Origin of the sequence: Pseudoalteromonas ulvae UL12 (assembly GCF_014925405.1) — a bacterium.
GTDB lineage: Bacteria > Pseudomonadota > Gammaproteobacteria > Enterobacterales > Alteromonadaceae > Pseudoalteromonas > Pseudoalteromonas ulvae.
Genome location: NZ_AQHJ01000023.1, coordinates 288358 through 403700 on the forward strand (window position 1 = coordinate 288358; position 115343 = coordinate 403700).

At 41.0% G+C, this 115343-nt stretch carries 87 protein-coding genes, 29 tRNA genes and 1 other RNA gene (2 of these 117 only partly in view); 36 read left to right on the plus strand and 81 right to left on the minus strand.

The window, feature by feature from the left end; genetic code table 11:
* A protein-coding gene (locus PULV_RS04800) for a dipeptidase (protein WP_086743196.1) crosses the window boundary here: on the plus strand, positions 1-464 show its 3' end. 1027 nt of this gene lie to the left of the window's left edge; only the last 464 of its 1491 coding nucleotides appear in the window; its start codon lies beyond the left edge, outside the window; the stop codon is at positions 462-464.
* 116 nt (positions 465-580) lie between these two features.
* Positions 581-1540 (plus strand): hypothetical protein, encoded by a 960-nt coding sequence (locus PULV_RS04805; protein ID WP_193331065.1) that lies wholly within the window; start codon positions 581-583, stop codon positions 1538-1540.
* Positions 1541-1667: 127 nt separating this feature from the next.
* On the opposite strand, the gene PULV_RS04810 is transcribed toward PULV_RS04805, so the two are convergent.
* The 4 genes from PULV_RS04810 to PULV_RS04825 all read right to left on the minus strand — a co-directional run bounded on the left by PULV_RS04810 (position 1668) and on the right by PULV_RS04825 (position 12034).
* Positions 1668-2960, minus strand: a complete 1293-nt coding sequence (locus PULV_RS04810) for a hypothetical protein (protein WP_193331066.1) — start codon at positions 2958-2960, stop codon at positions 1668-1670.
* A gap of 317 nt (positions 2961-3277) precedes the next feature.
* Complete coding sequence (locus PULV_RS04815) at positions 3278-9130, minus strand: DNA repair ATPase (protein WP_227009355.1); 5853 nt, start codon at positions 9128-9130, stop codon at positions 3278-3280.
* A 73-nt stretch (positions 9131-9203) separates the two neighbouring features.
* A complete protein-coding gene (locus PULV_RS04820; protein WP_193331067.1) occupies positions 9204-11306 on the minus strand; it encodes a flotillin family protein in 2103 nt (700 codons plus the stop codon).
* 113 nt (positions 11307-11419) lie between these two features.
* Entirely contained in the window at positions 11420-12034 is a 615-nt protein-coding gene (locus tag PULV_RS04825) for an OB-fold-containig protein (RefSeq protein ID WP_193331068.1), read from the minus strand.
* A gap of 528 nt (positions 12035-12562) precedes the next feature.
* On the opposite strand from PULV_RS04825, the gene PULV_RS04830 reads away from it, so the two are divergent.
* The gene (locus PULV_RS04830; protein ID WP_193331069.1) at positions 12563-13135 is read left to right on the plus strand and encodes a hypothetical protein; all 573 of its coding nucleotides are present in this window, start codon (positions 12563-12565) and stop codon (positions 13133-13135) included.
* Positions 13136-13145: 10 nt separating this feature from the next.
* On the plus strand, positions 13146-13694 hold the full coding sequence (locus PULV_RS04835; RefSeq protein WP_193331070.1) for a hypothetical protein: 549 nt from the start codon (positions 13146-13148) through the stop codon (positions 13692-13694).
* A gap of 297 nt (positions 13695-13991) precedes the next feature.
* Here PULV_RS04835 and PULV_RS04840 read toward each other — a convergent pair whose 3' ends face one another.
* The 3 genes from PULV_RS04840 to bufA2 all read right to left on the minus strand — a co-directional run bounded on the left by PULV_RS04840 (position 13992) and on the right by bufA2 (position 16127).
* Positions 13992-14780, minus strand: coding sequence for an HvfC/BufC N-terminal domain-containing protein (locus tag PULV_RS04840; protein WP_086742696.1), 789 nt, complete (start codon positions 14778-14780; stop codon positions 13992-13994).
* Positions 14773-15603, minus strand: a complete 831-nt coding sequence (bufB, locus tag PULV_RS04845) for an MNIO family bufferin maturase (RefSeq protein ID WP_193331071.1) — start codon at positions 15601-15603, stop codon at positions 14773-14775. The genes PULV_RS04840 and bufB overlap by 8 nt, the downstream gene beginning before the upstream one ends.
* A 71-nt stretch (positions 15604-15674) precedes the next feature.
* Complete coding sequence (gene bufA2, locus PULV_RS04850; RefSeq protein ID WP_086742694.1) at positions 15675-16127, minus strand: BufA2 family periplasmic bufferin-type metallophore; 453 nt, start codon at positions 16125-16127, stop codon at positions 15675-15677.
* A 515-nt stretch (positions 16128-16642) separates the two neighbouring features.
* Between bufA2 and PULV_RS04855 the strand changes: the two genes are divergently transcribed.
* Together PULV_RS04855 and PULV_RS04860 are read left to right on the plus strand one after the other, a co-directional pair.
* Complete coding sequence (locus PULV_RS04855) at positions 16643-16855, plus strand: hypothetical protein (RefSeq protein WP_193331072.1); 213 nt, start codon at positions 16643-16645, stop codon at positions 16853-16855.
* 91 nt (positions 16856-16946) lie between these two features.
* Positions 16947-17849, plus strand: a complete 903-nt coding sequence (locus PULV_RS04860) for a chitodextrinase (RefSeq protein WP_193331073.1) — start codon at positions 16947-16949, stop codon at positions 17847-17849.
* Here the strand turns inward: PULV_RS04860 and PULV_RS04865 are convergent.
* From PULV_RS04865 to PULV_RS04890, 6 genes are all read right to left on the minus strand, one after another.
* Positions 17839-18813 (minus strand): transposase, encoded by a 975-nt coding sequence (locus tag PULV_RS04865; RefSeq protein WP_193331074.1) that lies wholly within the window; start codon positions 18811-18813, stop codon positions 17839-17841. The two genes, PULV_RS04860 and PULV_RS04865, sit on opposite strands and share 11 nt — an antisense overlap.
* 376 nt (positions 18814-19189) lie before the next feature.
* Positions 19190-20980 carry an AIPR family protein gene (locus PULV_RS04870; protein ID WP_193331075.1) on the minus strand — a complete coding sequence of 597 codons (1791 nt, stop codon included), beginning with the start codon at positions 20978-20980 and terminating at the stop codon, positions 19190-19192.
* A gap of 1940 nt (positions 20981-22920) precedes the next feature.
* On the minus strand, positions 22921-25809 hold the full coding sequence (gene gcvP, locus PULV_RS04875) for an aminomethyl-transferring glycine dehydrogenase (protein WP_193331076.1): 2889 nt from the start codon (positions 25807-25809) through the stop codon (positions 22921-22923).
* Between the two features lie 213 nt (positions 25810-26022).
* Entirely contained in the window at positions 26023-26412 is a 390-nt protein-coding gene (gene gcvH, locus PULV_RS04880) for a glycine cleavage system protein GcvH (RefSeq protein WP_086742684.1), read from the minus strand.
* A gap of 48 nt (positions 26413-26460) precedes the next feature.
* Positions 26461-27540: a glycine cleavage system aminomethyltransferase GcvT gene (gene gcvT / locus PULV_RS04885; RefSeq protein WP_086742683.1), complete on the minus strand. Its 1080-nt coding sequence runs from the start codon at positions 27538-27540 to the stop codon at positions 26461-26463.
* Positions 27541-27782: 242 nt separating this feature from the next.
* A complete protein-coding gene (locus PULV_RS04890) occupies positions 27783-28385 on the minus strand; it encodes an aminomethyltransferase family protein (RefSeq protein WP_086742682.1) in 603 nt (200 codons plus the stop codon).
* A 126-nt stretch (positions 28386-28511) separates the two neighbouring features.
* Between PULV_RS04890 and PULV_RS04895 the strand changes: the two genes are divergently transcribed.
* Both PULV_RS04895 and PULV_RS04900 read left to right on the plus strand, forming a co-directional pair.
* The gene (locus PULV_RS04895; protein WP_086742681.1) at positions 28512-29357 is read left to right on the plus strand and encodes a LysR family transcriptional regulator; all 846 of its coding nucleotides are present in this window, start codon (positions 28512-28514) and stop codon (positions 29355-29357) included.
* Between the two features lie 9 nt (positions 29358-29366).
* On the plus strand, positions 29367-31334 hold the full coding sequence (locus PULV_RS04900; protein WP_086742680.1) for a winged helix-turn-helix domain-containing protein: 1968 nt from the start codon (positions 29367-29369) through the stop codon (positions 31332-31334).
* On the opposite strand, the gene PULV_RS04905 is transcribed toward PULV_RS04900, so the two are convergent.
* From PULV_RS04905 to PULV_RS04925, 5 genes are all read right to left on the minus strand, one after another.
* Positions 31314-32420: a tetratricopeptide repeat protein gene (locus PULV_RS04905; RefSeq protein WP_193331077.1), complete on the minus strand. Its 1107-nt coding sequence runs from the start codon at positions 32418-32420 to the stop codon at positions 31314-31316. The two genes, PULV_RS04900 and PULV_RS04905, sit on opposite strands and share 21 nt — an antisense overlap.
* A gap of 206 nt (positions 32421-32626) precedes the next feature.
* Positions 32627-33814, minus strand: a complete 1188-nt coding sequence (locus tag PULV_RS04910; RefSeq protein ID WP_193331078.1) for an FAD-dependent oxidoreductase — start codon at positions 33812-33814, stop codon at positions 32627-32629.
* Positions 33811-35016: a 2-octaprenyl-6-methoxyphenyl hydroxylase gene (ubiH, locus tag PULV_RS04915; RefSeq protein ID WP_193331079.1), complete on the minus strand. Its 1206-nt coding sequence runs from the start codon at positions 35014-35016 to the stop codon at positions 33811-33813. The genes PULV_RS04910 and ubiH overlap by 4 nt, the downstream gene beginning before the upstream one ends.
* A 9-nt stretch (positions 35017-35025) precedes the next feature.
* Positions 35026-36321 carry a Xaa-Pro aminopeptidase gene (pepP, locus tag PULV_RS04920; protein ID WP_405127486.1) on the minus strand — a complete coding sequence of 432 codons (1296 nt, stop codon included), beginning with the start codon at positions 36319-36321 and terminating at the stop codon, positions 35026-35028.
* A 16-nt stretch (positions 36322-36337) separates the two neighbouring features.
* The gene (locus PULV_RS04925; protein ID WP_086742675.1) at positions 36338-36904 is read right to left on the minus strand and encodes a UPF0149 family protein; all 567 of its coding nucleotides are present in this window, start codon (positions 36902-36904) and stop codon (positions 36338-36340) included.
* A gap of 184 nt (positions 36905-37088) precedes the next feature.
* Here PULV_RS04925 and ssrS point away from each other — a divergent pair.
* The 3 genes from ssrS to PULV_RS21900 all read left to right on the plus strand — a co-directional run bounded on the left by ssrS (position 37089) and on the right by PULV_RS21900 (position 38683).
* Positions 37089-37271: non-coding RNA, 6S RNA (ssrS, locus tag PULV_RS04930), on the plus strand.
* Between the two features lie 709 nt (positions 37272-37980).
* Positions 37981-38271: a hypothetical protein gene (locus PULV_RS04935; RefSeq protein ID WP_193331080.1), complete on the plus strand. Its 291-nt coding sequence runs from the start codon at positions 37981-37983 to the stop codon at positions 38269-38271.
* A gap of 181 nt (positions 38272-38452) precedes the next feature.
* Positions 38453-38683 carry a hypothetical protein gene (locus PULV_RS21900; protein ID WP_227009356.1) on the plus strand — a complete coding sequence of 77 codons (231 nt, stop codon included), beginning with the start codon at positions 38453-38455 and terminating at the stop codon, positions 38681-38683.
* Between the two features lie 370 nt (positions 38684-39053).
* On the opposite strand, the gene PULV_RS04945 is transcribed toward PULV_RS21900, so the two are convergent.
* The 3 genes from PULV_RS04945 to PULV_RS04955 are packed head-to-tail and all read right to left on the minus strand — an operon-like array spanning position 39054 to position 44918.
* Entirely contained in the window at positions 39054-42182 is a 3129-nt protein-coding gene (locus tag PULV_RS04945; protein WP_193331081.1) for an efflux RND transporter permease subunit, read from the minus strand.
* Between the two features lie 42 nt (positions 42183-42224).
* Positions 42225-43514, minus strand: a complete 1290-nt coding sequence (locus PULV_RS04950) for an efflux RND transporter periplasmic adaptor subunit (RefSeq protein ID WP_176365140.1) — start codon at positions 43512-43514, stop codon at positions 42225-42227.
* Positions 43515-43523: 9 nt separating this feature from the next.
* On the minus strand, positions 43524-44918 hold the full coding sequence (locus tag PULV_RS04955) for an efflux transporter outer membrane subunit (RefSeq protein ID WP_193331082.1): 1395 nt from the start codon (positions 44916-44918) through the stop codon (positions 43524-43526).
* A 217-nt stretch (positions 44919-45135) separates the two neighbouring features.
* On the opposite strand from PULV_RS04955, the gene PULV_RS04960 reads away from it, so the two are divergent.
* Together PULV_RS04960 and PULV_RS04965 are read left to right on the plus strand one after the other, a co-directional pair.
* On the plus strand, positions 45136-45462 hold the full coding sequence (locus PULV_RS04960; protein WP_193331083.1) for a hypothetical protein: 327 nt from the start codon (positions 45136-45138) through the stop codon (positions 45460-45462).
* Positions 45463-45567: 105 nt separating this feature from the next.
* Entirely contained in the window at positions 45568-45885 is a 318-nt protein-coding gene (locus PULV_RS04965; RefSeq protein WP_193331084.1) for a hypothetical protein, read from the plus strand.
* Positions 45886-45982: 97 nt separating this feature from the next.
* Here PULV_RS04965 and PULV_RS04970 read toward each other — a convergent pair.
* From PULV_RS04970 to PULV_RS05050, 17 genes are all read right to left on the minus strand, one after another.
* Positions 45983-46058 (minus strand) — tRNA-Phe (locus PULV_RS04970).
* Positions 46059-46130: 72 nt separating this feature from the next.
* A tRNA-Thr gene (locus PULV_RS04975) sits at positions 46131-46206 on the minus strand.
* 50 nt (positions 46207-46256) lie between these two features.
* A tRNA-Phe gene (locus PULV_RS04980) sits at positions 46257-46332 on the minus strand.
* A gap of 34 nt (positions 46333-46366) precedes the next feature.
* A tRNA-Thr gene (locus tag PULV_RS04985) sits at positions 46367-46442 on the minus strand.
* A gap of 50 nt (positions 46443-46492) precedes the next feature.
* Positions 46493-46568, minus strand: a tRNA-Phe gene (locus tag PULV_RS04990).
* A 34-nt stretch (positions 46569-46602) separates the two neighbouring features.
* Positions 46603-46678, minus strand: a tRNA-Thr gene (locus tag PULV_RS04995).
* Positions 46679-46722: 44 nt separating this feature from the next.
* A tRNA-Phe gene (locus tag PULV_RS05000) sits at positions 46723-46798 on the minus strand.
* A gap of 34 nt (positions 46799-46832) precedes the next feature.
* Positions 46833-46908: transfer RNA gene (locus PULV_RS05005), tRNA-Thr, on the minus strand.
* A gap of 44 nt (positions 46909-46952) precedes the next feature.
* A tRNA-Phe gene (locus tag PULV_RS05010) sits at positions 46953-47028 on the minus strand.
* 72 nt (positions 47029-47100) lie between these two features.
* A tRNA-Thr gene (locus PULV_RS05015) sits at positions 47101-47176 on the minus strand.
* A gap of 60 nt (positions 47177-47236) precedes the next feature.
* Positions 47237-47312, minus strand: a tRNA-Phe gene (locus PULV_RS05020).
* Between the two features lie 72 nt (positions 47313-47384).
* Positions 47385-47460, minus strand: a tRNA-Thr gene (locus PULV_RS05025).
* Between the two features lie 60 nt (positions 47461-47520).
* Positions 47521-47596: transfer RNA gene (locus PULV_RS05030), tRNA-Phe, on the minus strand.
* A gap of 34 nt (positions 47597-47630) precedes the next feature.
* A tRNA-Thr gene (locus tag PULV_RS05035) sits at positions 47631-47706 on the minus strand.
* Positions 47707-47766: 60 nt separating this feature from the next.
* Positions 47767-47842, minus strand: a tRNA-Phe gene (locus PULV_RS05040).
* Positions 47843-47876: 34 nt separating this feature from the next.
* A tRNA-Thr gene (locus PULV_RS05045) sits at positions 47877-47952 on the minus strand.
* 44 nt (positions 47953-47996) lie between these two features.
* Positions 47997-48072, minus strand: a tRNA-Phe gene (locus tag PULV_RS05050).
* 304 nt (positions 48073-48376) lie between these two features.
* On the opposite strand from PULV_RS05050, the gene PULV_RS05055 reads away from it, so the two are divergent.
* Positions 48377-51088 (plus strand): ATP-binding protein, encoded by a 2712-nt coding sequence (locus PULV_RS05055; RefSeq protein WP_193331085.1) that lies wholly within the window; start codon positions 48377-48379, stop codon positions 51086-51088.
* 25 nt (positions 51089-51113) lie between these two features.
* Here PULV_RS05055 and PULV_RS05060 read toward each other — a convergent pair whose 3' ends face one another.
* Together PULV_RS05060 and mutY are read right to left on the minus strand one after the other, a co-directional pair.
* A complete protein-coding gene (locus PULV_RS05060) occupies positions 51114-51380 on the minus strand; it encodes an oxidative damage protection protein (protein WP_086742608.1) in 267 nt (88 codons plus the stop codon).
* A 28-nt stretch (positions 51381-51408) separates the two neighbouring features.
* The gene (mutY, locus tag PULV_RS05065; protein WP_193331086.1) at positions 51409-52479 is read right to left on the minus strand and encodes an A/G-specific adenine glycosylase; all 1071 of its coding nucleotides are present in this window, start codon (positions 52477-52479) and stop codon (positions 51409-51411) included.
* A gap of 128 nt (positions 52480-52607) precedes the next feature.
* On the opposite strand from mutY, the gene trmB reads away from it, so the two are divergent.
* The 5 genes from trmB (at position 52608) to arcA (ending at position 57603) form a co-directional block, all read left to right on the plus strand.
* Complete coding sequence (trmB, locus tag PULV_RS05070) at positions 52608-53333, plus strand: tRNA (guanosine(46)-N7)-methyltransferase TrmB (RefSeq protein ID WP_086742606.1); 726 nt, start codon at positions 52608-52610, stop codon at positions 53331-53333.
* A gap of 73 nt (positions 53334-53406) precedes the next feature.
* On the plus strand, positions 53407-54438 hold the full coding sequence (locus tag PULV_RS05075; RefSeq protein ID WP_193331259.1) for a methyltransferase: 1032 nt from the start codon (positions 53407-53409) through the stop codon (positions 54436-54438).
* A 259-nt stretch (positions 54439-54697) separates the two neighbouring features.
* Positions 54698-56263 (plus strand): sensor histidine kinase, encoded by a 1566-nt coding sequence (locus tag PULV_RS05080; protein ID WP_227009357.1) that lies wholly within the window; start codon positions 54698-54700, stop codon positions 56261-56263.
* A 1-nt stretch (position 56264) separates the two neighbouring features.
* The gene (locus PULV_RS05085; protein ID WP_176365114.1) at positions 56265-56780 is read left to right on the plus strand and encodes a YfiR family protein; all 516 of its coding nucleotides are present in this window, start codon (positions 56265-56267) and stop codon (positions 56778-56780) included.
* A 106-nt stretch (positions 56781-56886) separates the two neighbouring features.
* The gene (arcA, locus tag PULV_RS05090) at positions 56887-57603 is read left to right on the plus strand and encodes a two-component system response regulator ArcA (protein WP_086742602.1); all 717 of its coding nucleotides are present in this window, start codon (positions 56887-56889) and stop codon (positions 57601-57603) included.
* On the opposite strand, the gene arcB is transcribed toward arcA, so the two are convergent.
* Positions 57600-59912 (minus strand): aerobic respiration two-component sensor histidine kinase ArcB, encoded by a 2313-nt coding sequence (arcB, locus tag PULV_RS05095; RefSeq protein WP_086742601.1) that lies wholly within the window; start codon positions 59910-59912, stop codon positions 57600-57602. The two genes, arcA and arcB, sit on opposite strands and share 4 nt — an antisense overlap.
* Before the next feature lie 47 nt (positions 59913-59959).
* A complete protein-coding gene (locus PULV_RS05100; protein WP_193331087.1) occupies positions 59960-61759 on the minus strand; it encodes a type 1 glutamine amidotransferase family protein in 1800 nt (599 codons plus the stop codon).
* A 341-nt stretch (positions 61760-62100) separates the two neighbouring features.
* Here PULV_RS05100 and folE2 point away from each other — a divergent pair, with 341 nt between their 5' ends.
* From folE2 to PULV_RS05125, 5 genes are all read left to right on the plus strand, one after another.
* Complete coding sequence (gene folE2, locus PULV_RS05105; RefSeq protein WP_193331088.1) at positions 62101-63024, plus strand: GTP cyclohydrolase FolE2; 924 nt, start codon at positions 62101-62103, stop codon at positions 63022-63024.
* Positions 63025-63150: 126 nt separating this feature from the next.
* On the plus strand, positions 63151-63747 hold the full coding sequence (locus PULV_RS05110; protein ID WP_086742599.1) for a DUF2726 domain-containing protein: 597 nt from the start codon (positions 63151-63153) through the stop codon (positions 63745-63747).
* Positions 63748-63929: 182 nt separating this feature from the next.
* Positions 63930-64637: a 5'-methylthioadenosine/S-adenosylhomocysteine nucleosidase gene (gene mtnN / locus PULV_RS05115; RefSeq protein WP_193331089.1), complete on the plus strand. Its 708-nt coding sequence runs from the start codon at positions 63930-63932 to the stop codon at positions 64635-64637.
* Positions 64638-65591, plus strand: a complete 954-nt coding sequence (locus tag PULV_RS05120; protein ID WP_193331090.1) for a cobalamin biosynthesis protein CobD/CbiB — start codon at positions 64638-64640, stop codon at positions 65589-65591. It abuts the gene before it with no gap.
* 64 nt (positions 65592-65655) lie between these two features.
* Complete coding sequence (locus tag PULV_RS05125; RefSeq protein ID WP_193331091.1) at positions 65656-66402, plus strand: cobalamin-binding protein; 747 nt, start codon at positions 65656-65658, stop codon at positions 66400-66402.
* A gap of 96 nt (positions 66403-66498) precedes the next feature.
* Here the strand turns inward: PULV_RS05125 and tyrS are convergent, their stop codons facing one another.
* Positions 66499-67701 (minus strand): tyrosine--tRNA ligase, encoded by a 1203-nt coding sequence (tyrS, locus tag PULV_RS05130; RefSeq protein ID WP_086742595.1) that lies wholly within the window; start codon positions 67699-67701, stop codon positions 66499-66501.
* Between the two features lie 194 nt (positions 67702-67895).
* Between tyrS and PULV_RS05135 the strand changes: the two genes are divergently transcribed.
* Positions 67896-69209, plus strand: a complete 1314-nt coding sequence (locus PULV_RS05135) for a peptidoglycan DD-metalloendopeptidase family protein (protein WP_193331092.1) — start codon at positions 67896-67898, stop codon at positions 69207-69209.
* 117 nt (positions 69210-69326) lie between these two features.
* Positions 69327-71456 carry a DUF6351 family protein gene (locus PULV_RS05140; RefSeq protein ID WP_086742593.1) on the plus strand — a complete coding sequence of 710 codons (2130 nt, stop codon included), beginning with the start codon at positions 69327-69329 and terminating at the stop codon, positions 71454-71456.
* A gap of 34 nt (positions 71457-71490) precedes the next feature.
* Here the strand turns inward: PULV_RS05140 and PULV_RS05145 are convergent, their stop codons facing one another.
* The 4 genes from PULV_RS05145 to PULV_RS05160 form a co-directional block, all read right to left on the minus strand.
* Positions 71491-71670, minus strand: coding sequence for a hypothetical protein (locus PULV_RS05145; RefSeq protein ID WP_086742592.1), 180 nt, complete (start codon positions 71668-71670; stop codon positions 71491-71493).
* A 149-nt stretch (positions 71671-71819) separates the two neighbouring features.
* Positions 71820-72950, minus strand: a complete 1131-nt coding sequence (locus tag PULV_RS05150; protein ID WP_086742591.1) for a sodium ion-translocating decarboxylase subunit beta — start codon at positions 72948-72950, stop codon at positions 71820-71822.
* Between the two features lie 8 nt (positions 72951-72958).
* Entirely contained in the window at positions 72959-74737 is a 1779-nt protein-coding gene (oadA, locus tag PULV_RS05155; protein ID WP_086742590.1) for a sodium-extruding oxaloacetate decarboxylase subunit alpha, read from the minus strand.
* 12 nt (positions 74738-74749) lie between these two features.
* Positions 74750-74989: an OadG family protein gene (locus PULV_RS05160; RefSeq protein WP_086743193.1), complete on the minus strand. Its 240-nt coding sequence runs from the start codon at positions 74987-74989 to the stop codon at positions 74750-74752.
* A 633-nt stretch (positions 74990-75622) separates the two neighbouring features.
* Here PULV_RS05160 and PULV_RS05165 point away from each other — a divergent pair.
* Positions 75623-76843, plus strand: coding sequence for a M23 family metallopeptidase (locus PULV_RS05165; RefSeq protein WP_227009358.1), 1221 nt, complete (start codon positions 75623-75625; stop codon positions 76841-76843).
* Positions 76844-76880: 37 nt separating this feature from the next.
* Here the strand turns inward: PULV_RS05165 and PULV_RS05170 are convergent, their stop codons facing one another.
* From PULV_RS05170 to xerD, 20 genes are all read right to left on the minus strand, one after another.
* A complete protein-coding gene (locus tag PULV_RS05170; RefSeq protein WP_193331093.1) occupies positions 76881-77354 on the minus strand; it encodes a YcxB family protein in 474 nt (157 codons plus the stop codon).
* Between the two features lie 75 nt (positions 77355-77429).
* On the minus strand, positions 77430-78281 hold the full coding sequence (locus PULV_RS05175) for a DUF6279 family lipoprotein (RefSeq protein ID WP_193331094.1): 852 nt from the start codon (positions 78279-78281) through the stop codon (positions 77430-77432).
* Positions 78282-78441: 160 nt separating this feature from the next.
* A tRNA-Arg gene (locus PULV_RS05180) sits at positions 78442-78518 on the minus strand.
* A 60-nt stretch (positions 78519-78578) separates the two neighbouring features.
* Positions 78579-78655, minus strand: a tRNA-Arg gene (locus PULV_RS05185).
* A gap of 60 nt (positions 78656-78715) precedes the next feature.
* A tRNA-Arg gene (locus PULV_RS05190) sits at positions 78716-78792 on the minus strand.
* A 60-nt stretch (positions 78793-78852) separates the two neighbouring features.
* Positions 78853-78929, minus strand: a tRNA-Arg gene (locus PULV_RS05195).
* 60 nt (positions 78930-78989) lie between these two features.
* Positions 78990-79066, minus strand: a tRNA-Arg gene (locus tag PULV_RS05200).
* 60 nt (positions 79067-79126) lie between these two features.
* Positions 79127-79203, minus strand: a tRNA-Arg gene (locus PULV_RS05205).
* Between the two features lie 111 nt (positions 79204-79314).
* A tRNA-Arg gene (locus tag PULV_RS05210) sits at positions 79315-79391 on the minus strand.
* A gap of 63 nt (positions 79392-79454) precedes the next feature.
* Positions 79455-79531, minus strand: a tRNA-Arg gene (locus PULV_RS05215).
* A gap of 60 nt (positions 79532-79591) precedes the next feature.
* A tRNA-Arg gene (locus PULV_RS05220) sits at positions 79592-79668 on the minus strand.
* Between the two features lie 60 nt (positions 79669-79728).
* A tRNA-Arg gene (locus tag PULV_RS05225) sits at positions 79729-79805 on the minus strand.
* Between the two features lie 60 nt (positions 79806-79865).
* Positions 79866-79942, minus strand: a tRNA-Arg gene (locus PULV_RS05230).
* A gap of 27 nt (positions 79943-79969) precedes the next feature.
* Positions 79970-80062: transfer RNA gene (locus PULV_RS05235), tRNA-Ser, on the minus strand.
* Positions 80063-80243: 181 nt separating this feature from the next.
* Positions 80244-80528, minus strand: a complete 285-nt coding sequence (locus PULV_RS05240) for a superinfection immunity protein (RefSeq protein WP_086742587.1) — start codon at positions 80526-80528, stop codon at positions 80244-80246.
* A 268-nt stretch (positions 80529-80796) separates the two neighbouring features.
* The gene (gene lysS, locus PULV_RS05245) at positions 80797-82332 is read right to left on the minus strand and encodes a lysine--tRNA ligase (RefSeq protein ID WP_193331095.1); all 1536 of its coding nucleotides are present in this window, start codon (positions 82330-82332) and stop codon (positions 80797-80799) included.
* A 26-nt stretch (positions 82333-82358) separates the two neighbouring features.
* Positions 82359-83457, minus strand: a protein-coding gene (prfB, locus tag PULV_RS05250; RefSeq protein ID WP_140372819.1) for a peptide chain release factor 2 whose coding sequence is annotated in 2 segments (ribosomal slippage) — positions 82359-83381 and positions 83383-83457 — 1098 coding nt in all. Because the reading frame shifts where the segments join, the coding sequence is not laid out codon by codon here.
* A gap of 231 nt (positions 83458-83688) precedes the next feature.
* Positions 83689-85416, minus strand: coding sequence for a single-stranded-DNA-specific exonuclease RecJ (gene recJ / locus PULV_RS05255; RefSeq protein ID WP_193331096.1), 1728 nt, complete (start codon positions 85414-85416; stop codon positions 83689-83691).
* A 68-nt stretch (positions 85417-85484) separates the two neighbouring features.
* Positions 85485-86210, minus strand: a complete 726-nt coding sequence (gene dsbC, locus PULV_RS05260) for a bifunctional protein-disulfide isomerase/oxidoreductase DsbC (protein WP_193331097.1) — start codon at positions 86208-86210, stop codon at positions 85485-85487.
* 59 nt (positions 86211-86269) lie between these two features.
* A complete protein-coding gene (gene xerD, locus PULV_RS05265; protein WP_086742583.1) occupies positions 86270-87175 on the minus strand; it encodes a site-specific tyrosine recombinase XerD in 906 nt (301 codons plus the stop codon).
* 99 nt (positions 87176-87274) lie between these two features.
* Between xerD and fldB the strand changes: the two genes are divergently transcribed.
* Positions 87275-87796 (plus strand): flavodoxin FldB, encoded by a 522-nt coding sequence (fldB, locus tag PULV_RS05270; RefSeq protein WP_086742582.1) that lies wholly within the window; start codon positions 87275-87277, stop codon positions 87794-87796.
* Position 87797: 1 nt separating this feature from the next.
* Here fldB and PULV_RS05275 read toward each other — a convergent pair whose 3' ends face one another.
* Complete coding sequence (locus tag PULV_RS05275; RefSeq protein ID WP_086742581.1) at positions 87798-88493, minus strand: tRNA1(Val) (adenine(37)-N6)-methyltransferase; 696 nt, start codon at positions 88491-88493, stop codon at positions 87798-87800.
* A gap of 90 nt (positions 88494-88583) precedes the next feature.
* On the opposite strand from PULV_RS05275, the gene srmB reads away from it, so the two are divergent.
* A complete protein-coding gene (gene srmB, locus PULV_RS05280) occupies positions 88584-89810 on the plus strand; it encodes an ATP-dependent RNA helicase SrmB (protein WP_086742580.1) in 1227 nt (408 codons plus the stop codon).
* An 86-nt stretch (positions 89811-89896) separates the two neighbouring features.
* Here the strand turns inward: srmB and PULV_RS05285 are convergent, their stop codons facing one another.
* Positions 89897-91987 (minus strand): S8 family serine peptidase, encoded by a 2091-nt coding sequence (locus PULV_RS05285; protein WP_193331098.1) that lies wholly within the window; start codon positions 91985-91987, stop codon positions 89897-89899.
* 383 nt (positions 91988-92370) lie between these two features.
* Positions 92371-93147: a peroxide stress protein YaaA gene (yaaA, locus tag PULV_RS05290; protein ID WP_193331099.1), complete on the minus strand. Its 777-nt coding sequence runs from the start codon at positions 93145-93147 to the stop codon at positions 92371-92373.
* A 334-nt stretch (positions 93148-93481) separates the two neighbouring features.
* Here yaaA and tal point away from each other — a divergent pair, with 334 nt between their 5' ends.
* From tal to PULV_RS05305, 3 genes are all read left to right on the plus strand, one after another.
* Positions 93482-94432, plus strand: coding sequence for a transaldolase (gene tal / locus PULV_RS05295; protein ID WP_086742577.1), 951 nt, complete (start codon positions 93482-93484; stop codon positions 94430-94432).
* A gap of 15 nt (positions 94433-94447) precedes the next feature.
* On the plus strand, positions 94448-96073 hold the full coding sequence (pgi, locus tag PULV_RS05300; RefSeq protein ID WP_086742576.1) for a glucose-6-phosphate isomerase: 1626 nt from the start codon (positions 94448-94450) through the stop codon (positions 96071-96073).
* 185 nt (positions 96074-96258) lie between these two features.
* The gene (locus tag PULV_RS05305; protein ID WP_086742575.1) at positions 96259-96444 is read left to right on the plus strand and encodes a DUF3545 family protein; all 186 of its coding nucleotides are present in this window, start codon (positions 96259-96261) and stop codon (positions 96442-96444) included.
* A 58-nt stretch (positions 96445-96502) separates the two neighbouring features.
* On the opposite strand, the gene ung is transcribed toward PULV_RS05305, so the two are convergent.
* The 5 genes from ung to PULV_RS05330 all read right to left on the minus strand — a co-directional run bounded on the left by ung (position 96503) and on the right by PULV_RS05330 (position 102497).
* A complete protein-coding gene (ung, locus tag PULV_RS05310) occupies positions 96503-97159 on the minus strand; it encodes a uracil-DNA glycosylase (RefSeq protein WP_086742574.1) in 657 nt (218 codons plus the stop codon).
* Between the two features lie 97 nt (positions 97160-97256).
* Positions 97257-98540, minus strand: a complete 1284-nt coding sequence (gene thrC, locus PULV_RS05315) for a threonine synthase (RefSeq protein WP_086742573.1) — start codon at positions 98538-98540, stop codon at positions 97257-97259.
* Position 98541: 1 nt separating this feature from the next.
* Positions 98542-99480 carry a homoserine kinase gene (gene thrB / locus PULV_RS05320; protein ID WP_086742572.1) on the minus strand — a complete coding sequence of 313 codons (939 nt, stop codon included), beginning with the start codon at positions 99478-99480 and terminating at the stop codon, positions 98542-98544.
* Between the two features lie 8 nt (positions 99481-99488).
* Positions 99489-101906, minus strand: coding sequence for a bifunctional aspartate kinase/homoserine dehydrogenase I (gene thrA, locus PULV_RS05325; protein WP_193331100.1), 2418 nt, complete (start codon positions 101904-101906; stop codon positions 99489-99491).
* A gap of 225 nt (positions 101907-102131) precedes the next feature.
* Entirely contained in the window at positions 102132-102497 is a 366-nt protein-coding gene (locus tag PULV_RS05330; protein WP_193331101.1) for a response regulator, read from the minus strand.
* A 199-nt stretch (positions 102498-102696) separates the two neighbouring features.
* Here PULV_RS05330 and PULV_RS05335 point away from each other — a divergent pair, with 199 nt between their 5' ends.
* A complete protein-coding gene (locus PULV_RS05335; RefSeq protein ID WP_193331102.1) occupies positions 102697-104463 on the plus strand; it encodes a sensor histidine kinase in 1767 nt (588 codons plus the stop codon).
* Positions 104464-104571: 108 nt separating this feature from the next.
* Positions 104572-105486, plus strand: a complete 915-nt coding sequence (rdgC, locus tag PULV_RS05340; protein ID WP_193331103.1) for a recombination-associated protein RdgC — start codon at positions 104572-104574, stop codon at positions 105484-105486.
* 62 nt (positions 105487-105548) lie between these two features.
* Here rdgC and PULV_RS05345 read toward each other — a convergent pair whose 3' ends face one another.
* Together PULV_RS05345 and PULV_RS05350 are read right to left on the minus strand one after the other, a co-directional pair.
* Positions 105549-106388, minus strand: coding sequence for an HDOD domain-containing protein (locus tag PULV_RS05345; protein ID WP_086742567.1), 840 nt, complete (start codon positions 106386-106388; stop codon positions 105549-105551).
* A gap of 259 nt (positions 106389-106647) precedes the next feature.
* The gene (locus tag PULV_RS05350; protein ID WP_193331261.1) at positions 106648-107043 is read right to left on the minus strand and encodes an HIT domain-containing protein; all 396 of its coding nucleotides are present in this window, start codon (positions 107041-107043) and stop codon (positions 106648-106650) included.
* A 170-nt stretch (positions 107044-107213) separates the two neighbouring features.
* On the opposite strand from PULV_RS05350, the gene PULV_RS05355 reads away from it, so the two are divergent.
* Positions 107214-109391, plus strand: coding sequence for a S9 family peptidase (locus tag PULV_RS05355; RefSeq protein WP_086743191.1), 2178 nt, complete (start codon positions 107214-107216; stop codon positions 109389-109391).
* Between the two features lie 61 nt (positions 109392-109452).
* Here the strand turns inward: PULV_RS05355 and PULV_RS05360 are convergent, their stop codons facing one another.
* Complete coding sequence (locus PULV_RS05360) at positions 109453-110994, minus strand: M17 family metallopeptidase (protein WP_193331104.1); 1542 nt, start codon at positions 110992-110994, stop codon at positions 109453-109455.
* A 151-nt stretch (positions 110995-111145) separates the two neighbouring features.
* Between PULV_RS05360 and PULV_RS05365 the strand changes: the two genes are divergently transcribed.
* A complete protein-coding gene (locus PULV_RS05365) occupies positions 111146-113473 on the plus strand; it encodes a methyl-accepting chemotaxis protein (RefSeq protein WP_193331105.1) in 2328 nt (775 codons plus the stop codon).
* A gap of 42 nt (positions 113474-113515) precedes the next feature.
* Here the strand turns inward: PULV_RS05365 and dinB are convergent, their stop codons facing one another.
* From dinB to PULV_RS05380, 3 genes are all read right to left on the minus strand, one after another.
* A complete protein-coding gene (gene dinB, locus PULV_RS05370) occupies positions 113516-114565 on the minus strand; it encodes a DNA polymerase IV (RefSeq protein ID WP_086742562.1) in 1050 nt (349 codons plus the stop codon).
* 73 nt (positions 114566-114638) lie between these two features.
* A complete protein-coding gene (gene nqrM, locus PULV_RS05375) occupies positions 114639-114851 on the minus strand; it encodes a (Na+)-NQR maturation NqrM (RefSeq protein ID WP_086742561.1) in 213 nt (70 codons plus the stop codon).
* 80 nt (positions 114852-114931) lie between these two features.
* Positions 114932-115343, minus strand: partial view of an FAD:protein FMN transferase gene (locus PULV_RS05380; RefSeq protein ID WP_086742560.1) — the end only. Its footprint extends 620 nt past the window's final position; only the last 412 of its 1032 coding nucleotides appear in the window; its start codon lies off the right edge, out of view; it ends in the stop codon at positions 114932-114934.

Consider the following 115343-nt stretch of genomic DNA (forward strand, 5'->3'; position numbering starts at 1 on the left):
ATTCACACAACTTTATGGGCCCAATGACAGTCTCGCCCACGCTCTTAACACGAAAAGGGAACGAGCTGACTTTATCTGTCAATTTGCGCCGCCCTGTTGGCAAAGAACACGCACTGCTGCAAAGCCAAATCGACTCGGCGCTTGATCAATGGCAAACCCACAATCAAGTTAACGTAAAAGACGTCACCGTTAGTTTAGGCAAACCCATGTTGCTCGATAACGCCCCTCACGCTCAAGCATTACTGGATATTTTTAAACACTTCACCGGTGATCAACAAGCGACGTTTGTATCGATTGGCGGTGGCACCAATGCCAAATTATTCGATAACGCAGTCTCATTTGGCCCTTCAATGCCGGGTAAAAAATACACCGGCCATTCTGAGCATGAGTACTTAAGTGTTGAACAAATCAAACTAAACTTAAAAATGTACACCGCTATGCTAGTTAAGCTAGGCAATATGTAAACGACAACACACTGCGCTTAGCCAGAGGCCCAAACGGCAACTAGCTAAGCGCATGTCATTCATGAAACTCATGCGCTCGCGTATAAAATAAATATGTGGCCAAGGCCCTTTATGATATGAATAAGTTTTTCATTTATATAACGATTGTTTTACTAGCAGTAAGCTTAGCCGCATGGCAATTCACTTTGTCGAAGAAAGAATCCCAACCTTCGACCATTCAGCCCTCGATGGTTACAGACTCTTTTCTCTCTGCCCCTACTGATGGGCTAGCCAATAAAAATACGGCAAGTGACCAGCCAAGCACTGTGCCCAATCCACAACACACTGATAGCACAGGTCGAGCGCTTAAAATAATGGATACGCCAAATTGGAAGCGTAGCGGCCTGTTAATTGACCATTTACCTCAATTAAAAAAAGCTGCGGATGCTGGCGATATTGACTCAAAATATATCCTCGCTGAAAACCTTCAATATTGCTTTTATGCCCCACTGGATGACGAGGCTTTACAAACAAAACTTGATACAGTCGCCACTTACAGTGATGCTGGCGAAGCAGCCGATCAAGTAATTGAAAAGTACACTTATTGCCAGCACATTACGCAAACTGAACGCAGTCAGTTTTACCATTACTTAGCCGATGCTGCACAACTTGGCTCTGTAGCTGCTCAAGCAAGGTTTTCAGGTCTAACAGCAGAATTTTATATGCAATCACAAGGCTTTAAAACGATACAACGAGATGCGTACATTGCCAAACGAGATGCCTTTAATCAGCAAAAACTCACCTTTTTAACGCAAGCATCCCTGCACGGCAATGAAATGGCCTTGATGACGTTATCTAACTTGCACCACACCCAACAAACGGGCAAAAATAGCTTAGCCCACTCTTATGCTTTAAATAGGCTACTGATGGACATCACGCAAAGTGATGAAGTCTATAATCGCTATGCATATTTTGAACAGCGCCAATATCCACAACTGTCTGAAAATGACAAGATGATTGCCGAAGAACGACTCATACAATGGCGTAACATCATTGATCGTAACGGCACGCTCTACCCACATCCTAAGTTTAATTAAGCCGCAGGCCAATTAGGTAACTGTAGGGCTGCTAATGAGTTTTATTTGTTACTCCTGTCACATTGAGCAGCAATAAAAAGGTTAACTCCATTAGTTAACCTTTTGATAAAAAATAAAAATGGGTGATTTAAGGCATGTTTACACAAATCTCGTAGTACCATAAATCTGAATAGGGATGTGATACCAATGAACCCAAAGTAAAAATATTGCCGGCTTCATCAGTCAAAGAGTTAACCCCTATTGGCACAGACCCCTTTTCTACCCCATCCCATACAAAGCGATTAGATCCATAACTAGTATTGTGATAAACAAATGTTTGCCCTGTAAAGTTGGCATCATTACGACCTTGGTTATCCCCATAAAAAGCGCATTGTGCGGCGATTAATGTATTGCTTGGCACAAAACTAAACTCACTAAACGTCGCGTTATAACTTGATGATTTAGTTGTCCCCCAGGTGTATAGCTCAAAGCGGTCTCCTGCACTCACAACTATATCCTGAACGACCCCTGAGGCACTACCTGCTGTCGATAGATCGTAATTTTCATCATTAATGACGTAACGGATCACATCACCATATTGACCTGCTGAGCTGACAGCTATACTCCAAGCAAAATTAATCGTACCATCGGCTGGAATGTCAATTGCCGCAGTAACCCCACCGCCGCCATAATTAACAGAAGCATTTAACGCAGTTGCTGACATGTTTGTGTTCGCCACGCCGGTAATATTCCAGTTAATAGCACTAAAGGCATCGTTAAAGCCTATCGTGGCAGCTTCATTGTACGTACCACATTTATAATGGTAACGCATGGTATTGCTTGTTGGTCTTTCTAACTTTAGATAACTCAGTACTTCATTATTTGGGCAGCTAACTTGGTGTCTATCAAGGTAAACAGCATTACCTCCGCCATCTTCATTAGTTGGTGTAAAGTAATCCGTCATATTGATCAGCGCTTTATCGCTACATTGATAATGATATTGCATCGTACTTGCGGTTGGTCTTTGTAAGTGCAAAGACTGCAGTCCTTTACCTTGGCAATTAATTGTATGACGATCTAAATAAACAACATTACCACCACCATCGTCATGAGCTGGAGTATATATATCAACGCTCGTAGCATTATTAAGGGTGCTACAACCATATTCATAAGCGATTTGAGTGGATGATGGTCTGAAAAGGCGAAGTGAATTGATACCATCATTACCACAATCAACATAATGGCGATCAAGAAATACCGCGTTTCCTTGACCATCATCATTCGCTGGTGTTGTCATTTGATATGTCGATGCACTGACATAATATGGTGATGCTAGCAGCGCAATTAATGGCAGTGATAACGCCTTAAACTTGCTTCTGATTTTGTTTAAGCAACATTGCTGATCCGTTAAGGAAGTAATCCTTTTGAAATAAATATTCATACCCTGCTCCTGTTTAATATTTCACCACAAACAATAGAAGGGGATTTTGAATCAGCTATTACACCCCATTACAGGTACAACCAATGACTATAAATGCAATAAAATCTAACTCAGGTATTTAAATTATTGAAAACATTCCTCTGGATATAAAAGAGAATTACTTAACGCGCTATCGCAGTACTGATCGCTCGCAGCCGAATGTGTGTCACGATATACACCATGATATTAATAATGGCAGCGGTTCATTCAAACCGCTGATTAGAAGGGATCAAGTACACGCAAAACGCCATAAGATGCACTTGATAATTTATATTATTCTATAAAAGAGTTTGTCTTGTTATTGAATCATGTGTTGGCGCGGCCTCCACTATCTTATTAACAACTTGTGGGGGTTGATTTTTTATCGCTGTTAATAGCGCTTCTAATGCTTTTAATTGATCTTCACTCTGCTTTATTTGCTGTTCAGCGCTTTGCTTATTTTGCTGACTTATTAGTTCGACTACTGTTTTATTACTTCTAAGTTCATCAAACAATTTATTTATTAGCTCTACAGGGATCTGAGTCGCCTTATTATCTTTTAGTGTATCTAAAATCCCAGCTAACTGCTGAGTATGATCAAGTGGCGCTATTGCTAATAATTGCTCACTCAATTCATTTACCTGACTTTGATTACTCAATAATAATGCTTGTTTTAAATCATTTATCAGCACTTCAACAGAGTTATGCTCAAGCGCATTAGCGATTTGCTTCAGTTCATCTTTTGTATTTAAATGCTCTGTTTGCATCTTCAAAGTGTTAATCAACAACTCAAAATGTTGTTGGTTATTATTACTCATAATTGCTTGCGTTAACTTATCTCCAAGGTTTTCTATTTGCGCTCGATTATCATTACTCATAATGGCGCGACTCAATGCACTCATCACATCTTGATTATTCAATAACGCTAACTGTTCACATAATTGCTTTTCGAGTGAGGTAATTGACTCATTACTATTGGTCGCTGTTATTACTTGAGCTAACTCATTCAATTGCTGGTGATTATTATTGCTTGATACAGCAGTAATTAACTCATTCATAGCACTGCCTAGTTGCTCAAATGAACTTTGATAGTCGGTTTGTTTAAAACCATTATCTAAAGTTTTTGCAATTACCGCCAAAGCACTCTTACTATCCAAGCTCTGAATCTGCTCCCCAACATGTTGGAATAATGTACTGTAATCGTGACTGAGATTACTTTTACTGAGCTTATTAGCGATACTTTCTAATGATTCATGAAGGTAGCCCATTTGTTCAACAGCCATCATCACAGGGCTACCAGCGCTATCGAGTTTATTTAAGCGTATAAAATCGTCTTTAATTTGACAGTATCGCGCATGCTCTTCTTGCGTTAATGTACCGCGTAATTCACCCAGTTTAAGTAAATTCTCCTCAGAACCTTTACTCAGTGTTTGTGCTTCGCTTCGGTAATGATCACGTATAAGATTTTCAAGCTCTTCTTCATTCATAGCTGCGACAACCTTTTCTGCCATTTTATTCATATTGCGGTAACTACCCTGCAATTTAAATGGCGGCTCGGTACGGTAATTATTATCTTGGGCGGCCGAAGCAATATATTGAGCATTGACTTTAAGTACAGTATTACGAATAGTCATTAGGCGCGTAAGTACAGCTTTAATTTCGTTCACTTCAGCTTGAGAATAACCGTACTCAAGTTCATTTAAAGAGATCTCTTCGCCTTGACTGATACGCACAAGTTTATATAAATCATCCATATTACGATTAGCTAACGGGGCTAAAACTGCATTTGAGGTCAACGCATTCTCAATAAAGCTCATTGCAAACTCTTGTTCACAACCAGCCAGAGTATCCCCTAGATTATAAATATCAGCACGATTGGCAAGCATATCAGGAATTTTAAAACTCTCGCCGGACTCCGTGTACGGGTTACCAGCCATCACCACAGCAAATTTTTTGCCTCGTAAATCATAGGTTTTGCTTTTTCCGTTCCATACACCATCAATTCGGCGTGAGCCATCACACAATGAAATGAATTTTTGCAAAAACTCTGGATTGGTATGCTGAATATCATCCAAATAGAGCATTACGTTATTACCCATTTCAAAGCTTTGATTGATTTTAGTAATTTCTTTTTCAGCCGTGGCATTAATCGCTTGAGCAGGATCAAGAGAGACTTGATCATGACCAATTGAAGGACAATTGACTTTAACAAAAGTAAGCCCTAAACGATTTGCGACATACTCAACTAAGGTAGTTTTACCATAACCAGGTGGTGAAATTAATAACAACATCCCCATTAAATCAGTACGTTTGTTCTTGCCTGCTGAGCCAATTTGTTTCGCCAAGTTATCACCGATAATTGGAAAGTACACTTTGTTAATTAACTGATTACGAACGAACGAGCTCAATGGTCTTGCTTTAAATTCATCAAGCTGAAGACGCTCTTTTTGTTCAGCTAAAATATCACTGCGTAATGTGTGATATTGCTCAAACGCTGGTACTTGGTCGGTGATATATTTACGCGTTCGTGCATAAAAATCAGCGTAATCGACATGCAGTCTTTGCTCTTGTACTCGCTTGTGTTGACCCATAAGGCGCTCTACCTGTGTTACTGGGGTAACATCAAGTACACGATACTGCAGTTTTGTTGTTGCACATAAATGCACATAATTTGCAGCTTCAGCCTGTACAACTGCATTTACAGCCTCACTTTGCATGCAATAGGCATTGACCCAACTTAAAAATAGTAATGCACGCTCATCCGTTTGCGTGACATTTTCGCACGCATGATTAAGCTCATTTACATAGCCTTTTGCTTTAGCGTCGCTACTAAATTGCTCGGCTAAGTTTTTGGCCTGCTGAGAGATAATAAACAGTTGTTGTTCTGCTGTTTTTTGCTGCGCTAACTGCTGCACTAAGTATGCTGCGGCTAAATCACTTGATAAATCAGTGAAGCGAGCACACAGTTTACTTATTTGTGGTAAATACGTTGAAATTTGCTGACTTAACTGCTCATTCAAAGAGCTAATAAAACTAGTTGCACCAAAGTGTTTCTCCATCAAAATGGCATTGCTTGCTTGATGGTAAATTGTATTCAGTTGTACAACTGATAACTGCGCGCTAAACAACTGGGCAACAATCCGACAGCTAGATGGATAAATAAGTAAATCAAGGCTATTTTTTTGCGTGAGTAAGGTATCGATAATGGCACACGCGTCGTGGTCGTGAATACCTTTTTCGTAACCTTCTTGGTAACGTGGTTCAGCGAATTTTTGCACCAACTGTAACAAAGTGCCCGCTTGTTGTGCTTGCTGAAGTTGCAAATAAGTAAGCGGATGCTCACTATTTTCACAAGAAAGTAATATTTGAGCAGATAAATATTCTGCACGATAAACCTCATCACTTTCTGAGACCAATGTTTGCTGCCACAAATGACGGCTTTGCTCTAATGTTTTAAGGCTTTGCTCATCGGTAATTGCTTCAAAGTAATCCGTGCCTGTTAGATGTAGCATCAGCTGCTCATCGCGAGGTAATAAAGTTAAGTCTAGTAGTTGCTTATTGACGCTAAAAGCATGTTTACCAATACTGACGGTATTGCCACCATCAGTGAAAATATCTTGTTTATCGCGTAAAGAGCGAATGCCTTGATCTTTACTCGCTTTGAGTTTTGATTGAATATCATCGGCACGTATTTCATCGCCTAACTCTTTAAGCTCAGAAGTTAACGCACGTAATTTGCTGATCATAGGATCAGCAGCAAAATAGGTATTTAGCTTTTCCAGCTCAGTAAAGCTTTGCGCACGACGGTTTACACCTTCTAAAATACGATCAGCCGCATTCGCTAAATTCAAAGATCGGCGCTGACGCGCATCGATCAAACTTTGTTTATGCGCTTCAAAGCTTTCATATACGTCATCGCGTTTTGCAATAATCTCACTGAGGTATTCGTCAAAGTCACTAAATTGTGATTCAAGCTCTTCGAGCTGAATAAGTAATCGTGATAATTGGTCGTCACAAGCTTCTGGTGTTTTGGCGTTATTTAACGCATTAGTAATACTTTGCGAAAACAGTTTAAAGCGTGCGGAAAATTCAGCCTTTGCTTCAACACTGCCGAGACTTTTTTGACGAATTTCAATGCTCGCTTTAGCACGGTTAACCAATGCATAAACAGCACTAATATCTTCTAATATTTGCGTTCTTACGCGGCTGTCATCAATATCTAAATCAAGCATGGTGTGGTTGAGCAAATCAAGCTCCACACTTTGCGTATCAAGTTGAGCGATATAAGTTTTAAGCTCACTGACACTTTCACTTTTACTGCTAAGCTCTTCCAGCCCTTTTAATTTTTCGTGGTACGGCGCTAATGCGCTATCTTGTTGTAAAAATGCAGCGGTGGCTTGGCTAAGATCATCTAGCCTTTCATCTATTTGATTTTGTAGCCCCTTAAGTGCCTCCGTGTCGATGTACTTAATATCTTCAAGACTGATCACTTGCCCTTTAAGAATCTTTAACCCATCAATTCCTTGCACAAACTGCGACGCAGCTTTAAAACTATCAGGACGTATATCACGCGTAACGTTTGTGTATTGTGTATTAATATCCACTAAGGCTTGCTTGGCTTTGTTTTGAATTTCAGTCACTTTCTCAAATTCATCCAGCACTTGCTCAGCAGTTTCATTAATACTACGCAGGTTGTGTGCTAATTCGTTAAACTCCCCCTCATTCAACCAGTGATAGCGATCGAATATATTACGACTTAACACGATCATATCTTCGTAATGAAAAAGACTTGGGCTTTGTTCGTTGATTGCCTTACAGACACTGTACAAGTCAGAAATACCTCGTACTAAATCGGGATTGCCTATTTTTCCAAAAAAACTGGTTAGTGGCGGAGAATTCGCAGCAAATTCAGCTGACACAAATGGACTTTGCCAAATTTGTACAGGATGAACACGCTCAGGCTCATCTTTATCTGCTTTAAATGTGAGAGTTAAACCATCGTTGTATATGCTGTAGCCATGACAATAAATAGGGTTTTGTAGATTTTTGTCAATAATATTGTAGGCAAATAATGCATAACGACCTTCATTTGGCTCATAAAAAACGTATAACACATCTTCGCCGTTGGGCGATTTTATTTGCCTTTGAAATTCAAGATCTTCTATTTGTTCTTCAAAAGAGCGCGCTTGTCCTGACTGTAGATAATACCCACCAGGAAAAATAATTCCGTGATTTTCAGGTAACGTTATACACGCACTGCCAATCGCATCTTGGCGCATGACTTGTTGGGTTCGAGTATTATAAATAAAATATCGCCAAATCTTTTCTCGATAAGGAAGTATTTTTAAAAGCACCAAGTCGCCAACTAATGCATATTCAATATCGCTATCGGCAAGAGATTGATTTTTATCATCAACCGGCTCCTGATAAAGACCTTTCCCGGTATCAGTACTATTTTCGATTTTAATCGTCAGTGAACCACCAATCGTTTCGACGAAGACTTTATCGGCAATATTTATATGGGCATGGCGTCCTTCAATATGATTACTACGGTCAGTTTTAAGCCATTCAAAATCGTAGTCATGAGCGTGCAAAACATCTCGCTCGCCACGGTTATCTATATAGTTGAGGGTATTGTCTGGGTGAATTTCCCAGCGAAAAACCCGCACATCCGATAACTTGTCACCAATTTGGAATAACGCAAATAATTTACCGTTTTGTTGGTATAAGTGCTGTAAACTCGTTTGTTTGTAATATGTATAAAGTTCTTCAAAGTCTCGAATAAACCGAGAATCAGTCAAAAATCGGAGTGATTCTAAATAAGGTTCGATTTCATAATGTTCATCTTGTTTGACTAACTTTTGTACACTAAAAACATCGCTAATTGAGGTTTCTTTTTTCAAACCTAAAAAGACATTGTAAGCAACAATGACTTTATCACCCACAATGACCATGTCTCTCGGTGTGCAGTTTTGCTCAGTGCGGATCCGGACCCGCCCTTTAACTTGCAGTTCAGTACTGCCGAACTCCTTAATTCGCTGTTGATTAACTTCATCAATTTGCGTTTTCAAATTGGCGCCAAAATTACTTAATCTGCGTTTTATTAACTCGTATGAACCCTGTTCTAACGCTTGTTGCGTTGCGTCCGTCATAAATAGCTATCCTGATATGTGATTGAAGTTAGCCGCAATTGTGTTTTATTGCGGCTAAAAAGATGGCGTGAGATTAGTCTTTGTTATCTAATTTGATTTTATCTGTTAAACCATGTCCTACGTTACCGCCCAACATGTTCAATAATTGGCTTTTTTCTGCAGCTGTCGTATTACTTAACTGCTTGAGTAACTTACTCATATTAAAGTTTTTAAGTGTTTCGGCTGAACCGTTTGCACCCGCTAAAACACCTTTTAGATCTTCAATTAAATTACGCTCACCATTTAAATGGTCTTTAAATACGGTTTGTACAATTTTACTTTCATCAACAAGACCATCAATGGACTTCCCTAGACTTATTGCACTCATGAATTGATTAAAGAACTGACCATCTCCACCCATAATATTAATATCAGCTTCACCTAAAGCTTTGGCCATTATATGTGCTTGATGTTCAGCAATATCTTTACTGGCTGAAATTTTTGCCAGCACCAATTCTTTTTGCTGATTAAGCTGTAAGGTAAAGCTTTCATAATCACGCGCATCTTGATCCATCGCATTTAAGGCTTTCAACTTCTCTTCAAGCCCTTTGGCTTCGGCGCGCATTTTGCGCTCAAGATTAATCGCTTCGACTTCACCTTGTTTCTCATTCGCATCAACCATCGCAGTTTGAACCTGAACTTGCGCTAAGCCCACTTCCCTATTCCCCTGCGCTTCAGCTTCTAGTTTCTGACGCATGACCTGCGCATCAATTTCACCTTGTATCGCATTCGCTTCCGCTTTTGCTTTGATCACATCCGCTTCAGCCAAGCCTTGAGCTGCCGTTTCGACTTGCAGTGCCTGTGCTAGAATTTTCTTAGACTCAGCTTGTTGATTAGCAATTCTCAACTCGGCATTCGCCATTGTTTCCAGTTCGCGAGCTTTGAATTCTGCGGCCTGCTCTTGTGCTTTTGCCGCTTCAATATCTTTCACTAATAATTCTTCAGCTTGGGCTTTAGCACGAATAATCATTGCACCTTTTTCACGCTCTGCACCCGCTAATACTTTGACATCTTTAATTCGCTCTTCTTCTTCTGCGACAGATTTTTCAACAATTACACGATCTCTGACAACATCCGCAATTTCTTTTCGCTCAACTTCCAATGCCTTTTCTTTATTAATTCGTAAAATTTCAGTTTCTCTTTCACGTTCAATCACTTCTATTTCACGAGAACGCGCTACTTTCTCTTCTTCAATACCTAATACTCGTAAACGATTTTGTTCTGCTATATCGAGTTCACGTTGTTTATTTTGTTCACTGATCCCAATAGCTTCTTCTGCTTGAATACGTGCAAGTTCTGATTTCAAACGTTCTTCTTGACGTACCTTTTCTGCTTCAGCAAATTCACGAGCTTTCACAGTTTCAATTTCACGAACTTGACGTGACATCGCATCTTGTTTTTGGCGTTCTATTTCTAACGTTTTTTCGGTAGCTTCTTGATTTTGAATCTCAATTTTAGCCCGCTCATCGCATTTTAACTGATTCGTTGACACGTTTTGTACCGCCGTCATTTCAGTAATACGACGTATGCCTTCTGCATCAAGAATATTTTGGGGATCCAGTTTATCTATGGAAGTTTGCTCAAGATAATCAATCGCAACATCTTCCAAGGTATAGCCAGATAAATCCTGGCCGATGACCTCTTTTATGTTATCGCGAAATTCATTTCGATGAGTAAACAACTCAACAAAATCCATCCTTTTACCAACTGTTTTCAATGCTTCTGAAAATTTTGCTTCGAATAGTTCTTGTAGCGTGTCATGTTCAGAAGCCCGCGCGCAGCCTACTTGCTTCGCAACTCGTAAAATATCATCTTTATTTTCATTCACGCGAATATAAAAAGTAATGGCTATGTCCGCACGAATATTATCTTTACAAATCAACCCGCCTTTATCCTTTCGCTCAAGTACCATGCGTTTGGTTGATATATCCATTACTTCCATTTTATGGATAACAGGGTAAACAATTCCGCCCGTCGTAGTAACATCAGGTTCGCTCTTCATTTTATTAATGATCAGCGCTTGTCCTTGCTCTACCTTGCGGTAAAACTTGCCTATGATCAGTAAAATAGCAAAAATGACTGTTATCGCTATACCTACAAAAGTAAAAATAGGTATGAGATTATCTAAAAATTCCATGTTATGTCCTAACGTGATTATTAATTTATTATTCGTCACAAAGCAGCTAACAAAACTCACTATTGATATGAGTGGTAAATCACAACGGTGTTTGACCATTCATATCAATAAATTTACCAAGGTTTTGCGGCTATGATGTAACAATGCTTCTCTTTTAGGTAGTCAAGTAACACAGCCGTATCACCGGATGTAAAGGTGTCATTATTCTCAACCCTTACTTCGATTAGCTGTTCGGTACCTTGAAATTGCGTACGAGCTTGGCCAAATGTATTTGTTACTTTCCCTGTAATAACAGTACACTCGAGACCGATTAGATCGGAACTTTGGGAAGTTTCAGCACTTTTAAAAAAACGCTGAAGTGGGCGTGAAATAATGGCAGCAACAGGGACTGAGACCAATAAACACGTAAGAATCATTAATAATCCTATGATATAAAGCTGAGGCCCATTACCGAGTATATTTATAAATAATTGATGTGCATAAATACTGATCAACCAGCTAAACATCACAACAAGACTAATCGAAACGGTAAGCGGAATGTCGCCAAAACCCATATTAGACCACAAATTAGTATCAGTACTTTGAGTGGTATCTGCATCTATATCTGATTCAAACATATCAATATCTGCAAAACCAATAATTGTTGTCATCCAAAACAACAGTACAACAAGCAACAATGCAGAAAAAATAATGGTGGGAAACGTAAACGCTAAGTTAAGAAAATCCATATGACTTCAATCCATTTTATGACTCTATATTCCTAATTGCTTTTTATCACTTTGCGGTATATTTGTTAAGTTTTTTATAAAAAATTTTTTCCTAATATAAAACAATATACACAACCCAAATAAATTCTAATTATAATTCACTCTTACTGCGGCTCCACTTTCGTCATAACCCAACATTAAAACCATATTTATATGCCTTAAATAAATATGATCAACGCCAAGTTTTTTTCACTTAAAAACATTATTTTCACTGAGAATACTGCGTTATATATGCAAGCATTATAATCACCGGATGGGCACGAAAAATTTACCTTGTTTGTAACTCTCTTTTGTAACCCACTCCAACATAAAATAGGTATATCATCACTTAATCTACTGATATTGAAACACTTCAGGTTTAGCTATCAAGCAACTTGAACTGTTTACAGTTGTTTACAAATAAGCAACAAAACCATTTACAATCTAACTCTTTATGCATACATTCTTGCGCCTACTTTTTTATTAAAATTTATGTACACGGAGTTAATTTTGAAGTTTTTATCTACTTTTACGCTTTTTTCTGCACTTTTATTGAGCGGATGTGCCCATCAAATCAGTTTAAATCCTGATAATAAAAATCTTAATTCAGCAAATGAGACATCAACAGCGATCGTTGGTTATTACATATCTGATGAAGACCTTAAAAAACAAGTAAAAACACCAGGAGGTGGAGGGGATAATGTAAGCTATAAACCATACAAAGACACTGAATCAGCTTTATACACCACTCTTTCAAACAAGTTTAATAATGTATTTAAGCTTGAGTCCTTAACAGATAAAAAATTCTTGAAAGACAATAATATAAAATACGTCTTTGTACCAAAAATAACAACAAACTCTAGTTCTGATAGTTTATTCACTTGGCCACCAACTTCATTCACATTTACATTAAATTGTGACACTCTTAATGAAGAAGGTGTAAGCATTAAAGTTATTGAAGTGACAGGTGAAGGTAAAGCCGAATTTGAAGAGTTTAAAAATGATTTTTCACTATCAGCTAAACGAGCAACAGAAGAAGCCTTTAATATGCTTGTTACCGAGTTAGACAAGTCAAAACTATAAGTATTTAACGATGAATTATAATAATATAATTGCAATTATAGCCGCTGTTTTATTAAGTGCCTGTACATTAAAAGTTCCACCTTATAATGCCGATATTGGTAATGTTTCTAAGCTCAAGAAAGCGACAAATGAACCACTTTCTTTAGGCAAAATAGAATCTGAGAAGAAATTAAATAAATTATCATTACGAGGTTCTCCTTTAATCTCTTCAGTTGGTACTAGTTATGGTCAATATATTGAAAATGCATTGCAGCAAGAGTTAGAGTTAGCGAAACTTTGGTCTGGTGTGGCAAAAAAACAAGTATCTGGAAAAGTTATAGCCCAAGATATTGACATTTCAGGATTCTCTGATGGCTCAGCTTTTTTGAAAGTTAATTTTATTGTTTCAGAAGAAGGCGCAACTTTGTATGACAAAGTAATAACTGCAGAGCATAATTTCGACTCTTCGTTCATGGGCTCAATTGCTATACCTAATGGGCAAAGAAGCTATGTAGAGTTAGTCCAAAAACTACTCAGCAACCTGTATTCTGACAAAGAATTTATAGCTTCGCTAAAATAAACTCAAAGGGCTAATTTTTAGCCCTTTATAATTTTAGGTATAAGAACAAAGAAAATAAGCAGCTTTATTTGACATGCTTAAGAAGAGAAAAGATAGTTCACCCATTTAAAAACACTAATCAAACGAGCAGTTGTCTGCTCTTGATCCTGTGACTCTCAAAATCCAGTATGGTTATTTTTAAACTTGGTTTGCAAATAACTACGCATCAAAAAATCACCTAGCTTGGTGTCAACATGAACCTGCCATCCAAATTCGCATAAGTGATTTTTCTTTATTTATTGCCTACGTGTTATGCCCTTATTCGGCCACTGAAAATTGCGAAAACCAGCCTGCAGACATGCCCTTTTGTAAAACGTTTATCACCATTTGTGCGCCCTGCTCTTGGGTCTCACAAAATGGTGTGATTGCTTCACATACTAAGCTAAAAGGTAAGCCGTTATAAAAGGATTGCATGCATTGGTATTCTATTTGGGTAAGAGGTGTGAATTCGGTGCGAATATCGGGTGTGCGCGCTAATAACCAATAGCGTTTTTTCTCTGGCTCTGTTACTGAAGGCGATTGCCCTTGTTTGAGTGCGTGCCAACTGGGCACGGCATTGGTTTGAGTTTCAAATAATTGCATGCTCGGATGACATGTTAAGAGCAATTGAGGCCATGCTTGTGCAGGAAGCTGCTGTAACAACTCAAGTGTGAGATGAGGTGCATCGGGTGCATCAAACGCACTGAGGAGTAAGCGCTCAAATTGAGCGATTTCAGATAAAATTGGGTGAGCGTTAAATGGGGGCGTCGCCGCTAAAAATTTCGGAAGCGCATCGCCAAATTGACGCAATGATGGCGAAGAAGATGGATGATGTTGCAGATACCCTGTGACCATCTCATCAAATAAGTTATCGCCTAAGTATAAGCCGAGCATTTCATGATCTTGCTCTAATACTTGAGTTAAACGTATTTGATAGGCAGATAAATAAATAGACGCGCGCTGTTGGCGATTCAAGCCTGATTGATCGGTAATGCTGTTAAGCAAACTTGGGTCGCCAGTTTTTAAAAACGCGACAAATTGCTGTTGCAGGTGCGCTAACTCAGTCATTTTTTTTCCAGCTTAATGGGGCTATTTGTCTCACTTTATCAAGTTCGGATAACCATTCACTAAAGGGGGCGAAATTATCATCTCGTTCAATCATAGTGTTCACGGGTGCGCGCATGTTTGCATAGCGTGTAAACAAATCCCAAACCGCATCGCAAACGGGCTGATCATGGGTGTCGATAATGTGCGTGCCAAAATCACTGTGGCCAGCTAAATGAATTTGCGCCACTGCTTGCTCAGGAATAGCGAGCAAGTATTCCATCGGGTCGAATCCATGATTACGGGCACTGACATAAACATTGTTGATATCGAGTAAAAACTGGCAGCCTGTTGCATGATGCAGTTCAGCTAAAAAGTCCCATTCGGTCATGTGTGATTGCGTATAGCTTAAATAACTCGATACATTTTCTAAAACTAATGGGCGTTCGAGGAAATCTTGAACTTGATTAAGTCGGGTCGCTAAATGAGATAAGGCTTCGTGAGTATAAGGTAAGGGTAACAAATCATGGCTATTAAAATCCCCAAGTGACGAAAAACATAAGTGGTCTGAAATCCACATCGGTTGTACTCGATCAATGGTTTTTTTCAATTGAGTTAAATAATTAACATTGAGTTCATCGGTACGCCCGATTGACAAAGATACACCATGCATGGCGATGGGATAACGCTCTTTTATTTGATCGAGGTAATACCAAGGTTTGCCACCTGCGACAAAATAATTCTCAGAAATAATCTCAAACCAATCCACATCAGGCTGCTCTGATATGACAGCGTCAAAATATGTACTTCGTAAACCTAACCCAAACCCTACAAATGGCGCAGACATAATCATCCTCATAGGTTAAAAATAAAAGGCTAAGTAACGGTCGTTACCCAGCCCATTTTCTGGCTAAGCGATTAAATATCGACTTTACCGCCAATATCCTTACATGATTTAGCTGGCATAGAGACAAATCCAGTGCCTTTACATGATGCATGACCTGCACACGCATTAGACGCAGTTTTACAATCGTTATGACCACCACAAATATTAACATCATTACAATGTACTAAATCTGCTTTCGCTATTTCACCAACCCAGTTATCTTCAATTTTACCGCCAACATCAGCACACGCTTTACTCGGCATAGCGACAAAACCAGTCCCTTTACACGATGCATGACCAGCACACGCGTTAGACGCTGTTTTACAGTCATTATGACCACCACAAACGTTAACATCGTAACAATGTACTAAATCTGACGTTGCGCCTTTTGCTGAATTAGCCACGTTGTTTGATTCATTTGTTGCGTTACATCCAACTAAACCCGCAACCATAAGCGCCATAGCGGTGCCTGTTAATGCTTTCATGTTATTTATCCTCAATTATAAAGTGTCGGTAGAATTATTGACCCTAGGTGGTCAGTTCGCTACTTTTCAAAAATGAACAGAAGCCATGTGACTCAATATCGATTTCAGCCCTGTTTGGGCGGATTCATCAGCCCAGTTCATGGATGTGAAAATCAATGGCTTGCGGCACTGTTTGAAATCATTGAACATCTGCTGGCTAAAAAGACCTTGCTCTGCTGATTTTCATTTCAAAACGTGAAAAGAAATTTTAGATTGATGAATTTTGCTATTACTGCTGTTTAAAACAGTGTTTAGAACCAAAAGGGTAAAATCAAGTACGGATTATCATAAGCGATTGTAAAATTGGAAAATTTTTGAATAACTCAGGGTTTTACCCTTCTGATTTTTAAAGGTGGTTATTGATTTAACAACAAGTAACTCTATTGAAAAGCTGTCAAGCTAAACCTCGGCCGACAAAACAGCGACACTTAAGGCTTTGGCTAGCAGAACCTAAAAGCGTACAAGGATGTATTAACGTGCCGATTCATAGCAGCTATACCCATATCAAATCTATTCTTGAAGCTCAGGGACACCGAGGGTTCCAAGGAATCATCGGCGATAACCTCTCCTTGGCTGCCGTCAACAAATCCAATCATCTAAGCACTGCTAACTACACTCAAAAGTCAATGGTTGCCGAGCATCACAAGCAAGCTGGCAACAGCAATTTTATCGTCAATGGTACAGCATAATGAAGGTTATATTCTCTTCTAAAAAACTTGAATTTACCTAAAAAGAAAACTTAATTTAAACGTACACCGCATCTATCAAATGGAATTTGAAATGATCAAGCTCATACTCTTCGCATGTATATTTTTTTGTTCGCAAGCTTTCACTGCAAACATCTTTCAACTTAACCCACATGGCACAATCATAGATTTAACAAACATTGAACCGAATCATCAACCATGGAACGCAAGTTCAATCTACCTAGCCGGTGATATAGTCACCCATAACAACAGTTTATTTATTGCCGCTTTTTGGGTGAAAGGTATTGAGCCAATAGAAAACCAACCGTATTGGGATGGTTGGATTTGGTTACAAAATACAGTGATAGAAAAATGGCAAGCAAACAAAATTTATCAAGGTGGTAGTTTGATAAAACATGGGACTGACTACTACTTTGCCCGCTATTGGAATGAAAATAACCAACCTAAAGCCCATAGCAGTTGGCAACGCATCAACGATTTATTCTACCTAAGCCCAGATTTACCACCTGAACACCCTGATGACTATAAAACGTTGGATGGTGTTGACCAAAATGATAACGGTATTCGTGATGATTATGAGCGCTATGTATATGAAAAATTTGATTCACCGCAACTCATCACTTTTAGTTTAAGTTCAGCGTCAACATTACAACTCGTTATTGATATTGAACAAGACCGCATACCAAATTTAGATGCAGAAATTAGTAAACAGATTATTTTAGATTTTATTAATATAAGTTTCTGTACTGAAAAAATACAGAATAAATTCTCTTCTTACCGTAACCCTAAGCTGATGTATTTTAATACAATAGACAGGGCCTATGCGAATCAAAAAGGACAAAATAAAGCCCATGATTTGATTCCTTGGGATGATAACTTTCATCTCCATGCTGATATGTCTTGTGCAATACTAGAGGGAATAATGAAGGGAAAGAATGGAAAGGGGTCAAGCAAGTGGAAAGGGATCAAATCTTGACTTCAGACATCAAGGCACACTCTAGCATTTCAAATTGCAATTTGACCTTTTTATTTTCTCTCATTAACCCATTCAATCTGCCCACCGCTTTAGATATCGCTGAATAATGTTGCACATTAAAAACATCGGCTAGTGCCTGCAAATTTAATCCAGTTAAATTTTGGCATAACTTTATAGCAAACCAGCGCGGTAAGTTTTTCTCTATTCGGCCCTTTTTAACAGCCACAATCTCATGGATTTCAACATTAAAGTGCGAGGCCAAATAAGCAATGACATCACTTACCGAACGTTTTTTGGTCACAAGCTTTCTTTCTGTATCAGGCGTTGCTATGAGCGATTTTAGATTTTCAATAAATTCATCACCGCCCAAAACCGAGCGTAATTGTTTAGCGCTATAAAAATCATCTATTTCTTCATTATTTTCATAATCAACAAACCGCTTATAAGCAGCATATTTTTGTTTTTTACCTTGCAGTGAAAATATAAAATCTCGAACTAGCCACTTAGGCATTGTAATTTTTTTGATAAACGCCTGATAACTAGACCATTTATACTGCGCGAGGTCATCCACTAGCGGTGTACGCGTTTCTATTGGGTTGCGGTGTATGTACCGACTAACGTGTAATAAGTAGTTGTCTGCATCGACCAACACCGCCTTGTAGCGCCCTCTAAACAGTGCGCCGTCTGTATTATGTGTTCGATTAAAATACTGCGTATAAAGGCCATTAATATGCTTCATGGCTCGGCCTAAATTGGCATCAGGGGTTTTGATTAGCAGATGGTAATGATTGGTCATTAAACAATATGAATGCACTTCAATATTAAAGCGAAGGCTTGCTTGCTCAATGCAATATAAAAAATACTTAAAGTCGTCATCGCTCAAAAAGGTATTTTCACGCCCTCTTCCACGATTCATGACATGATAAAATGCATTCTCATACTCTATTCGCAACGGCCTAGACATAGCAACTCACTCAATGAGTAGTAAATTATAAACCTAGACCTTTGGTGTCTGAAGTCAAGATTTGACCCCTTTGGTTTTGATACAAAAAAGCCCTAGCGTATACGCTAAGGCTTTAAAGAAGGTGTCCAGTTTACTATCTCACTGATATTGCACAATGCAAGACCTGACCCCGATGACTAAGGCTTTACTGACCCCGATGATTCCTCTGACCCCTTTGGTTCCATTGATTTCAAATGGAATCAGAATTCAAAATCAACGACTCTGACCCCATTGGTTTGGTTTATCGTTATATCAGTATAGCTGCTCAAACATAAGTGGAGTCAAAACCCAAAATCAACGACTCTGACCCCATTGATTTCTCACCATTGATTCCTCACTAAATTTTATTGTTAATTTTATCAACAAAATTTTTGTATGGATTATTTCTTATTTGATCTTTAAGGGTTAAGAAAATAGTACCAAATGCGCTAGAAAATTCATTTGTTACACTTGCAATCTCGTTAGAGTTTGAAAGTCTATTTTTTAATCCTGGTTTGAGAGTCTTTAAGTTATGGGATAATTTAGTAAGCAAATCTTTCCATAAATTAATACAAGTATCGCGTTGTAACTTTTGATTAAAAGCAATTCCGTATGTGCATTTTACATTAGTTTCCAACAATACCTCGATAATTTTACTCATTGCATGGATAATCATAAAAGCACTACCTCTTTCATTCAAAAATGCTAAAAACTCTTTTTCATTTTGCTGTGTTTCATTCTTCTTATCTTTTAATCTTAAATCGTCTTTTAACAAATTGGTTGCTTCTAACAATGTGTAAATAAATAAGATATGGCCAGCTGTTATCGTTGGATGAAAAGCAAGACTGTATAGTTCATCATTATCCCAAATAGCCATTTTTTTATGATAACTATCAGACGGGTTACCATGCCAAGCCATTAACGCTTGAGCTGCTGAATGCGCATCAATTTTAAGCTTTCTGTCAGTTGATGTAACCCCCCTTAGACCACCATCATATTCAGCAGAATTGAATTTAGTGAACTCTTCTCGCAGGCGTTTTTGAATTGCATCATTAGCTCTGAAATCTGACTGCAATACTCGATTTTGGCTGTTGTTATAACGTGTTATTGATTCAATTTTGTCCTTATTTTCACACTTTATGAACCTAACACCGACTTGTATATTATCTAAATTAATATCATTATCTAGAGAACCTAATGAACCAGTGGTTTGAGCACCATTGACGATTGATATACCCTTAATCGATTTGATTTTTGTTTGATCATTTTCATCAAGCGTGAATTCATGAACTAACGCTGTAATTCCGTTATTAAATACAAAAAAGTCAATCGGGGATGTTCTTGCTGAAGCTTGAATACCTGCATTTATAACTTTATCATTATCTTTATTGTTTGCCCCCATGAAGCCTCTAACATTGGCACTAAAAAGCTCAGTCCTATCGAATTTTCTATATAAACTTGCTAGCCAATCACCTGAAACTGTAGTTACGAATGTGTCCCAATCAGAGTCTGAAACACGAAAACCTTTACTCGGTTGATTTAAATAAATTTCTTCGTCAATTATTATTGCTTGTTTAGAGGACTTATAGAAAACATCTAGAGTTTCTAATCCAACTTCTTTAATACTTATATTAATATCAAATTCATGCTTTTGATACTTTGTTAGTAGTTCTTGCGCTGGCGCTAAGATTGGTTGCATCTGTTGTTTGATTTGCTCATTTTCGGGAAGATTATGTACATACCAAATATGTAGCATATTTATTTCACCTGATTTGAGGGCTTCCCTAGCATCTAGAACATGGGGCTTTATACCTAACGGAATATCATTTTCAGGTGAAGCGAGCAAAACGTTTACAGCATAAGATAAATCAGCTCCTTTGTTACCCTTAGCACTTTTCTTGAAAGTTTGTGCTTCATACGCTTGTACCAGAACGATGGAGCCTTGATCTCTGTTGACATAAAGTATGTCGGTTTTAGCATCATCACTACCACCTGTTACAGCTGCTGATAAAGTGTTTAGGACATCATCTAGTCCAAAAAATAGCTCCAAAGCAAAAATTGAGACTTTATTCTCTACAAAAATTTCAAGATCACTCCTGTTTGCAAGTGCATTCATAAACTGACTATCTTTAAAGTCGTTATAACTCATTTTCTATTCCTTATAATAAAAATCACTCTGGTATCCTATTGTTTTTTTTGTGAAATTTTAATCCATTATATAACTATCTCAGTTTTAACATACTAATGGGACCACTTCAACATGGTCAGGTCTTGCATTGTGTAACCCTAAAAACAAAAGCCACAGACAACTCCCCCCCCCTTCTATCACGCCTGAAAATAAGCAATTGATGAGTAATGTGCTCGCATGGATGCGAGCCAAGCCGTGATTTCGCCAAGGATGGCGAATACATGGCGTTTACGTTCACATCAATAGCGTTTTGAAGATTAAGCGTGATGGAGGGGCGCCGTGGGAGTCCAGAGGGCGGTCGGCGGCAGCCGCCCTTTGGTTGCCGTCGCCAACGCGACAAAGGGTTAAATTGAAGACCTGTGGTGAGCAAAACATAGATTCTGAAACAAATTCAGAATGAAGATTAATGAGGGTTACCCTCCCTGCTCCCTACAAAATGGATCCTGACCTTCGTCAGGATGACATAAACTGCATTAAGCCACTGCTACAAGGAGCGTGAAAACACCTAGATCAAAGGGGTCAGAGTCATTGATTTTACTCTTTTGACTTTAAAAACGATTCTGACTTCCTATCTCCGCCTTTTGGCAAAGGCGAAGCTCTCCTACCCGACATTTCCTCAACTTGTTGTTTGAATTTATCATTGCCAAGTACCCACATTTTGTCAGTTGCTGTTTTTATTTCCTCAAGCGTATATGGAAGAATGTCTCTTTCAAATAATGCGCGGTATTGTGCTTGCCTGCATCAATGGGACAGAGTCGTTGATTTTACTCTTTCGATTTTAACCTCTTCCTGATTTCCTATCTCTGAAATTCAAAGGGTCATATATTGCATTGTGTAACCCTAAAAACAAAACCAACAGACAACTCCCCTCCCCCTTCTATCTCGCCTGAAAATAAGAAAAAAAGTGGACACCCATAAATATCTCACTGATTTTAATTGTTATTTATAAAAATACAAATCAAAAATTGAGCTCATTGTAGAAGTGAGTTGAAGTAAACAGAGCTTGATGAAATTGATACGGCGGATTTGAACTATCCAAAACGATCTGGTGAATATTTTGACGTGAAATTGATGAGTAACTAGTTTTTTGTGAAAAGCAGTTTTTAAAACTAAACACAGTTGTTGATTTGAAAACGAACATAAATTTTAAATCAATTTTACGGGCTAAAACCCGACAAATCACCAACAATCTAGCCCTAAAAAGCTCTGCGCGCGCAGCGCCTCGAAGGCCTCTGTGGTGAAAAATAACCATACAACAAAAAGCATCGGGCTGAAGCTCCGACCTACACAACAGTAGGCAAGCTTCGCTCACCTTTGAAATAGGCTTGCACCAACAGCCAATTTCAAAGCAAACACAGGTGCTGATAAATTTCCCCGTTATCACGTCCTGAAAATAAATCATTGATGAGTAATGTCGCGCATGGAGCGCGATAAGCCATGCTTGTACATGGACGTGCTTTCATGGCGTTTACGTTCACATCAATGAGTTTTTTGAAGGATTAAGCGTGATGTCGGTGGCGCTGGGTGAGTCCAGAGAGGGGTCAGCGCTCGCCCCTCTTTGGCTGCCGTCGCCAGCGTGACAACAGTACCAATTTACAAAGCGGTTTTTAATTTGACCCAGGGGTCATAATTTGACCCAGGGGTCAAATCTTGACTTCAGACATCTAATTATAAAACAAAGGAGTCAAACATTGACTCCACATATCCAATTCGAAGAATTCCCCATTAGCATACATGCCTTGTCGCGACATAAAGTCGCTGCTACACAGCAGAAGAACTACGGCGACTGTGCAAAACAGGCTATTCCTTCGCCTTCTCAATATCACAATCACCCATTTCGCCCAACAAAAAAGGCAAACCGAGGTTTGCCTTTTCATCAAATCAAAATTTTAAAATTTCAATTACTCAGCGTAGCTGTCTACCGGTGGGCATGAACAAATTAGGTTACGGTCGCCGTATACGTCATCGATACGGGTCACAGTTGGCCAGAATTTGTTTTTCGCAACCGCAGGTACTGGGAAGGCAGCGTAGAAACGGTCGTATGCACGATCCCACTCGTTGCCAAGTACATCGCCTTGTGTATGCGGAGCAAACACTAATGGGTTGTTGTCGATAGTCCATTCGCCGTTGATGATTTTATCGATTTCGCCTTTGATTGATACCATGGCTTCGATGAAACGGTCGATTTCAACTTTGTTTTCAGATTCAGTTGGCTCAATCATGAGTGTGCCTGCAACCGGGAACGACATCGTTGGTGAGTGGAAACCGTAATCTTGTAAACGCTTTGCAACATCCATTTCAGTGATGCCAGAGGCTTCTTTTAATGGGCGTAAGTCAACAATACATTCGTGTGCAATGCGGTTGTTTTGACCACGATATAAAATCGGGTAATGCTTGCTTAACTTTTCAGTTAAGTAGTTTGCATTTACAATCGCCATTTCGGTGGCTTGTTTTAAGCCTTCGCTGCCCATCATGGTGATGTATGCCCATGAAATAGGAAGGATTGCTGCTGAACCATAAGGCGCAGCTGATACTGCACCATTGCCTTTGGTTGTGCCCGGAACGTTAATGACGCTGTGGTTAGGCATAAATGGCGCTAGGTGTGATTTAACACCAATTGGGCCAACACCTGGGCCGCCACCACCGTGTGGAATACAGAATGTTTTGTGTAAGTTTAAGTGCGATACGTCAGAACCGATTGAACCTGGGCTTGTTACACCCACTTGCGCGTTCATGTTCGCGCCATCCATGTACACTTGGCCGCCGTGCTGGTGCACAATATCACAGACTTCTTTGATATTTTGCTCGTAAATACCGTGAGTTGATGGGTAAGTCACCATGATACACGATAAGTTTTCTGCTACCGACTCAGCTTTAGCTTTTAGATCAGCCATGTCGATGTTACCGTTTTTATCACAAGCAACCACCACAACTTTCATGCTGGCCATTTGCGCAGATGCTGGGTTTGTACCGTGCGCAGAACTTGGGATTAAACACACATTACGGTGCGCATCGCCACGTGATTCGTGGTATTTACGAATGGCGATTAAGCCTGCGTATTCACCTTGTGCGCCTGAGTTTGGCTGCATTGATACGGCATCGTAACCGGTAATATTCACTAACCAATCATGTAATTCGTTAATCATGATTTGGTAACCTTCTGCTTGGTCTAGCGGGCAGAATGGGTGAAGGTTAGCGATTTCAGGCCAAGTAACCGGGATCATTTCAGCGGTTGCATTCAATTTCATCGTACAAGAGCCTAATGAAATCATTGAATGGTTAAGCGATAAATCTTTGTTTTCAAGACGTTTGATATAACGAAGCATTTCTGTTTCGCTGTGGTACGAGTTGAAGTTAGGGTGCGTTAAAATCGCATCATCACGAACCAATCCAGCCGGAATCGACTCAGAGCCATTGGCGGTAATTGTTGCATCCAGTGCTGCCACGTCTAAGCCATGGCCTTCGCCTAAAATCACGTCAAATAGCTGTGCGATGTCTGCACGCGTGGTTTCTTCGTTCACTGAAATAGACAGCTCACCGTCGTGATTAGTTGCAAAGTTGATTTCAGCCGCTAAACCACGTGCAACGATTTCGTCTTTGTTTTGTGTCAGCGTAATGGTATCAAACCAGGTGTTGTGCTTTAAGCTCACGCCTTTTGCTTGTAAACCAGCCGCTAAAATATCAGCAAAACGGTGAATGCGCTCGGCAATCACTTTTAAGCCTTGTGGGCCGTGGTACACCGCATAAAACGCAGCCATGTTGGCTAGTAATACTTGCGCTGTACAAATGTTTGAGTTGGCTTTTTCGCGGCGAATGTGTTGCTCGCGTGTTTGCATTGCCATACGCAGTGCGTCGTTACCTAAACGGTCTTTTGAAATACCGATGATACGACCAGGTAATGAACGCTTGTATTCGTCACGGGTGGCAAAAAATGCCGCGTGAGGACCACCGTAACCCATTGGTACACCAAAACGCTGCGCAGAACCAAGGACTACGTCAGCACCCAATGAACCTGGTGACTTCAGTAATAATAAGCTCATGATGTCTGCAGCAACACAGGCAATCGCTTTTTTGCTGTGCACGGTTTCAATTAAACCTTGAACATCGACGATTTCGCCTGATGTTGATGGGTACTGGAATAATGCACCAAAAATCTCGTGGTTTGCTACATCAGCCGCAGGTGCCACAACTACTTCAAAACCAAACTGGTCAGCACGAGTTGCCACTACGTCGATTGTTTGTGTGTGCACATCATCAGCAATGAAAAAGATATTCGCTTTTTTCGCTTTGGCAACACGCTTAGCAAGAGCCATCGCTTCTGCAGCAGCGGTTGACTCATCCAGCAATGATGCACTTGCAAGGTCTAACCCTGACAAGTCAATCGATAAGGTTTGGAAGTTTAACAGTGACTCTAAACGACCTTGCGCGATTTCTGGTTGGTACGGCGTGTACGCTGTGTACCAGCCTGGATTTTCAAGTACGTTACGTAAAATAACGTTCGGTACTAATGTCGGGTGATAACCTTGGCCGATGTATGATTTATAAAGTTTGTTTTTAGATACAACCGACTTTAAGTAGCTGAGCGCTTCGACTTCAGTGCGGCTTTCACCGACTGTTAAGCCCTGCTCTAAACGAATACTTGCAGGCACAGTTTGAGCGATTAACTCTTCAACACTTGATACATTTAATTCAGCTAGCATGGTGGCAGTTTGTGCTGCGTCCGGGCCGATATGGCGACGGATAAAATCTTGCTTTTGCTCGAGTTGATCAAGAGATTTGGCGTGTGACATTAGTCCAGATTCCTATTAATCCAAAAAAAATTAATGTTGCAAGTTAGATTGGTCAACCTGCTAACAGCAATGTCGTATTAAAATGGGGTTAAGCACGACATTTAAAATCTTGTGTAATATTTACAATTACTTAGTTCAATATTCGCTAACCAGAAGCCAAATAATGAAACTATAAAAGCCCCTAATTTGGGGCTTTTATGGTCGAAGAAATAATTACTCTTCGTCGATAGATGCTTCGTAACCTTCAGCGTCTAGTAGGTTATCAAGCTCAGACACGTCTGATGCTTTAATGCGGAATAACCAACCGTCTGTGTACGGATCTGAGTTTACTGTCTCAGGTGCATCTTCAAGTAGCTCATTGATTGCTACAATGGTGCCACCGATTGGTGCGTAAATGTCTGAAGCCGCTTTTACTGACTCAGCTACCGCACAATCTTCACCAGCATCAACTTCGTCGTCTACGTCTGGTAATTCAACAAATACCATATCACCTAAAAGTTCTTGTGCGTGCTCTGTGATACCGACTGTAAATGTACCGTCGCCTTCATCGCGAACCCACTCATGAGAAGATGCGTATTTTAATTCGCTAGGGATATTGCTCATTCTACTGTTCCTTCGACTAAATTATTTTGGGCCTTGACCCGAAACTGATTAAATTACTTTTTTACCGAAACGTACAAATGATGGTGCCACCACTTTTACGTCGACTAATTTTTTACGCATTTCAACTTGCGCTGTTTCACCAACGGTATTGGGTACGCGCGCAAGCGCAATACTGTAACCTAAGGTTGGTGAGAATGTACCAGAAGTGATCACACCTTCGCCACCTTCTACGATGACTTTACTGCCTGCGCGTAATACACCTTTATCTTCATAGACTAAACCAACGAATTTATCGACACCTTCGGCTTTTTGTTTAGTTAATGCATCACGACCAATAAAGTCACGATCCGCAGGTTCCCACGCAATGGTCCAACCCATGTTAGCAGCAAGTGGCGATACAGTTTCGTCCATATCTAAACCATATAGGTTCATGCCCGCTTCTAAACGCAACGTATCACGTGCGCCTAAGCCCGCTGGTGCAACACCTGCGTCTAATAATTGCTGCCAAAGATCTGCTGCGTCATCGTTATGAACGACGATTTCGTAACCCGCTTCACCTGTGTAGCCTGTTGTTGCAATAAATAAGCTGCCAGCTTGCACACCAAAGAATGGTTTCATGCCTTCAACTGCGGCATTTTGCTCAGCATTTAAAATAGTGGCTGTTTTTGCTTTTGCATTCGGGCCTTGTACGGCAATCATTGCAAACTCAGGACGCTCTGTCACTTCAACAGAAAAATCAGCCGCAATTTGAGCAATCCACGCTAAGTCTTTTTCGCGTGTTGCTGAGTTAACTACTAAGCGGTACTCAGTCTCAGAGAAGAAATAGATGATTAAGTCATCAATTACACCGCCGTCATGGTTTAACATGCCGGTGTAAAGTGCTTTACCTGGTACAGTTAATTTAGCAACATCGTTCGCAACTAATTTACGTAAAAATGCTTTTGCATCAGCACCTTTCACATCAACGATGGTCATGTGAGACACGTCGAACATGCCCGCATCGGTGCGCACAGCGTTGTGCTCTTCGATTTGTGAACCGTAATTGATTGGCATTTCCCAACCGTGGAAATCTACCATTTTTGCGCCAGCTTCGATGTGCTTAGCGTGAAGAACTGTTTTGTTTGTCATAATATTCCTGCACTTAAGTAAAAGCCCTAACAGTCAGGCCGCTTCCTCATCATTGAGGGGAATAACATGGGCGGCGATTATACATAAGTTAATAATCTCTACCACTGATTTTCTATCTCGAATATTTCACTTTGCTTACAGTATTTATTCAGATTAAAACCCTGAAAATACAGCGCTACAGCAGCGAAACTCCCTTAAACAACCGATACGTATTTGAAAACGTATAAAAAGCAAAAAAGCGGCTAAGCCGCATTTGCATTAAATCCTAGTCCTGTAAAGCGAGATTGCCAGCTGGCTAATTCACTTTCACTGGCAATCAGTTCATAGCGGTTCACATTATCGCTTGAAACCGCGGTTAAAAACACCGCGCCGCTTTGTGCGCCAAACCGTAATTGCTGATCAGATAACCGTAAGCCTGGCGTGAGCGAAAACTCTTCAACCAAGGTCGCAAATGCGTCGACCCCTTGAACGGATAGCACGGCTAAATCTTCGCGGGCAATCACATCGATATCGAAATAACTTTCGAACTGTGTGAGCCAATTGGCAAACGTTTGCGGTTGGTTGGTATCGACCACAATCCGAAACGCAGATTCAGAAAAATAATACACGTCTAGCACGATATTTTGATGGGCACAAAAGCCATTTACTCGGCTTTGTAAGCCCATGCCTGCTGAGGTGAGTTTGGCCACATTGGCGACTAAAATCTGACGTAAAAAAGGTAACGCTGCACTGCCACCGATATCAAACACCCATTTATTGGTGATATACGCGGTACTGTTTGGCTGTGAGAGGACAGCACGCGAGTCAAGGATATGGCTGGCAAACATGTTGGATTGAAACGCCATGGTCGTTACCTACTTTAATTGAATGTAAAAATTATATTGCGCGCGTAGATGAACAACAAATTGTAATTTTAAATCTACTGATTAATAATACTTATATTAAAAGACGTTTAAATTGATAATGTTAATATGAAAAACATCCCAACAGACAGCTTGCGAACCTTAGTAACTGTGATTGAAGTCGGCGGATTTGCTAAGGCCGGTGAGCTTTTGGGCTTATCGCAACCTGCGGTGAGTTTGCAAATTAAACGCCTTGAAGAAATGCTCGATACTAAGCTGTTTAAAAAACAAGGGCAGCGTCAAGTGCTCAATCATCAAGGTGAGTTACTCTTGCCTTTAGCAAAACAAATGCTGCAATTAAACGATGGCATTTTGCAACAATTTAGCTCTGAAATCATTACCGGGAAAATCCGCCTCGGGATCCCCAGCGAGTTTGCCGCCACGATTTTACCAGCCATTATTGGTGACTTTGTCTCGCTCTACCCTGATGTGTCACTCGAAGTCAAATCTGAGCTCAGCAAGCAGTTAATGCATGTCAGCAACCGCGAGCAATTTGATTTAGTGCTCACTCTCATTGAGCAACTTGATCAAAACGAACACCCTGTTTTTATGCAAGATGAGCTGGTATGGGTGGGCGAGCTCAATTTAGCCCAACAGCCTGTGGTGAAATTAATTGCTGCGCCAGAGGGGTGTATTTATCGTCGCCGGGCGATTAAAGCCCTCGAAAGCGCAGGTTTAAAATGGCGAGTGGTGTACACCAATGCAGATTTAGCCGGTCTCACAGCCGCACTTAAAGAAGGGCTCGGCATCACAGTACTGGCAAAACAGACCGTACCGAGTGAGTTAACTTTTCATAAAACCACCCACATTTTGCCAGCGCTTGGCAAGGTTGGCATCAGCTTGATAAAAAAAGCCCACGAAAGCGACTCTGCGGTTGATAAACTCGCCGAGTTTATCGCCCTGCGATTGAAGTAAGCAATAGTCATGATCGATATCAATGGCATTCATATCAACTTAGCGACTGGCGAATTATACCACGGCGACGAGGTGACGTTACTCGAACCTAAAGTAATAGAAGTATTGCGAGTGCTTTATCATGCTAAAGGCGAGCTTGTTTCACAACAGACTTTACTCGACACTGTTTGGCCCAATACGTTTGTCGCCCCCAATGCGCTGCAGCGCTGTATCACTCAGTTGCGCAAACACTTACAAGATACCGATAAATCAGTGATTGAAACGTTTCCAAAACGTGGCTACCGCTTAAAAATAACGCCTGTGACCATCAACCCTCGACGTAAACGCCCCGCTTATCTATTTGCATCTACTGCTCTGATTATATTTGGCGGCTTGATTTTTACTTACATTGTTTGGCCCACGTCCTCTTCACTTCGGCCAACTGTCTTGTCATTAACACCTTTAACCTACGAGCATCAGCCTGAACAACAAGGCACCGCTAATAATCAATATTTAGTGTATGTTAAACATGATGAGACTCACGCGACATTAATCAGCCAAGACCGCCAAACTAAAACCATTACCGAGCTCCACCAAGCGCATAACTTTTTTGGTCACGCCAGCTTCGCAAAACACAACAATCGTGTGCTCATCAGCGAGCAAGTTATCATTAACGATGAGAAATGTAGCCAGATAGTTGAAGTCCCCTTGCAACGAAATGCAGCTGTCAAAGTTGTGAGCCCCTGTCTGAGTTCCACGATAAAGCAAGTACACTGGCTCAATGAACACGATGCACTATACCTGAGTGATAATGCTTTATATTTGCTCGACCTATCGCAACAAAAAACACAAAAATTAGCCCCGCTCAGCACTGATCTGATGTCAATTTCTCAAATCAGTGTGGATCAAAATCGCTGGGTCATTGCAGGGCAAAATAAAGAATTACATCATTTTTTATGGTTTTATGATGTCGATGCCGCATACACACCCACCTTGCAAGCTCAAACGGCGGTCAACTACGATGTGAATCTAGCATCCATGCCGATTGCACTAAATGCCAATACTTGGCTGCAAAGTCACTCAAATACACTCTATTTTTATTGCAATAACGCGCTGTGCCATCAACAAACACTGTATACTCAAGCAAATATCACTTTGACAGGTAGCTTATCGCCCAGCACGTTACTTGCCACCAGCGAATTGAAAGATGTCGACATAACAGCCAAACATTGGCAAAACAACACGTGGCAAACGCAGCCATTTACAAACAGCGACTTTCCTGATCAGGATGCTCAGTTTCAACCCTTTGGTCACGCAATCGCATTTTTGTCATCTCGTAGTGGTCAGCAACAAATTTGGTTACATGACTTGCAAGGTGATCAGCAACTCACTTTTGCAGCCCCCGTCAGCAATTTTGTGTGGCAGTCCAACGGTAAAGCATTATGGTTTGTGAGTGGTGCTCATGTTTACCAACTAAGCTTAACAGGTCAGATCACCCCGTATTTTCAAAATACCTCAGTAAGCCAACTCATGCAGCATGTACAAAGTGATGGCGCACCTTGGTTACTGGCTAGCAGCGAGTTAGATAACACCTTAATCGCACTGGACCTAACAACAGGCCAAGTCAAGCAACTCACTGAGCAGCCTATTGCTTGGGCGCAAGCAACAGGCCCTGAGGTTATCTACTTAGCCAGTTTTGATGAGCCATTTATAAAACGTCTACAGCAGCTTAGCCTCACACCTATAAAATCGCTCGCAACAACTCAATTGCAATGGCGGTTCTATTTACGTGACAATCAGCTGTACATACCAGACAAACAGCGCTCAATTTGGCAATACGACCTGACAACAGAGCGCATCACGCAGCTTGGCCAATACAATCAAGCCACCCACTTAGCTACAGACTTTAACGTGCATCCCATTCGCTTGCTAAGTAATACCGACGTAGCAAGCCGCACTCACCTTGTTGCGATTGAGTTATCCTCTCCCGTGCTGTGAGGCTTGCCGAAGAAGATGCTGAATGTAATTAATCGCTTCATCGTCTTGAGCTTTTTTGGCCTGAACCATGGCATTTTCTAATACCTGCTGGGCTTTTTCAAAACGCCCAACACGAAGTAAAGCTTGCCCATAACGGACCGAATACAGCTGCTCATCTGGGGCACTCTCAATGATGTATTGAAATACTGCGAGCCCTTTTTCGACGCTATCGTTTTCGAGATAATAATTAGCTAGCCCCTCTAAATTAGCATTGGCTGAAATAACATAACCAAATTCAGCCTGTAATGACTGATGATACGCCAAAATTCCCTGCACACCTTGCGCACTATACAATTCAAAATTTTGCACACTCAGTGGCAAAAACAACTGACGCACGCTAGTTTCAAAATGAATAAGCGGTGTACTGATGTAATTTTCAGCCTCGAGATCCGACAACACTTTATTTGGCTGCGCAGTCAGACCATTGAATAAGCTATCAAACTCAGCCCGCTGACCATTGAATGATCCGTATGCGAGGTAAAGCTTATGAGTTTGTTGTTGCTTTAATTCGGCCAGTAATCGATTGTTCCACTTCGCTGATTCGAGCTCTAATGCCGGACTTGAAATAATGCTCGCCTGATACGCTTGTGGAAATTGACTGAGCATATCAAGCGCTAAATTTGCCCGAGTCGAAAACCCTTCCAACAGTGTAAACGGTGCAATGTTGAATGATTGACGCACAAAAGGCAGTACTTGTTGATGAAATGTCGTCGCGCTGATCCCTGATTGCTTTTTGTCTGCACTCGCATTGTCAAAGTTAGGTAAACGCAAAATCACAACTTTCGGCATAGGCCCAAAACTCACATGGCTTAACCAATGCACCTGAGCTTTTAATACCTCGAAGCGACTGTCACCTGCTGTCGTCACGAGTAAGGGGTAGGCTGTAGAACGCTGAGCATTATAATCTGTTGGTAATATAACCGTTACCGGAAAGGGTTCGGCCGATGCATCAGAGCGAAAATACACCGTTTTAGCTTCTGACGCGCGCCCCCATTTGACAGGCAATAAACATATTGAGAAAAGTAAAATACACCATTTAATCTTCATAACATTTCCTTTTTTGTTGAAATCACAAGATACAAAAAAGGAAACTAATAGCTTGATTTTAAGGTGATAAATAACTGATGGATCCGTGATTAGTAATAAGTAAACTTATTTAAACTCATTGAACTCTAGGTAAATTATCTTTTAGACAGAAAAACCGCAGAAATGCGGTTTTTTGTTGAGTTAAGCTTGTTAATTAAAGTAACTGACTATTTCCCCAGCGCTTGATCGGCAAACAGTTGCTTGAGCGGGCTGAGGTTATCGACCAAGTTTAAACCGACACCACGAATGAGTTTTTTAAGCGGGTGCTGGCCTTCAAATAACTCTTTTAAACCCTGCATCATCGCAATATGGGTTTGCGCATCGGCTTTGCGGCCGCGTTCGTACTGGCGCAGTAATTTATTTGGCGCAAATTCCGCTAGTTGATTATTCGGCGCATCTGCTAGTAATTCAAGTAAATAAGCGGCATCTTTTAGGCCTAAGTTCATGCCAAGACCAGCCAAGGGATGAATGGTATGCGCGGCATCCCCCATCAGAATAACGCGATTATCGAGCCACTTTCGGGCAAAACGCATTTTAAGCGGAAACGCTTGACGAGAACTGACCACTTGGCACAAACCACATTGGCCATCAAATTCACTCATCAGTGCTTTATTAAATTCATCATCAGGCAAGGCCAACAAGGCTTTAGCACGACCAGGTGACGTTGACCATACAATCGAATGTGTGTTGGCCTCTGGCAAAGGTAAAAAGGCTAAGGGGCCGTCAGGCAAAAACACTTGCCGTGCTACTTGATTATGGGGCAACTGTGTTTTGATGGTCGCAACGATGGCATGGTGATCATAATCCCAAAACGTCAGCGGCATTTTGTATTGCTGGCGAATCGCTGAATTTGCACCATCACACGCCACCAGCAATTTTGCGATCAGTGGAGTGCCATTTTCGAGGGTCAAAAATACATCGCTATCACTTTGATGAATTTGCTGATAAGGACTATCGAACAACACACTGGCATTATTGTAATTAGCGAGCGTTTCAAGTAAGGCTTTGCGAATGACATCATTTTCGACAATGTGGCCTAAATGACTGAGATCTTGCTCTTGGGCTGCAAAGCAAATTTTGCCAAACGAGTCTTTATCGCGTACGTCCATAGTGGTGTAAACTTGCGCGCGCATCGCCATAATCGCGGGCCATGCGCCCAGCTCTTCGAATAATGCTTGGCTGGCTAAGCTCAACGCGCTGACACGTAAACTGTATTCGTCACTAATTTGCTCTGGCACACTTTGTTGTGGGGCAGCGTCGATCACCACCACATCAATACCTTGTTTGGCTAAACCAAGAGCAAGCGTCAGGCCGACGCAACCCGCGCCAACAATGCAGACTTGGGTTTGTTTCATGATAAAAATCCTTGACGGGTATGCCCCATTAACTGTTTGGCTAAGGGCTTTTTAAGGGTGGAGCTGTGGTTTAAACAGCTCAAACCTATGCTACGGCCCAGTGCAAAAGCCCGCGATGAGTTCGAAAAGAGTTTCACTAACGAATCAGTTAAACACAGCACAGTGCCAATATCGCGTTTACGTTGCGCTTGATATTGTTTAAGCACTGCGTAATCGCCGATATCTTGCCCGGTTGCGCGTGCTTGGGCGATGATTTCAACCAATAATTCAATATCGCGCACACCCAGATTAAACCCTTGGCCTGCAATGGGATGCACAGCATGCGCTGCGTTCCCAATAATCACAGCACGATGACTGATAAACTGACTGGCTTGGCCTTTTATTAATGGATATTGCGCACGCATGCCCACTTTACAAAAACGCCCCGCGCGGTAGCCAAATGCTTGTTGCAGTTGAGATAAAAAAGCCGTGTCATCGGCAGCAATTAAAGACTCAATCTCATGCGGCGCGGCGCACCACACCAAAGAGTAACGGTGGTCACTCATAGGTAATAAAGCCATTGGGCCATGCTCTGTGAAGCGCTCAAATGCTTGTTGTTGATGGTCACCTGCTACTTCAATATTGGCAATAATGGCAGATTGCTGATAAGCCTGTTGGGTAAACTCAACATTTAATAAGCGTCGTCCCGCAGATTGCGCACCATCAGCCACAATGATTAGCGCAGCACTGAATGTCGAATGATCGTCTAACGTCAGTTGATTAGCATGTTGCTGTTGTGAAATAGCAGTGACTTTGTTAGGGCAAAACAGCGTGATATTTTCCCCGGCTAGTTGCTTATGTAATGCCAAACCAAACGGTTTAACCTCAACCACATAACCTAAAGCTTCAACCTGATATTCTTGCGCACTAATATGGGTTTTACCAAAATGCCCTTTATCTGACACTTGTACCGTTTCTATCGCACTAACATACGAGGCATAAGGTTGAAATAACCCTAATCTTTTTAAATAGTTGGCGCTGTGGTGAGCAATGGCGATACTGCGGTCATCGAAACTTGGCTGAGCTTTATCGCTCGCGGCAAACGCTTCAATCACCGCTATTTTTAAGTTTGGGCAGCGCTTGGCTAGACAAAGCGCTTGGCTGGCACCAATTAACCCGCCCCCGACAATAACGACATCAAAATGTGGCTGTTGTGACTGCACACTGATTCCTTATGCTTGCATTAACGCTTCGATTTCTGCGATGGTTTTTGGCACATCGGCAGTAAGTACTTCGTGCCCAGTTGCGGTGATCACCACATCATCTTCGATACGAATGCCAATGCCTTTGAATTGCTCAGGTGCAATTGCGTCGTTAGCAACATAAATACCCGGTTCAATAGTTAACACCATACCCGGTTCAAATGGGCGGTCTTTTTCATCTTGTTTGTAATCACCCACATCGTGCACATCGAGCCCTAACCAGTGACCGACGCCATGCATATAAAATGCTTTAAATGCTTGATTATCGATAAGCTCCGCCAATTCGCCTTGCAATAAACCCAGCTCAATCATACCTTGGGTCAGCACTTTAATTGCCTCATCCCCTGCCATTTTTAAGGTGTTACCGGGTTTTACAACCGCAAGCGCGGCCAATTGAGCATCTAATACCAATTGATAAAGCTGTTTTTGCGGGGCTGAAAATTGTCCGTTGACAGGAAAAGTACGAGTGATATCGGCCGCATAGCCTTGAAGTTCGCACCCTGAATCAATCAGTACTAACTCCCCATCGACCAACGCAGCGCTGTTTTCGGTGTAATGTAAAATATTCGCGTTGTCACCCGAGCCCACAATCGTGCCATATGCAGGATGGCGCGCGCCATTCATCGCATAATGATGATGAATTTCGGCTTCCAATTGGTACTCTGTTGCACCCGCTTGAGCGTATTGCATTGCGCGGACATGGGCTGCTGCGCTGATTTTTCCGGCTTGGCGCATTAAATCCAACTCAAAATCAGATTTAAATAAACGCATTTCATGGATGAGAGTTCGAATATCTTTAATCGTGTGTGGGGCTTTATAACCACGCTTTGGGCCATTACGAAGGGTATCAATGTATTGCCACACTTGCTGATCAAATTCAGGATACGTTCCTTGAGCAAAATACAGATGCGACTTGCCATTTATTAACTGCAACAAATGCTCATCGAGGGATTCTAAACCATAGCTTGCATCAAAACCAAGCTGTGTCTTAGCTTGCTCTGGCCCCATGCGACGACCACACCAAATTTCTGCCATTTTATCTTTTGCTCTGCAAAAGATAGTTGTTTCGACGTCTTTGCCCGGAGTGAGCACTAACACAGCGTCGGGTTCATTAAATCCGGTTAAATAGAAAAAATCACTGTCTTGACGAAACGCGTATTCGGTATCTCGGCTGCGTGTAAGTTCTTTTGCTGCAGGAATAATCGCAACGCTATGAGGATCCATGTTTGCCAATAAACGGGCGCGTCTTTGGATAAATTCGCTCATCATCTTGCTCACTTATTTAGTGGATTGTTTTATTTTCTGCCGCGGTGGTAACTTGTTTTTCGCCTAACTCTGCAAAACATAACAAGGTTGAAATCCGCACATATTCGACAATTTCGTATAGTGCTTGGACGTCTTCATCAGTTTCGTCAAAATGAGTATCTAGTTTACTGATTTCAGTAAAGTCTTGGATCACTTCTTTGACATCAGCAGATAAACGACCGTAGTCTTTTTGTTTTAAACCAAAGCCTAATAAAAACCCAGAGATCCATGCAATCACCGCATTAGCTTGATCGGATAAGGTTTCTTCTTCCTCTGGTAAATACAGTTCAAATTGCAGCTCTTTGTCGTTCAACTGGCTACTGACATGCGTGTACATGCTGCTGAGAAAGGTTTTTAACTCACCGCTGAATGACTGTCCTTCATTAAATACATCACTTAATAACGCTAAATATTCTTTACTCTCAATATCGAGGCCACAAGAAAGGAGACCGCTAATCACGCCATGCACTTCTGCTGGCATAACAAACACTTGATGTTTTTCGAGTAATAATTGTGCATCTTGGTAGCTGAGTTTTTCAATCATGGCAGGGTTCTTAACGTGTGTTTAGAGTTAACTATAAGATTAATGCTACCACTGGGCTAGCAGCAACTCCAATAAATTCACGATAACAGTTCGATTTTAAAGCACTTTGTTTATTTAAACTGCGCTTAAACGTCTAATTACAATAAAAAGGTAGAGCTTTAGCCAGAGTCTTATATACTTAACTTGTTCTCTGGAATGTTGGTGTGTGGGTTAAGTCCCTGAGCCGATAAATTTTTTGTTAGGGACGCAGTTTATTAGCTATTGTGCAAGCTCGGCATGTACCGAGAAGCCTGCGGTTAGTTGTTGTGTTCCGCCTTGAACCTTAGGGTTCAAGGGCTGACACTCGCTGCCGCATTCTGGAGTTCACCTAAAACCTCATTAATACCCTGCTTTAAAGACTTTTCAAAACCCAAGCTAAAACTAGACTAAGAATAAAAAGACGCCGCAAATCTGCCGCTAAAATCGCTGCAAAACCTCTCTGTTTTATACAAAAATAAACACTGAAATAACCAGTTCTATAAGGGAACGTTAAGTAATTTGTTTGGAGTTTAAGCAGGTCACATCAAGTGTCGCTTGCTGTATGAACGTGCAATAGCGCAGTATACATTTCAAACAAACGTTACCCTTGGGTTCATTTAAACCACAAAGGTCAACTGGCCTTAAAAAATAAAAAATATTTTCTTAACCTCTAGTGGTAGAGTTATTTAGTAAGCGCAAACATGTTTGAGAGGAAATATAAACTTTTCCCTATTGGTTGAGTGAAGTATCACAACCGATGACTATTTATACCTAAACTACCTGAATATGCGCGAGTTCAGCAAGAAGTAAAACGCATTTAGACAAGGCATTGATAAGGCATTGATTTTGATAATGGCTATTCCCTTATCAAAATCAATAACGCAGGATAAATGCGTTTTAACCTTACCCCCAGACGCGTCATAGGGGTACACTGCTGTGTTGTGACAATTTGAGAGGTGGCTACATTCCTGCATTGTCACACCTTGCACTGCCTCCCCCTGTAATTCGATGAAACAAGCATTTTCAGGTAGTTTGGGTATATCAAAAAGGATCTTTGTATGAATACGTTAAAATCTAAAAATCGTTTGAGTTTGGCTATTTTTTTTGGCGCAATTGCCATTGCACCCATTTTAGCTTTAATTGCAGCTGAGCTACTTTCAAAGACACTTAATTGTGTCGTTCGAGAAGCCGGCCCGACTAACTGCATAATGTTTGGTATTGATATAGGAAACATATTAGCAGTGCTTTATGTTGCAGGTTGGGCAATATTACTAACACTACCAACAGCAGGAGTCGCTTCAATTATTCTATATATAAAAGCAATAAATGCGCGCCTAAAAGAAAAGTGAACTGACTTTATAAAGACAGATACAAACAAAACGTTCTTAAAATTCTTTGAGTTCCTTTCAGCTTATCCTATTGGTACCCCAATTCATCAAATTATCCAAAGGGATGACTATAGCAGTATTTCTTTACAAGGCTGGCAAAATATATGCTCTTCTATGGGACGCCAAAAAAAGGCTATTTGTGATGTTACTAAAACTGGAATTAAAACCAAGTACTATAAAGTTGGTGGGCATGGCTTCTGCGCAGGACGATGTGGAGCTGGTTGTCCAATGTTTGGCGATGGACAATATTTTGAATCATGATGCCTGTGCGGATGTAGAAGGACAACAAATGGGTGTATGTAGTAATGAATGGACCGCTGCTGCTGATGACTTTTGGTTTTCGCCTGATTGCACCACACCACCTTCATCGTAACTTTTTACCAACCTAGGGCGTATTGACCTTTCGCGTATGCTTTTGCAACTGTTTGTATGGCAATCCTCCCAAAAAATAATACAAAGCGCAGCCGATGTAATGTAGCGATTCTACATTACATCGTTGATAACAAAGTAAGAATGCTAAGCAAACTACAACCCTTCTTGATGACGAACTTCAAAAACGTGACAAGCACAACAATTTATCGGAAAACCAATGGGGTCGCACCTTACTTTTTGCCTATACCCGTCGTCTTTTTAGATGCTCGGGTGCTTGCCGCCTACGTGCACCTTGAAATCCATTAGGTATAAGCAAAAAGAAAAGCTGCCAAGCTTGCACCTTCCATCTCCTACCTAAAAAGGACTTTTACCTAAACAGGTTTATCTGCATTTGAATAATCACTAGCTGTACTCTCGTTCGAAAAAAGCCCTTTCATTTTTTCCACCAGCATATAATTGACAGGCACTAACAACAGCGTAATAAAAGTGGCAAACAAAATACCAAATCCGAGCGACACCGCCATTGGAATCAAGAACTGCGCTTGCGTTGATTTTTCAAACAAGAGCGGCATTAAGCCTATAAATGTTGTTAAGCTGGTGAGCATTACAGGGCGAAAACGAGCCGCCCCAGCCGTTAACACGGCATCCATCAACTCTCGCCCTTCTAGGCGTTTTTTATTGATAAAGTCGACTAATACCAGTGAATCATTGACCACTACGCCAATCAGAGCCAGCATGCCAAGTAAACTCATAATGGTCAGTTCCATTGCCATAATCCAATGCCCAACCACAGCGCCAATCATACCAAATGGAATGATGCTCATAACGATCAATGGCTGCAAATACGATTTAAATGGAATGGCTAATAATGCATAAATAATAAAGAAAACAAATAATAACGCCCACGCCAGCGAACCAAACGACTCACGTTGCTCTTTTGCTTCCCCTTCTAATGAATGATTAATTCCAGGATATTGCGCGACCAATTCATCAAGATAAGTTTTAAGATCCGCCTGCAATACTGTCATGTTGGTATTGGTTTTTTCGATATCTGCGGTGACATTCACAGTACGATAGCGATCAATGCGATAAATTGATGACGGGCTTTGGCCAGCTAATAACGTAGCGACATGGGACAATGGCACCGCACCACCAGAAGGGACTTCAATTAAGATATTTTGCAAATCAGCAATTGAGCGTCGCTCTTCGATTGGCAAGCGTACCATCACCCTGACATCATCTCGTCCACGCTGAATGCGCTGAACCTGTGAACCAAAAAATGCATTACGTACTTGGCTGGCAATATTCACCCGCGTTAACCCAAGTGCTTGACCTTGTGGTGTCAGTTCTATTTGTAGCTCTTGCTTACCATTTGATAAGCTGTCTGCAATATCAAACACTGTCGGATAGGTGGCCAGTCGTAGTTTCACTTTATTGGCCACTTCTTTTAGCGTCTCCAATGACATCCCAGTTAGCTGCACATTAATAGGATCAGACGAGCGACCAATTTCAGCCCGAAAAGTCAGACTTTCGGCTCCAGGGATCACCCCAATTAATTGACGCCACTCACTGACTAACTCTCGAGAAGTGATCGAACTTGACCGCTGTTCAGGTGGAATAATTTCAAACCGCACACCGCCAGAATTTGAGGCGCCACCTCGGCCACCTGTCGTCGCCAGAATATTAATGATCACACTCTTACCACTGTCTGCATCGACATATTTATCTTGCAGCACTTTTGCTTTATCTGCCATTTTGAGCACAAATGTGTTGGTTACTTCAAAAGGCGTACCAGTTGGCAGCGTTAAATTAACGCGCACTGTTTCACTGGGAATACGCGGAAAGAAAATAAACTTAGTCCAGCCACTCATCACTAAGGCTAAAATAATCACAAAAACACCCACAAAGCTGCTCAAGGTGGCGAGCTTATGACGTAAGGCAAGATTTAAAATCGGCTGATAATAGCACAAAATAGCGTTTTCAAACCCATCCGCAAACCGCTGTTGTAAACGCTCAAATTTATTTGGCCCTGACTTTTCATGGCGCATTTTGAGGTATTTCAAATGTGCTGGCAGAACAAATTTAGACTCTATTAATGAAAACAATAACACCGGGATCACAATCACTGGGATTTGGGCAAATAATGCGCCTCGTGCACCTTCTATAAACGCTAAAGGTAAAAAAGCAGCCACAGTTGTTAAAATGCCAAACGTAACTGGCGTCGCAACTTCTTGTGTACCTCGGATAGCTGCTTGTTCACCACTTTCAGATGTTTTCAGATGGGTATAAATATTTTCTCCGGTCACAATGGCATCATCAACAACTATGCCGAGCACCAAAATAAAACCAAATAAGCTCATAATATTCAATGTGATACCAAATATAGGCATGGCAATAAATGCGCCCATAAATGAGATAGGAATACCAATAAAAACCCAAAAAGCGATGGCCGGACGCAAAAACAGCGTTAATAACGCCAGTACTAAGATCCCTCCTTGTAACGCGCTGCTTGTCAAAGTGGCAATTCGGTTTTTCACCACTTGCGAGTCATCATCCCAATAACTTAACTCGAATCCATAGGGCAAGTTTGCTTGCTGCTGTACAATGTAATCTTTAACTTCATCAGCCACTTCTATCGCACTTTGCTGGCCGATCCGATAGACATCAATGAATGCCGCTTGTTTACCGTTAAAACGAGTGCGCACAGGGGTTTCTTCGAATTCATCTTTAATATTGGCGATATCGCCCAAGCGGATAATCGAACCATCTGGGTTGGTTTTTATCGCTATTTTGGCAAACTCATCTTTGCGATACGCTTGTCCTTTTGAGCGGATCAATACATCACCACCTGATGTTTTCAGGTTTCCGGCTGATACATCGGTACTTGAATTACCAATCGCGCTGGCCACGTCTTTGAGGCTCAATTCATATTGACGCAAACTATCTTGCGATATCTCGATGGCGATTTCATAATCGCGCACCCCACTGAGGTCAACTTGGGTGACCGCTGGCAAACGTAATAACGCATCCCGTACAGTTTCTGCGTATTCTCGTGTTTCTTTTTCGCTATAAATACTTGCGACCGTGACAGCAATCACTTCGCGCTTGCGTTCAGCCAAAGCAACAATCGGCTTTTCAGCATCGGCAGGAAACGTGTTAATCGCATCCACTCGGCTTTTGATGTCTGCGAGCATTTCTCTTGGATCATAACCAGTATCAACTTCAATGGTAACTGATGCAGAACCTTCTGAAGAACGACTGGTGATTTGTTTTACCCCTTCAAGATCTTGCACGGCTTCTTCGATTCGGATCGCCACACCTTGCTCGGTATCTTCAGGGGTTGCTCCTCGTAAGGACACACTGACACTAATCCGATCGGTCTCAAAAGACGGAAACACTTCAAGTGGAATCTTGCTCGACAAGCTAAACAAACCCGCCAATAAAATACTGATCATTAATAGGTTTGCAGCAACGTGATTTTTGGTAAACCAAGCAATCATGACATGGCTCCTAACAGGCTAAATATTTGCTGGATATGCATCTTAATTCGCCTCTTTATTTGCGCGCGCTTGTTTGCGCTGTGCCATCAATTGTTCAACTGATATGCCAAGCGCTTTGGCTCGTTGCTCTAATTTAGCGCGACTCGCCTGTTTTTCATCAGCTTCACTGGCAGCTGTAGCTTCACCATTTATTTTTACTGGCGTCCCCGAACTCACTTGCCCAAGCGGCGTCAATACCAGTAATTCACCTGGTGCAAGCCCTGTTGCCACAATGGCATCATTGGCATTTTGCCAGCGTAAATTAATGTCTTTTCGTTTTAAAACCCCATCGATAACAGTGTAAACGTAGCTTCCCTGATAAATCGCACTATTTGGGATCACCATTACGTCATTTAGTGTCTTACCTTGAAGCTGTGCAGTCACATACTGGCCAATTTTTATTGGCGACACTTGATTTAACTTGGCTTGATAAGGGTTATCAATTTGAGCCACAACATACAATTGCTGAGAGGCGGTATCGATGGCGCTTTCGGTGCGTACCACACGCCCTTGCCAAGTTTGGTCTTGCACTAAATCTGAGCGAAACTGAACACTACTTCCTAATGGTGTATGCGCAACATCGCGAAATTGCTCTGGTAATGCAATTAGCTCTAAATCTTTATTTTTTATTGGCAAGCGAATTTCAACATAATCAACAGCATAGATAGTGGCTAACTGAGCGTTATTGCTGACAACTTGCCCCAAATCAACTTGTTTTTTCAGCACACGTCCCGCATAGGGTGCCACTATTTTTGTTCGCTCTAAGGTGAGTCGCGCTTTTTCGAGCTGCGCTTCTGCTGACAATACTTTCGCTTTGGCGGCTTCTAATTGAGGTTCGCGCAGCACTAATGCGTTAGCTTGTTGCCCATTACCTAATCGCTGCCAATCGGCAACCGCTTGTTTGACTCGAGCTTGCTCTTCAAGCAAACCTTGTTTAGCAGACAATAAGCTTGATTCGGCAATTTTCACTTCTGCTTTATGATCACGATCATCGAGCTGAATAAGTACATCGCCCACCTCAAAAAAACCACCATCACGAAATTGACTACTCACTTTAGTAATTTGACCACTGGCTTGCGCCACGAGCACACTTTGCGTACGCGGTTGCACCAAACCAAAGCTATCGAGTTGTACAGAGTAAGATTGCAGCGAAATAGGTAATACATCTACCGTCATTTGTGGAGCCGCTGAAGGTTTTCCACGAGCTGCGCTCGGTGGATTACTGGTAATAAGAGCAAATAGCCCGATGGTTACAAAGATAATGCCAATGGGCAGAAGTGTTTTTTTGTTCATTTTCACGATTTAATCCGCCTGTATTGCAGTGGTCGTTGAAGAAAAATCACCACCGAGTGCGAGGTGCAAGTTAATACGATTAGTGATGAGCTGTGTTTTTATTTGAATAACTGAACTTTGAGCGTCAAATGCACGCTTTTGCGATTCAAGCACTGTAGTATATTCGACTAATCCACTTTGATATTGCTCAAATGAAAGTGTTTCTGCTGCCAAGGCATTTTCTTGCGCTGCCAACATGGTCAAGTAGCGCTGTTGTAAGCTTTGCCCAGCGGTGAGTGCATTTTCAACGGAGCTGAATGCATCAAACAAAGTATTTAAGTAAGTTTGCTCTGATTGTTCGCGCTCTAAACGAACGCGCTCTTCATTTGCAGCCAATCGTCCACCATTAAAAAGAGGGGCTGAAATTCCGCCAATCAGTGACCAAGCCAATGAAGATGGCGATAATAATTGGTTGATTTCATTACTGCTGTTCCCAATCGAACCCGTTAAGTTAATACTTGGAAAACGCTGTTTATGGGCATAAGCCAATGCCGCATCTTTACTGAGTAGCTGATACCAACTGGCAATTAACGCAGGTTTACGCGTCATCAATTGTGATGGCAAACCTGTCGGAATTTCATTCAGCAGCAAGGGTAAATCCGCTTTAACGGCTAATTCCCCTTCAGGATACTGGCCAACTAAACGCTCAAGCACCCGCTTGGCTTGACTCAATTCAGCTTGTTGATTGGCCACTCTAGAACGTTCGTTGTTTACTTCGTTACGTGTCAAATAAACATCGAGGGCACTACTGAGACCTTGCTGATAACCTGATTCAATAATAGTGAGGTTTTGCTGTGCATTTTTCACCCATCCTTGATAAAGCTGCATCAATTTTTCTGCTTCAATTATTTTGAACCAGGCTGTAACCACGTCGGCCACTAGCGTATGTTTAGCTTGCTCAAAGTTGGCTTTTTGCGCTAAGTATTCAAGGTTTGCTTGGCGTTCGGAATCTGACAACTTGCCCCAAATATCAAGTTCATAACTGAGATTTAGGTTAAGGGAATGATTATTTGAATAATTGACTGGCTGATTCGCTTTATTGCGCGTACTGCGCATCGAAACATCTAAGCTTGGCCACAGTGCGGCACCGGAGGCAATAAGTAACTGCTCTTTGATTGCGACAGCATATGCTTGTGATTTCAGTTGATAGTTATTTTCGAGCGCCTGAGCCACTAACTCATGTATTTGTGGATCAACTAACTGCGCTAACCAATTACTGTCAATAGCTGATGAAATACTGGTTTGCTGCCAATTTGATGGTACGTTTAAATTTGCTTGATACGTATCATCAAATTTTTCAGTACTCATGCACCCAGAGAGTACGAGACCCATACCTATCACTATCGGTTTGATTTTTATGCCCATCTATATTCCCGTTAATGACATACTTAAAGACTTAAACAACAAAAGTTGTAACGCCAATAAGTGTAATCGCTCTAAATAAAAGCATTCAACGAACTTTACATACACTTACAATCAGGCTGTACGTTTTACTGAGGTAAATTGATTACCTATTGAGAAAAAGAATTATTATCCCAATATCAGATACAAGCTCGTACTCTAAAAATAGCAAGGATCAGTGATGTCATGGCTTAAATGGATTTATATTGTGCTGAGCGCAGCCATTTTAGTCATGGGTCAGACACATGCATCTCAGAGTCGAACTCTTCAATCGCAGCAACCCTCTTATCAGGCTTCGGCTCTATTTTATAAAATACGCCAGCAGTTTTATTTAACTTATCAGATAAAAAAACCTAACGATTTTTTTAAGCAAGCACACTTAAAGCATCCGCTCAGACTGCGCACTTTGATGCCTCGAATCGAACGCTTTTGGCCTGAACAAGCCAATTTTATCCGTTCTAAATGGCTAAGAAGCCTGCTGCGCGCAAAGGCAACTCAACAAAAATAACTACCATCAACGCTCTCATTTTGGGCAAGTCCCATTTTTTCGGCTCAAAACCTCAGTTTGTGCCGTTTTTACTGTTGATCCACTCTTATTTTTTACGGGTATGTTATGCACCTAAGTTATTTAATTTTTATTACTCTTTATCAAGTTATCTCTGATTACTGCAGCGGCTTTTCCGCTATCAATTTATCAGTGCTGATCGTTTATACTGCGCCTTTTGCATTCTTTTTGTTGTTTGCGCTGTGTATGGCGAGCCTCATCAAAGCTGCAAAAAAGCAAAAAGCACTCGCTTTTGCTTTAGGCTCGTTAATTCAAATGGTGGTTCCCGATCCTTACGCTGAGCGCACAATCAAAATTGTTGCAGAACAAAAACAACAAAAAACCAAGAAGGAAAAGCAATTCAAAGGGTTAAAAATCAGCAAGTGACAATGTGATGAAGAGGAAAAATCGCAAAGATTATATCTGAATGGTGATATTTTAAAGGCACAAAAAAAGCCAAACAAATGTTTGGCTTTTAAATGAATGGTGCCTCGACCCGGAATCGAACCAGGGACACGAGGATTTTCAATCCTCTGCTCTACCGACTGAGCTATCGAGGCACATTATCTGTGCAGCCTAAAGAGGCTTTATAAATCATTCGATTAACAGCATTAAACGATTTACTTTAAAAATGGTGCCGACTAACCGAGTCGAACGGTTGACCTACTGATTACAAGTCAGTTGCTCTACCAGCTGAGCTAAGTCGGCACACTAAATTTTGTTGTGTTATTTCAAACACGCTCATCTGAGCTAATAAATGGTGCCTCGACCCGGAATCGAACCAGGGACACGAGGATTTTCAATCCTCTGCTCTACCGACTGAGCTATCGAGGCACATTATCTGTGCAGCCTAAAGAGGCTTTATAAATGGTGCCGACTAACCGAGTCGAACGGTTGACCTACTGATTACAAGTCAGATGCTCTACCAGCTGAGCTAAGTCGGCACACTAAATTTTGTTGTGTTATTTCAAACACGCTCATCTGAGCTAATAAATGGTGCCTCGACCCGGAATCGAACCAGGGACACGAGGATTTTCAATCCTCTGCTCTACCGACTGAGCTATCGAGGCACATTATCTGTGCAGCCTAAATAGGCTTTAAAAATGGTGCCGACTAACCGAGTCGAACGGTTGACCTACTGATTACAAGTCAGTTGCTCTACCAGCTGAGCTAAGTCGGCACACTAAATTCTGTTGTTAAAAAAACCTCATCAAGTGAGGTTAATGGTGCCTCGACCCGGAATCGAACCAGGGACACGAGGATTTTCAATCCTCTGCTCTACCGACTGAGCTATCGAGGCACATTATCTGTGCAGCCTAAATAGGCTTTAAAAATGGTGCCGACTAACCGAGTCGAACGGTTGACCTACTGATTACAAGTCAGTTGCTCTACCAGCTGAGCTAAGTCGGCACACTAAATTCTGTTGTTAAAAAAACCTCATCAAGTGAGGTTAATGGTGCCTCGACCCGGAATCGAACCAGGGACACGAGGATTTTCAATCCTCTGCTCTACCGACTGAGCTATCGAGGCACATTATCTGTGCAGCCTAAAGAGGCTTTATAAATCATTCGATTAACAGCATTAAACGATTTACTTTAAAAATGGTGCCGACTAACCGAGTCGAACGGTTGACCTACTGATTACAAGTCAGTTGCTCTACCAGCTGAGCTAAGTCGGCACACTAAATTCTGTGTACTTATTTAAAAGTACTATACTACGCCTAAGCACCATAAAATAATGGTGCCTCGACCCGGAATCGAACCAGGGACACGAGGATTTTCAATCCTCTGCTCTACCGACTGAGCTATCGAGGCACATTATCTGTGCAGCCTAAAGAGGCTTTATAAATCATTCGATTAACAGCATTAAACGATTTACTTTAAAAATGGTGCCGACTAACCGAGTCGAACGGTTGACCTACTGATTACAAGTCAGTTGCTCTACCAGCTGAGCTAAGTCGGCACACTAAATTCTGTGTACTTATTTAAAAGTACTATACTACGCCTAAGCACCATAAAATAATGGTGCCTCGACCCGGAATCGAACCAGGGACACGAGGATTTTCAATCCTCTGCTCTACCGACTGAGCTATCGAGGCACATTATCTGTGCAGCCTAAAGAGGCTTTATAAATGGTGCCGACTAACCGAGTCGAACGGTTGACCTACTGATTACAAGTCAGTTGCTCTACCAGCTGAGCTAAGTCGGCACACTAAATTCTGTGTACTTATTTAAAAGTACTATACTACGCCTAAGCACCATAAAATAATGGTGCCTCGACCCGGAATCGAACCAGGGACACGAGGATTTTCAATCCTCTGCTCTACCGACTGAGCTATCGAGGCACATTATCTGTGCAGCCTAAAGAGGCTTTATAAATGGTGCCGACTAACCGAGTCGAACGGTTGACCTACTGATTACAAGTCAGTTGCTCTACCAGCTGAGCTAAGTCGGCACACTAAATTCTGTTGTTAAAAAAACCTCATCAAGTGAGGTTAATGGTGCCTCGACCCGGAATCGAACCAGGGACACGAGGATTTTCAATCCTCTGCTCTACCGACTGAGCTATCGAGGCGTGCGGCGTATTAGACGTTTTTTGCTTTTCTAAGTCAACACCTTTTTTGAAAGCTTGGTTTGTTTGCCGAATTTTCAAACAACCCATTACATTCACTTATTTAATGATTATTGAACCTGAGCAGCATCAACCTTACTGTTTCTAAAAGCGCAATAAAAAATAAAATTGTTGATTTTATTGCCATAATAGGAAAAGTTTCCTATAAAAATAGACACTTAGTATTAGACTATTGATATGTTTTAGTAATATATTAGCGCAACTTTACCAATATAATGCTTTCTTACGAGTTAGGAAAATTTACAAAATGAATAACAGTACTCTTTTTCCAATCAAAGGATTGCACAGTATTCTATTGTTAGCTCTGTTAGTCGTTATATTTAGCGCCGGCTATACTAGCTCATTATTACCAACATCCTCCCAGTCTATTGATGAAAATCAGCTGGTAGAGATCGCAAATAAAATAGACAGACCTCTCGCCGATTCAATCAATTTATTTGGTTTCAATACCGCCATTCAAATCTTGTTTTCTGCTAAGGCAATTAACCCAGAACTCGAATTACACTTATACAGAAAAACAAAATCTGGCGAACTTCAACTCGTCAGTCAAACGGTTAAGAAGGCTATGACGCCATCTTTCACTAACAAAGTCAGCGACAACAGCGACTTCCTTTCCATTGAGCATCTATTGGAAGTAAATGGTGCCGTGACAGGTGTTCTCATTATCGAACTAAGAAAGAGCGCAGTGAACTACGTGCCGTTTTTCGTATTTGTAGCAATCACAGCTGTCATTGCACTTTTAGCATGGTTTTATGTGCCTATTTTTGTTGGTAAACGAATTCAAGTTAACTCGCAAAAGTTAGCAGATGAGTTAATTCTGATTACAGAAAAAAAGGATTATCACTTAAGTGTATCGACTGATATTGGTTTAGGGTTGAAAAGCTTAGCTTCATTGATCAATAACTTACTGCTAAGCGTGAAAGAAAATGAAGATTTACACATTAAAGCAGAAGAACAATTACAAAACCTTCAGGCTAATTTAGAAAGGCAAGTGATTAATCGCACACAAGAGCTCGAAAAAGCAATTCTCTCTGCTGAACAAGCAAATGAAACCAAAACAACCTTTTTAGCGACTATGAGTCACGAAATCCGCACTCCAATGAATGGTATCATAGGGACAATTGATTTATTACGCCACACCGAGCTTAGCGGAGCACAGTTTCGTTTAAGTAGTATTATTCGTGATTCTGCATTTTCGTTATTAGGCATTTTAGATGACATTCTAGACTTTTCTAAAATTGAAGCGGGTAAATTACATATCGACTACGTTTCGTTTTCTGTGCCTCAGATCGTTGAAGAAGTGTCTCGTGTTATGTCCTCAATCGCGCATAAAAACAATTTAGAGCTCAATTTATTTATCGACCCTAATATTCCTCAAGGTTTACTCGGCGATCCGGTCCGAGTCAGGCAAGTACTTTACAACTTGTGTAGTAATGCGATTAAGTTTACTCGCTCTACTGAAGATCAGGTTGGTACAGTTTCTATTGAGGTGCTTTTAGCACAAAAAAATCATGACTTTAATACCGTTGATTTCAGAATATCTGACAATGGCCGTGGCATGAGCAAAGTTCAGCTGGCGAGGATTTTTCAGCCTTTTAGTCAAGCAGAAGACAGTATTACACGAGAGTTTGGTGGTACAGGTTTAGGTTTATCTATCTGTAAAAGCCTAACAGAACTCATGTATGGCCAAATAAAAGTAAGTAGTGAAATAGGCATTGGCAGTGAGTTTTGTATTAGCATTCCTTTTACCCTCGGTGACAATGCGACCATCGAGCATAAACAGCGCCTTAAAGGCAAGAAAATCGCTTTATACAGCCCTGAAAAAGCACAAAAAGACTATGTGAAGCGTTATTTAGACTTTTTAGGGGCTCAAGTATTTGAGTACCAGCAAATTGATGCTGAGCAAAAGTGGCAAAACACGGAAGGTTTAGTCTGGTTAATCAATGGCATGTACGATATGGAGGAAGTTAACAAGCAATTGCGCCGTTTAAGTTACTTGCTTGAAGAAAATCAACAACAAGTAATTGTTTTAAGTAAGCTCAGTGAAGCGAAATTAACCTGTAAAAATGTCTTTTATTTAAATGCATTACCCTTATGCAAAAGCAGTTTGTTTAATTCATTATTTATTGCATTTGGCTTACATCAACCTAAAACAATTCAATCGAAAAAGTCATTTAACCAATATCAATCCGTCGAAAGCGCGCGATTAAGTAACCAGCTCATTTTACTCGTTGAAGACAACCTAATGAATCAGCAAGTGATCACCGATCAGCTTCACTTACTTGGTTATGGGGTTGAAGTCGCCAACGATGGTGAACAAGGCTTACAAATGTGGCGTGAGGGCAGTTATTCTTTAATATTAACTGATTTACATATGCCTAAAATGTCAGGCTACGATCTCACAAAAGCAATTCGTGACGAAGGCCCTGACCGCACTGATTTAGAGTCTGAAAGCATCATAATCGCCATTACTGCAAATGCCTTAAAAGGTGAACGCGAAAAGTGCTTATCTCATGGCATGAATGATTACATTACCAAACCAGTTGAGCTAAATGTCCTTGAAAAAGTGATTTCTCACTGGTTACCAATTGAATCGGAGAAGGTCGTCCAACCTATCGATTTAGAGCGACTCACCAGCTACATTGGTGAAGACAGTTCACAGCACACGCACTTTTTGAATATGTTCATTGAGCATGGCAACACTATGGTTCAACAGCTCAAATCAGCGGTCATAAATGACGAATTTGAAGAATTAGAGAGTGCCGCTCATCAACTAAAATCAACCGCACAAACAATCGGGGCATTTAAACTAGCGAATTCTGCGCAAAACCTAGAGTCAGAGTGCACCAAGCAAAACAAAGATCATCAAGTGGTTGAACACTTAAGAGATGATATTGAGCAACATTTTTTTGAAGCAAAACAGTACATAGTGCAGCTTATCGAACAAAATAAAGTATAAAAAAAGGAGACCTCAGTCTCCTTTTTTATACTGGCTTATAGCCTTCTATTTCAACTTCTTTGCCTTCAAACAAGAAGCCAATCATCTGCTCTTCTAAAAAGCTTCTATGCTCTAAATCCATCATGTTTAGATGTTTTTCGTTGATCAGCATGGTTTGTTTGTGTTGCCATTGAGCCCACGCTTCTTTAGAGATGTTATTAAAGATTTTTTCACCAACTTCACCTGGGTAGAGTTGAAATGCTAAACCTTCAGCTTCTTTTTGTAGCTTTTGACAAAATACTGTACGTGCCATTGTGATACCTCACTAGTCAGATAGGGTTTTATTCTATAGCTGATTTCAATTTTTTAAAATCTTTAATCAATTTCTTTGTCGGAGTTGCCAGCCCGACTTTTGGTGGTGACTGCAGATCATACCAAATTTCATTACTGTCGTTTATTTGTTGAAATGGGGATGACAAATTAACGACGACCGGCGTAATAGCCAACTTAAAGTGACTGAATACATGGGTGAATGAATCAGCATACATGGGAGACTCTGTTATGCCTTTTTGTGTTAAATAGGCAAGAAGTTGCTCGTTTGTCTCAAACTCAAAAAAGCAGTGTAACCCCCCCCAAATTCCCGCATTAGGCCTGCGTTCAAGCAGCAATTTCTTTTCATGATGAATAATTAGCATCACACAAGACTTTTCTGGCACAGTCTTTTTTGGCTTAGAATGAGGAAATACATTGACCACATTGTGCTTTAAAGCATCACAACGTGCGTTTAGTGGGCATGGATCACAATCATACTTAGAGCGGGAACATAAACTCGACCCCAAATCCATCATGGCTTGATTAAACTGAATCACGTTATTTTTTGGCGTGATTTGCTCCGATAATTGCCACAATTGGTTTTCTACTTGTTTATTGCCATACCAGCCTTCAACAGTAAAAAAACGCGCTAATACCCGCTTTACGTTACCGTCTAAAATCGGGTGATGTTGCCCTAAGGACAACGACAAAATAGCACCGGCTGTTGAGCGGCCAATCCCTGGAAGCGCAATCACTTCATCAATATCTGTTGGAAACACACCTTGATATTGCTCAGTAATGATTTTTGCTGTTTTATGTAAATTACGTGCTCTTGCATAATAACCAAGGCCAGTCCAATGATGAAGGACTTCATCTTCAGAGGCATTGGCAAGCTCTTCTATAGTATCAAAGCGGTGCATAAACCGTTCAAAATACGGAATAACTGTCGCCACTTGAGTTTGCTGAAGCATGATCTCCGAAACCCATACTTTATATGGCGTTTTGGCTAATTGCCAAGGGAGGGTTTTGCGCCCGTAGAGCTCATACCAATCGACAACTTGTTCGGCAAACCAAGTCGCTAAGTCTCTATTGATTTCCATGTAACCCACTTCTATGGAACTAAAATGCTGTCAGTCTATTGCTACAAACAAAAAGGTCAAGGGATTTACTTGTGATCGAGTAGACTTAAAGGGATAATATGCGACCCAATTTTTCAGGTAATTGAAATATGAGTGAACAGCTTAAAAACTCGCTTGAACAAGCAGAGCAAGACGGAAAGTTTATCCGTACCATCCGTAGTTTTGTTAAGCGTGAAGGTCGTTTAACGAAAGGCCAAGCCAGCGCCATTGATCAAAACTGGGCAACTATGGGCTTAGAACATAAAAATGGTTTACTTGATTTAAGCCAAGTCTTTGGTAACGATAATGATGTTATCTTAGAGATTGGCTTTGGCATGGGTAAATCTTTGGTTGAAATGGCTGCCAAATCTCCTGATAAAAACTTTATCGGTATTGAAGTGCATCGCCCTGGTGTAGGTGCATGTTTAGCTGATGCAGCTGAGGCTGGTGTTACAAACTTGCGCGTTTTTGAACATGATGCTATTGAAGTATTAGCAGATTGTATCGCTGATGAAGCATTAGCAGGTTTACAGCTGTTTTTCCCAGATCCTTGGCACAAAAAACGCCATCACAAACGCCGAATTGTACAAACCGCATTCGCTGAAAGTTTACGTAAAAAATTAAAGATTGGTGGTGTTTTCCACATGGCTACCGATTGGGAAAACTATGCAGAGCATATGCTTGAAGTGATGCAAGTTGCTCCAGGTTATAAAAACTTATCTCAAAGCAATGACTATATGCCTCGCCCTGATTTTCGTCCTTTGACTAAATTTGAGCAACGTGGCCACCGATTAGGCCATGGAGTATGGGATTTAATGTTTGAACGTAACGCCTAAGTAAGTCGTTAGTTTAAGTACCGATTGAGCCAATGAATTCATTGGCTTTTTTTCTATTTTTGAAAAGAGTGATATAACAATGTTAAGCAACCCAAGCCAAGTCCTATTACGCAATGAACATGCATTAACAGCTTCATCTATTTTAGTAATTAACTTTGAGCAAGATGGTTTTCTGACAGCGTTAAAATCTCTTCTACCCAACGCAAAAATCACTGCATTTACCAGTAATGTTGCCAATGCTGATTGGGCTAAAAGTCAATCAGGTGTCGAGGTGACGTTAGCTGCGCAATTACCAGAGCAAAACGTAGAACTGGTTGTTTTTTATTACCCGAAAGCCAAACCCGAAGCGCTGATGTTAATGGATAACATTCGCGCTATTTCTGATAGCAATACACGTTTACTGATCGTTGGTGATAATAAAGGTGGTGTTAAATCTTCAGAGAAGCAACTCAAGGAGCATGCAAAGTTTGGCCGTAAACTCGATTCAGCACGTCACTGTGCTCTATATCAATTTAGCCAATTAACGCCGAATCCAACTTTTAAGCTAAGTGATTACTTTAAGCAATTCACTGTAAACATTAAAGATACAAGTATCGATGTTATTAGTATGCCAGGCGTGTTCAATCACGGTGCATTAGATAATGGGACTGAGTTATTACTGAATAATATGACCCCTCCTTCATCTGGAACTGTGTTGGATTTTGGCTGTGGAGCGGGTGTAATTTCGGCCTATTTAGGCAAAATGAACCCTGACTTGTCTTTTTTATGTTTAGATGTCAGTGCCTTCGCAGCAAAAGCGACAGAGCTGACACTGCAAGCAAACCACATCAATGGCAAAGTTCTACTGAGCAATGGTTTACAAAAAATGACTGACAGTGTCGACCACATCGTCACAAATCCGCCTTTTCACACTGGGCTCAATACCGATTACGACATCACAGAAACATTTATAAAAGAAGCAAAAAAAGTACTTAAGCCAAAAGGAACAGTAACCATTGTTGCCAATAGTTTCTTAAAATACCCCCCTTTGCTCGAGCAAGCATTCGGCCAGTATCAACAAGTCTGTAAAAACACAAAATTCACGGTTTATCGTGTTGAGAGTTAATTAATACAGGTACTCCGCCTTGTTTGAGATGAAAAGTATTTACGACTGAGTGTAAAACTTGTAAAAACAGCCGCCAACATCTAGATTTTGAAGATAAAATAAAAAATCTTGTGATGAACAATGCACTTTTAATTCATTGCTTAACGCACAGATTAGATTTAACATTAAATGTGTTAGCTAAACTATAGGCGATGTTGATAAGTTTATGTCGGGAATCAGTCACACCATAAGCATACAAAAAGCTTTAATCAGAACCGTCATGCTGATAACGACACTTTGTCTCGTATTGTCCATTTCTGTTTCGACTTACCTTGATATTGAAAAACAACGCAGCTTTGCACTCGAAAAGTTAGCAACCTACGCCGATATAATCGCGTTTAATGCGCAAGTCTCACTGTTATTTGATGATAAAGAAACAGAAAAAAAGCGCTTAGAAGGATTTCGCGCCGCCACTGTAATTGAAAACATTCACATCTATAAAATTGATGAATTTACTGATGAAGTAACCTTTTTTGCCAGCTTTAATGCGACCAACATCCCCCCTATTCCGACACGTATCGGAAAACTCGCCAACGCAACAAAACCTGTATTTATTGAGCATCATATAGATATCGTCCGACCGATTGCGTTTGAAGGAATTACACAAGGTTATGTGTATATTCGCGGCGGCTTAAGTGCTCTCGACTCGTATATCAACGAAAAACTGATCATTAATGTGATTGTTGCACTCTCCGTTTTATTGTTGGTCTTTTTAATTACAATTCGAATTCAACGACGTTTTACCTTGCCCATCGAAGCATTAACTAAACTCGTTCAAGAAGTATCTAAAAATAAAAACTACGATGTGCATGCGCCTCATGCAGAAATCTCAGAGTTAAACCAATTAGGGTCGAATTTAAATATTCTCTTTTCTCGAACAAAAGCCCAGCTTGAACGCCAGAAAAAAGACGAATTAGAAATTCGCCAACTCAATCAAAACCTTGAAGAAAAAGTTAATCATCGAACTACAGCGCTCAAAGAAGCTAATCAAGAGTTACTCAATACACTTGAAAGAATGCATCAGTACCAAAACAAAATTGTCGAAAATGAAAAAATGGCCTCATTAGGCCAAATGGTTGCAGGTGTCGCTCATGAGGTTAATACACCCATTGGACTTGGTGTAACAGGCTCTACATTACTTAAAGATAAACTAACTGAGATTCAAGCAGCCTTTAATAGTAAAACCCTCACAGCCTCTCAGATGGAAAAATTCATCAACGATGGTATTGAGAACTTAGATTTAATCTACCGAAATCTGAATCGCGCCGCAGATTTAGTCTCAAGCTTCAAACAAGTTGCCGTAAATCAAGACACCGAACTCACATCTTCAGTCAATGTGGCCGAACTGGTTAATAATGTTTTATTGACAATGAAAACAGAGTTAAGTGTTTGTGCGCATCAAGTGCATGTTGATTGCCCTGACAACTTGTCAATTCAGTCAAAGTCGGGCCCGCTGCAACAAATCTTTCAGAATCTAATTAGTAATTCGTTGATTCATGGTCTGAGCGTAGAAACGCCAGGTAACATTAATATTGTTTTCAAATCAGAAAATAACACCATCAGAATTGATTACCTTGATGATGGTAAAGGCATGCCTAACCATATCAGGAAACGTATATTTGATCCTTTTGTCACCACGCGGCGCGGTGAAGGTGGCAGTGGCTTAGGTATGCATCTGGTCTATAACTTGATCACTCAGGCGCTCAACGGCTCAATCATCTTGCTTGATGATTGCGATAAAGGCGTCCATTTTGTGATTGAGTTGCCGTTAAATGAGGGGCTATAAAATGAAATTAGCCCTTTTTGCGTTCCTCATTCTAGCCAGTTTCAACTGTACAGCAAAAACAATTGAGCAAGTGCGCTCAGCGTTTATTTTTCAAATGTCTAAATTTATTGAGTTTTCTAAACCTATCGGTGATGGTGTCTCATTCTGTTTTTTTGATAAAGATAATGGCCCAGCTCAACTTCTTTCGAATCATTCAAACCTAATTAGCCAAGGCAAACCTATCATTGTTCATTTATTAGAAAAAATCAGTGCAACCGCTGAACTAAATCAGCAATGTAACATCATATACTTGGATGAATTGAGTTATTCTAAGGTCGACGCTGATTGGTTGACTAAGATCGATTCAAACATTGTAATTATTGGTGAAGATATTCGCTTTATTGAACAAGGTGGGTTGGCTGCGCTGATTAAAGAAGGCAATAAGATAAAACTCTATATTAATAAAGAAAAGCTCAACAATAGCGATTTGAAAATTGGTTCTCGATTACTGGCACTCGCTAAGTTTTATCCTGAGTAATTTTACTTGTTAACATATAGAATAGCCCCTATAATCATGCAATCTACGTTCAATTAACATCTTTTGAATTAATTGTAAATAAAACTTTTCCAAAAGGTTATTAAAAATGCAAACGCCTGTCATTCTTATCGTTGAAGATGAAGACGTAACTAGATTAAACCTAGTCAGTTTATTCGAAGCTGAAGGATATAAAGTTATAGAAGCCATTGATGGCGAAGATATGCACGAAAAAATTTCAGCAAACGATGATATCAATCTTGTTGTTATGGACATCAACTTACCAGGAAAAAATGGATTAATATTAGCTCGTGAATTACGCCAAAAGCGTAACATCGGCTTAATCTTCTTAACTGGTCGTGACAACGATGTCGATCGTATTTTAGGGCTTGAAATCGGTGCTGATGATTACATCACTAAGCCATTCAATCCACGCGAGTTAACTATCCGTGCACGTAATTTATTAACACGTACAGCGAGCTCTGCCGATGAAGGTGAACTAGGTTCAGATGGTGTATTGACCTTTAATGGTTGGGAACTCGATGAAAATAGCCGCTGTTTAACATCTCCAAACGGTGAAGCAAAGCGCTTACCTAAAGGTGAGTACCGCGCCTTACGTTTAATGCTTGACTCTCCAGGGCGTATTTTTAGCCGTGAGCAGTTAATTAAACATATGACCGGACGTGAGCTTCGTGCGAATGACCGCACTGTGGATGTAACGATTCGTCGTATTCGTAAACACTTTGAAAGTGATGAGAGCACCGCTGAATTAATCAGTACAATTCACGGTGAAGGTTACCGCTTCATTGGTAAGCTAGATAGCTAGTTCGTTAGTTTATCTAAGTATTCTTGAAGGGCGTCTAGCCCTTCTTTTATTTGTGCTGGTAAACTTTCTATCCAACACTTTAATTGCTCATCTGAGCTAGTTAGAGCGTGATTTTCCATCTCTTTCGCACTGGCTTGCACTTTTAACAACCCCACAGAGCCTGCCGCACCTTTTAACTTATGTGCAACAGACTTATACTCTTCATAATCTTGCTCTGAAAGCGCAGTCTCAAGCTCATTCAAATACTGAGGCCAAAGCTTATTAAACAACTGGCTACTCTTTGCAAACACTCCGACTCCCATCGAATTCACAAAGTCATTAATTGTTTCAAGTACTAACAGATCACTGCTTAATTCAAGTTGCAAAATAGGAGGGCGTTCTGCTTGTTCCTCTGGAGTGGAGTGAGAAAAAAGCTCTGCAAACATGCGATCGAGCTTAATCGTGCTAATGGGTTTTGCCAGCGCTCCCTGAATACGAATACCCGCCAAGTCTTCTTCGGCTCTGCGCACATTCGCAGTCAGTGCAACAATAGGTAAGTGGTCAAAATTAGGATCTTGACGAATAATACTGGCCACTTCATCTCCATTGATATCTGGTAATTGCATGTCTAACAGAATTAAATCGAGATCATCTTCTGTTTCGACAAATGCTAACGCATCTTCCCCTGTTTCAGCCCAAAGCACCTCATGGCCGCGTTGTTCCAATAAGTTAGTCGCGATTTCTGCATTTAAAGGCACATCTTCAACTAATAAAATATTGAGTCCTCGGCCGCTATATACTTCCTCTCTTGGTGCATTTGATAATTTAAGTGGAATTTCAATTTTAAAGCAGCTACCAATCCCAACCTCACTCTTAACCGTAAGCTGCCCATCCATCGCCTCTATCAGCGCTTTAGTAACGGCAAGACCAATTCCAGAACCAAGCGCGTTACTGCCATTAATATCAGGCACCTTATAGTACATATCAAAAATACGATGGATTTGGTCTTGCGCAATACCAATACCGGTATCAACCACCTCTATCATCAACCATGATTGGGTTTTACGGTATTCGCGTACTGAGCGAAGTTTAACTGAACCCCGGGGAGTAAACTTCACGGCATTATTAATGAGGTTCCACAATACTTGACGAAGGCGGGTAGGATCTAATTGTGCATAAATGTCGAGCACACCATGCTGTTCAACATTAAAGAGCAGGTCTTTTTGCTGTGCGATTAAACCACCAAAATTAATCACATCATTCAAGAAATCCGAAACATTGACACTTTCACAAGCGATATCGAGCTGGTCCCGATCAACTTTATCTAAATCTATAATATCATTGAAAATATTCCCAAGCGTTTCAGCACTCGAAAACACAGTATTACACCAGCTGCGTTGATTGGCTGACAACTCAGTCTCAAGCAACATCCGCGTTAAACCAACAATACCATTTAAAGGGGTTCTTAATTCATGGCTCAGAGTCGCAATAAACTTCCCTTTATCTTTATAAGCTTGTTCTAAAGCTTGTTCTGCTTCTTTTCGTGAAGTGATATCACGACCAAATCCTAATAAGCCGATATATTCATGCTTGGCATTAAAAAACGGTACTTTGCGCATTTCAAACCATCGGGTTTCATTATTCACTTTGTATTCAACATCTAAAGTTAGTGACGCTTGTTGTTGCTCAACTTCTTTGTCAGTTTTTAATACCGATGGTAATAGGGCTGGGGAGTAAATTTCTTCTGCTTTTTTACCAATTAGGTCTGAGGTCGCAATCCCCATTACCTCTTCAAATTTTCGGTTACAACCAGCGAAGTTACCTTGCTCATCGCGGTAATAAAACAAATCTGGCGATGAGTCGACAATCGAGCGCAATAATACCCCTTGCTCGGCTAATTCAAGCTGAGTTTTCTTGCGTTCGGCAATTTCTTTTCTTAACTCATCAATGGCGCGTCGTTTGGCATGAAAGGCCATTTTACGCTCTTCAATTTCATTGTTCAGTCTTTGGATGTTGTCACTAAGATTTTGATTTAGGTGCTTTTCTTGTTGAGTCGCGTTTTCTAAGTAGGCAAAGGAGGCATGGAGCTGTTGGATTAAATCAATCACGACATAAACAAATATCGGTGCAGAGAGTGCTGAAAATACCATGATCCCAATCACGTCAGCCCACTTCACCATTCCTTCGACCACATAATAATATGTACAAGAAACAACTAAAGCACACACCAAACAAAACAGATACAGCAGCACGCCGGAGCGGCCTACCCCCTGTTTTGCGACAAAAGATGAGATAAGACGAGCCCAAGGGCTAAGGGATGATTCAATCATAACTTAGTATTAACTCTTGTATCTGCCCGTCGAAAAATAATCGCAGGTTAGTTGATTAAAATTTGATTTGTTACACCACTAAACGAACAACGAGACTCTTTATCACCATCAAGTAATATCACCCCTTGTCTTGCTGCACTACTCGCGCTTTTAACTAATTGTAGCGTATAGTTTATTTCTTGCAGCTGACCTATCGCGATTGCAGAACTTGCACCTGTATTACATAACATTTGGCTAAATTTGAAATAATTGTAACGACCAAAAGGCTGCGAAGATGTCACCGTCGGGTTCGTGCTATTCAAACGTGTCGCTATTTTCCAAGGTGCAAAATCAGGGGCAACGCTGGCATTTCGATAAACCACTTTATCTTGATGAGTAAAGTAATGACTAATGTATTCACCTGTTGCCATGTTTGAGGATAACTTCCCATCTTGAATGTCAAAAATCCAAAAGCCACCACTGCCAATAACATCAAATGTTACGCTGTCGCCTTTGTCACTTTCTTCAATACTGATTGCCAAAGCCGTTTTTCTATCTAAGCCAAAACTCATTTGTGTTTGAGTGTCATAAGCAACTTTTAATAAACGGGTTTGTCTGGCTAATGAAGACAGCTGAGTATCAATTAAGCCATACGGGAACAAACCTAAAACCCCTTCTGACAAGTAATTGAGTTCGCGCTCTGCTTCAGTAGAAATACAGTCAACCCCTAAGTTACAAACTTCATTTGCGCTTAAGTAAACATTACTTGGCTCAATCATGACTTGAGCCCCTTCCCCAGATAAAATAGTATTTCGAGAAGCTAAGCTATTAATGCTTTGACCTTCGACCGCAATAATTAATTGTTTATTGCCTAGCATTTCCTTTATTTTCAACAGCTCAGGACTTGCTTCTCCAGTTGGTTTATTAAGAGCATGAGAAGCCAATAAATTACTACCATCGGCAATATAAATAGCATCTGCACGTTTGATGCTATCTAAAATACTCTCATCTTTACGACAAGCGGCTTCTTGTAACTTAAATAAATCAGGGTAAAGAATATTGCGACGGAAACTGCCTAACTTTTGAATTTGAAATTGAGCGAGCTTACTACAGGCTTCTGCATCATATTCTTTTACTGACAAAGCAGTTTGCATTGCGCCATCTAACGGCAGCCAGATCACTTCAAAGCCAAGTTGCTCAAATAACCCAGTGTAATAATCAACTTTTTGATATGGGTCTCGACTCACACCTGTTAATAACGCCACTCGTGGTTTACGTTTTTTGCCTGCAACCTGATCCGCTCGCTCGTAAAAAGCTTGATAAGCTAATAAAGCTGATTCATTGTTGGTTGCCATTAAATCAACTTGAGTCTTTAAACGCTTGCCTGCTCGGGTGGCTTGTTTTTGCTCAAGCAAGTCGAATAAGTTATTGCGCTCAAACTCGAATAAACCAGACCAAACATCGCGGCCTTTTATTGTTTTATCTTGATGAGTAAATGTACTGCGACGGATTAAACGTACAAATTCACGTTCTGACAGTTGCGAGGCTTCAATTTGAGGCTTTAACGATTGCAGCATTGCAATCACTTGGGCGCGAAGCTCTGGTTGTTCTGTCCAATTAAAATCAGACAAACGAGTAATAGCTTCATCGGTCACTTGAAAAATTGGCCCTAATTTCGCACTTTCATCAAATCCAGTTTGCTTTTTGGCTGGCGAGCAATATCTATCCATATCACTTGAACAAACTTCAAGTTCTTGACCGAACAAAAATACATTAGCCTGCTCTTGGGCGATACTCTGACCTGCATTTAAAAGCGCAGCCATACCTAATAGTAAGCTAGCAAGCGATTTAGTGTGACGAATATTCATTGAAAGATACCATTTTATTATTATTTTTTAGTAACTAAGCACGCAAAGTGCACCAAAAAACAAAGCGCATAATCTCTGCATTCTACCAATAAGTAACTGTACTTAAAAGAATATATAAGCAAACAAATGATCTTTTATCGTATTGAGGCAAAGCAATTGCTTAGAGCTTGAAAAGCTTATTAAAAATAGAATATATTGTGCCAAATAATACCTGAGTAAATTTGTAAGGTATTATGAACAAACTTGTCTTTTTTTCATTTTATAAAAAAAGCACCTTCGCGTTTTTTATTGTAGAATGGCGCGTTTTTCAGCATAGGCTATTTCTGGGAGTAAACGAACCGATGCAAAAATTCATGCCTGACATTGCCCACTCTGCTGAGGCATTACAAGAAGGGACACTCGACTGGGTTGGAATGAGCCAAATTGAGCTCCCACTCGTTGTTAGTAGCAAAGACAGCCCTGAACAGCATGTATCTGCATTAGCTGAAGCTTTCGTCAACTTAAATGATCCCCAAGCGAAAGGCATTCATATGTCGCGTTTGTATTTGGCACTGGATGAGTTTTCTAATCATCAAACATTAACGCCAAAGACTTTAGCTAGCGTTTTAGATCAATTTATTAGCAGTCATCACTCACTGAGTGATCAAGCTCAAGTTACCTTAAAATTTGATTATCATCTGCGTCGTCGCTCTTTATTAAGCGGAAAAACAGGCTGGAAAGCCTACCCAGTTGAAATTACTGCAACTTATAAAGAGCAAACAGTTGTTCTTGAGCTAAGTGTCGCGGTGACTTATTCATCAACTTGCCCATGCTCTGCTGCTTTAGCGCGCCAGTTGATTCAACAAGCTTTTGATCAGCAATTTACCGAGCAAGCAATCGATAAAGATCAAGTCATGCAATGGCTTGGCAGTACTCAAGGTATTGTTGCAACACCACACTCTCAAAGATCTATTGCGCAAGTAAAGGTAAAGCTCAACCAACTCGACAGCCATTTTGATATTTTAGGTTTGATTGATGCACTTGAAAATGAGCTAAAAACTCCCGTTCAAGCAGCCGTTAAACGCGAAGATGAGCAAGAGTTTGCACGCCTCAATGGTCAAAATTTAATGTTTTGCGAAGATGCAGCCCGAAAAGTAAAACATATACTCAACCAGCAAAGTGATTATTCTGATTTCTGGTTACGCATCAACCATTACGAATCCCTTCATGCCCATGACGCAGTCAGTATCGCGGTTAAAGGGGTTGAAATGGGTTATACCGCTTAATTTTTATATCGGGGCTATGTCGATAACACTTTAGCATAGCTCCCACGCATTCTTACTTTAAGACATCACTTTTGGCATAAATTGTGCTTTAGCCAAGCAGTGTCAATTTGTTGTCTTGGAGTAGTTATGGAATTTGTACTGTTATCGATTTTAGTGTTGGTCGTAATTGCAGCGGTTATTGCGGGGCGAATGACCGATAGCGGCAACCCTTACCCATTCAAAAGTAAAACGAGTTTATTTACGCAAGTAGAAAAGTCGTTTTTAACCTTGCTAGAGCAATCTGTCGGTAATGATTATAAAGTTGTCAGTCGAGTAAAATTAATCGATGTGATTGACTTTAAATCTGGTATCAATGAAAAAAATAAACGCACGGCCCTGACTAAAGCCAAAAATAAACAGCTCGACTTCGTCTTGCTTGATAAACAAAATTTAAATATTGTCGCTGCGATAGATCTTGTAAATAACAATAACAAAGAAGGCCATAAAGCCCAAAAAGACTGGTTTGTGGGCGGCGCGCTTGAGTCTGCTGGTATCCCTCATATTCGTATGAAAGTCAAAGCTGGTTATAAGTCTTCTGAAGTACGCCAAGCTATTTTATTTAAACTTGGCAAAAAAGCGGTGAAACCGCCAATAGTCAAAGCAAAAACGATTATGCGTCCGGCGGTATTATCTCCTTCTCAAGTGAAAGCATCAAACTCCACTGCTTTGGCACAGGTCTCTTAGTAATGTTTGCAGCGCAATGCGCTGCAAACTTCATATCCAAAACTTTGGTGATTATGCCAGCAATCAATTCAGCCCATTTTTAAGCCCTCGGGTGGCGATTTTTCATATCCCTAAGTCTTTGATTCTCGCATTTTTAAGCTTTCACAGTATAATCAGCACAACTAGAAAGAGGATTATATTTTATGAATATCGGTATCATTGGCGCTATGGAGCCTGAAGTGGCCATTTTGCGCGACACCATGACACAAGTGAATACAACTCAAGTTGCTGGATTTACCTTTTATACAGGTCAGTTAGCTGAGCACACGGTTACCTTGGTTCAATCTGGCATTGGTAAAGTGGCATCGAGTATCGCTACAACACTATTAATTGAACGTTTTTCACCTGATTGCATTATTAATACCGGCTCAGCCGGTGGGTTTGAGCAAAGCTTAAATGTAGGCGATGTGGTGATTTCATCTGAAGTGCGTCATCACGATGTTGATGTCACAGCATTTGGTTATGAGTTTGGCCAAGTACCAAATATGCCGGCGGGTTTTTCGGCTCATCCAACATTGATTGAAGCTGCGCAACAAGCTATTGCGTCATTAGATAGTGTAAAAACGATGACGGGCCTTATCTGTACCGGTGATTCATTTATGTGTGATCCTGTGCGCATTGAAGCAACACGTACACAATTCCCATCAATGCTTGCCGTTGAGATGGAAGGTGCATCAATTGCGCAAACGTGTCATCAGCTCAACACTCCTTTTGTGGTGATCCGCTCATTATCGGATATTGCAGGTAAAGAATCGCCAGAGTCATTTGAAGCATACCTAGTAACAGCCTCAGAAAATTCATCAAAGATGGTGACTGCATTACTCACTAATTTACAAGGTGTGACTCTTTAAGTGCTCCTTGATATCGCCCAACAACATTTGGGCTTTATTTTATTGCTTGTGGCAATCTGCGCCGAGCGCATATTGCCTCTTTCCCGCGCCTATCACCCATTCACTTTATTTAAGCTCATTTTTAGCAACATTCAGTCTCGTATTTTTGATTCTCAATCCACTGCGCAATATCAATATTTAGCGGGTACGCTAGGGCTTATTTTACCAGTATTAACCATACTGGCTTTAGTCTGGGGGATTTTATACTTTGCTATTTATCCGCAATGGCTTTCGGCATTCATTTTATATTTGTGTATTGAAAGTAAAGAACTCGAAAGTGCCATCAAAAAAATCCCAACTCTGCTCAAACATAACCAAAAAGCAGCCGCTCGCGACTTGCTCAGGCTCTGGTTACGAAGAGAAACAGCGTCCTTATCGGAAGTTGGCATCATTAAAGCCAGTATTGAAACACTTGTTCTGCGTTTAGCGCGTCATTATTTTGCGGTGATTTTTTGGTTTTTAGTCGCTGGACCTTTTGTTGCATTAAGCTATCGCTTGATTAATTTAGTCCATAATACTTGGTCAAAAAAAGTGGCCCCCGATGCTGCCTTCCTCAAACCTGTGCAAGTCATTAATTATACATTTGAATGGTTACCTACGCGCTTAGTCGCATGCTCCATTGCTTTGAGTAAACACAGCCGTGTCGCGATTCGCTATATGGGTCAATATGGCCGATTTTTCTATCAGAAAAATACCGGATGGCTCCTCAGCGCGATGGCGGCTGCAATGCAAATACAAATTGGTGGTCCCGCCTTGTACCAAAAAAAGCGATATGCGAAAATGCGCGTGAGTCAAAGCCCTCTGCCTTCGGCTCGTGCCATACCGCACGCTTTAAGCATACTTAACCAAGTAAAAATTCTCTGGTTGAGTGTCATAATATTATTGGAGATCGCTGTTGCTTTTCTTAAAGTCTAGATGGATATTCGTTTTTTTAATTTGTACTTCATTTTCCTCTTTTGCCACACAACGCATAGCAACTTTGGCTCCTCATTTAACTGAATGGGCCTACTCACTTGGTTTAGGTGAGCAAATTGTCGCCGTCAGTGCTTACAGTGATTACCCTTTAGAGGCACAAAAAAAACCGATTGTATCAGATGCAAATGGGATCAATTTAGATGCCCTGATCCGTTTAAAACCTGATTTAGTGTTGATGTGGCAAGGCAGCGCCCAATCTGCGCAAGTAGAAAAACTAAAGCGTTTTGGGATTAAGGTGCATATCTCAAACCCTCATACACTTGAAGATATTCCAAAGCAGTTGATGCAAGTGGCAAAGTTAACTGATACCACTGCGATAGCAACTAAACTGAATAAAGCATTTTTAACGCGCTTAGACTCTATTAAAAATCAATATCAACACCGACCTAAACAAAACACTTTTTTTCAAGTGTGGCATTCGCCTATCATCACCTCCAATGGCGATAGCTGGATCCAAAATTTATTAGATGTGTGTGCTTTAACTAACCCCTTTTCTGAGCATTCAGTGGCCTATCCGACCGTCAATAAAGAGCAAGTCATGCTTAAGAATCCTGACATCATTATCATTTCAAACAAGAGCCCAAGTAGTGGCCATGGAGAGATGTGGTCAAACTTAAAAATGATTAACGCAGTGAAAAATGACCGCATGTATTACATCGACCCTGATTATTTACACCGTTTTACGGCAAGAGTATTACAAGGTTTAGAACATCTTTGCGATATTACCGCTCCGATAAAAACATCTGACTAGGGGCTTATATGGACTCCCCGTTAATGTCAAAAAGAGTACAGACACAAAAAAACCGATAACGTTACACGCTATCGGTTTTTTTAAAATCAGAAATAATTATACGACAGAAATATTAGCAAACTTACGTTTACCTACTTGATAAATTTCTTGTGTACCTTTACTGATTTCAAGTTTGGTATCAGTGATTTTATCTTCACCATTAAGCTTTACCGCACCTTGCTTAATCATGCGCATCGCTTCTGAAGTACTGGCAACCAACCCTGCTTCTTTAAGTAAATTAGCAATTGAGATCACGTCAGTCTCAATCGTGACAGTTACTTCAGGGATATCATCTGGCAATGCTTTCTTTTGAAAACGATTAATAAAATCTTGATAAGCAGCTTCTGCATCATCTTCACTATGAAAACGGGTAATCATTTCTTGTGCAAAAGAAATCTTGATATCACGTGGGTTTTTACCCTCTGCTACTTGTGCTTTTAACTCTTCAATTTGTTCAATTGATAACGCACTTAATAACTCATAATAACGCCACATCAAATCATCAGAGATAGACATGATTTTACCAAACATCTCTGTTGGGCTGTCAGTAATACCGATATAGTTACCCAGCGACTTAGACATTTTTTGAACGCCATCAGTCCCTTCAAGAAGTGGCATCATCAAGACTGTTTGCGGTTTTTGACCTTCGCTCTTTTGCAGCTCACGGCCCATTAACAAATTAAAACGTTGATCAGTGCCACCGAGCTCAACGTCTGACTCTAGCGCAACAGAATCCCAGCCTTGCACTAATGGATATAAAAACTCGTGGATCGCAATGGGCTGACCGCCTGCATAACGCTTTTTGAAATCATCTCGCTCAAGCATACGCGCAACAGTTTGGTTAGAAGCTAATTTGATCATACCCGCAGAACCAAGCTTTTCCATCCAAGTAGAGTTAAATGCAACGGTTGTTTTTGCTGGATCTAAAATCTTAAACACTTGCTCTTTATATGTTTCTGCATTGGCTAGAACATCTTCACGAGTCAATGGTTTACGCGTTACATTTTTGCCGGTCGGATCACCAATCATACCCGTGAAATCACCAATTAAGAAAATCACTTCATGACCTAAGTCCTGAAAAGTCTTCATTTTATTAATTAGTACTGTGTGCCCCAAATGTAAATCTGGAGCGGTTGGATCAAAGCCCGCTTTGATTTTTAGTTTTTTACCTGATTTAAGTTTTTCAACGAGCTCTTCTTCGATCAGTATTTCTTCAGCGCCACGTTTAATTTCTGCTAACGCGGCTTGTAAATCAGCCATTGATTTCTCCAAATAACATTAAGCTGAGAATGTTGGCAAAAAACAACGACTCGTCTTTTGTCACATTACATATATTTACTCGATTCTAACTCATTATTTATGGACTTTAAATGCACAAACCACTGGTATTAGCGCTATAATCGTTATATGCTGAAAATTGTTATAAAGTAGCGTTTAGTTAGAAAAGGTTAATCATGGTTGCTGTGGTCCACAAATTACCCAAGAAACATAAAATACTTATTTTAGTATTTTTCGCAGTCATTTTAACCCTAACCCTAACCACTTCAGAAAAAGCCAAAGCTTCTAAAGATAATAATCAAACTGGTTTAGAGGTCGGTAAACGTTATGATGTCGCAATTAAAATTGCTGATAAATCAATAACCGACACATCATCAACTGCACTTAAAGCCGACAGCGTTGAAAATATCGCCTACAAAGCATTCACAGTTAAAAAAGGTGATAACTTAGCTCTTATATTTAAACGAGCGGGCTTTTCAGCTCAGACTCTTCATAAACTGATTAATACTGATAAACAAACCAAGCAATTAACCAATATTCACCCGGGTGAAGTACTTTATTTTGCTAAAGACAGTAATGAACAGCTCAGCCATTTAAAATATGAATTAAGTCAAACAGATACTCTACTTGTATCCCTTGATGAAAATGACGCATATCAAAGTTCAATTTCAAGCAAAAAAATAGAAACGCGTAATCAAATTACAGCAGGGACCATTCGCACTAATTTTTGGAATGCCGGCATTGAAGCAGGATTAACTGAAAAACAAATAATGAACTTTGCTGATATTTTTGGTTGGGATATCGATTTTGCCAATGATATCCGAAAAGATGACAGCTTCACGTTAATCTATGAGACCAAACACATCGAAGGGGAATACATTGGAACCGGTAATGTGATTGCTGCTGAGTTTATTAACCAAGGTGAACACTTTTCTGCAGTGTTACATGAAGACGGTAACTATTACACACCTGAAGGTCGCAGTATGCGTAAAGCCTTTTTACGCGCGCCCGTAAACTTTAAATATATTAGCTCAAGCTTTAACCCAAGAAGAAAGCACCCCGTCACAGGTAAAATTAAAGCGCACCGAGGCATTGATTATGCGGCAAGAACCGGTACTCCTGTAATGGCCTCTGGTAATGGTAAGGTGATTAAATCAGGGTACAGCAAATATAATGGCAACTATGTGTTTATCCAGCACGGTACCCAATATGTTACTAAATACTTGCATTTACATAAACGTAAAGTCAAAACAGGTGCCAAAGTAAAACAAGGACAACTCATCGGTACTGTGGGTGCGACAGGTCGTGTTACAGGCGCGCATTTGCATTATGAGTTCTTAGTTAATGGGGTTCATCGCAATCCTAAAACAGTCAAACTGCCTAAATCTGAATCACTCAACCAAACGGAACTCGCAAAATTTAAACCCGTTGCAGATCAAATGCTGGCACAATTAATTGTTAAACGTGAATTACAATTAGCGATGAACTAACGATTATTTAGTTTTCATAAAAGGCTGTTTTATAACAGCCTTTTTTATTCTTTGAAAAAACTGTCCCAGCTCAATTTTGCTTTCCTATACTTAGATTATGAAGTTTAGGAGGTGAAGATGAACGTATTTAAGTCTTGTTTGATTATCTTTTTCTATACCTTAACACTCTCGACGTGCAGTGAGACCCCCTATCAATACCGCCAAGTTTTAACGGTTGCAACCAATACGCCAGCTCCTTTAATTGATGTTGACTCTCACCTGCGTTTTAGCAAAAGACCCTCAGATCCTTACTCATACCCGATAAAAGTTGGAGAAATAGGCCCAACCTTGCCGCTCTTTTCAGGTGATTTGACTTACCCTTTTGCCTGTTCAACGTGGGAATCAGGTTTAGGGCAACCCGAAGTTGATAATCATGAATTGCTAGGTACCCCTGTGTTTATGGAGCAAAATGGTCAACTGACTAACAAAGTTATTGGCTTCAGTAAAGACTGCATTATTAAAACTCAAATACGCTTTTTTATCGCAAGCAGCCCAGAACACAGCACAGAAGTATTCAACCTCGAGACCCTAACGCTAAAAGCAGATGAAATATTACTAAGAGTCGAACAAGGCACCATAAATCGATATATCTATACGTTGATGATGCCCATTGAGCAAAGTGAGTGGACAAACAGGACAGCACAAAGTTTATGGAATAAGCGTTTGATATACCAGTTTGCTGGAGGAGTTGGGATCGGGTTTCGCCAAGGAAAATTTGCGCCGCAAAAACTCATTGAACGCCGCTTTGGACAACTTAAAAAAGGTTACGCCGTTATCTCCAGCTCCGGGAATAAAACCAGCCATACTTATAATATGCTGCAAGCTGAGGACACCGCTTTAAGAGTAAAAAAACAATTCATTAGCCTGTATGGCGACCCTCTTTATACCGTTGGCATTGGCGGCTCTGGCGGAGGACTGGCACAGTATTTATTAGCTCAAAATGCACCAGGCCTTATCGATGGAGCATTGCCTCTCTATTCTTATCCAGATATGGTCAGCCAAACCTTATACGCACTAGATTGCGACTTATTTAATAACTACTACACATTTCGCAGTGATCTGGCGTATTGGGATGATCAAAACAAAAAGCGTGCACTTGAAGGACTCAATAGTGAGCAGCTTGAACACAAATCTTGGTTTTTTTATCCGATAAATCAGTTGCTCAATGCGAAACCTATTTACTTACCAAAGATTTATAGTGAGTGTGTCAATGGTTACTTTGGCTTAAGCGCACTGGTCAATAACCCTGACCAAGGATTTCTGCGTAAGACTTACTCCCCTCATGTTAAAGAAATAACCCATTGGAGCTACTGGCAAGATTTAGCCAATGTATTTGGCAAAGATCAACATGGCTATGCACACTCTATTTGGGATAATCAGGGTGTGCAATATGGCTTAAAAGCTCTGCAAGAGGATGTCATTACTGCTGAAGAGTTTATTGATCTTAATTTTCATATTGGTGGTTGGAAAAGTGCCAATGAAATGACCAAAGAGCAACTACTGTTTATTCCCTTTACTAAAATTGGTATTTGGCTCACCCAGTGGAGTAATCATAACATTACACAAAGTTCACACACTCCAGCCCCGCGAAGTCGCGCTTCATTAAAAGCAGTTGAAAATGCTTACCGGTATGGGCAAGTGTTTTTAGGCTACAACGACATTCCGACCATTGATATTCATCATTATCTCGAAGAACAGCTTGATATGCATCATGTCTCTACTGTATTTGCCACTCGCTTGCGTATTTTAGAGCAAACAGGTACGGCTAAAAATCACAAAATTTGGATAGCCGATGCAGAGTTCACCCCGATGGACGAAGCATTTCAAGCCATGGATGACTGGCTGTTAAAGGGTAAGCCTAACGACACTCTCGTTAGTGATCGGTGTTTCGATAAAGAGGGAGAAATTATCGCTCAAGGTGACACTGTCTGGAATGACAGCTGGAACAACCAAATACAAGGGCCATGCGCAAAACATTTTAAAATCTATACAAATAGCCGGATCCAAGCTGGTGGGCCATGGCAAGGCAGTATTTTCAAATGCCATACCATCCCAGTTCAACAAGCCATTAATAAGGGGCATTATGGTAATCATAATATGCAAGATTACTTACCTCAGCTCACTGAAATTTTCCCCGAAGGCGTCTGTGATTATACCCAAGGAGACAGCGCAAAACCGAACTCTTTAACACCTAGGTTCGCGCCGTAAAGCATTTAACTCCGGAAGATTGTCTATAACGGGCTTAATGTAAAAAGAGGTGGTTAACCAGCTGGGCGAGCAACAATATAAAGACCATTGGCCAAATAAATCGACTTATTTTAGCTTGTTGCGCTTGATTGTAGTGTGGGCCAAATCGTTCTATCAATGGCAGCACCACCACAAGCGCTATCACTAATACACCTAAAATAATCAAAACAGCCAAATCCAACTCCTTATTGCGTGATACTTTAATTAACCTTTACTTGGTTAACTCACCTAGACTGTACTGGGTTGCGGTCGGATTTACCAATAAAAAAAGCGGCCTATCAGGCCGCCAAAAAGTAACTACGTTGGGAGACGCGCCACAAAAACCTAACCAACTAGTGCCAATAAAATACCCGCAGCAACCGCACTACCTAATACACCCGCCACATTGGGTCCCATTGCGTGCATCAGTAAGAAGTTATGCGGGTTTGACTCCAATCCAACCTTATTGACAACACGTGCGGCCATCGGTACTGCTGATACTCCAGCGGCACCAATCAGTGGATTGATCGGGGTTTTAGAGAACTTATTCATTAACTTAGCCATAAACACACCTGAAGCCGTACCAATTCCAAAAGCAACAGCGCCTAGTAATAAAATACCTAAGGTTTCAACTGTTAAAAATTGCTCCGCAGATAACTTAGAACCGACAGCTAGACCCAAAAATATCGTTGTAATATTAATCAGTTCATTTTGTGCTGTGCCACTTAAGCGATCGACCACACCTGACTCTTTCATTAAATTACCTAGGCAGAACATGCCAACTAACGGCGCTGCGGCAGGCAAAAACATCGCAACTAATGCCAACACCATTAAAGGAAAAATAATTTTTTCTTTTTTCGAGACTGTCCGCAGTTGCGGCATTTGAATCGCACGATCTTCTTCTGTGGTTAACGCTCGCATAATTGGCGGTTGAATGATTGGCACAAGCGCCATATACGAATAAGCAGCAACAGCAATTGCACCGAGTAGTTCAGGAGCTAGTTTAGAAGCTAAAAATATCGCTGTAGGCCCATCCGCTCCCCCAATGATTGCAATTGCAGATGCATCAGCCAAACTGAACTCAAATCCTGGAATAAAGTTAAGTAATATCGCGCCAAATAAGGTCGCAAAAATACCAAATTGCGCTGCAGCCCCCAGTAATAACATTCTTGGGTTCGCAATTAACGCACTAAAGTCAGTTAACGCACCGACACCCATAAAAATTAATAATGGGAAGACACCTGTATCAATACCTATGTAATAAACGTAGTAAAGCAACCCTCCCGGCTCAGATAAACCAGCTAACGGAATATTCGTCAACAAGGCTCCAAATCCGATTGGCACAAGCAATAGAGGTTCAAACCCACGTGCAATTGCTAAATAAAGAAGAATAAAACCAACAGCAATCATAATAAGCTGTGGCAAGACAAAGTTGGCAAGCCCTGTTGCTTGCCATAAGTTAAGCAATGCTTCCATAAAAACCTCTAAACTAGTGACAATAAAGGCTCGCCTGTCGTGACAGAGGCACCTTCAGAGGTAAATATTTCTGCAATCGTGCCCGAACTCACAGCACGAATTTCGGTTTCCATTTTCATCGCTTCCATGATGATAACCACATCCCCACGCTCTACTTGTTGACCTGGTTTCACTTTCACTTTGAAGATATTACCTGCTAATGGGGCATTTAAGGTTTCTCCCCCTTCCACTGATGCAGATTGTGGAATTAACTCACTATCTTTGAGTTGCACATCTTTTAATTGACCATTGGGCGCAACCACAACGTCATACACTTTACCATCAACTTGGACGCTATATTGTTCAGGTGAGCTGCCAGGCGCTTTACTTTCTGACGTGGCATTGCTCTGTTTTGGATTTTCACCTGTTGGGACGGGTTCAAATACCGCTGGATTATCCTTGTTTTTAAGGAATTTCAGACCAATTTGCGGAAACAGTGCATATGTAAGCACATCATCAATGCTTTCGTCGGCTAATTTAACGCCTTCTTTCTCAGCTATCTCTAACAACTCTTTTTGCAACACATCAAGCTCAGGTTTAATTAAATCAGCTGGACGACAACTAATAACTTCAGCTCCAGCCAACACTCGTTCTTGTAAGGCTAAATTAACCGGAGCTGGTGTCGAGCCATATTCCCCCTTTAAAACACCTGCTGTTTCTTTAGTAATTGTTTTATAACGCTCGCCAGTAAGTACGTTAAGCACCGCTTGTGTACCGACAATTTGAGAGGTCGGAGTCACTAATGGCAAAAAGCCTAAATCTTCACGCACTTTCGGAATTTCAAGTAGTACCTGATCAAGCTTATCGCCTGCACCTTGCTCTTTCAGTTGGTTTTCCATATTGGTTAACATGCCACCCGGCACCTGCGCCAACAAAATACGTCCGTCAACGCCCTTTAAACTCCCTTCAAAAGCTGCATATTTTTTACGAACATCACGGAAATACGCTGCAATTTCTTCCAGCTCACCAAGATTTAAGCCGGTATCACGAGCCGTTCCTTCCACAATAGACACTATCGTTTCGGTTGCGCTATGACCATATGTCATACTCATTGATGAAATCGCGGTGTCGAGCATATCAATGCCCGCGTCAATGGCTTTTTGATAAGTCGCTGTACTTAATCCAGTTGTGGCATGACACTGCATCGCAATCGGAATTGACACGGTTTCTTTTAAAGCTTTAATTAACTCTTCTGCATCGTATGGCTTTAATAACCCAGCCATATCTTTAATACAAATAGAGTGACAGCCCATGTCCTCAAGCTGCTTGGCAAGGGTTAACCACATATCTAAGGTATGAACCGGACTAACAGTATAAGAAATCGTACCTTGGGCGTGAGCGCCTACTTTAATGGCCGCTTTAATTGCGGTTTCAAGGTTACGTACATCATTCATCGCATCAAAAATACGAAAGACATCCACACCATTTGCATGAGCACGTTCAACAAATTTTTCGACTACATCATCGGCATAATGACGGTAACCTAATAAATTTTGACCGCGGAGTAACATTTGTTGCTTGGTATTTGGCATGGCTTTTTTTAGGGCGCGAATACGCTCCCAAGGATCTTCACCTAAATAACGAATGCACGAATCAAAGGTGGCACCACCCCATGATTCGATAGACCAATACCCTGCTTGATCAAGCTTTTCTGCAATAGGCAACATGTCTTCAAGACGAAGGCGTGTCGCTAATAATGATTGATGGGCGTCACGTAAAACAAGTTCGGTTAATTTTAATTTAGACATTTCTGACCCCTATTATTTTTGTTTATTTCGGTACTGATGAACGGCAGCTGATATCGCTGCGATATGAGCATTGCTGACCCCTGGTGCTTTAAAACTCGATTGTGATTTAGTCACAACCGGCTCAGGCTCTTGGCCGACTAAAAAACTCATTAACTTAATTGCACCAATGAGTATGGCTAGAAATATAAAAACCACCGCCATACCGGTTAACATTAAATTAGCTGCCTGCACCAAACTTGACGCTATATCCATTTCCTCACCCCCACGAATAAGCAGATAAATAACCAACAAAACTAGATAAAAATTCACAACCAATAAGCGCATTTATGATAGTCACACACAAATGATTGTCAATTGGTAAAACCAATTAATCTTAAACTAACATAGCAAACATAAAATTAACAGCGAACAACATGTAGATTTTTCAAGCTCGCACATACAAAGCAAATGACACATTTAATACAAACCAATGAAAATAAATAAATTTCAAGAGGTTCATCAAGCTTTAAACATGACGCACAACCTTAAAAATGCGATGAGAACTTTAATAATAGTTAATTGGTATTACCAATTAACAAGCAAAATACATTGACGTTAACGTAAACTAGAATGTGAATAATCACTGGATATCACAGCGATAACCCCATTCGTCATTTTTCAACAGAACAGCTCCCTTATAAACATGACAAGGACTCCATTCATAACTCTTTGAATTACTTATTTATAGATAAAAAATGTTCAATAAGTAAACATTTTTATACAGAATTTAAAACCAGCCCTTATTACAAAAACCCATAAAAGGTACAAATAAAATATATTACAAAAATGAAACAATTCTTCTAAAGTGGAATTAACAATAACAGGTACAAAAGAAGGGAACACATTATGAATCACGGTCGTTCAATGATTACAATAAGCTTAGCCGCAACATTTATTTCTGCTGTATTCAGTCAGCAAATAGCTTCAGCCGCTCACTATGATACGCAGTTTGATTTAACGCGTCAGGATATCACTGCGCTAAACAGCAATAGTTTACAAATTATCTCAACGGATGCATTTGTCTTTAACAATCAACTCAACACCATTGATTGGGACAATTACTTCTCCCTTTATGCCCCATCACTCGCCCATAAAAAAGAAGTCATTTTACATTGGGCGGGATATGCCAGTATTAGCCCAAAACTATTGCTTGCACTTATTGAACTGCAAAGTGAGTTAATTTCAGAGCCAGATACTGAGAAATTAACTTCTCCATTACAAGGCCTCTCTGGCAAACAAGGTTTTGATCAACAAGTTGAAGATGTCGCGCTTCAGCTTAGTGCTCGGTTTTATGCTTTTGAACAAATGCTTACTCAACAATCAACACAGCGGATCACCTCTAACACACCGGCAACATTGGCATTGGTTAGCTTGCTCAATCAAGATAACAATCACGCAAATAAGTCCGCAGCTGAGCCTCATAACCAGCATACTATGAGTGATCTATTGTCTCGCTATTCAGTCTTATTCGATGGAGAATCGTTATTAATTGACCCGCTAAAAAGCCAACAACCAGTCAATACATCTCAAGCAGTTGAGCCGGCTGCAAATTTTAGTATTTCGCTTCCTTGGCCAAGCGGATATGCCTGGTATAGTGGTGGCGCTCATTCGAATACAGGTTCCGGTTACCCCTATTCTTCATTAGACTTTAACAATGGCTCAGGTGGTTGGGGCAGTAGTACGCCTTGGGTTCAGGCATCTCATGGCGGCACAGTGACGCGCTATTCATCATGTAATATTCGGGTTACTCATCCTAATGGTTACGCAACCAGCTACTACCATATGGATAGTTTGCAATATAACTCAGGGGACGTGGTGCCAGCTGGAGCGTGGTTAGGCCGATATGCAAGTAATTACTCACAAGCACTGTGTGAAGGCGGCCAATCAAGTGGCCCACACATACATTGGTCCTTACTTTATAATGGCCGCTTTGTATCCCTACACAATCAATACATTAGTGGCTATCGCGTAGATGTTGGAAACAGCAATTACGACGATAATTGTTCAAGTTTTTACTTTGAAAAAAATGGCTATCGCACCTGTGCTTGGCGTCGTTTATATCACTAACAAAAAAGGGCAAAAGGCATGTGTCTTTTGCCCTTTTTTAATCTTTGATTGCTGAGCGAATGAAAGCGAGTGCCTCATCATTCATACATTTTTTCGATAAATAATGTCGGCCTTGATTGTTTGTCACTAGGATCAGGCCAAGGGGCGTATCAATGAGATCGGTTAAATCAGCCCATTTAACCGATAATTGATGGTGAATACTTTGCGTGGCTATTTTTTCTTCATCTATTATCAGTGTCACCGTTACATTAGCAGAGCGACTCCACATTTGTCTTGTCACCCACCAAGGCTTGCGATAGTAAAAAGCAATTAGCTCTAACACCCCAATTCCCATTAATAAATATGCTGAAAACTTGCTGGTTTCGCTAATAGTATTGAGTAAAAAGCCAATGACGAACACAAAACAAGCAAAAATTAGCTTGCGCTTGGGCGCTAAATTAATGATCTCCGATTGCTCAAAGCACTCTGTAAAATACGTTTTATCTAATACGAAACTAAAATTAAATGACATGAAAACTCAGCTGAAAAAAAGAACAGATCATACCCTAAACATTCTCTGCTGCCCATAATATCTCGATAAACCTCATCAATCGCCATCTTCAATTAGCGTATCAATATCATCAATCCACTTATCGAACTCTTTTATTAAATGGCGCTGCTGTTTAGCTGATAATGTGGTGAGGATACGCAATTGCAAATTTGCATGTGTATGATTATCAATGGCAGAAAGTGCAATAAATTGCGCTGATTTAAACTGCTCGGTATTAACAATAATGTCAGTCAACTGAGCACGAAATACAAGTTCATCTGATGACGCTAATGAGAATACATTTCTCAGCGCGTCTAATCGGCGTTGTGTGTATTCAAACCTATGAGCTTTTGTAGAAGCCGTTGCTAAAGCCGCTTCTTCGATGAGCGATACTTGCGCGTCACTTAGTTTGCCCAGCCAATTTTTATAACTGTTGAGCATGTGCTCAATGCGCATCTCAAGTTTCTCTTGCTCGCTTAGCTCAGTGAACTCATTTAATTGGCGCGATATTTTTTCACTGACATTTTCAACAAACTCTTGTTTCTGTTGTGCCGATAAACTAACAGCTAACTCTAATATCGGATCATTGGCCTTGCGAACGGCATCTTGCCAATACACTAGGGATTGTGCGCGCCAATCAAGTAATTGCTGAACATCGATAGGTTTATTGATCCCTGCTTTTATTTCGATTAACAATTGACGATATTGAGGTAAAGCGTGTGTACGATGCCAACGCCTTAGCTTTGCAACCTCAGCTTTTAGCTGTTTTGATTGTTGCTTGTCTAAATCAACGTAATCATCGACCCAATAATCAGCTAGCCAAGGAAGGTTGTTGTATATAAACGTAGTTGAGCAGCCACTTAAAGCAAAAACGCACAAAATGATCAGTATAAAATTACGTGAATTCATCGCCAGTTAAACTTAAGAATGATTAATTAAAACTATACGCCAAATTGCAGCAAACTGATCAATGTATATGTAACAGAGAGTATCTAACGATAAAATATAAATTTTAGGCACAAAAAAACCTACATCGTAGTAGGTTGTTTTATTCATCTGGAGATGAAGATGGTGGACGCAGGAGGATTCGAACCTCCGACCGCTCGGTTCGTAGCCGAGTACTCTATCCAGCTGAGCTATGCGTCCATCGGATAGTAAAGTTTTAGTTCATTACTGATGAACTTCAATTTTTACATCGAGAAAAGATGGTGGACGCAGGAGGATTCGAACCTCCGACCGCTCGGTTCGTAGCCGAGTACTCTATCCAGCTGAGCTATGCGTCCATCGGATAGTAAAGTTTTAGTTCATTACTGATGAACTTCAATTTTTACATCGAGAAAAGATGGTGGACGCAGGAGGATTCGAACCTCCGACCGCTCGGTTCGTAGCCGAGTACTCTATCCAGCTGAGCTATGCGTCCATCGGATAGTAAAGTTTTAGTTCATTACTGATGAACTTCAATTTTTACATCGAGAAAAGATGGTGGACGCAGGAGGATTCGAACCTCCGACCGCTCGGTTCGTAGCCGAGTACTCTATCCAGCTGAGCTATGCGTCCATCGGATAGTAAAGTTTTAGTTCATTACTGATGAACTTCAATTTTTACATCGAGAAAAGATGGTGGACGCAGGAGGATTCGAACCTCCGACCGCTCGGTTCGTAGCCGAGTACTCTATCCAGCTGAGCTATGCGTCCATCGGATAGTAAAGTTTTAGTTCATTACTGATGAACTTCAATTTTTACATCGAGAAAAGATGGTGGACGCAGGAGGATTCGAACCTCCGACCGCTCGGTTCGTAGCCGAGTACTCTATCCAGCTGAGCTATGCGTCCAGATTGATGAGTGTTTTTAGTTCATACTCTGAACCTTTCTAAATGACCTAGAAAGAAGACATAAAAAAACCTACACAACTGTAGGCTTCTTATTCATCCGAAGATGAATGATGGTGGACGCAGGAGGATTCGAACCTCCGACCGCTCGGTTCGTAGCCGAGTACTCTATCCAGCTGAGCTATGCGTCCATATCGGGTAGTAAAGTTTTAGTTCATTACTAAAGGAACTTCAATTTTTACATCGAGAAAAGATGGTGGACGCAGGAGGATTCGAACCTCCGACCGCTCGGTTCGTAGCCGAGTACTCTATCCAGCTGAGCTATGCGTCCATCGGATAGTAAAGTTTTAGTTCATTACTGATGAACTTCAATTTTTACATCGAGAAAAGATGGTGGACGCAGGAGGATTCGAACCTCCGACCGCTCGGTTCGTAGCCGAGTACTCTATCCAGCTGAGCTATGCGTCCATCGGATAGTAAAGTTTTAGTTCATTACTGATGAACTTCAATTTTTACATCGAGAAAAGATGGTGGACGCAGGAGGATTCGAACCTCCGACCGCTCGGTTCGTAGCCGAGTACTCTATCCAGCTGAGCTATGCGTCCATCGGATAGTAAAGTTTTAGTTCATTACTGATGAACTTCAATTTTTACATCGAGAAAAGATGGTGGACGCAGGAGGATTCGAACCTCCGACCGCTCGGTTCGTAGCCGAGTACTCTATCCAGCTGAGCTATGCGTCCAGATTTACAAGACAACCATTCAAAAAATGGCGGAGAAGGAGGGATTCGAACCCTCGATAGGGCTACAAACCCTATACTCCCTTAGCAGGGGAGCGCCTTCGGCCACTCGGCCACCTCTCCGTCTTGTGGGGCGTATAATAAAGAATTCAGAAAATAAGTCAAACACTTTTCTGTGCATTTTAAGTCGTATGACTATAGTTTGAACAGAACTGCTTATTTATTGAATTTATTGCGCAATAACCATACTCACTCCTGCCTAGTTGCGCAATAAAATAATGTATTTATCAACAACCCGTATTCACTATTTTGTTGCAGTTGGCGTTTTGGCCGTAAAATGCTTATCCAGTTTTAATTTTTTGAGTAAGGTTTCAGATGCACTGCCAGTCACAGCAACAACAATCAGGCCACCCCAGGCAATCATTGATAAGCCAGCAGGAACATTTACAGCCGCAATAATTTTTATGTATTTACGATTAAAAAAGAACGCCAGAATTGTCGGAATAAAATAAATCGCTAACATCAGTGGTACAACAATCGCATATTCCATTGCCGTCATATTGGTAAATAATGCGCTTAAGTCTTCCATTTTCATTTCCTTTAAAGTGATTTCATCTTGCTTGTTTAATGGAGCCAATATTAATGACTTAAATGATGCATCCAGCAACAAAGTGCTAAACGGTCAATAACGGTGATAAACGTGCAAATCTTAAAGGTAGGGATATGTTAATTGCCAGTGGGTGCTAAAAGTTTAGGTAACACAAACAGACAATGGCTAAGCTATGTGTAAAAACCATTTGATAAAAACCAAAAAAACGCCGCTAACTAGAGCGGCGTTTTTATTCAACTTATCAAGATTAATCAGCTTGTGGACGCATATGCGGGAACAAGATCACATCTTTGATAGTTGATGAATCAGTGAATAACATCACCAGACGATCGATACCAATCCCCTCACCCGCTGTTGGTGGTAAGCCATACTCTAACGCACGAATGTAATCTTCATCGTAGTGCATTGCTTCATCATCACCTGCGTCTTTCTCTTCTACCTGACGAGTGAAACGTTCAGCTTGATCTTGCGCATCATTAAGCTCAGAGAAACCATTTGCAAGCTCACGACCACCGACGAAGAACTCGAAACGGTCAGTTACAAATGGGTTTTCATCGTTACGACGTGCAAGTGGCGATACTTCCCATGGGTAACCCGTGATAAACGTTGGTTGGATTAACATGTGCTCTGCGGTCTCTTCAAAGATTTCGCACAAGAACTTGCCTGGGCCCCAAACACATTTTTCAGGGATTTTGACATGCACTAGCTTAGCGTATGCTTTTAACTCTTCGAAATGATTTTCTGGATCATTGAATACCTTGGCATCAAAGTCTGGATTATATTTTAAAATAGCATCAGCCATGCTTAAACGCGTAAATGGTTGACCAAAATCATATTCAACCGAATCAACCACATCACCGTTTTCATCTTTGGTTGTATTAATCACCACTGGGCTACCAAGTACATCGGTCGCGACTGTACGAAGCATGTCTTCAGTGATATTCATCAAATCAATGTAATCAGCATAAGCCTGATAGAACTCAATCATAGTGAATTCTGGATTATGACGTGTTGATAAGCCTTCGTTACGGAAGTTACGGTTAATTTCAAATACACGATCAAACCCACCAACCACTAAACGTTTTAAGTAAAGCTCAGGTGCAATACGCAGATACATGTCGATATCTAATGCATTGTGATGGGTCACAAATGGACGTGCTGATGCGCCACCTGGAATAACCTGTAACATAGGCGTTTCAACTTCCATGAAGTCACGCTCAGCTAAGAAACGGCGAATACCTTCCACAACTTTAGAACGAATACGGAACGTTTCACGGGTCGCTTCATTGGTGATTAAATCAACATAGCGCTGGCGGTATTTAGTTTCTTGATCAGATAAGCCATGGAATTTTTCTGGCAGTGGGCGCAAAGATTTAGTCAATAGTTGATATTCAACCATATCGACATACAAATCGCCTTTACCCGACTTATTTAGTGGACCAGTTACGCCGATAATGTCGCCGATGTCTAATTGACCATACTTTTCTTTAAGTGCTTTTTGCGCTTCTTTTGATGCATACGCCTGTACACGGCCTTTCATATCTTGAACAACAAAAAACGGCCCACGCTTAGCCAAAATACGACCGGCGATAGAAGCAACATAGTTCAGTTCAACTAACTCTTCTTTCGATTTATCACCAAACTCAGCTTGCAGATCAGCCGTGTAATGCTCACGACGGAAGGTATTTGGATGACCGTTTGCCGGGCAGTTCACGCGAATAGCATCTAACTTGCCACGACGCTCAGCAATTAACTTATTTTCATCTTGGATTTGATCAGTCATTTTTTAGCTCTTTTTTAGCTTGGTAGTTAAAGGCCAGATTTTAAGCTGGCTTCAATAAATTTATCTAGGTCGCCATCAAGTACGGCCTGCGTGTTACGGTTTTCAATACCCGTACGTAAATCTTTAATGCGCGAATCGTCTAACACGTAAGAACGAATTTGACTGCCCCACCCTATATCCGATTTAGCGTCTTCTTGACTTTGTTTTTCAGCGTTTTGTTGCTGTAATTCAAGCTCAAATAATTTCGCTTTTAACTGCTTCATTGCTTGCGCTTTATTTTTGTGCTGTGAGCGTTCATTTTGACATTGCACAACGGTATTTGTCGGCACGTGAGTAATACGCACAGCTGATTCTGTGGTATTAACGTGCTGTCCACCCGCACCTGATGCACGATAAACATCAATACGTAAGTCAGCCGGATTAATATCAATTTCAATATTATCGTCGATTTCAGGGTAAACAAACGCAGAGGCAAACGAAGTGTGACGACGGCCACTTGAATCAAACGGGCTTTTACGAACAAGGCGGTGAACGCCTGTTTCGGTGCGAAGCCAACCATATGCGTATTCGCCAATAAAACGAACTGTCGCGCCTTTAATGCCTGCAACATCGCCATCGGTGGCTTCCACTAATTCAACTTTAAAGCCTTTTGCTTCACCCCAACGTAAATACATACGCAATAACATGTTACACCAGTCTTGTGCTTCTGTTCCGCCAGAACCAGACTGTAAATCAAGGTACGCATCATTTTGATCAAAGTCGCCGGAAAACATGCGTCGGAATTCTAATGTTGCTAGTTTTTCAACCAGCTGGGCGGTTTCGCTTTGTGCTTCATCAAAGGTTTCTTGATCTTCTGCCTCAACCGCTAATTCAACTAAGCCTTCAGCATCATCAGCGCCAGCAATTAAGTCATCAATTGTTTCAACTACGGTTTCAAGTGCCACTTTTTCACGACCTAAGGCTTGTGCGCGCTCAGGTTCATTCCATACAGCTGAATCTTCTAGTTCGCCGTTCACTTCTTCTAAACGTTCTTTTTTTGTAGGGTAGTCAAAGATACCCCCGAAGAAGTTCTGTACGTTCGCGGATGTCCTTGATTTGATTAATCACAGGATTCACTTCAAACATGTATATTTACTCCAAAAATACTAAAACACAGTGAAGATAGCATGTAATGCTAAAAGTCACAGATAGAATTAAATCGGCGAATTTTAGCAAATATTTTCACTGAACGTGAGGGCTTAATACGAATATTTTAAGAATAAATTAGAACCAAATGAACAAGGTGACGATCACGATGCCTTCATCATTTTTAAAGGCATCGCACCACAGCTGATGAAACAACTAAAAATCAGTAAACTAAGCGATCCCCTTTAGCTCCCGAACCAACAATTGTAAACTGAATTTGCCTCTAAATTCGTTGATATCGAGCACAAAAGCCGCTTCAATCTGCTGCACCGCGGCATTGGGCCAACGCTGCAAATCGACATTGAACGCAATAGCATCGAGCAATAAACCACTGCGATGTTTTACAACCAATTTTAAATGCTTCTCACCCACAAGGCGTTGTTGTACCAACGCAAACTGATCGGCAAATACCGGTTCAGGGAATGATTGCCCCCACGGCCCTGAGTTTTTAATCAATTGCGCAAAATCAAGGGTATAACAATCGCTCGGCAGTTCACCATCGGTTAAAATCAGACTTTTCTTGTGCTCTTCACTTAATGTGGCCGTCACTGCATCGCTGTAAAGCTGCTTAAAGCGAGCAAAATCACTGGCGCGAATAGACAATCCCGCCGCCATCGCATGGCCACCAAATTTTAAAATTAACCCTGGGTGCGCCGTACTTATCGCTTCGAGTAAGTCGCGCATATGCAGCCCTTCTATTGAGCGACAAGAGCCTTTTAATTCGTCATTATCACCCAGAGCAAAAATAATCGTGGGTCGGTGGTATTTCTCTTTTAAACGCCCCGCCAAAATACCAATGACGCCTTGATGCCAATCATCTTGATACAAACACACCGCATCGGGTACTTCAGGCTGTGCTTTTAATAGCTTATCGAGGGTAACCTGCGCTTCAACCTGCATACTTTGCTCGATTTCTCGGCGCTCTTGATTCAAGCTATCGAGCTCGCTGGCAATTCGCCGCGCATGATTAATCTCAGGGCTTAGCAAACAAGCGATGCCTAAACTCATGTCATCTAGGCGACCGGCCGCATTTAACCTCGGCGCTAATGAAAAACCAAAGTCGGAAGCCGACAATCGACTTGCTTGTCGCTTTGCAACATCGATTAATGCCGCAATACCGGGGCGTGTTTTACCGGAACGAATTCTAGCTAAACCTTGGTGCACTAAAATGCGGTTATTCGCATCTAATGAGACAACATCCGCCACAGTGCCAAGAGCCACTAAATCAAGTAACTGCGCGACATTTGGCTCAGGTTGTCCTAATTGTGAAAACCACTGTTGTTCACGCAAATACGACCGAAGCGCCACCAGCAAATAAAACGCAACACCGACCCCCGCTAATGATTTTGATGGAAATGCACAACCGTGTTGATTCGGGTTAACAATGGCATCGGCGTTAGGTAATTCTTCCCCTGGCAAGTGATGATCCGTGACAATCACTTGCATGCCGGCCTGTTTTACAATCTCAACCCCAGCTACGCAGGAAATACCATTATCCACAGTGATCAGTAAATCCGCACCTAAAGCCACCACTTGCTCAGCCAATTGCGGGCTTAAGCCGTATCCAAGCTCAAAACGATTGGGGACTAAATAGTCAACATGCTCAAACCCAAACATTTTCAGTCCCGACATCAAGGTCGCAGTACTGGTTGCGCCATCTGCATCAAAATCGCCAACGATTAATATTTTGCTTTGCTTTTTTAAAGCCTCAATCAGTATTTCACTGGCTTGGTCAATCCCTTTGAGCAATTTAAAATTCAGTAAAGAGGCGGCATTATGATTGAGTTCATGATCATTTTTTACGCCCCGTGCGGCATAAATTTGGCGGATAACAGGGTGAATCGCCGCGCTTAAATATGTGTCATCTACTCGTGGACGAGCAACTAATTGTTTTTGCATTTAACATCTCAAACAGAGAAAAAAGTGACAAAAAAAGGCCTTGCGGCCTTTTTAATAATGAACGCTGCTTACTGAACAGCTTCAAGCTGCGCTTTTAGCGCGGCTGCTGGTTGGTAGCCAGGAATTAGCGTGCCATCTTCTAAAATAATCGCCGGAGTACCACTAATACCAAAGCTTTGCCCTAATTGGTAATGCTCTCCAACTGGCGCACTGCAGTTATCTACTTTTGCGACTTTTTCGCCCGCTTTAGCGTCGGTCATGGCTTTTAATTTATCGCTTGCACACCACACATTCATCAAATCGTTATACCCTTCGCTACGCATGCCTCCACGTGGAAAGGCCAAATAACGTACGGTGATCCCTGCATCTAAATAATCTTCTATTTCACGGTGCAATTTGCGGCAATAGCCACAAGTGATATCGGTAAACACGGTAATTTGATGCTTCTCTTCTGGTGCTTTATAAACAATCATCGAATCTGTGTACTCAGCTACGCCACTTTTACGCACACCGCTCAGTGCTTGTTCGGTCAAATTGACACGGTTATCTAAGTCAATTAGCGTGCCTTGAATTAAAAACTGACCCGTTTCATTGGCATACATCACGCCTTTATCAGTGATCAATTCTTTTAATCCTGGGATTGGGCTAGGTTTAATATCTTTTACTGTCAGGCCTAGTGCTTGAAATTTTTCAACAATAGGGTTTACTTCAACCACTGTATCACTGCTCACAACAGCCGGTGCCGCCATAGAACCAAATGATGCAAAAGCCAACGCCACTAATAATTTTTTCATATCAATCTCTTTAAATTAATTCTTCTTAGTAAGACCGTGTTTTGGCCTAAATAATTCCATTATGCACGAGGGTGATGCGCTTGATGGAGTGATTTTAACCTTTCTTTGGCCACATGGGTATAAATTTGCGTGGTCGATAAATCACTGTGTCCAAGCATCATTTGTACAACTCGTAAATCGGCGCCATGGTTTATTAAGTGCGTAGCAAATGCATGACGTAATGTATGAGGTGATAAATCAGACTTCACCTCAGCAATAATTGCATAGTGCTTAATACGATGCCAAAACGTTTGTCGGGTCATGCCAATCCCACGCTTTGACGGAAAGACAAAATCTGTCGCGTGCTTAATAAGCTGCGGCCGTCCTTCTTTGATAAACCGTTCAATCCAATCTTGCGCTTCTTCTCCCATGGGAACTAAACGCTCTTTGTTCCCTTTACCTTTAACAAATACAACCGCTTGGCGCAAATTTATTTGCTCAATTCGTAACCCCACCAGCTCACTGACTCGTAAGCCCGTAGCATAAAGAAGCTCCAACATCGCCTTGTCACGCAAGCCGATTGGATCATCTAAATCTGGCGCTAACAACAAACGCCCCACTTCTTCTTCTGACAACGTTTTTGGCAAACTCTGACCTGCTTTGGGTTGTCCGATATGAGCCATCGGATTGAAGCTCAGTTGTTTTTCTCGAATAAAGTACTGGTAAAAACGTTTCAGAGCACTCACCGTTCGCGCGGTACTGCGCGGCTTAAAGCCATTATCGTGCCGATAAGCTAAGTAGCTTTGAACATCTTGCTGCTCGACCTCAAACAAAGCACGGGGCAAAATAAACTCTGCAAATTTGGTGATATCGGTACGATAAGCCGCTAGCGTATTTTCACTGACTCCTTGTTCTAACCAAATAGCATCTAAAAATTGCTCTAGAAAACCATCAGGATCAGTAAATACTGCTTTTTTGTCACTCAATTAATTTACCTCTTTGCACTGTGGTGAATACCAATTATTCTCATCATGCGTTAGACTGCGCCCCATATCATAACAACCCCAAAAGAAGTGATAAATACCATGAAAATTGGTTTGTTTTATGGCTCAACCACCTGCTACACCGAAATGGCCGCTGAAAAAATGCGCGATATCTTAGGTGCTGAACTATTACAGTTACATAATATTAAAGATGAATCACTAAAAAACGCTGAAGCGTATGATTTTTTGATTTTTGGCATTTCCACTTGGGACTTTGGCGAGTTACAAGAAGATTGGGAGTCAAAGTGGGATGATATTAATGAGGTTAATTTAGCTGGGAAAACCATCGCCTTATTTGGCATGGGCGACCAACAAGGTTATGGCCAATGGTTTCAAGACGCTCTTGGCATGTTACATGACAAAATAGCGCCACAAGGGGTTAATTTCATTGGTTATTGGCCAAACAGCAACGACTACGAATTTGAAAACTCCAAAGCCCTCACGCCAGATGGCAGCCAATTTGTCGGTCTAGCCCTTGACGAAGACAGCCAATACGAGCTTAGCGATGAGCGTATCGCGACTTGGATAGAGCAAGTTTTAGAGCAGTATCAAGCGGCTCTTTAAATTACATTTTTAAATAAAAATCTTTACATAACTTTATGTAATCAAGGTGATAGCCATCACCTTGATGAATAATTAGTTCACTCTCTAAGCATATTTGTTTTAGTTTACTCACTTCTATCAACACTCTTTTGGCGGGTTTTGTCAGTGTGGTTTTCACATAGGTGATGCGGCTTAGATAAAAGCCATATTGAGTGGATAATCTGCTTATTTGGTCCAAGCTCTCGGCGGGTAATACTAATGCTAGTTTAGCATCGTGTGTGCTAAGGCGATTAAACGCATCAAATAACCCTGAAAAGCTTAAACTGTCGGTATGGCGGGCGGTATTTCTTGCTTCATTAGGGCCCCTTAAGCTGCGCTGAAAAAACGGTGGGTTTGAAACAACTAAATCAAATGGCTGCAACGATGTATAGCATTGAATATCCTGCTCGAGCACCTTTATATCTGGCCACGGACTGTTAACAACATTATCACGGGCTTGCATTGCCGCGAGGTTATCAATTTCAATCGCAGTTAATGCGCAGGAGGGCTCTCGTTGTTTGAGCATCAAACTAATTAACCCGCTGCCAGTTCCAATATCGAGCACGCGCTGATTCGGTGAGATTGCCGCCCATGCACCTAGCAAAATCCCATCTGTGCCTACCTTCATTGCAGCACCTGAATGATTGACGTAAAACTGCTTAAATTGAAAACCCGACACCTTAACCTCTTAAATGCTGCACAATACAATTGGTATAACGAACTAAGCCACGTATAATAACAGCTAATTGTCCTTTAATTATGATGTCTTATGCAATTTGCCGACTTGGATCTTGATCAAAAAATTCTAAATGCCGTAGAAAAAGCGGGTTACAAAACCCCTACGAGCATTCAACAGCTAGCCATTCCAGAAGCGATGGCGGGTCGTGATATTCTAGCCTCTGCCCCTACGGGTACAGGTAAAACGGCAGCGTTTTTACTGCCTTCTATCCAATATTTACTTGATTTTCCACGTCGAGATCCTGGCTTTGCCCGCATATTAATTATGACGCCTACCCGCGAACTGGCATATCAAATTCACGAACAATGTGTTTTATTTGCTGCCAATACACACCTTAAAATTGGCGTTGTCACCGGTGGAATTAACTACGGTAGTCATAAAGACATTTTTGAAAAAAACAACGATATTCTGATTGCGACGCCCGGCCGCTTAATGGATTACATGAATAATGAAGAATTTCATGCTGAAAACGTTGAAATTTTGATTTTAGATGAAGCGGATCGCATGCTCGACATGGGCTTTAGAAAAGAAATGATGAAAATCTGTGACGAAGCCACCAATCGTCGCCAGTGTTTCTTATTCTCAGCAACATTAGAGGGCGACAGCGTTGAGCGTTTTGCCGATAACATCCTCAATGATCCAGCCCTGCTTGAAGCTGAAAGTTCGCGTAAAGAGCAAGGTAAAATTTTGCAATGGGTGCATCTTGCTGATTCGCGTGATCATAAGCTTGATTTACTCGAAGCGATTCTAAAAGCCGAAGACATGAGTAAAGCAATCGTGTTTGTAAAAACACGAGAAAAGCTCGAGGAGTTAGTTGGCTTATTAGTGGCACGTGATATAAAAACGGCGTGGTTACGCGGTGAAATGCCACAAGACAAACGTATGGCAGCCATGGCTAATTTCCAAGCGGGCCGTATGAATATTCTCGTTGCAACTGATGTTGCAGCTCGCGGGATTGATGTTGATGATATCAGCCATGTCATCAACTACGACATGCCCCGTACTGCTGATGTGTATGTACATCGAATTGGTCGCACTGGCCGCGCTGGTAAAAAAGGGATCGCTATTTCGTTGGTTGAAGCGCATGATGTTGGCATCTTGAAAAAGATCGAACGTTACACAGAGCAAAAGCTAAAGCGTCGCAATATTAAAGGCCTTGAAGCTATGCACAAAGAAGCCAAGCCACCGGCTAAAAAGCGCAAAGATCCAATCAAAATGAAAGCGAAAAAGAAGCTAAAGAAAAAAGCTAAAAAATAGCACGGTATTGATTGTTCAAACATAAATAAAGGGCTCTGAGAGCCCTTTATTATTCTTACACTAAAGATTGTTTTCAATCGTTAGATTTAGTTACAGCTACCATTGGCTGTCCACACTTTATATTGGCCTGAGTTATCGGCAGGATTGTCGCCTTTAGTCCACCAGTTTGCAGTGTATTTGATATTTTGATAGGCCACTTGATCGCCCGCAACAAACACCGCGCCATTTGTCCATGAAACGACACCGGCACAACCTTGTTGTGATTCACTAACTTGCACTTGTTGAGATTTACTTGCTTGCTTGCCTTCGGCGTCTGCCACAGTCAAAGTCACTAAATACGTGCCAGCTTGGCTATAAGTATGATTTGGTGACGGCTGTGATGAACTAGTCCCATCGCCAAATGTCCAAGCATGGCTGACCACACCTTTATCATCCGTTGAACTATCGCTAAAACTAACCGCTAATTGCTGAGTATTAAAAGTAAAGTTGGCCACTGGCGCTTGATTGGTATCCCCGCCGCCATTACAGTTACCTAAACGTTTCCAGGCATTACTATACACTTCTGGGTTCGCACCTGTAGACCACCACGTTGCTTCAAACTGCTTATCGTTATAAGCCACTTTGTCGCCAACTTTATAAGATGTTGCCGCATTCCATGCTGCTAAGCCATCACAGCCATTATTTGGATCGGTACTAATGGTGACTTGTTGTGAAAACGTTGTTGATTGGTCTGCAGTATCAGTAACCGTCAAGTTAACCGTATATTGGCCATCAAGGGCATAAGTAAAGCTTGGATTTTGCTGTGTGGAGGTTGAATTAGCCGCATCACCAAATTGCCAAGCGTAACTGACAATGCCTTTATCATCTGAAGACTGATTGGTGAACTTCGCTTGATTGCCATTCAATTCGACACTAAACAACGCAACTGGCGCTTTATCTGTCCCACCACCGCTTCCACAGTCATTCGCAAGATAATCCGAAGCCGCTTTCGCTTGCACGATACCATAACCGTAAGACGTATCGCGCCCCGACGTACCTTTATCCTTTGCGGTGGCATTGAGTGCATCACGTACTTGTTGATTGCTACAGCTAACATTGTTACTCCACACTAATGCAGCAACACCTGAAACATGTGGCGTCGCCATCGACGTACCGCTGATACTTTTATAGCCATTGTTGTTCCAAGTCGAATTAACCCCAACACCCGGCGCTGCAATTTCAACTTGATTATTAAACTGTGAGAATGAGGCTTTATTTTCTGAGCTGTCTACCGCAGCAACAGACACAACAGAATCATACGATGCCGGATAACTTAACGAGCTATTTCCATCGTTACCAGCAGCCGCAATATGGAGCATACCTTGTGCATAGCTACTCGCAAATGCTTGGCGCTCAGCATTAGATGAGCCACCGCCCCCTAAACTCATAGAGGTAATATTCGCACCTGCCGCCTGACACTGGCTAATCGCTTTGATTAAATCCGAGCCGTACGCCCAGCGCCCTTGATCATTAAACACTTTAACAATATGCAGCCCTAATTGTCCTGAAGGATTAACCCCGACCACTCCTTGATTGTTTCCACCAATAGCAGCGATTGTGCCTGCAACGTGTGTACCATGGCCATTGCCATCGTTATACCAATTGCCCGTATCATTTGCGCCATAACCATCATCTCCGGTCACACCTGAGCTTGGTAAATCAGGGTGGTTCAGGGTATAACCTGTATCCATGATACACACTTTGCGATTGCCACTCATCGCATCAGACAACAACTTAGCTTGTACCATATTAATACCATAAGGGGTGGTTTCTGCTAATAAATAGCGCTTTGGATCCACTTCAACGCTGGCCACATTTGGGTTATTTTGTAACGCAGCTTTTTGATCGGCATTAAGCACTAAGGCGACACCATTGATAGAAGGTAATTCTTGCACCACATCAGCATGAACAGAAGCTGCTAGCGACTGCACCATATTGTGCTTTATGGTCGCCAGTTGATGATCGGAAGTGCTTTGGTTGAGTGCAAATGTTTGATTTATTTTATATTGAACAATAAAGCGTTCTTTATCAGTTATCTCACTTTGTTGCTCTGCTGCGACACTGTGAAAACCGACTCCCCCAACTAGCGCCATTAATATCGCATTTTTGCGAAATTTAACTGTGTTGTACTTGCTCATTTGTTGCAACTCCAATGTTAATTAATTATGTTTTTTTTAGGTTTTGCGAATAACATTACAAAGTATTCACATACCTAAAAAAGCAACAAAGGACAACGCTGTCAATTTTAAATTTAGACGCTTGAAGTACGATTTCTGAACCACAGGGGCTGTATCGATAATTTTACATGCTCACTGATTAATCAGCGAAGCATCGGCATTGCTAAGGAGTATTTACTCAATAAATGATGGGAATGATTAAGATTGTATCGAATTCGGGACGGTTTTTATAACTAAAAGAAGCGTGCTCATGCTTTTTTAATCTGAGATGAACGGATAGCTTTAACACATCAGCAGAGACAAACAACGCGACGTAATCGTCGCGTTGTTTAGGTCATCTTACTTTATTGTTCTGCACGCAAAAATACCGGCTCGTGCGATTTGGCTGTGTGTTCAGGGCTAAAATAGTACCCTTCACTATTAAATTGCTGTAAAGCATCTAACGAGGTGATTTGACGGTCAATAATAAAACGCGCCATCATGCCGCGCGCTTTTTTGGCATAAAAACTAATCACCTTGTATTGACCATTTTTACAATCTTTAAAAATGGGGGTGATAATCGTGCCTTTGAAGGCCTTTTTATCAACAGCTTTAAAGTACTCATTCGATGCTAAGTTCACCAATAACTCAGTGTTATTTTCAGCTAACACACTATTGAGCTTTTCAGCTAACATCTTGCCCCAAAATTGATACAGATTGCTACCACGTTCATTCGTTAAGCGAGTGCCCATTTCTAAACGATAAGCTTGCATCAGGTCGAGTGGCTTTAACAGGCCGTATAAACCAGACAAAATACGCAAGTGAGACTGAGCATAACTAAGGCTCGCCTCATCCATTGAATGCACATCTAACCCACCATACACATCCCCATTAAATGCAAACATCGCAGGGCGGGCATTGTCTGGTGAAAAAGGCATCGTCCATTGAGTAAAGCGTGCGGCATTTAATCCCGCTAGCTTATCGCTAATTTTCATTAAACTACCCAGCTCAGCGGGTGTTAGCTGACGACATACTTCAATGAGTTGCGCACTTTGATCGAGAAACTCGGGTTGAGAAAACTCAGCCGTCGCCACAGGCGTTTCAAAATCTAAATTTTTCGCAGGAGAAATAACAGTGATCATAATGGCTTATTTACCTAAAGAGTATATGAGCACGATTTCAACATTTATTGAGGCTAAGATCACGCTTTTGTTCAAGATTTATCAAACTTTTTACCAGAGACATCCCACAGCTTACTCCTTGTTTACAGCCCAACCTCCATGTTAAATTGGCTTTTTAACACTGCTTTTTCCTCTAATTTCTATTCACACTGTTATGAAGGATTATTTTGTAAACAGTACGGACATTTGACCTGTGAAAAGGCGTTAATTTAAGTGCAATATAAATCTATTAAGGTATATTCAAAACAGCTTAACATATGATGTTGTTAAGTCTTTTTTGGAATGAGGAACTCCCATGAGCACAGTCTTAGCGGCTTTGAAAGCCCAATCAACTATCGTTGCCGACACCGGTGATATCGAACAAATTAAAAAACACACACCACAAGATGCAACGACTAATCCGTCATTGTTATTAAATGCGAGCAAAATTGCCGCATATCAGCCGTTATTACAACAAGCTTGGGCGTATGCTAAAGCTAATCGTTCAGATGAAGCCAAACAAGTTGAACTAGCCTGTGACTACTTTGCAGTATTAATCGGTAAAGAAATTGCCGACGTCGTCCCAGGTTACATCTCGACCGAAGTTGATGCACGTTTATCTTTCGACACTAACGCGATGATCAATAAAGCAAAAGAGCTATTATCTCTGTATCAAGAGCAAGGTGTTAGCCAAGATAAAGTACTGATCAAAATCGCATCAACGTGGGAAGGTATTAAAGCTGCTGAAGTACTTGAAAAAGACGGCATCAAATGTAATTTAACCTTGTTATTTAGCCAAGCTCAAGCCCGTGCTTGTGCTGATGCAAATGTCTTTTTAATCTCGCCTTTTGTAGGTCGTATTTTAGATTGGCATGTTGCTAATGGAATGGAAAAACCCACCGATCCACTTCAAGATCCAGGTGTACAATCTGTTCGCAGTATTTATGAATTTTACAAAACCCATGGCTACGACACCGTCGTAATGGGAGCAAGCTTCCGTAACACTGGTGAGATTTTAGCGCTAAGCGGTTGCGATAAGTTAACAATTAGCCCTGCACTATTGAGTGAATTAGAGGCGATGACCGATGCACCTAATTATCAACTAGAGCAATTTAGCGTACAATTCGATAAACCAGCGGCCTTAAGTGAAAGCGAATTCCGCTGGCAGCATAATCAAGATGCAATGGCGACGGAAAAATTAGCCGAAGGTATACGTGCCTTTGCAGCCGCGCAGGTTGATCTCGAAAATTGCTTTAAAAAACTATAAACAAAGGATTTAATAATGCCGCAAATCAGCATTGAACAAAGCTTGCACAACAGCTTGTTAAATGCTGCACAAGAAGTGCAAAAGCTCCATTTATTGGAGCTTTTTCAGTTGCAGCCTACTCGTGCAGAAACATACCGCTTAGACGTCTCCCCAATCTATTTAGATTATTCAAAGCAAGCGCTTAACCAACAAGCGATCGAAGGATTAATCGCACTTGCTGAACATAAAAACCTCGCAAGCGCTCGCGATGCGATGTTTCAAGGAGATGCAATTAATCACACTGAACAACGTGCGGTGTTACATACAGCACTTCGCAACAGTGAACGTTTGAATAAGGTAGATGCACACACAGCAGCTGAAATAGAACACACAAAACAGCGCATGCTGAACTTTGTTGACGGCATTATTAACCAATCTTTACTCGGTTTTACCGGCAAAGGGATCACGGATGTAATCAGCATTGGCATCGGTGGATCGTTTTTTGGGCCTAAAATGTTGCAAAGTGCACTGGAAGAGCAACGAGCATCGGCCATTAATGTGCACTATTTGGCGAACATTGATGGGGCACAAATAAAGCACATGCTCAAGGCTTTAAACCCTGAAACGACCCTGATCATTGTCGCATCAAAATCGTGGACCACAGCTGAAACACAACTCAATGCAGATGCTGTCATGACGTGGTTTAAATCACACTTTAGTGATCAACAAGCAATCAAACAACATTGGGTCGCGTTAACAGCTAAACCACAACAAGCGCAGGCTTTTGGGATAAGCTCAGATTATATCTTCCCATTATGGGACTTTGTAGGTGGCCGCTATTCAGTTTGGTCAACCATAGGGCTGCCTTTAGCTTTATCAATTGGTCGTGAAGGGTTTGAATCTTTACTCGCCGGTGCTGCGTCTATGGATAAACATTTTTGTGAAGCCCCTTTAAACGCCAACATGCCTGTGATGCTTGCGCTGATCGGTTACTGGCAACAAGTTTACTTGGGCTATAACAATTTAATGGTTTTACCTTATAGCCATGGATTAAAAGCCCTCCCCGCTTATTTACAACAATTAGATATGGAAAGTAACGGTAAATCGGTCAATGCGCTAGGTGACGAAATTGCCAATTCTGGCCCTATTTTATGGGGAGCCGAGGGCACAAACTGCCAACATTCATTTATGCAGCTGTTACATCAAGGCAAACAAAAAGCTATGGTCGACTTTATTGTGCCAGCTAAAGGTGATCCGCATTATCCTGCTCACCACAATATGATGGTGGCCAACGGTTTAGCGCAAGCACAAGCATTAATGCAAGGAAAAACCACTCAACAAGCATTTGATGAGCTAATCGCATCAGGTGAAGATGAGACTTCAGCAGCTGCACTGGCAAAACACAAAGCCATGCCCGGCAATACCGGATCGAACACCTTGATTATTGATGCGCTATCACCGTTCACATTAGGCGCATTATTGGCGTTATACGAGCACAAAGTCTTTTGCCAAGGCGTGTTATTTGGCATCAATAGTTTCGATCAATGGGGCGTTGAGCTCGGTAAACAACTCGGTAAAACCTTGATGTCCGCAATTGAAACGCAAGACTTAAGTCAACTCGATCCATCCACCCAAGCTTTACTGAAACACATCAATCTTTAACTTCAAATATATCCAATCAGGAACACTGCCCTTGTGTGTTTCTGATTGGTGTTTTTTATTCCTCTGTCAGCGACAAAGTCACCAAACTTTCATGTTTTTGTAACTTTTACGCCATCTATTAGTTTTATTTTTGACCTTGTTGTGATATTTCTATTTGCGGGATTACCAATGAAAAGGAGTGAACCATGGATAATCTAGATGACATCTTAACAATGTTAGAAAATCCAGTGAAACCAGCTAAAAGCTCTGCGAAAAACCAAAAAAGAAAATGGCGAGAGATTGAAGCGTTAAAGGATAAACACCGTTTGCGTAAAGAACTGCAAGACTTGGATTGGTCACACGATATTGGTTTAGAAGAACTAAACTTTTAAATCCTAAAAGGCTCATTTAATCATGAGCCTTTTTCATTTAAATGACCCACACCACAGGTTAAACCTGCCAATCAATTGGATCTTGGCCTTGGGAAATCAGTTGTGCATTAATTTTTGAAAAATGCTGGCAGCCAAAAAAACCACGATACGCAGAAAGAGGCGACGGATGAGGCCCTGCGATGACTGTATGTCGTGCGCGATTTATCTTTTTACCTTTCTTTTGAGCGTGCGCCCCCCAAAGAACAAAAATAATGGGCTCTTTTCGCTCATTGAGCACGTTAATCACAGCATCAGTAAATTGCTCCCAGCCCAAATGCTTGTGGGAGTGAGCAAGACCTTGCTCTACGGTCAAGACAGTGTTGAGCATCAGTACTCCTTGCTGCGCCCACTTTTGTAAATAACCGTGATCGGGGATACGAAAACCAGCAACATCTGTCGCTAACTCTTTATACATATTCACTAATGATGGCGGAGGTTTAATGCCTGGTAAAACCGAAAAACATAAGCCATGCGCTTGGTTTTCACCATGATAGGGATCTTGTCCGAGTAAGACCACGCTGACGCGATCAAATGGCGTACTCTCAAAAGCACTAAATACTTGCTCTTGCGGAGGAAAAACCGTCACACCTTGCGCCCGACGTTCTTCTACATACGCCAATGTTTCGGCTAAATAAGGCAACGCTTGTTGCTCACAAATAAAATCAGACCAATTCATAACAACGCTTGTGTATTTTAAAAATCAAATTATGCCATACCCTGACTTAAAGACATAAAAAAGCCGGCTGTTTAGCCGGCTGAAATTCAATTACAATTTAAGCAAGTTTTACCAGTAACGCCTCACGCAGGACATGGTAATCATTGGCTAAATCTTCGGCGAGACACGTTTTAGCTAATGCATCAGCTAAAGGTTTTGGCATCGCTAGTTCAACATCCAAAATACGTTCAACACTTTCTTTAAATTTTGCGGGATGTGCGGTCGCTAAAAACACTCCCACCCCATCAGTAGCTAAATCACGCGTTAACCCCTCATAGGCAATGGCGGTATGAGGCTCAGCTAAATAACCTTTATTATAAAGTTGCAGCATCACTTCTTCAGTTTTAGCTTCATCGACGGCGTTAGAGTAAAAATTCTCATAGCTAAACCAGTTATTATCAAGCATATGTTGCACACGCGGCCAATTATTTGGTCGACTGACGTCCATCGCATTCGAGAGTGATTCTTTAGTATCTGTAGGTGACCAATCTTTACTAGCCAAAAAGCGTGGAACAGTATCATTTTGATTAGTTGTCGCAGATAATTTAGCAACTGGTAACCCGATCACCGCACCAATCATCGCGGCACACACATTGCCAAAATTACCACTAGGGACAGAAATATGTGCCTTCGCACGTTGCGCTTGTGGTAGCCGAGCCAATGCTTCGAAATAATAACAAACCTGTGCAAGTAAACGGCTGATATTGATTGAATTAGCTGAGTTGAGCCCTAATCGCTGTTTAATTTCATCATCTAAAAATGCCGCTTTGACCATCGCTTGGCAATCATCGAAACTACCATCAACAGCGTAACAATGAATGTTTTCCCCTAACGTAGTAAACAGCTTTTGCTGCGCAAGCGAAATTTTGCCTTTCGGGTATAAAATAACAACATCGATATTGTCTTTTTTATAAAAGGCATGCGCCACTGCTGCGCCTGTGTCACCACTTGTCGCAGTTAAGATTGTCGTTTTGTTGCCTTGACTAAATTCAGCTAAGCACTCAGCCATAAAGCGACCACCAAAATCTTTAAATGCCAAAGTCGGGCCATGAAATAACTCTAAACAATAAATGTTCTTTTCTACTTCAACTAATTCCAAATCAAAATTAAATGCACGCTCAACCAAACCAGACACTTGCTCTGCAGTTAGTTCATCACCAATTAAGTGCTTTAGAATGTGACTACTTCGTGTCACAAAGTCCATCTCTAACAATTCGTCGACATTGGTAAGAGGCGCTAATGAATCCGGAAAAAAGACACCTTGGTTACGACCAAGGCCTGTTTTAACGGCTTGAACGAATGATACTTGCTCTGAACTGTCTTTTAAATTGTGTAATAACATCTTACGCTTCCTTTTCTAATACGCGAGTGCCGAGTGTATCTAATTGGCAAATATGACAAAAACCTTGATCGTTTATATAATTTGCAGCTAACCAGTCTGCACATTGCTGAGCCGTTGTTAAATCAGTGCAGACAGCAAAAAGAGTTGGTCCTGCACCTGAAATACTCATCACTTTAGCACCGAGTTCAGGTAGAGCTTGTTTAGCTTGTGCAAACCCCTCTATCAACCGTGCGCGGTGTGGCTCTGCCACTCGGTCTTCCATAATTGACAGTGCAGCATCAAACTGCTGAGTGTGCAGTAGACTGATAAAAGCAGATAAACGCTGGGCAAACTCGACACTATCGTGCATAGACAGGGACTCTGGTAACACAGCGCGCGCTTTGGCGGTATTAAGCGTAAAACCCGGAAAAGCCACTACGTAATACCATTGCTCACACACAGGCAAAGACAACGATTTATTAGGAATTAAATCACCTGTAAGCTGCAAGCCACCAAGGTAACAAGGAGTGATGTTGTCATAATGACGACCACCACTGACTTTGGCTTCAAAATCAGCCATTAATTCAATTAACTCAACTTGGCTTAGTTGTGTATCTGCAAATTTATCAAGCGCCGCAAACGTGGCCACAACTGAACAAGCACTAGATCCCAGCCCTGAGCCTATCGGCAAGTTCTTTTTAAGCTCTAGCCGAACAGCTGCCATATTTGGTGCCACATGCTCACGAAAGTGAACTAAGCATTGATAGGCTAAGTTCTCGAGCGGATCAGCAGGGAGTTTGTGAGCATATTCTCCCGAGCAAATAAACTCATCTTGAGTCGCACTTTGTACTGCAACCACATCTCCCAATAACTGTCCGTCAATGGGCGCTAATGCCGCACCTAACGCATCAAATCCGACTGCAAAGTTTCCCACAGAAGCAGGTGCATAAACTTCAAACATAACCCCTCCTAACGTGATACGATTTTTAAGATGTCAGAAAAAACACCTGCAGCCGTGACTTGAGAGCCAGCGCCGTAGCCTCTGATCACAAATGGACGAGGTTGATAATATTGACTTAATATCGCCAATGCATTCTCGCCATCGCGGATATCATTAAGCGCATGCTCAGCCCCAACGGCTTCGATGCCCACTTTGCAGTGACCATTAACAATACTGCCCACATACCGTAGCACTTTGCCTTCATCACGAGCTTCATTTACTCGTTGACCAAATGCTTCATCTAATGAAGGAAGTTGCGCCATAAACTCATCGATTGATGCGCCTTCGGCAAATCCTTGCGGTAAAACTGATTCAACCTCAATATTAGAAAGTTCAAGTTTAAGCCCAGACTCACGTGCAATAATTAATAACTTACGAGCGACATCGGTACCCGATAAATCATCCCGAGGATCAGGCTCTGTAAAACCGTTTTTCTTCGCTTGTAACGTCGCCTCAGATAAGCTGAGGCCATCTTCTAATGCACCAAATATGTAAGATAATGAGCCAGATAAAACACCATTAAAGCTCAGTAGCTCATCACCGGCACTAAACAATAACTTTAAGTTATCAAGGACAGGCAAGCCTGCGCCCACATTCGTTTCATAAAGAAACTTGCGATTATTTTTAAGGCTTGTATCCATCAACTGCTGATAATACGCTTGTGAAGCTGTATTGGCTTTTTTATTCGCCGCGACCACATGAAAGCCCGCAGCCAAGAAAGACACATACTGATCAGCCAACTCACTAGATGAACTACAATCAACAATGACTGGGTTAATAAGATGATTCGCTTTGACAAATTTTTCTACCGTCGCTAACTCAAAGCTTTGTTGTGATTCTGCTAATGCGCCAGACCAGTTATTTAAATCAATCCCGTTTTCGTCGAGTAATAACTGACGAGAGTTTGCTACTCCATACAGGTTCAGTTTGATATTGCGTTTTTCTAACCATTGTTGCTGTTTTTCAAGCTGCTTGATTAGCTCCGCTCCCACTAAACCACAGCCAAGCAAGAACACATCAATAGATGGAATATGAGTAAAGAAATTTTCATGGCATACTTTTACGGCATCGTTACACAGGCTGCCGTCAATAACAGCCGAAATAGAACTCTCGGTAGAGTCTTGCGCAATTGCGACGATATTAACTTGTGCTTGAGCAAGTGAAGCAAAGAACTTTGCCGCCAAACCTCGATGGGCTTTCATGTTATCGCCCACCAATGTCACAATAGCTAAATCTCGTTTCACTTGGACTGGCTCAATTAATCCTGCTTGGTATTCCAACTCAAATGCATTTTGTAATGCATCAAGCGCGAGCTCTAAATCTGCTTGGTGAACACAAAAACTGATACTAAATTCACATGAGGATTGAGTAATTAAAACAATAGACACGTTATCTTGCGCAAGCGCGGAAAAAACCCGAGCAGCCATGCCTACTTTGCCTTTCATTCCTGGACCTGAGACGGTCAGCATCGCTAAATCTTGTAAACTAGATAACGCTTTGACTGGCTCATCAGCTTGAGATACATCACTAATGAGTGAACCTGGAGCGTCGGGATTGTGAGTATTTTTAATCTCGCACGGCACACCCGCTTTGGCGCAAGGTAAAATCGTTTTAGGGTGTAAAACTTTAGCACCAAAGTAAGAAAGTTCCATGGCTTCCTTATATGACAAACTATCTATCTTGGTCGCTTTTGTTATGTAACGAGGATCGGCGCTGTACACACCATCCACATCCGTCCAAATTTGGCACACTTGCGCTTTTACACAGGCCGCTGCAATTGCAGCAGAATAATCAGAACCATTACGTCCAAGAGTAGTTAATTCACCTGCTTCATTACTCGCTGTAAAACCAGGCATGATATAAATGTGGCTAGGTAATTTAGCCATCTCCTCAGCAAAACGCTCTGTGCTTAACGAGACACTAGCCTCCGCATCTAGATAACCGCCACGAGATACAACACAAGCAGTAGCTTCTAGATAAGTCGGGTTGAATTCACCTAACAAAGCTTGCATCAACGAGACACTAATGCGCTCACCAAAACTAATTACATAAGCACGGATCGGGTCAGGGCATACACCTAACAATGATACTCCAGATAAATTTTGCTCTAACTTTTTAAAGTCAGGCCAATTTTTTATCTCACCATACGCGGCTTCAACTTGTTGTTTTAGTTCAAGGCTTCTGGAAACAAACGCCATCCACTGGGATTGATAATCATCCCCTTTTTGTGCTCGTTCAGCTAAATCAACCAATGTATCTGTCATCCCACCAGGTGCTGATAATACCAACAATGCAGGCACAGATGCTGAGCGTGTTACTAAGTGTGCAACCTGTTGTAAACATTCAAAATTAGCGAGGGATGACCCTCCAAACTTCATGACTTTCATAAAATATCCTCATTCCCCAGAAACGAAAAAAGGCCTGTGCTCGTTGTGAGCACAGGCCTTTTAAATTTGCGTACAGACCTATGCCACTATCCTGTTAGGATGGTGGTTGTAATAATAATGGTAAGTACTGAATTAATTTTTTTCATGCCAATAGACTGCCCTAACTTGGCACTTTGTGTCAATCACAAAAAGGGAATAATTTATTTCTTTCTACACTAAAGGATACTATTTAATGCCAAATTTATGCAAAGTTTCGTGAAATTGAGCAGGAGATACTGGTTTTTCTAAAAAAGTGAGCGCGTCAAGAGACATCACTCTTTGCTTCATTTCAGGTTGAATATCAGCCGAAATAACCACAACAAAGCATTCCATTTTATGTTCTCTGATATACTCTAGCACACCGATGCCATCGAGCTCAGGCATCGTTAAATCAAGGCACAACAACCCAACTTCTTGTTGTGCTAAGATTGCAAGCGCTTCTTTACCATTGGTAGCTTGATGAATTTCAAAATCCTCATAAGCTTTAAGGCAACGAACAACCTGCTTTCGAGCTACCATGGAATCATCACATACTAAAATAGGAAACGACATAACTGTTTTTAATAGACTTAAAGAGCAACAGTTATAACATAGTCACTACAGAAAAAAACCGTTTTGAGGTATTTGATTGTAAATACAAAATAAAGTGGGATTTATCTATTAATTTATTTATTTTTTTTAATATATTAGCTAAGTTTAAAAAGCATTTAAATATCGCAAATAAACGTATTAATGGAGTATTGGTTAACCAATGTTACAAAAAAGTCTCTCGAAAAGATTATTAACAAGCGTGCTGTCTGTCTATTTCTTATTAACGTTTATTGTGACATGCGGACAAGTGATTGCAGAGTTTTACAATGCAAAAGACTATATTCGTAACGAGCTAACAACTTTACAAAAAACGTTCTCAGGCAGTTTGACTCGTGCAATTTGGGAGTTAAACACCCAACAAACCGTCACTATTGCTGAAGGCCTGTTAGCGATCCCTATGATTGAGGGCATCATAGTACGTGATGATGCTGGAGAAATTATTTCTCAACTAGGTCGTTCGCTCGATATTCGTGAACTTTATAGTGAGCAACTCGTGCAAGAAGCTTCAATTATTGATGAAACCACCTCATCTGGTCTGTTTGGTTATACGTTTCCGTTGATTTTCGAATTTTCAGGGCGCGCAACCCAAGTCGGTGACGTGACTCTGTTTTCTAGTCGCGAAGTCGTACTTGATCGCATTATGATTTCTATCTATTTTTTGATAGGCAATGCGATGATTAAAACGACATTTTTGATTATCTTGTTCTTACTGTCCTTTAGAAAACTACTCACTGAGCCTCTCACCGATCTCACCAATCAAATTGAAGAGCTTGAACTCGATAATCTCGATGGCGCTCGATTAGAAATCCAAACCACCGAGCATAATGAACTAAAAGTGATGGAAGAGTCGTTCAATAATCTGATTGATAAAGTCAGTGATTATAAAAAACAGCTTGAATCAACTCAAAAACAACTCCTGCAAAGCAACGAAAAACTCGATCAACAAAACTTATTACTTGAACAAGAGGTTGCTCGTAAAACATCAAACCTAAGCCAAGCCATGATGGATTTACAACAGCAAAAGTATGAGCTCGAAAAGCAAAAATTGACCTTAACTGAAGAAGTCGAAAGACGAAAGCACACTGAGGTTGAACTTATTACCAAACAAAATGATCTCCAACGCTACCTAGATGAGCTAAATTTGGCGCAAGAGCGTTTAGTGGGTTCTGAGAAAATGGCCGCTTTAGGTGGCCTAGTCGCCGGTATTACACATGATATCAACACGCCTGTTGGAATTGGTGTGACTGCCACCTCGTTTTTGGAGGAGCGTCTCGCTCAAGTTGAACAAGCCTACGAGAATAAGACCTTATCACCAAAAGCACTTGAAGAATTTATTAACGATGCAAAGCAAAGTACCAGCCTTCTAACCACTAACTTGCAAAGAGCTTCTGAGTTGGTCGCAAGCTTTAAACAAATTGCAGTCGATCAGGCCAGTGAAGCCGTTCGGACGATCAATTTAAAAGACTATTTGGGTGAAATAATCCGTTCATTACACCCAAAACTCAAAAAAACTGCACATAAAATCAACCTTGATTGCCCTAATGATTTGATTCTCAACACCCCTGCAGGGGCCGTTAGTCAAATTTTTACCAACTTGATAATGAATTCGATCATTCATGGATTTGAAGGCATTAATGAAGGCACCATTAATATTAAAATTACCCAAACCAAAGATATGGTTGATATTATCTTTGAAGACAACGGCAAAGGCGTTGAGCAATCACAACTCGATAAACTCTTTGACCCTTTCTTTACGACTAAGCGAGAGCAAGGTGGCAGTGGCTTAGGTACTCACATCAGTTTCAATTTAGTAAAACAAACCCTAGGTGGAGATATCGAAGCCACCAGCAAACTTGGCGAGGGATTGACTTACCATATCAGCTTCCCAAAAGACATGCCGACTCCAATGGCTATGTTAGCTGAATAACTTACCACAGTAATAACTCAATAATAATGGCGCTCACTGCGCCATTATTATTTATGCCACTGTTTAAAATTGCTATTATCAAGCCACACCAACAGTAGGATAAATAGTATGTGGTTTAGCAACCTTATTTGTTACAAATTTAAGCAAGATATCAGTTACGCCCAAGACGGTTTTGAAAAAGCACTCGAACAAGATACCTTTCGTCCTTGCGGCAGCCAAGATTTAAGCACGTTTGGCTGGACTAAAGCGCTAGGCAAACACGGACATTCTTTAAGTCATTTCTCACAAAATGCGATTTTAGTCTGTGCTAAACGCGAAGAAAAGGTGTTACCTGCTGCGGTCATTAACGACTTATTAGCCGAAAAAATTGAACACATTGAAATAGAAGAAAATCGCCCGGTTAAGAAAAAAGAAAAAGATGAACTAAAAGAAAATCTCCTTCATAGCCTATTACCTCAAGCCTTTAAAAAATCAAGTCTGCAATTTGCCTTTATCGACTTAGAAAAAGGCTGGCTTGTCGTCAATAGTGGTAGTTTCAATAAAGCAGAAGAACTCCTGGCATTACTAAGAAAGTCTCTGGGTACACTGCCTGTTGTACCTGCATTTGTAAATTTTGATTTAGGGCTGTTTTTGACCAATTGGTTAACTGAATTCAATCCACCTGAAGGATTTGCAATTGGCCAAGATGCTGAGTTAGTCGAAGCCGATGAAAATGGCGGACAAGTTAAGTTAAAGCAACATGACTTAGCCTCGGATGAAGTTAAAAATCACCTTGAAAACGGTAAAGTTGTGACAAAACTCGCATTTGATTGGCGTGAACGCGTCAAATTTATGCTGCAAGACGATGGCTCAATCAAGCGCCTGAACTACTCAGAAACACTCAAAGAAGAAAACGCTGATATTCCTAAAGAAGATATGGCAGTTAAACTGGATGCTGATTTCATCTTAGCCAGTGAAGAGATTAAGTTGCTACTTGAAGAGTTAGTCAGCAGTCTTGGTGATCCTGAAGATATGCTAGCGTAAGCTCTTAATGTAAAAAGCCAATTAATCTGAGTTAATTGGCTTTTATTTAATCGAGTTTAATATTATGCAAATATTGCTTTTACATCTTCAAGCAACGTTAAATATTCTTCATCTTGCAGTACTGTCAGACATGGAATAATCCCTTTCTCAACATAAACCTGCAAAGCGGCTTCTTTATCCGAAACTTGTAATAATCCCTGTTCGATCGCACCTATGCGAATAAAATCAACATAACAAGGTTTTTCTGGACGGTAATTTGGGTTTGACCAGCTCTCAGCAACTTCCACGAACTCTTCAGTGAACCCCCAAGCTCGCATGATTGATCCCCCTATTTTCCCACCTAACTTTTGAATTGAATGTGCCAAAAAGCTCGGATTGCCAAACACCTCTTCATGACGCTCGGCTTCAGTCAAAATAGGTAACACACCAATGTTATAAACCAAAGCTGCTAATGTGATGGTATCAATATTAAGGGAAGTACGTTTATTTTCTTTAAGATACATCTGCAGTAAGGTAATCGCACTTGCAGCCACGGTTAAAGTACGTTGCCATGCTTTATCCATATACCCTTTTACAGTTTCATTTTTTGATACGAATAATTGTTCCATCGCCATCGCGGTTGCGATATTTTTGATTTGTCTTAACCCAATTCGTGTGACGGCTTGATTAAGTGTTGACACTTTTATCGTGCGACCTAAAAAAGCACTGTTAGCAATCTTAATCATCCGTGCTGCTAAAGCAGGATCATGCTGGATAACATCAGCCATCTCCATCAGGTTCACGTCAGGATCATCAGCAGCTTTACGAACTCTCACTGCAATCTCAGGCAAAGTTGGTAACACTAAGGTATCGTTGTTTATTTTTTCTATTAAGATGGTAAGTAGAGCATTTTCTGTTGACATAAAATCCTGTTCCTTATTGCAAAATCCCCAATAAACAAGGGACTAGATAATTCTTATTATGTTTACTCAAGTATCGACCAAGAAATCGATAAAGTTAAGGAAAAAGATCATTTTTTATGATTTATTTTTCTTAACTTGTTTTTCATAAAAACCGGCGAGCACTAAGCCTAATCTAATATTAATAAGATACATTGTTACTAATAAGTGTTTGCCCTCGCTAAGTGCGTTAAGCTAAATATTACCTTTAATGCCTAGCTTTTTATTTCATTAAGGTTTTAATTCGTTCAATTTCAGCGGCTGAATATGGTAAAGCTGGAAACTTTCCCCATACCGGTGCAGGCCAAGCGATATCAGATTTATAACGCACTACATGGTGAATATGCAGTTGAGGCACCATATTCCCTAATGCAGCAATATTGAGTTTATCGGGGTGAAACGTCTCTTGTAATAATCGACTCATCGACATTGATTCTTGCCAATACATACTTTGCTGCTCAAGCGATAAATCCGTGAATTCCGTGGCGCCCACCACTCTTGGCACTAAGATAAACCAAGGATATTGCTGGTCATTCATTAATAGCACTCGGCATAAAGGCCAATCACTTATAAAAACACAATCGCGCTCTAATTCTGGCGCTAACGAGAAGTCATTCATCATTCACATCGATTTAATTTATTAAAGACACGCTATTTAACCGCAACCTGCCATTGATAGCAATTTGTTGCAGTTCAAATGGCTTACCATTACCATCAAGACACTTTTAATCCGCTCAAGGTCGCATCGTGAATAAAAAAAATACGCTGCTCGCACTTTCGCTAACCGTGATGGGTGCCACACACGCAGTTTCAGCTCAACCTCTTTCAATAGAACGTATTTTTTCTGATCCTGGACTATCAGGAAAAGCGCCAGTCAAACTTAAGTTTTCTCCGGATGGCTCTCGAGTCACTTATTTACAAGGCAAGGTTGAAGATTATAACCGTTACGACTTGTGGGAATATAACTTAAAAGACAATACAAACCGTTTATTAGTCGATTCTGAAGCTTTATTTTCTGGCCCTGAGTCGTTGTCTGATGAAGAAAAAGCACGCCGTGAACGTCAGCGCATTTTCGGTAAAGGTATTTTAGAATACACTTGGTCAAAAGATGGCACAGCCCTACTCTTCCCTCTCAATGGCGATTTGTATTACTACAGCTTAAAGGATGCTAAAAGTAAGAAATTGACCAACACGCCACAGTTTGAAACCGATGCACGTTTTTCACCTAAAGGTAATTACGTTTCCTTTATCCGCGATCAAAATATTTTTGCGCTTAACATCTCAACAGGTCAAGAAACTCAGTTGACGAAAGATGGCGGCGGTGTGATCAAAAATGGCATGGCTGAATTTGTCGCTCAAGAAGAAATGAGCCGTATGACAGGTTATTGGTGGGCTGGTGATGAATCGAAAGTTGCCTTCACTCGTGTTGATGAAACACCTGTAGCCGAAGCGATTCGAAATGAAATTTACGCCGAAGAAGTTAAGCTGTTTAATCAACGCTATCCATTTACGGGCACAGCTAATGTCGATATCCAACTTGGTGTGGTAACCCTCAATAATCAACAGATTGATTGGGTAGACTTAGGAAAAGACAAAGATATCTACATTGCTCGTGCTAAATGGCTTAAAGACAGCCAGACGCTCTCTTATCAATGGCAAGACCGATCTCAACAAACGCTTGAGCTACGCTTCTTTGATACTAAAAAGAAAACCCAACGCGTTGCTTTAACTGAAAAAAGTGATACTTGGATAAACCTTCATAAAGATTTGCGTTTTTTAGATGATAAACAGCACTTTATTTGGGCTTCGGAAAGAAACGGCTTCAAACATCTCTATTTATACTCAGTAAATGGCGAGCTAGTACGCCAAATTACCGATGGTGAATGGATTGTCGATGGTATAAAAGGCATTGATGAGAAAAAAGGGCTAGTTTATTTTTCTGGCCGTGCGGACTCTGTATTAGAAAGCCATTTATACACAGCCCCTTTGTTTAAAAAAGGCGAAACAACTCGCATCACCGAGGCTGGGTCGTACCACAATGTGGTGATGGCTGATGATCATCAATCTTTTATTGATAGCTTTTCATCTGTAAATCAACCTACATCGGTGGCTTTGCGAAAAAGTAATGGCGAATTTATTACTTGGCTAGAGCAAAACTCATTAGATGATGCGCACCCGCTTACGCCCTATCTATCGCATTTAGTGACTCCTGAATACGGGACATTAAAAGCCAATGACGGTCAAACCTTAAACTATCGTCTTTTCAAACCCGCTAAAATGAAAAAAGGCGTTAAACATCCGGTTATCGTCAATGTCTATGGTGGTCCTCACGCCCAGCGTGTTACAAATAGCTGGCGCAGCAAAAACTTATATTTCCAATATATGGTTCAGCAAGGGTACGTGATATTTCAACTTGATAACCGTGGTTCATACAATCGTGGTAAAAAGTTTGAAGATGCGATCTATAAGCACTTAGGTGTAGTTGAAGTAGAAGACCAAATTACCGGTGTAGAATTTTTACGTACCTTAGATTTTGTCGATGCAAACCGCATTGGTATTTATGGACATAGTTATGGTGGCTATATGGCACTGATGACTATGTTTAAGGCTGGAGATTATTTCCAAGCAGGCGTTTCTGGCGCACCAGTGACTGACTGGGCACTTTACGACACGCATTATACTGAGCGATATTTAGGCCACCCAGCCACAAATGCAAAAGGATATGAAGCGAGCGCCGTGTTCCCTTATGCTGATAACCTAAAAGGCCCATTACTGATTTATCATGGAATGGCCGATGATAACGTCTTGTTCACTCATGCAACCAAAATGTTCAAGGTGCTTCAGGATAAAGTGAAGCCGTTTGATATGATGACTTACCCAGGCTCTAAACACAGCCTAAGAGGTAAAGAAGTGCAAACTCACTTACATAAAACAATCACTCAGTTTTTTGATCGAGAGTTCAAATAATCCATAAAAAAGAGCTAACAAATGTTAGCTCTTTTTCTTTTCTAAACTGTTCAATCCAAGATTAAAGGCAGTATGTAGTAAAAAAGCTCGTGAGCGATGCCGCTGTCGGTTTACCATTTTGCCAATCGCCGCCTTCAACACCACTGCCCGCAATATCAACATGGATATAAGGAAGCGGCAGTTCAGAGTCTAAGCCATGCTTATCAAGCCCTGATGCTATCGCCAAAAATGCCATCGGGAATTGGTGACCACGAGCCGTAATAGCAGAAGGGGCACTATTACTCGACATAACATCATCAGCTAAAGTACGAGGACGAATAAAGTCATAATCTTCACGTCGACTACGAGACACTTCACTACCATCAGCCCATAAATCACCTTGCTGAGCAAAAGTTGCAGATAAACGTTTTGCTAACGCAGGTCCATTTTCAACCAAAGCAGTATAAGGCCCCATGGCACGGGCTGCGTGACCTGTTAATGTAGCCACAGTAAACAACTGCGGATTAATTTCATGCTTAGCAACGTCTTTGAGTTCATGAAGTAAATCCCCCATTGCTAATCGTCCTTCAGCATCTGTATTGCCAATGCGCACTCTCACACCTGCACGGCTTGTGACTATTTCATCGGGCACAAAACAGTCTGAGCCAATTGAATTGCGCACCACAGCCAACATTGCAACAACTTTCACGCCTTTTGGTTGATATTGTGCAATCGACTTCATTAAACCAGCGACCGAGGCAGCACCGCCTTTATCTCGGCTCATACCTGCCATCGCACCGCCGACCTTCAAATCAGCACCGCCAGTATCATAAACTAAGCCTTTACCAACAATCAGAAGTGTTTTTGTAATCTCACCTTCTGGAACATACGTCATTTTCACCACTCGCGGATGATGACGCTCAACTGCATATGATGCACGCGCAACCGTACTAAGCATTGGGTATTGCTGATCAATTACATCAGTATCTGCGATGACTTCAGTTTCGATATTCGTACCCGTAAATAAGCCGACACAATAATTCGCAAAATTCGGTGGCGACATACGCTCAGGCTCAGTGCCACATAAATCTCGAGCAGCGGTTTGCCCCTTAGCTAATGCGCTAAGCTGCCTAATTTGCTCTTCACTGGCATCGACTAAGGCTAATTTTTTAATTGGGCTAATAGGTTCGCCGTGAAATTCTCGCGCTTCGAGTGGCTGCCACAATGCCTGCTCGACCCCTAAGTAAGCTACAGACTTTGCATGGGCAAATTTAGCATCTAGGCCATCACTGATCACATGTAAAACAGGAGCAATACTACCGGCCAGTTTCGCTTCATTAATTGCTAGCTTGGCCGCATCAAAAAAGCGCCTTACATCATCATAGTCACGTGATAAACAACCAGTAGGTGCCAGAATCAAGCGCTTACCTGGTGCATGATCACAAATTAAGGTAACAACTTGCTTACCAATACGCTGATCGATCAACTGCGACTGTTGAATATGGGCTAATACTTGTGAAGATGTCACTTTAGAAAAATCATCAGCGATAATAATTAATGCATCGAATTCAGAAGTATGCTGAATTTCATCAGCATTAATAGTAGATAAAACAAGTTCAGACATAAGGAATCTCATAAACTAGAAAGGAAACTAAATTATCGCAAATCACCTCTTCAATACCAAGTTTATCAGTTCAAATACTGCTTAATTAACAGTGTGAAGCCAAAATTTATTGCCTATATTTAAATAATCATTCTTCAGGTAGATTCTTGTTATGAACTTAAAAACAAAGATTACCACAAGTTTTTCAGTCTTAGTCGGCATTTCATTGATTGTGATGTCCCTCGTACTGGGCAATTACAGTAATAATAAAGCAAGCCAGACATTGACCAATCAGATCAATGAAAGGTTAGTCGGTTTAAGAGATGCAAAAAAAGAACAACTTATTGATTATTTTAAACTCATTGACAATCAGCTCATCACCTTAGCAAGCAGTGAGACAGTCATTGATGCTTCCGCTGAATTTATATCGGCATTTCATCAATTTGATAATGAGACTTCCGATCCAGAGAAATTAAAAGGTTATTATCGCAATGAATTTGAGAGCAAATTTAAAGAACAAAATGGTCAATCTATTGATAGTTTGGCGTTACTAAATCAATTAGATAAACCAGCTCGTTACTTGCAAAATATATACATTGCCGAAAACACTCACCCGCTTGGTAGTAAGAATTTATTAACAAGCACTGATGATGGTAGTCAGTATAGTCAGTTACATACCCGCTACCACCCGTTTTTAAATCAATACCTAAACCGTTTCGGCTACTACGATATATTTTTAGTTGACGCAAATACTGGGCATGTTGTTTATTCTGTATATAAAGAACTGGATTTTGCGACTTCATTACTGACGGGTCCATTTAAAAATAGTGGATTGGCATCGGCATTTACACGGGCAACGTCATTAAAGTCAGGTGAAATCGCGCTTGAAGATTTTGCTCAATATGTACCGTCATACCAAGCTGCAGCGGCATTTATCGCCACACCTATTTTTTCTAATGAGAAGAAAATAGCTGTTCTTATTTTTCAAATGCCGATAGATAAAATCAACGACATTACAACTTATCAAAACCAATGGTCAGAGCGCGGGCTTGGCCAATCAGGTGAAACCTACCTAATTGGCGATGATTATAAAATGCGAAGTCAAAGCCGTTTTCTAATAGAAGATGCCACTAGTTACTTAACATTGCTCAAAAAAAATAACGAACCAGCGGAGGCAATCAATAACATAGAAAGAAAAAATACAACCGTTGGCTTTAAAACAGTAAAAAATGAAGCCATCGAAGCCGCTCTCGGTGGTAAATCGGGGGTGATGACCACCATGGGTGAACATAAATCAACTGTCGTTTCTGCTTATACTCCTATTTCTATCCATAATCTTAATTGGGCATTAGTGAGTGAAATAGAACAAGTAGAAGCCTTTACAGATATTGAAGAGCTCATTACAAACATTACATTCATTACTTTGGCAACCACTGCCATAATGTTACTTTTATCCGTTTTCGCCGCAATTTACTTGAGTAATTTCATTGTTACCCCGATTCGCAAGTTAAGTAAATTCATCAGCAATACCGCTTCAAATATGGATTTGAGTCAACGAGTCGCAGATAAAGACATTTCTGAAGACGAAGTGGGGATTGTAATGAGTTCATTTAATCAAATGCTCGAAACTTTTGATCAAACATTACAAGCTGTGAGCAAAGCCTCTTTATTATTGAGTCATGAGTTAAATACTTTACAAAATCATTTCCAAGAAGTGATAGAAAAAACACAAAACCAGACAGATTTAACCATACAAATATCAGCCGCTATGGAGCAAATGGCCACAACATCTGAAGATGTCGCTCATAATGCTCAGCAAACCAGCGATGCAAGCCATAACGCGGCTCAAAAAGCTGATGAAGGGAATCAAAATGTTCATGATAACCTTGATGCCTCTAAAAGGTTAGCTCATGCAATGGAAACATCGAGTAAGCAAATGTCAGAGCTTGAAGAAAAAACGAGGAGCATAACAAGCGTACTGGAAGTCATTCGTAACATTGCAGAACAAACTAATTTGCTCGCGTTGAATGCAGCAATTGAAGCGGCTCGGGCTGGGGAGCAAGGTCGTGGGTTTTCGGTTGTAGCTGATGAAGTAAGATCGCTTGCCAAGCGCACACAGGAATCAACAACTGAAATCAATCAAATCATTAATACATTACAAGAGGGCTCAGAAAGCTCGATGCAAGCAATGAAAGTATCACATGACTTAGCTGAACATACACTCCAATCAGCAGAAAAGGCGGGAGTCAGCCTATCATCGGTCAATGAGTTAATTAATCAAATTGAAGCGTACAATGAACAAATGGCAACAGCAGCCACCCAACAAAGTGCCGTTGCACGTGATGTAACAGAGCAAGTATCGGCAATCACAGGGTTAGCTAGCCAAAATAATACAAGTATTCAAGAAGCTAATAAATCAGCAATCCATGCATTGAGTGAATCTAAAAAAGTACAACGTCAGATAGCTCAATTTAAACTATCGAAACCCAATCAGGAGTGAATCCGTTTCATTGTATAATAAGCCTGGTTATCCAACGCACCTCTAGCAATCGAGGCGCAACTGGGGGCTTGCTCCGACCTCAGAAATACCGACACCTAACCCCAACAGTCGTACTGACTTATTTCCACCACGAGCATACGCTTTTGCCAATAAGCTTTTAAATACCTCAATATTTAATTCCGCTCCAACTTGATCTGCTGTGGTAGAAACAAAATCTGAAAACTTTACTTTCACAGTTAATTTTGAAATACGAGAGACTAGATCTTGACGCTCTAAGCGCATTTTTAATTCAGCCAACAGTTTAGTTAAATGATCCTGACACACTTCTAATGACAGTAAATCACGCTCGTAAGTGTGCTCTACACTGAGTGATTTTCTTAATCTATCGACTTGAACTTGCCCCTCCGATAAACCAGCACATTTTCTATATAATACTGAGCCAAATTGACCAAAGCGACTGACCAACCAGCCTTCATCGCGATCCAACACGTCTTGCCCGCGATAAAGGCCCATCACATGCAACTTATTTAAAGTAACTTTGCCTACCCCTGGAATTTTACCTAAATCCAATTGAGCCAAAAAGTGTGCTACTTGTTCTGGCTTAACAACATATTGTCCATTGGGTTTATTGAGGTCGCTCGCAATTTTTGCAATAAACTTAATTGGAGCTATCCCAGCAGAAGCTGTTAATCCGGTTGTTTGATAGATTTGCTCTCTGATAGCTTGCGCCATTAAAGTCGCACTGCCAGAGTGCAACTCAGTTCCAGTGACGTCTAAATAAGCTTCATCAAGTGATAGAGGTTCAACTAATTCAGTATATTGATAAAATATGCGTCTAATTTCCTTCGACACTTCTTTATAAACCTGCATACGACCAGGCACCATAATTAGCTCGGGGCATAGCTTTTTAGCTTGATAATTAGACATAGCAGAGCGCACACCATATTGACGCGCAATATAATTAGCTGTCGAAATGACGCCTCGACGGCTATGTCCACCTATAGCTATCGGCTTATCTGCTAACATTGGGTTATCACGCATTTCAACAGCTGCGTAAAAACAGTCCATGTCTATATGTATAAATTTTTTCATACAGACAATAATTACTGTTCATGCATACAGTGTCAATTATTTTAAACACAAAAAAAGCGCTTTCGCGCTTTCTTTATAGAATTTGATTCTGTTTCCAGATTTCTTCTTTGGCCATTCGCTTTTTGCGTTTATCACATGGATTATCGCAATCACATGCTTTTTCAACGCCAACTGCACCTAAGCCCCCGCAGCTACTCGCCATCGATTTTTTTTGTACTATCATGCCTACAGCCATGGCTGCTATCACAACCATAAACAATACAAACGTCAGTATAAATAAAGACATTTTTCGCCCCAATACTCAATCATTTCCAACAATACCCGCGCTAATTATAGCCTTTTACAGCACTAAAATCCCAGCTTTATCTAGAGATAAGGCGCAAAAGCAGGACTCGAATAAGTAGCTAAACCCTGTTCAGTTTTTGAAATCAAATAAGCTGGAATATTATTGGTTTCTACGTACATTTTGGCTTGCTCAGTCCCCATTGCAAGTAACGCAGTCGCAATGCCATCTGCTGTCATGGCTGAGGGAGAAAGAACAGTCACTGAGACTAAATCTTGGATTATAGGCTTACCTGTTACAGGGCTAATTATATGAGCAAACGTTTGCCCATCTAACTGATAATAAATTCGATAATCACCAGACGTCGCCACCGCTATTGTTCCTGGTTTTAATCTTTTATGAATAACTCTTTCATCAAGAGTCGGATCCGGCTCTTCAATAGCGATAACCCACTCATCCCCATTGGCTTTTTTGCCCGACAGTCTCAGCTCACCA

Coding starts and splice junctions, on each gene's coding strand:
- PULV_RS05085 (WP_176365114.1), top strand. CDS start 56,265: ATGAAATTAGCCCTTTTTGCGTTCCTCATTCTAGCCAGTTTCAACTGT.
- PULV_RS05285 (WP_193331098.1), bottom strand. CDS start 91,987: ATGAGCAAGTACAACACAGTTAAATTTCGCAAAAATGCGATATTAATG.
- PULV_RS05350 (WP_193331261.1), bottom strand. CDS start 107,043: ATGAATGACTTCTCGTTAGCGCCAGAATTAGAGCGCGATTGTGTTTTT.
- pgi (WP_086742576.1), top strand. CDS start 94,448: ATGCCGCAAATCAGCATTGAACAAAGCTTGCACAACAGCTTGTTAAAT.
- lysS (WP_193331095.1), bottom strand. CDS start 82,332: ATGACTGATCAAATCCAAGATGAAAATAAGTTAATTGCTGAGCGTCGT.
- bufA2 (WP_086742694.1), bottom strand. CDS start 16,127: ATGAAAGCATTAACAGGCACCGCTATGGCGCTTATGGTTGCGGGTTTA.
- gcvT (WP_086742683.1), bottom strand. CDS start 27,540: ATGACAAACAAAACAGTTCTTCACGCTAAGCACATCGAAGCTGGCGCA.
- PULV_RS05150 (WP_086742591.1), bottom strand. CDS start 72,950: ATGGAAGCATTGCTTAACTTATGGCAAGCAACAGGGCTTGCCAACTTT.
- PULV_RS04935 (WP_193331080.1), top strand. CDS start 37,981: ATGAATACGTTAAAATCTAAAAATCGTTTGAGTTTGGCTATTTTTTTT.
- dsbC (WP_193331097.1), bottom strand. CDS start 86,210: ATGAAAAAATTATTAGTGGCGTTGGCTTTTGCATCATTTGGTTCTATG.
- PULV_RS04960 (WP_193331083.1), top strand. CDS start 45,136: ATGTCATGGCTTAAATGGATTTATATTGTGCTGAGCGCAGCCATTTTA.
- mutY (WP_193331086.1), bottom strand. CDS start 52,479: ATGGAAATCAATAGAGACTTAGCGACTTGGTTTGCCGAACAAGTTGTC.
- PULV_RS05305 (WP_086742575.1), top strand. CDS start 96,259: ATGGATAATCTAGATGACATCTTAACAATGTTAGAAAATCCAGTGAAA.
- oadA (WP_086742590.1), bottom strand. CDS start 74,737: ATGTCTAAATTAAAATTAACCGAACTTGTTTTACGTGACGCCCATCAA.
- ung (WP_086742574.1), bottom strand. CDS start 97,159: ATGAATTGGTCTGATTTTATTTGTGAGCAACAAGCGTTGCCTTATTTA.
- trmB (WP_086742606.1), top strand. CDS start 52,608: ATGAGTGAACAGCTTAAAAACTCGCTTGAACAAGCAGAGCAAGACGGA.
- gcvP (WP_193331076.1), bottom strand. CDS start 25,809: ATGTCACACGCCAAATCTCTTGATCAACTCGAGCAAAAGCAAGATTTT.
- PULV_RS05345 (WP_086742567.1), bottom strand. CDS start 106,388: ATGTCAACAGAAAATGCTCTACTTACCATCTTAATAGAAAAAATAAAC.
- arcB (WP_086742601.1), bottom strand. CDS start 59,912: ATGATTGAATCATCCCTTAGCCCTTGGGCTCGTCTTATCTCATCTTTT.
- PULV_RS04825 (WP_193331068.1), bottom strand. CDS start 12,034: ATGGATTTTCTTAACTTAGCGTTTACGTTTCCCACCATTATTTTTTCT.
- PULV_RS05110 (WP_086742599.1), top strand. CDS start 63,151: ATGGAATTTGTACTGTTATCGATTTTAGTGTTGGTCGTAATTGCAGCG.
- PULV_RS04820 (WP_193331067.1), bottom strand. CDS start 11,306: ATGGAATTTTTAGATAATCTCATACCTATTTTTACTTTTGTAGGTATA.
- PULV_RS05080 (WP_227009357.1), top strand. CDS start 54,698: ATGCTGATAACGACACTTTGTCTCGTATTGTCCATTTCTGTTTCGACT.
- bufB (WP_193331071.1), bottom strand. CDS start 15,603: ATGTCTGCGCCATTTGTAGGGTTTGGGTTAGGTTTACGAAGTACATAT.
- PULV_RS05060 (WP_086742608.1), bottom strand. CDS start 51,380: ATGGCACGTACAGTATTTTGTCAAAAGCTACAAAAAGAAGCTGAAGGT.
- mtnN (WP_193331089.1), top strand. CDS start 63,930: ATGAATATCGGTATCATTGGCGCTATGGAGCCTGAAGTGGCCATTTTG.
- fldB (WP_086742582.1), top strand. CDS start 87,275: ATGAAAATTGGTTTGTTTTATGGCTCAACCACCTGCTACACCGAAATG.
- PULV_RS05360 (WP_193331104.1), bottom strand. CDS start 110,994: ATGTCTGAACTTGTTTTATCTACTATTAATGCTGATGAAATTCAGCAT.
- PULV_RS05055 (WP_193331085.1), top strand. CDS start 48,377: ATGAATAACAGTACTCTTTTTCCAATCAAAGGATTGCACAGTATTCTA.
- PULV_RS04905 (WP_193331077.1), bottom strand. CDS start 32,420: ATGAAGATTAAATGGTGTATTTTACTTTTCTCAATATGTTTATTGCCT.
- PULV_RS05355 (WP_086743191.1), top strand. CDS start 107,214: ATGGGTGCCACACACGCAGTTTCAGCTCAACCTCTTTCAATAGAACGT.
- PULV_RS04955 (WP_193331082.1), bottom strand. CDS start 44,918: ATGGGCATAAAAATCAAACCGATAGTGATAGGTATGGGTCTCGTACTC.
- PULV_RS04910 (WP_193331078.1), bottom strand. CDS start 33,814: ATGAAACAAACCCAAGTCTGCATTGTTGGCGCGGGTTGCGTCGGCCTG.
- PULV_RS04925 (WP_086742675.1), bottom strand. CDS start 36,904: ATGATTGAAAAACTCAGCTACCAAGATGCACAATTATTACTCGAAAAA.
- PULV_RS05365 (WP_193331105.1), top strand. CDS start 111,146: ATGAACTTAAAAACAAAGATTACCACAAGTTTTTCAGTCTTAGTCGGC.
- PULV_RS05140 (WP_086742593.1), top strand. CDS start 69,327: ATGAACGTATTTAAGTCTTGTTTGATTATCTTTTTCTATACCTTAACA.
- PULV_RS04945 (WP_193331081.1), bottom strand. CDS start 42,182: ATGATTGCTTGGTTTACCAAAAATCACGTTGCTGCAAACCTATTAATG.
- PULV_RS05165 (WP_227009358.1), top strand. CDS start 75,623: ATGAATCACGGTCGTTCAATGATTACAATAAGCTTAGCCGCAACATTT.
- PULV_RS21900 (WP_227009356.1), top strand. CDS start 38,453: ATGTTACTAAAACTGGAATTAAAACCAAGTACTATAAAGTTGGTGGGC.
- gcvH (WP_086742684.1), bottom strand. CDS start 26,412: ATGAGCAATATCCCTAGCGAATTAAAATACGCATCTTCTCATGAGTGG.
- folE2 (WP_193331088.1), top strand. CDS start 62,101: ATGCAAAAATTCATGCCTGACATTGCCCACTCTGCTGAGGCATTACAA.
- PULV_RS04890 (WP_086742682.1), bottom strand. CDS start 28,385: ATGGCGTTTCAATCCAACATGTTTGCCAGCCATATCCTTGACTCGCGT.
- PULV_RS05170 (WP_193331093.1), bottom strand. CDS start 77,354: ATGTCATTTAATTTTAGTTTCGTATTAGATAAAACGTATTTTACAGAG.
- pepP (WP_405127486.1), bottom strand. CDS start 36,321: ATGAGCGAATTTATCCAAAGACGCGCCCGTTTATTGGCAAACATGGAT.
- PULV_RS05240 (WP_086742587.1), bottom strand. CDS start 80,528: ATGGAAGACTTAAGCGCATTATTTACCAATATGACGGCAATGGAATAT.
- PULV_RS05160 (WP_086743193.1), bottom strand. CDS start 74,989: ATGGATATAGCGTCAAGTTTGGTGCAGGCAGCTAATTTAATGTTAACC.
- PULV_RS04895 (WP_086742681.1), top strand. CDS start 28,512: ATGAAAAACATCCCAACAGACAGCTTGCGAACCTTAGTAACTGTGATT.
- tyrS (WP_086742595.1), bottom strand. CDS start 67,701: ATGGCTGATTTACAAGCCGCGTTAGCAGAAATTAAACGTGGCGCTGAA.
- dinB (WP_086742562.1), bottom strand. CDS start 114,565: ATGAAAAAATTTATACATATAGACATGGACTGTTTTTACGCAGCTGTT.
- PULV_RS05100 (WP_193331087.1), bottom strand. CDS start 61,759: ATGAATATTCGTCACACTAAATCGCTTGCTAGCTTACTATTAGGTATG.
- PULV_RS04805 (WP_193331065.1), top strand. CDS start 581: ATGAATAAGTTTTTCATTTATATAACGATTGTTTTACTAGCAGTAAGC.
- PULV_RS04965 (WP_193331084.1), top strand. CDS start 45,568: ATGCACCTAAGTTATTTAATTTTTATTACTCTTTATCAAGTTATCTCT.
- recJ (WP_193331096.1), bottom strand. CDS start 85,416: ATGCAAAAACAATTAGTTGCTCGTCCACGAGTAGATGACACATATTTA.
- PULV_RS04815 (WP_227009355.1), bottom strand. CDS start 9,130: ATGACGGACGCAACGCAACAAGCGTTAGAACAGGGTTCATACGAGTTA.
- yaaA (WP_193331099.1), bottom strand. CDS start 93,147: ATGATCACTGTTATTTCTCCTGCGAAAAATTTAGATTTTGAAACGCCT.
- PULV_RS05330 (WP_193331101.1), bottom strand. CDS start 102,497: ATGTCGTTTCCTATTTTAGTATGTGATGATTCCATGGTAGCTCGAAAG.
- srmB (WP_086742580.1), top strand. CDS start 88,584: ATGCAATTTGCCGACTTGGATCTTGATCAAAAAATTCTAAATGCCGTA.
- PULV_RS04840 (WP_086742696.1), bottom strand. CDS start 14,780: ATGACTGAGTTAGCGCACCTGCAACAGCAATTTGTCGCGTTTTTAAAA.
- thrA (WP_193331100.1), bottom strand. CDS start 101,906: ATGAAAGTCATGAAGTTTGGAGGGTCATCCCTCGCTAATTTTGAATGT.
- tal (WP_086742577.1), top strand. CDS start 93,482: ATGAGCACAGTCTTAGCGGCTTTGAAAGCCCAATCAACTATCGTTGCC.
- PULV_RS04950 (WP_176365140.1), bottom strand. CDS start 43,514: ATGAACAAAAAAACACTTCTGCCCATTGGCATTATCTTTGTAACCATC.
- PULV_RS04865 (WP_193331074.1), bottom strand. CDS start 18,813: ATGTCTAGGCCGTTGCGAATAGAGTATGAGAATGCATTTTATCATGTC.
- thrC (WP_086742573.1), bottom strand. CDS start 98,540: ATGTTATTACACAATTTAAAAGACAGTTCAGAGCAAGTATCATTCGTT.
- PULV_RS05175 (WP_193331094.1), bottom strand. CDS start 78,281: ATGAATTCACGTAATTTTATACTGATCATTTTGTGCGTTTTTGCTTTA.
- PULV_RS04870 (WP_193331075.1), bottom strand. CDS start 20,980: ATGAGTTATAACGACTTTAAAGATAGTCAGTTTATGAATGCACTTGCA.
- thrB (WP_086742572.1), bottom strand. CDS start 99,480: ATGTTTGAAGTTTATGCACCTGCTTCTGTGGGAAACTTTGCAGTCGGA.
- PULV_RS04835 (WP_193331070.1), top strand. CDS start 13,146: ATGAATTATAATAATATAATTGCAATTATAGCCGCTGTTTTATTAAGT.
- PULV_RS05135 (WP_193331092.1), top strand. CDS start 67,896: ATGGTTGCTGTGGTCCACAAATTACCCAAGAAACATAAAATACTTATT.
- PULV_RS05335 (WP_193331102.1), top strand. CDS start 102,697: ATGTTACAAAAAAGTCTCTCGAAAAGATTATTAACAAGCGTGCTGTCT.
- nqrM (WP_086742561.1), bottom strand. CDS start 114,851: ATGTCTTTATTTATACTGACGTTTGTATTGTTTATGGTTGTGATAGCA.
- rdgC (WP_193331103.1), top strand. CDS start 104,572: ATGTGGTTTAGCAACCTTATTTGTTACAAATTTAAGCAAGATATCAGT.
- PULV_RS04810 (WP_193331066.1), bottom strand. CDS start 2,960: ATGAATATTTATTTCAAAAGGATTACTTCCTTAACGGATCAGCAATGT.
- arcA (WP_086742602.1), top strand. CDS start 56,887: ATGCAAACGCCTGTCATTCTTATCGTTGAAGATGAAGACGTAACTAGA.
- PULV_RS04860 (WP_193331073.1), top strand. CDS start 16,947: ATGATCAAGCTCATACTCTTCGCATGTATATTTTTTTGTTCGCAAGCT.
- PULV_RS04900 (WP_086742680.1), top strand. CDS start 29,367: ATGATCGATATCAATGGCATTCATATCAACTTAGCGACTGGCGAATTA.